General features: G+C 59.4%; 100 protein-coding genes and 3 tRNA genes (1 of these 103 cut by a window edge). 52 read left to right on the top strand and 51 right to left on the bottom strand.

Going from position 1 to position 113,728, the window contains the following annotated elements; genetic code table 11:
• Nucleotides 1-338: the 5' portion of a hypothetical protein gene (locus P0N66_RS10330; RefSeq protein WP_275805043.1), read on the bottom strand. 211 nt of this gene lie to the left of the window's left edge; only the first 338 of its 549 coding nucleotides appear in the window; the start codon lies at nucleotides 336-338; its stop codon lies beyond the left edge, outside the window.
• A 26-nt stretch (nucleotides 339-364) separates the two neighbouring features.
• Nucleotides 365-874: a nitroreductase family protein gene (locus tag P0N66_RS10325; RefSeq protein WP_275805041.1), complete on the bottom strand. Its 510-nt coding sequence runs from the start codon at nucleotides 872-874 to the stop codon at nucleotides 365-367.
• Between the two features lie 355 nt (nucleotides 875-1,229).
• On the opposite strand from P0N66_RS10325, the gene P0N66_RS10320 reads away from it, so the two are divergent.
• Nucleotides 1,230-2,024 carry a TatD family hydrolase gene (locus P0N66_RS10320; protein WP_431190041.1) on the top strand — a complete coding sequence of 265 codons (795 nt, stop codon included), beginning with the start codon at nucleotides 1,230-1,232 and terminating at the stop codon, nucleotides 2,022-2,024.
• Between the two features lie 76 nt (nucleotides 2,025-2,100).
• Complete coding sequence (locus tag P0N66_RS10315; protein ID WP_275805037.1) at nucleotides 2,101-2,841, top strand: YggS family pyridoxal phosphate-dependent enzyme; 741 nt, start codon at nucleotides 2,101-2,103, stop codon at nucleotides 2,839-2,841.
• Between the two features lie 301 nt (nucleotides 2,842-3,142).
• Here the strand turns inward: P0N66_RS10315 and P0N66_RS10310 are convergent, their stop codons facing one another.
• Nucleotides 3,143-3,361: a SelT/SelW/SelH family (seleno)protein gene (locus tag P0N66_RS10310; protein ID WP_338140556.1), complete on the bottom strand. Its 219-nt coding sequence runs from the start codon at nucleotides 3,359-3,361 to the stop codon at nucleotides 3,143-3,145.
• A 181-nt stretch (nucleotides 3,362-3,542) separates the two neighbouring features.
• Here P0N66_RS10310 and P0N66_RS10305 point away from each other — a divergent pair, with 181 nt between their 5' ends.
• The 3 genes from P0N66_RS10305 (at nucleotide 3,543) to P0N66_RS10295 (ending at nucleotide 7,801) form a co-directional block, all read left to right on the top strand.
• On the top strand, nucleotides 3,543-5,450 hold the full coding sequence (locus P0N66_RS10305; RefSeq protein WP_275805035.1) for a YgiQ family radical SAM protein: 1,908 nt from the start codon (nucleotides 3,543-3,545) through the stop codon (nucleotides 5,448-5,450).
• A complete protein-coding gene (locus P0N66_RS10300; RefSeq protein WP_275805033.1) occupies nucleotides 5,440-6,003 on the top strand; it encodes an isochorismatase family protein in 564 nt (187 codons plus the stop codon). Before P0N66_RS10305 ends, P0N66_RS10300 begins: the two co-directional genes overlap by 11 nt.
• Nucleotides 6,004-6,172: 169 nt before the next feature.
• Nucleotides 6,173-7,801 carry a protein phosphatase CheZ gene (locus tag P0N66_RS10295; protein WP_275805031.1) on the top strand — a complete coding sequence of 543 codons (1,629 nt, stop codon included), beginning with the start codon at nucleotides 6,173-6,175 and terminating at the stop codon, nucleotides 7,799-7,801.
• A gap of 146 nt (nucleotides 7,802-7,947) precedes the next feature.
• Here P0N66_RS10295 and ablB read toward each other — a convergent pair whose 3' ends face one another.
• The gene (ablB, locus tag P0N66_RS10290) at nucleotides 7,948-8,796 is read right to left on the bottom strand and encodes a putative beta-lysine N-acetyltransferase (RefSeq protein WP_275805029.1); all 849 of its coding nucleotides are present in this window, start codon (nucleotides 8,794-8,796) and stop codon (nucleotides 7,948-7,950) included.
• 109 nt (nucleotides 8,797-8,905) lie between these two features.
• Complete coding sequence (gene kamA, locus P0N66_RS10285; RefSeq protein WP_275805026.1) at nucleotides 8,906-10,240, bottom strand: lysine 2,3-aminomutase; 1,335 nt, start codon at nucleotides 10,238-10,240, stop codon at nucleotides 8,906-8,908.
• Between the two features lie 555 nt (nucleotides 10,241-10,795).
• Here kamA and mqnE point away from each other — a divergent pair.
• From mqnE to P0N66_RS10245, 8 genes are all read left to right on the top strand, one after another.
• Nucleotides 10,796-11,908: an aminofutalosine synthase MqnE gene (gene mqnE, locus P0N66_RS10280; RefSeq protein WP_275805024.1), complete on the top strand. Its 1,113-nt coding sequence runs from the start codon at nucleotides 10,796-10,798 to the stop codon at nucleotides 11,906-11,908.
• A 190-nt stretch (nucleotides 11,909-12,098) separates the two neighbouring features.
• The gene (gene mqnC / locus P0N66_RS10275) at nucleotides 12,099-13,169 is read left to right on the top strand and encodes a cyclic dehypoxanthinyl futalosine synthase (RefSeq protein WP_275805021.1); all 1,071 of its coding nucleotides are present in this window, start codon (nucleotides 12,099-12,101) and stop codon (nucleotides 13,167-13,169) included.
• 49 nt (nucleotides 13,170-13,218) lie between these two features.
• Nucleotides 13,219-14,439 carry an amidohydrolase family protein gene (locus P0N66_RS10270; RefSeq protein ID WP_275805018.1) on the top strand — a complete coding sequence of 407 codons (1,221 nt, stop codon included), beginning with the start codon at nucleotides 13,219-13,221 and terminating at the stop codon, nucleotides 14,437-14,439.
• A gap of 5 nt (nucleotides 14,440-14,444) precedes the next feature.
• Nucleotides 14,445-15,290, top strand: a complete 846-nt coding sequence (locus tag P0N66_RS10265) for a menaquinone biosynthesis protein (protein ID WP_275805016.1) — start codon at nucleotides 14,445-14,447, stop codon at nucleotides 15,288-15,290.
• A gap of 119 nt (nucleotides 15,291-15,409) precedes the next feature.
• Complete coding sequence (locus P0N66_RS10260) at nucleotides 15,410-16,174, top strand: class I SAM-dependent methyltransferase (protein WP_275805014.1); 765 nt, start codon at nucleotides 15,410-15,412, stop codon at nucleotides 16,172-16,174.
• Complete coding sequence (locus tag P0N66_RS10255) at nucleotides 16,171-16,749, top strand: UbiX family flavin prenyltransferase (protein ID WP_275805012.1); 579 nt, start codon at nucleotides 16,171-16,173, stop codon at nucleotides 16,747-16,749. Before P0N66_RS10260 ends, P0N66_RS10255 begins: the two co-directional genes overlap by 4 nt.
• A 158-nt stretch (nucleotides 16,750-16,907) precedes the next feature.
• Nucleotides 16,908-17,774, top strand: a complete 867-nt coding sequence (locus P0N66_RS10250) for a UbiA-like polyprenyltransferase (RefSeq protein ID WP_275805010.1) — start codon at nucleotides 16,908-16,910, stop codon at nucleotides 17,772-17,774.
• A gap of 4 nt (nucleotides 17,775-17,778) precedes the next feature.
• Nucleotides 17,779-19,866 carry a hypothetical protein gene (locus P0N66_RS10245; protein ID WP_275805008.1) on the top strand — a complete coding sequence of 696 codons (2,088 nt, stop codon included), beginning with the start codon at nucleotides 17,779-17,781 and terminating at the stop codon, nucleotides 19,864-19,866.
• A gap of 63 nt (nucleotides 19,867-19,929) precedes the next feature.
• Here the strand turns inward: P0N66_RS10245 and amrB are convergent, their stop codons facing one another.
• The 6 genes from amrB to P0N66_RS10215 all read right to left on the bottom strand — a co-directional run bounded on the left by amrB (nucleotide 19,930) and on the right by P0N66_RS10215 (nucleotide 26,085).
• Complete coding sequence (gene amrB / locus P0N66_RS10240; RefSeq protein WP_275805006.1) at nucleotides 19,930-20,742, bottom strand: AmmeMemoRadiSam system protein B; 813 nt, start codon at nucleotides 20,740-20,742, stop codon at nucleotides 19,930-19,932.
• Nucleotides 20,743-21,148: 406 nt separating this feature from the next.
• On the bottom strand, nucleotides 21,149-22,972 hold the full coding sequence (locus P0N66_RS10235) for a VTT domain-containing protein (RefSeq protein WP_275805004.1): 1,824 nt from the start codon (nucleotides 22,970-22,972) through the stop codon (nucleotides 21,149-21,151).
• 4 nt (nucleotides 22,973-22,976) lie between these two features.
• Nucleotides 22,977-23,441: a rhodanese-like domain-containing protein gene (locus P0N66_RS10230; protein WP_275805002.1), complete on the bottom strand. Its 465-nt coding sequence runs from the start codon at nucleotides 23,439-23,441 to the stop codon at nucleotides 22,977-22,979.
• A gap of 125 nt (nucleotides 23,442-23,566) precedes the next feature.
• The gene (locus tag P0N66_RS10225) at nucleotides 23,567-24,469 is read right to left on the bottom strand and encodes a selenium metabolism-associated LysR family transcriptional regulator (RefSeq protein WP_275805000.1); all 903 of its coding nucleotides are present in this window, start codon (nucleotides 24,467-24,469) and stop codon (nucleotides 23,567-23,569) included.
• Nucleotides 24,470-24,708: 239 nt separating this feature from the next.
• Nucleotides 24,709-25,590, bottom strand: coding sequence for a bifunctional nuclease domain-containing protein (locus P0N66_RS10220; RefSeq protein WP_275804998.1), 882 nt, complete (start codon nucleotides 25,588-25,590; stop codon nucleotides 24,709-24,711).
• 318 nt (nucleotides 25,591-25,908) lie between these two features.
• The gene (locus P0N66_RS10215) at nucleotides 25,909-26,085 is read right to left on the bottom strand and encodes a thioredoxin family protein (protein ID WP_275804996.1); all 177 of its coding nucleotides are present in this window, start codon (nucleotides 26,083-26,085) and stop codon (nucleotides 25,909-25,911) included.
• Nucleotides 26,086-26,509: 424 nt separating this feature from the next.
• Here P0N66_RS10215 and P0N66_RS12920 point away from each other — a divergent pair, with 424 nt between their 5' ends.
• Nucleotides 26,510-26,809, top strand: a complete 300-nt coding sequence (locus P0N66_RS12920; protein WP_431190039.1) for a thioredoxin family protein — start codon at nucleotides 26,510-26,512, stop codon at nucleotides 26,807-26,809.
• On the opposite strand, the gene arsB is transcribed toward P0N66_RS12920, so the two are convergent.
• From arsB to P0N66_RS10175, 7 genes are all read right to left on the bottom strand, one after another.
• Complete coding sequence (gene arsB / locus P0N66_RS10205; RefSeq protein WP_275804992.1) at nucleotides 26,799-27,944, bottom strand: ACR3 family arsenite efflux transporter; 1,146 nt, start codon at nucleotides 27,942-27,944, stop codon at nucleotides 26,799-26,801. The two genes, P0N66_RS12920 and arsB, sit on opposite strands and share 11 nt — an antisense overlap.
• Nucleotides 27,945-28,228: 284 nt before the next feature.
• A complete protein-coding gene (arsA, locus tag P0N66_RS10200; RefSeq protein ID WP_275804990.1) occupies nucleotides 28,229-30,013 on the bottom strand; it encodes an arsenical pump-driving ATPase in 1,785 nt (594 codons plus the stop codon).
• Nucleotides 30,004-30,405 carry an arsenite efflux transporter metallochaperone ArsD gene (gene arsD / locus P0N66_RS10195; RefSeq protein WP_275804988.1) on the bottom strand — a complete coding sequence of 134 codons (402 nt, stop codon included), beginning with the start codon at nucleotides 30,403-30,405 and terminating at the stop codon, nucleotides 30,004-30,006. The genes arsA and arsD overlap by 10 nt, the downstream gene beginning before the upstream one ends.
• Nucleotides 30,406-30,487: 82 nt before the next feature.
• Nucleotides 30,488-30,916: an arsenate reductase ArsC gene (locus tag P0N66_RS10190; RefSeq protein WP_275804986.1), complete on the bottom strand. Its 429-nt coding sequence runs from the start codon at nucleotides 30,914-30,916 to the stop codon at nucleotides 30,488-30,490.
• Entirely contained in the window at nucleotides 30,916-31,266 is a 351-nt protein-coding gene (locus P0N66_RS10185) for an ArsR/SmtB family transcription factor (protein WP_275804984.1), read from the bottom strand. Before P0N66_RS10185 ends, P0N66_RS10190 begins: the two co-directional genes overlap by 1 nt.
• Nucleotides 31,267-31,519: 253 nt before the next feature.
• Entirely contained in the window at nucleotides 31,520-31,837 is a 318-nt protein-coding gene (locus P0N66_RS10180) for a methyl-accepting chemotaxis protein (protein ID WP_431190038.1), read from the bottom strand.
• Nucleotides 31,838-31,987: 150 nt separating this feature from the next.
• Nucleotides 31,988-32,593 carry a hypothetical protein gene (locus P0N66_RS10175; protein ID WP_275804980.1) on the bottom strand — a complete coding sequence of 202 codons (606 nt, stop codon included), beginning with the start codon at nucleotides 32,591-32,593 and terminating at the stop codon, nucleotides 31,988-31,990.
• Between the two features lie 196 nt (nucleotides 32,594-32,789).
• Between P0N66_RS10175 and P0N66_RS10170 the strand changes: the two genes are divergently transcribed.
• Both P0N66_RS10170 and P0N66_RS10165 read left to right on the top strand, forming a co-directional pair.
• Nucleotides 32,790-33,971 carry an efflux RND transporter periplasmic adaptor subunit gene (locus tag P0N66_RS10170; protein ID WP_275804978.1) on the top strand — a complete coding sequence of 394 codons (1,182 nt, stop codon included), beginning with the start codon at nucleotides 32,790-32,792 and terminating at the stop codon, nucleotides 33,969-33,971.
• The gene (locus P0N66_RS10165) at nucleotides 33,968-37,066 is read left to right on the top strand and encodes an efflux RND transporter permease subunit (protein WP_275804976.1); all 3,099 of its coding nucleotides are present in this window, start codon (nucleotides 33,968-33,970) and stop codon (nucleotides 37,064-37,066) included. Before P0N66_RS10170 ends, P0N66_RS10165 begins: the two co-directional genes overlap by 4 nt.
• 125 nt (nucleotides 37,067-37,191) lie before the next feature.
• Here the strand turns inward: P0N66_RS10165 and P0N66_RS10160 are convergent, their stop codons facing one another.
• The 6 genes from P0N66_RS10160 to P0N66_RS10135 form a co-directional block, all read right to left on the bottom strand.
• Nucleotides 37,192-37,599: a M67 family metallopeptidase gene (locus P0N66_RS10160; RefSeq protein ID WP_275804974.1), complete on the bottom strand. Its 408-nt coding sequence runs from the start codon at nucleotides 37,597-37,599 to the stop codon at nucleotides 37,192-37,194.
• A 12-nt stretch (nucleotides 37,600-37,611) separates the two neighbouring features.
• Nucleotides 37,612-39,414: a YcaO-like family protein gene (locus P0N66_RS10155; protein WP_275804973.1), complete on the bottom strand. Its 1,803-nt coding sequence runs from the start codon at nucleotides 39,412-39,414 to the stop codon at nucleotides 37,612-37,614.
• Between the two features lie 101 nt (nucleotides 39,415-39,515).
• A complete protein-coding gene (gene lpxL / locus P0N66_RS10150; RefSeq protein WP_275804971.1) occupies nucleotides 39,516-40,481 on the bottom strand; it encodes an LpxL/LpxP family Kdo(2)-lipid IV(A) lauroyl/palmitoleoyl acyltransferase in 966 nt (321 codons plus the stop codon).
• 35 nt (nucleotides 40,482-40,516) lie between these two features.
• The gene (locus P0N66_RS10145) at nucleotides 40,517-41,014 is read right to left on the bottom strand and encodes a protease complex subunit PrcB family protein (protein WP_275804969.1); all 498 of its coding nucleotides are present in this window, start codon (nucleotides 41,012-41,014) and stop codon (nucleotides 40,517-40,519) included.
• 109 nt (nucleotides 41,015-41,123) lie between these two features.
• A complete protein-coding gene (locus tag P0N66_RS10140; protein ID WP_275804967.1) occupies nucleotides 41,124-42,515 on the bottom strand; it encodes an alpha/beta fold hydrolase in 1,392 nt (463 codons plus the stop codon).
• A 112-nt stretch (nucleotides 42,516-42,627) separates the two neighbouring features.
• The gene (locus tag P0N66_RS10135; protein ID WP_275804965.1) at nucleotides 42,628-45,600 is read right to left on the bottom strand and encodes a hypothetical protein; all 2,973 of its coding nucleotides are present in this window, start codon (nucleotides 45,598-45,600) and stop codon (nucleotides 42,628-42,630) included.
• A 390-nt stretch (nucleotides 45,601-45,990) separates the two neighbouring features.
• Here P0N66_RS10135 and P0N66_RS10130 point away from each other — a divergent pair, with 390 nt between their 5' ends.
• Entirely contained in the window at nucleotides 45,991-47,160 is a 1,170-nt protein-coding gene (locus tag P0N66_RS10130; RefSeq protein ID WP_275804963.1) for a hypothetical protein, read from the top strand.
• Between the two features lie 66 nt (nucleotides 47,161-47,226).
• Entirely contained in the window at nucleotides 47,227-48,300 is a 1,074-nt protein-coding gene (locus P0N66_RS10125) for a sensor histidine kinase (protein WP_275804961.1), read from the top strand.
• Nucleotides 48,301-48,303: 3 nt separating this feature from the next.
• On the opposite strand, the gene P0N66_RS10120 is transcribed toward P0N66_RS10125, so the two are convergent.
• The 9 genes from P0N66_RS10120 to cysS all read right to left on the bottom strand — a co-directional run bounded on the left by P0N66_RS10120 (nucleotide 48,304) and on the right by cysS (nucleotide 58,590).
• On the bottom strand, nucleotides 48,304-49,173 hold the full coding sequence (locus tag P0N66_RS10120) for an OmpA family protein (RefSeq protein ID WP_275804959.1): 870 nt from the start codon (nucleotides 49,171-49,173) through the stop codon (nucleotides 48,304-48,306).
• A gap of 10 nt (nucleotides 49,174-49,183) precedes the next feature.
• On the bottom strand, nucleotides 49,184-50,059 hold the full coding sequence (locus P0N66_RS10115) for a Tll0287-like domain-containing protein (protein WP_275804957.1): 876 nt from the start codon (nucleotides 50,057-50,059) through the stop codon (nucleotides 49,184-49,186).
• A 109-nt stretch (nucleotides 50,060-50,168) separates the two neighbouring features.
• Nucleotides 50,169-50,810, bottom strand: a complete 642-nt coding sequence (locus P0N66_RS10110; RefSeq protein ID WP_275804955.1) for a DUF8082 domain-containing protein — start codon at nucleotides 50,808-50,810, stop codon at nucleotides 50,169-50,171.
• Between the two features lie 16 nt (nucleotides 50,811-50,826).
• Complete coding sequence (locus P0N66_RS10105; RefSeq protein WP_275804953.1) at nucleotides 50,827-51,954, bottom strand: response regulator; 1,128 nt, start codon at nucleotides 51,952-51,954, stop codon at nucleotides 50,827-50,829.
• Between the two features lie 61 nt (nucleotides 51,955-52,015).
• Nucleotides 52,016-54,355, bottom strand: a complete 2,340-nt coding sequence (locus P0N66_RS10100) for an ATPase, T2SS/T4P/T4SS family (protein WP_275804951.1) — start codon at nucleotides 54,353-54,355, stop codon at nucleotides 52,016-52,018.
• 17 nt (nucleotides 54,356-54,372) lie between these two features.
• The gene (locus tag P0N66_RS10095) at nucleotides 54,373-55,779 is read right to left on the bottom strand and encodes a hypothetical protein (RefSeq protein WP_275804949.1); all 1,407 of its coding nucleotides are present in this window, start codon (nucleotides 55,777-55,779) and stop codon (nucleotides 54,373-54,375) included.
• Between the two features lie 77 nt (nucleotides 55,780-55,856).
• Nucleotides 55,857-56,477, bottom strand: a complete 621-nt coding sequence (locus P0N66_RS10090) for a GTP-binding protein (RefSeq protein ID WP_275804947.1) — start codon at nucleotides 56,475-56,477, stop codon at nucleotides 55,857-55,859.
• A complete protein-coding gene (locus P0N66_RS10085; protein WP_275804945.1) occupies nucleotides 56,477-56,875 on the bottom strand; it encodes a roadblock/LC7 domain-containing protein in 399 nt (132 codons plus the stop codon). The genes P0N66_RS10090 and P0N66_RS10085 overlap by 1 nt, the downstream gene beginning before the upstream one ends.
• A gap of 239 nt (nucleotides 56,876-57,114) precedes the next feature.
• Nucleotides 57,115-58,590: a cysteine--tRNA ligase gene (gene cysS, locus P0N66_RS10080; RefSeq protein WP_275804943.1), complete on the bottom strand. Its 1,476-nt coding sequence runs from the start codon at nucleotides 58,588-58,590 to the stop codon at nucleotides 57,115-57,117.
• A gap of 454 nt (nucleotides 58,591-59,044) precedes the next feature.
• Between cysS and P0N66_RS10075 the strand changes: the two genes are divergently transcribed.
• From P0N66_RS10075 to murA, 16 genes are all read left to right on the top strand, one after another.
• Complete coding sequence (locus tag P0N66_RS10075; protein WP_275804941.1) at nucleotides 59,045-59,515, top strand: hypothetical protein; 471 nt, start codon at nucleotides 59,045-59,047, stop codon at nucleotides 59,513-59,515.
• A gap of 205 nt (nucleotides 59,516-59,720) precedes the next feature.
• Nucleotides 59,721-61,307 (top strand): phosphoglycerate dehydrogenase, encoded by a 1,587-nt coding sequence (serA, locus tag P0N66_RS10070; RefSeq protein WP_275804939.1) that lies wholly within the window; start codon nucleotides 59,721-59,723, stop codon nucleotides 61,305-61,307.
• A 151-nt stretch (nucleotides 61,308-61,458) separates the two neighbouring features.
• Nucleotides 61,459-61,776 carry a DUF1844 domain-containing protein gene (locus P0N66_RS10065; RefSeq protein WP_275804937.1) on the top strand — a complete coding sequence of 106 codons (318 nt, stop codon included), beginning with the start codon at nucleotides 61,459-61,461 and terminating at the stop codon, nucleotides 61,774-61,776.
• Nucleotides 61,757-62,638 carry a 4-(cytidine 5'-diphospho)-2-C-methyl-D-erythritol kinase gene (gene ispE, locus P0N66_RS10060; RefSeq protein ID WP_275804935.1) on the top strand — a complete coding sequence of 294 codons (882 nt, stop codon included), beginning with the start codon at nucleotides 61,757-61,759 and terminating at the stop codon, nucleotides 62,636-62,638. Before P0N66_RS10065 ends, ispE begins: the two co-directional genes overlap by 20 nt.
• Nucleotides 62,618-62,692: transfer RNA gene (locus P0N66_RS10055), tRNA-Gln, on the top strand. Before ispE ends, P0N66_RS10055 begins: the two co-directional genes overlap by 21 nt.
• 28 nt (nucleotides 62,693-62,720) lie before the next feature.
• A complete protein-coding gene (locus P0N66_RS10050; RefSeq protein ID WP_275804932.1) occupies nucleotides 62,721-63,668 on the top strand; it encodes a ribose-phosphate pyrophosphokinase in 948 nt (315 codons plus the stop codon).
• A 206-nt stretch (nucleotides 63,669-63,874) separates the two neighbouring features.
• Nucleotides 63,875-64,444, top strand: a complete 570-nt coding sequence (locus tag P0N66_RS10045) for a 50S ribosomal protein L25 (protein ID WP_275804930.1) — start codon at nucleotides 63,875-63,877, stop codon at nucleotides 64,442-64,444.
• Nucleotides 64,445-64,449: 5 nt separating this feature from the next.
• On the top strand, nucleotides 64,450-65,043 hold the full coding sequence (gene pth / locus P0N66_RS10040) for an aminoacyl-tRNA hydrolase (protein ID WP_275804928.1): 594 nt from the start codon (nucleotides 64,450-64,452) through the stop codon (nucleotides 65,041-65,043).
• A 63-nt stretch (nucleotides 65,044-65,106) separates the two neighbouring features.
• Nucleotides 65,107-65,604 (top strand): CarD family transcriptional regulator, encoded by a 498-nt coding sequence (locus P0N66_RS10035; protein ID WP_275804926.1) that lies wholly within the window; start codon nucleotides 65,107-65,109, stop codon nucleotides 65,602-65,604.
• A gap of 79 nt (nucleotides 65,605-65,683) precedes the next feature.
• Complete coding sequence (locus P0N66_RS10030) at nucleotides 65,684-66,670, top strand: RluA family pseudouridine synthase (RefSeq protein ID WP_275804924.1); 987 nt, start codon at nucleotides 65,684-65,686, stop codon at nucleotides 66,668-66,670.
• Nucleotides 66,671-66,697: 27 nt separating this feature from the next.
• Nucleotides 66,698-67,429: a dephospho-CoA kinase gene (coaE, locus tag P0N66_RS10025; protein ID WP_275804922.1), complete on the top strand. Its 732-nt coding sequence runs from the start codon at nucleotides 66,698-66,700 to the stop codon at nucleotides 67,427-67,429.
• Nucleotides 67,430-67,939: 510 nt separating this feature from the next.
• Complete coding sequence (gene rho / locus P0N66_RS10020; RefSeq protein ID WP_275804920.1) at nucleotides 67,940-69,208, top strand: transcription termination factor Rho; 1,269 nt, start codon at nucleotides 67,940-67,942, stop codon at nucleotides 69,206-69,208.
• A 146-nt stretch (nucleotides 69,209-69,354) separates the two neighbouring features.
• Nucleotides 69,355-69,564, top strand: coding sequence for a 50S ribosomal protein L31 (gene rpmE / locus P0N66_RS10015; RefSeq protein ID WP_275804918.1), 210 nt, complete (start codon nucleotides 69,355-69,357; stop codon nucleotides 69,562-69,564).
• 134 nt (nucleotides 69,565-69,698) lie between these two features.
• Entirely contained in the window at nucleotides 69,699-70,769 is a 1,071-nt protein-coding gene (gene prfA, locus P0N66_RS10010) for a peptide chain release factor 1 (RefSeq protein WP_275804917.1), read from the top strand.
• Nucleotides 70,766-71,713 (top strand): peptide chain release factor N(5)-glutamine methyltransferase, encoded by a 948-nt coding sequence (prmC, locus tag P0N66_RS10005; protein WP_275804914.1) that lies wholly within the window; start codon nucleotides 70,766-70,768, stop codon nucleotides 71,711-71,713. The genes prfA and prmC overlap by 4 nt, the downstream gene beginning before the upstream one ends.
• 4 nt (nucleotides 71,714-71,717) lie before the next feature.
• Nucleotides 71,718-72,974: a UDP-N-acetylglucosamine 1-carboxyvinyltransferase gene (gene murA / locus P0N66_RS10000; protein ID WP_275804912.1), complete on the top strand. Its 1,257-nt coding sequence runs from the start codon at nucleotides 71,718-71,720 to the stop codon at nucleotides 72,972-72,974.
• 38 nt (nucleotides 72,975-73,012) lie between these two features.
• On the opposite strand, the gene P0N66_RS09995 is transcribed toward murA, so the two are convergent.
• Nucleotides 73,013-74,809, bottom strand: coding sequence for a two-component system sensor histidine kinase NtrB (locus P0N66_RS09995; RefSeq protein WP_275804910.1), 1,797 nt, complete (start codon nucleotides 74,807-74,809; stop codon nucleotides 73,013-73,015).
• A 469-nt stretch (nucleotides 74,810-75,278) separates the two neighbouring features.
• Here P0N66_RS09995 and P0N66_RS09990 point away from each other — a divergent pair, with 469 nt between their 5' ends.
• Nucleotides 75,279-75,791, top strand: coding sequence for a periplasmic heavy metal sensor (locus tag P0N66_RS09990; protein ID WP_275804908.1), 513 nt, complete (start codon nucleotides 75,279-75,281; stop codon nucleotides 75,789-75,791).
• Between the two features lie 28 nt (nucleotides 75,792-75,819).
• Here the strand turns inward: P0N66_RS09990 and P0N66_RS09985 are convergent, their stop codons facing one another.
• Nucleotides 75,820-76,245, bottom strand: coding sequence for an MORN repeat-containing protein (locus P0N66_RS09985; protein ID WP_275804907.1), 426 nt, complete (start codon nucleotides 76,243-76,245; stop codon nucleotides 75,820-75,822).
• Between the two features lie 189 nt (nucleotides 76,246-76,434).
• Between P0N66_RS09985 and P0N66_RS09980 the strand changes: the two genes are divergently transcribed.
• Entirely contained in the window at nucleotides 76,435-77,241 is an 807-nt protein-coding gene (locus P0N66_RS09980) for a DUF3108 domain-containing protein (protein ID WP_275804906.1), read from the top strand.
• A 76-nt stretch (nucleotides 77,242-77,317) separates the two neighbouring features.
• On the opposite strand, the gene P0N66_RS09975 is transcribed toward P0N66_RS09980, so the two are convergent.
• From P0N66_RS09975 to pheA, 5 genes are all read right to left on the bottom strand, one after another.
• Nucleotides 77,318-78,532, bottom strand: a complete 1,215-nt coding sequence (locus tag P0N66_RS09975; RefSeq protein ID WP_275804905.1) for an iron-containing alcohol dehydrogenase — start codon at nucleotides 78,530-78,532, stop codon at nucleotides 77,318-77,320.
• Between the two features lie 107 nt (nucleotides 78,533-78,639).
• On the bottom strand, nucleotides 78,640-79,497 hold the full coding sequence (gene rsmA, locus P0N66_RS09970) for a 16S rRNA (adenine(1518)-N(6)/adenine(1519)-N(6))-dimethyltransferase RsmA (protein WP_275804904.1): 858 nt from the start codon (nucleotides 79,495-79,497) through the stop codon (nucleotides 78,640-78,642).
• Nucleotides 79,494-80,003 (bottom strand): DUF2062 domain-containing protein, encoded by a 510-nt coding sequence (locus P0N66_RS09965; RefSeq protein WP_275804903.1) that lies wholly within the window; start codon nucleotides 80,001-80,003, stop codon nucleotides 79,494-79,496. The genes rsmA and P0N66_RS09965 overlap by 4 nt, the downstream gene beginning before the upstream one ends.
• Nucleotides 80,004-80,009: 6 nt before the next feature.
• Nucleotides 80,010-81,068, bottom strand: coding sequence for a tRNA (adenosine(37)-N6)-threonylcarbamoyltransferase complex transferase subunit TsaD (tsaD, locus tag P0N66_RS09960; protein ID WP_275804902.1), 1,059 nt, complete (start codon nucleotides 81,066-81,068; stop codon nucleotides 80,010-80,012).
• A gap of 10 nt (nucleotides 81,069-81,078) precedes the next feature.
• The gene (gene pheA, locus P0N66_RS09955) at nucleotides 81,079-82,179 is read right to left on the bottom strand and encodes a prephenate dehydratase (RefSeq protein ID WP_275804901.1); all 1,101 of its coding nucleotides are present in this window, start codon (nucleotides 82,177-82,179) and stop codon (nucleotides 81,079-81,081) included.
• 260 nt (nucleotides 82,180-82,439) lie between these two features.
• Here pheA and P0N66_RS09950 point away from each other — a divergent pair, with 260 nt between their 5' ends.
• The 6 genes from P0N66_RS09950 to zupT all read left to right on the top strand — a co-directional run bounded on the left by P0N66_RS09950 (nucleotide 82,440) and on the right by zupT (nucleotide 86,692).
• The gene (locus P0N66_RS09950; RefSeq protein ID WP_275804899.1) at nucleotides 82,440-83,048 is read left to right on the top strand and encodes a CBS domain-containing protein; all 609 of its coding nucleotides are present in this window, start codon (nucleotides 82,440-82,442) and stop codon (nucleotides 83,046-83,048) included.
• Nucleotides 83,048-83,875 (top strand): ATP-dependent sacrificial sulfur transferase LarE, encoded by an 828-nt coding sequence (gene larE, locus P0N66_RS09945; protein WP_275804897.1) that lies wholly within the window; start codon nucleotides 83,048-83,050, stop codon nucleotides 83,873-83,875. The genes P0N66_RS09950 and larE overlap by 1 nt, the downstream gene beginning before the upstream one ends.
• 112 nt (nucleotides 83,876-83,987) lie before the next feature.
• A complete protein-coding gene (locus tag P0N66_RS09940; protein WP_275804895.1) occupies nucleotides 83,988-84,260 on the top strand; it encodes an HU family DNA-binding protein in 273 nt (90 codons plus the stop codon).
• A 330-nt stretch (nucleotides 84,261-84,590) separates the two neighbouring features.
• Nucleotides 84,591-84,667 (top strand) — tRNA-Pro (locus P0N66_RS09935).
• A 297-nt stretch (nucleotides 84,668-84,964) separates the two neighbouring features.
• Nucleotides 84,965-85,678, top strand: a complete 714-nt coding sequence (locus tag P0N66_RS09930; protein WP_275804893.1) for an FKBP-type peptidyl-prolyl cis-trans isomerase — start codon at nucleotides 84,965-84,967, stop codon at nucleotides 85,676-85,678.
• Between the two features lie 180 nt (nucleotides 85,679-85,858).
• Nucleotides 85,859-86,692, top strand: a complete 834-nt coding sequence (zupT, locus tag P0N66_RS09925; protein WP_275804892.1) for a zinc transporter ZupT — start codon at nucleotides 85,859-85,861, stop codon at nucleotides 86,690-86,692.
• A gap of 97 nt (nucleotides 86,693-86,789) precedes the next feature.
• Here zupT and P0N66_RS09920 read toward each other — a convergent pair whose 3' ends face one another.
• Both P0N66_RS09920 and P0N66_RS09915 read right to left on the bottom strand, forming a co-directional pair.
• Nucleotides 86,790-87,518: a tetratricopeptide repeat protein gene (locus P0N66_RS09920; protein ID WP_275804890.1), complete on the bottom strand. Its 729-nt coding sequence runs from the start codon at nucleotides 87,516-87,518 to the stop codon at nucleotides 86,790-86,792.
• 7 nt (nucleotides 87,519-87,525) lie between these two features.
• On the bottom strand, nucleotides 87,526-89,256 hold the full coding sequence (locus P0N66_RS09915; protein WP_275804888.1) for a phosphohexomutase domain-containing protein: 1,731 nt from the start codon (nucleotides 89,254-89,256) through the stop codon (nucleotides 87,526-87,528).
• A 415-nt stretch (nucleotides 89,257-89,671) separates the two neighbouring features.
• On the opposite strand from P0N66_RS09915, the gene ppsA reads away from it, so the two are divergent.
• Nucleotides 89,672-92,116: a phosphoenolpyruvate synthase gene (gene ppsA / locus P0N66_RS09910; protein WP_275804887.1), complete on the top strand. Its 2,445-nt coding sequence runs from the start codon at nucleotides 89,672-89,674 to the stop codon at nucleotides 92,114-92,116.
• A gap of 128 nt (nucleotides 92,117-92,244) precedes the next feature.
• On the opposite strand, the gene P0N66_RS09905 is transcribed toward ppsA, so the two are convergent.
• From P0N66_RS09905 to tolQ, 5 genes are all read right to left on the bottom strand, one after another.
• On the bottom strand, nucleotides 92,245-93,342 hold the full coding sequence (locus P0N66_RS09905; protein WP_275804886.1) for a tetratricopeptide repeat protein: 1,098 nt from the start codon (nucleotides 93,340-93,342) through the stop codon (nucleotides 92,245-92,247).
• Nucleotides 93,343-93,427: 85 nt separating this feature from the next.
• A complete protein-coding gene (locus P0N66_RS09900; protein ID WP_275804884.1) occupies nucleotides 93,428-94,717 on the bottom strand; it encodes an LpqB family beta-propeller domain-containing protein in 1,290 nt (429 codons plus the stop codon).
• A gap of 14 nt (nucleotides 94,718-94,731) precedes the next feature.
• Nucleotides 94,732-95,685 carry an energy transducer TonB gene (locus tag P0N66_RS09895; RefSeq protein ID WP_275804882.1) on the bottom strand — a complete coding sequence of 318 codons (954 nt, stop codon included), beginning with the start codon at nucleotides 95,683-95,685 and terminating at the stop codon, nucleotides 94,732-94,734.
• A 121-nt stretch (nucleotides 95,686-95,806) separates the two neighbouring features.
• Nucleotides 95,807-96,232 carry a protein TolR gene (gene tolR / locus P0N66_RS09890; protein WP_275804879.1) on the bottom strand — a complete coding sequence of 142 codons (426 nt, stop codon included), beginning with the start codon at nucleotides 96,230-96,232 and terminating at the stop codon, nucleotides 95,807-95,809.
• 2 nt (nucleotides 96,233-96,234) lie between these two features.
• Nucleotides 96,235-96,939, bottom strand: coding sequence for a protein TolQ (tolQ, locus tag P0N66_RS09885; protein ID WP_275804878.1), 705 nt, complete (start codon nucleotides 96,937-96,939; stop codon nucleotides 96,235-96,237).
• 438 nt (nucleotides 96,940-97,377) lie between these two features.
• Here tolQ and P0N66_RS09880 point away from each other — a divergent pair, with 438 nt between their 5' ends.
• The 8 genes from P0N66_RS09880 (at nucleotide 97,378) to P0N66_RS09845 (ending at nucleotide 105,065) form a co-directional block, all read left to right on the top strand.
• A complete protein-coding gene (locus tag P0N66_RS09880; protein ID WP_275804875.1) occupies nucleotides 97,378-98,691 on the top strand; it encodes a homoserine dehydrogenase in 1,314 nt (437 codons plus the stop codon).
• Between the two features lie 21 nt (nucleotides 98,692-98,712).
• On the top strand, nucleotides 98,713-99,954 hold the full coding sequence (locus tag P0N66_RS09875) for a cofactor-independent phosphoglycerate mutase (protein ID WP_275804873.1): 1,242 nt from the start codon (nucleotides 98,713-98,715) through the stop codon (nucleotides 99,952-99,954).
• Nucleotides 99,954-100,391 carry an acyl-CoA thioesterase gene (locus tag P0N66_RS09870; RefSeq protein ID WP_275804872.1) on the top strand — a complete coding sequence of 146 codons (438 nt, stop codon included), beginning with the start codon at nucleotides 99,954-99,956 and terminating at the stop codon, nucleotides 100,389-100,391. Before P0N66_RS09875 ends, P0N66_RS09870 begins: the two co-directional genes overlap by 1 nt.
• Nucleotides 100,392-100,427: 36 nt before the next feature.
• Nucleotides 100,428-100,504, top strand: a tRNA-Met gene (locus tag P0N66_RS09865).
• Between the two features lie 77 nt (nucleotides 100,505-100,581).
• Entirely contained in the window at nucleotides 100,582-100,875 is a 294-nt protein-coding gene (locus tag P0N66_RS09860) for a hypothetical protein (RefSeq protein WP_275804870.1), read from the top strand.
• 321 nt (nucleotides 100,876-101,196) lie between these two features.
• A complete protein-coding gene (gene mgtE / locus P0N66_RS09855; protein ID WP_275804868.1) occupies nucleotides 101,197-102,582 on the top strand; it encodes a magnesium transporter in 1,386 nt (461 codons plus the stop codon).
• A 3-nt stretch (nucleotides 102,583-102,585) separates the two neighbouring features.
• Nucleotides 102,586-103,704 carry a S1C family serine protease gene (locus P0N66_RS09850; protein ID WP_431190037.1) on the top strand — a complete coding sequence of 373 codons (1,119 nt, stop codon included), beginning with the start codon at nucleotides 102,586-102,588 and terminating at the stop codon, nucleotides 103,702-103,704.
• Nucleotides 103,705-103,706: 2 nt separating this feature from the next.
• On the top strand, nucleotides 103,707-105,065 hold the full coding sequence (locus P0N66_RS09845; protein ID WP_275804864.1) for a 4Fe-4S binding protein: 1,359 nt from the start codon (nucleotides 103,707-103,709) through the stop codon (nucleotides 105,063-105,065).
• 95 nt (nucleotides 105,066-105,160) lie between these two features.
• On the opposite strand, the gene P0N66_RS09840 is transcribed toward P0N66_RS09845, so the two are convergent.
• Complete coding sequence (locus tag P0N66_RS09840) at nucleotides 105,161-106,213, bottom strand: hemolysin family protein (RefSeq protein WP_275804862.1); 1,053 nt, start codon at nucleotides 106,211-106,213, stop codon at nucleotides 105,161-105,163.
• 248 nt (nucleotides 106,214-106,461) lie between these two features.
• On the opposite strand from P0N66_RS09840, the gene P0N66_RS09835 reads away from it, so the two are divergent.
• Complete coding sequence (locus tag P0N66_RS09835; RefSeq protein ID WP_275804861.1) at nucleotides 106,462-108,072, top strand: leucyl aminopeptidase; 1,611 nt, start codon at nucleotides 106,462-106,464, stop codon at nucleotides 108,070-108,072.
• Between the two features lie 215 nt (nucleotides 108,073-108,287).
• On the opposite strand, the gene P0N66_RS09830 is transcribed toward P0N66_RS09835, so the two are convergent.
• The 3 genes from P0N66_RS09830 to P0N66_RS09820 form a co-directional block, all read right to left on the bottom strand.
• Complete coding sequence (locus P0N66_RS09830; protein WP_275804860.1) at nucleotides 108,288-110,231, bottom strand: methyl-accepting chemotaxis protein; 1,944 nt, start codon at nucleotides 110,229-110,231, stop codon at nucleotides 108,288-108,290.
• 237 nt (nucleotides 110,232-110,468) lie between these two features.
• Nucleotides 110,469-111,890: a sigma-54-dependent transcriptional regulator gene (locus P0N66_RS09825; protein WP_275804859.1), complete on the bottom strand. Its 1,422-nt coding sequence runs from the start codon at nucleotides 111,888-111,890 to the stop codon at nucleotides 110,469-110,471.
• Nucleotides 111,868-113,604 (bottom strand): hybrid sensor histidine kinase/response regulator, encoded by a 1,737-nt coding sequence (locus tag P0N66_RS09820; RefSeq protein ID WP_275804858.1) that lies wholly within the window; start codon nucleotides 113,602-113,604, stop codon nucleotides 111,868-111,870. The genes P0N66_RS09825 and P0N66_RS09820 overlap by 23 nt, the downstream gene beginning before the upstream one ends.
• Between the last annotated feature and the right edge of the window lie 124 nt (nucleotides 113,605-113,728).

The following is a 113,728-nucleotide window of genomic DNA, read 5'->3' as shown; positions in this document are numbered from 1 at the left end:
TGCCAGTTGTTACGCCGCATGGTGGTGGTGAAAAAGTCGGTCAGCGAGTTGACGTCCACCCGACCGCTGAAGTGGAGTACTCCGCCAGCGTAGGAATCGGTGTTGACCACCATGCTTTTTTCGCGCAACCAAGTGAGTTCGGCGGGAATCAGCAGGTCGTGAAAGCCGGAGGGGGTGTAGGGCTCCGGCCGTCTTTCCTCGGTGGTTTGGGTGTTTTCCCGGGCCTCGGGGCCGGTATTTTCATGATGGGTGCAGCCGGCCAGCAAAGGCAGCAGCAGGAAGAAAAAAACCAGTACGGCAAGATAGCTCTTGGGTAAGCGGTTGGCCTGCATAAACATTGGGGATCCTCCTGGTGTTGAGCGAATTAAATTGATTTGAGAATAAAATCCTCAAGGGGTTTACGCTGGGAATGGCGTTCCTTGATCACCGGCCGGCCCAGGGCGATAACCGCCATCAGGTCGAGATGATCGTCAAGTTTCAGCACCTGTCGAACCTGATCCTTGTGGTGCAGAATCTGCCCCAGCCAGACCGCCCCCAGTCCCAAGGCTTCGGCGGCCAGCAGCATGTTTTGGATGCACGCGCCAGCGGCCTGGTGGTCCTTGACCTGGTCGTACATGGCATTTTGGTCGAGAAAAACGGCGATCAGGGCCGGGGCGGCCAGCACGATTTTCTGGTACTTGGTTAGTGCCGCCAGTTGTTCGCGGGTTTGCTCGTCGCCAACCAGCACAAAACGCCAAGGCTGATTATTCAGTCCCGAAGGGGCCCAGATGCCGGCTCGGATGATTTCCTGCAACACTTCAGTGGAAACTTGTTCCGGAGTGAATTCGCGAACGCTGCGGCGACGGTAGATGGCTTCGAGAACTGGATTCTGCATGGCTTGTCGGGCGGCAGTTGAAATTGAATGAGCCGGCACCGGCCCGAGCGATGGTCAGAATCCGGACGGTACCTCGACGATAACTCAGTAAATGATAGTCTGCGCTCTTGCCGCTGTCAATGAAAAGGCCGTAGGTGGAAGGGTTCCGTTAAGGTCAATGGTTTTGGCAGCGGGCTTCGCGGTCCCCGTCCAGGTACGACTTTTACGGGAGCCTGCGTAAACGGCAGGGATAACGGTGCGAAACATTGCAGTGGCGAGGTTAATTTGGTAGAAGGGGCCGGATTGTTATGTTTGGGAGTCAACTTGACGGCAGAGGAAGGAGTGAACAGTGGCAACAGCAACAAAAACAAAAAGTATGGTGGCGGAGGAATTGGCGGCGGCAGAGTTGATCGATACCCACTGTCACCTGGACTTTCCCGACTACCAGGCCGACCTGGAGCAGGTTGTCAAGCGGGCGGCACAGGCCGGAGTGCGTCAGATGATCACTGTCGGGATCGATCTGGCCTCTTCCCGGAAAGGGGTGGAACTGGCCGAACAATGGCCCGGCGTTTTTGCCACTGTAGGGGTGCATCCCCATCATGTAAACGAAATCGGCCCCGATGATTATCAGGCCCTGCAGGAGTTGGGCCGGCATCCCCGGGTGGTGGCCTATGGTGAGATCGGTCTTGATTATGTCAAGGAGTATTCTCCGGCTCCCCTGCAGCGTGAGCATTTTGCCCACCAGGTGGCAATCGCCCGGCAGCTTGAGCTGCCGTTGGTCATTCATGACCGGGAGGCCCATGCCGATACCTTGGCTATTTTGCGTGAAGCCGGCGAGCTGCCGGCCGGTGGGGTGATGCACTGCTTCTCCGGTGATGCCGCCCTGGCCGAAGAGGTTCTGGCTATGGGTTTTTATGTTTCCATCCCCGGGGTGGTGACCTTCAAGTCGGCGGCCACCCTGTGGGAGGCGGTGCGGATGGTGCCTTTAGAGCGCCTGCTGCTGGAAACCGACGCCCCTTTTCTGGCCCCGGTGCCCCTGCGGGGCAAGCGCAACGAGCCGGCCTATCTAGCCCATATCGCCGCCAAGGTCGCCGAACTCAAAGGTTGTGCACCGGCGGCGGTGGCCCGACAGACCACGGCCAATGCCCGCCGCCTGTTTAATCTGCGGTAAACGTAACCAACCAGCAGCACGTCCAGTCGGCGGCGCGTTTTTTCGCGGCGCCGACAATTTGTGAGGAGTAAAGTCAATGACCGATATCGCGGCCAATCTGGCGGCAGTCAAGGACCGGATCGCGGTCGCCGCCCGTAAGGCCGGGCGGGACCCGGCCACGGTGCGTCTGGTTGCGGTGAGCAAACGGGTGGAAGCGGAGCGTATTGTGCAGGCGGTGGCCGCCGGGCAGCGGCTGTTTGGTGAAAATTATCTGCAGGAGGCCCAGGCGAAAATCAGCCGGGTAAATGACCTGCTGGCCTGTGGGGCAGCAGGTGATGGGATGGAGACGGGAGCAGGTGACGGAGTCTGCTGGCACTTTATAGGTCATCTGCAGAGCAACAAGACCAAGGCGGCTGCCACCGATTTTGCCATGGTGGAGACGGTGGACCGCTTTAAGCTGGCCAAGGCCCTCAACCGTCATGCCGCGACGGCGGGCCGGGTGTTGCCGGTGCTGGTCCAGGTCAATGTCGGCGGCGAGGCGCAGAAGGCCGGGGTGGCACCCGAGCAGGCGGCGGAACTGTTGCGGGCCCTGGCCGAACTGCCCGCCCTGCGGGTTCTGGGCTTGATGACCATGCCGCCCATGGCGGAGGACCCCGAGGAGTCCAGGCCGCATTTTGCCCGCCTGCGGCAGCTGTCCGAGGAGTTTGCCGGACAGGATTTACTGGGAACACATGGGCCGCCGGTGCTCTCCATGGGCATGTCCGCCGATTTTGAAGTGGCGGTGGAGGAGGGGGCCAACCTGGTGCGGGTGGGGACGGCCATCTTCGGTCCCCGCTGACGACGGCGGCGGTCCGGCAGCACCGCATTTTGCGGCGATCGGCCCGGCTTGCGTACCCGGGGTACGCGGTGCCGGGCCGCTTGCCACAACCTGCGGCACTGCCGAACCGCCAGCGCCGCCAGCTGTGCTTGGGCGATTTTTATGGACCAGGGGCACGTTAAAGTTATGCGGTCCCCACTTTGGTGCCATAACCGAATGACGTGGCCGTGGCCCTGCAGCGCCGGCGGCTGGGTTTGGGCGGCTATTTGTTGCGGGATGATGTTTTGTTGCCGCCGGTTCGCTCTTCAAAGGTTGGTGGTGGTTATTTTAGGAGTTCGATGATCTCCCGGTTGTCCGGGAAACGGCCGCTCTGGTGCTTGGAGAAGATTTGGCGGCCGTCGACCTTGATGTCGTAGATGCCGTTGCTGCCGGCGATCAGCTCCACCGTGGCCAGGGGGAAGTTCTTTTTGATTTCGGCCTCCAGACCGGAGGCACGGGGCAGATAGTTTCACTTTGAGCAGTAGGTGATCTCGATTTTCATGGGTTTCTCCTTTTTCGTTGTTTATTTTCACGCAATAACCATAACCATAACCTTGACAATCTTGCCAAAACCCGCCAAAAATGTTGGCCGGCAACGCAAAAAACATCGGGCTGCAGGGCCAGCCCGCGCGGCCGCGCGGCATTTTGCGACGCCGACCACTAGTAGCCGGGGGATCAGGAAAGTGTCAACATCAGCCATAACCGCGCCGGCAACTCTTTGGCTGCCGGCCACGGTGGCGGAAATGCGGCAGCGGGGGTGGGAGACGGTGGATGTGGTCCTGGTCTCCGGGGATGCCTATATCGACCATCCCTCCTTCGGCCTGGCGCTGATCGGCCGCTGGCTGGAGGCCCATGGTTACCGGGTGGCGATCCTGTCCCAGCCCCGCTACGACCGGCCCGACGATTTTCTTCGCTTTGGTCGGCCCCGCCTGTTCTTCGGTATTTCCGCCGGCAATCTTGACTCCATTGTGGCCAATTATACCGGCAACGTCAAGGTGCGGGACCGGGATGATTACTCTCCCGGCGGCAATCCTTACTTCGGTCGGCAGGCCGAGCGCCGCTTTCGCCGCCGGCCGGATCGGGCCACCATTGTCTATGCCCAGCAGGCCCGCCGCGCCTGCCGCGAGGTGCCCATTATCCTCGGCGGGCTCGAGGCTTCGCTGCGCCGTTTTGTGCATTATGACTACCAGCAGCGCAAACTGCGGGCGTCGGTGCTCACCGATGCCAAAGCCGATCTGCTGGTGTACGGTATGGGGGAAAGGGCCGTGCTGGAGGTGGCCCGGCGTTTGGAAGCCGGCCGGGATCTGCAGGGGATTCCCGGAACCTGTGAGCGCTTGCCCCCCGGACAGCTGGCCGAGCGTGGCACTGACCAGCGACAGGCCGTTCATCCGACCGCGGCCGGGGAAGCGGCTGTCCGTGCCGATTATACCGTGCTGCCCGGTTATGAGCAGATTATGGCCGATTCGTCCCGCTTTCTGGCCGCGGAAAAAGAGATCGACCGCCAGGCCCGGGCCCGTCAGGCCACCATCCTGCTCCAGCGACAGCAAGCCCAGTGGCTGCTCCAGCATCCACCGGCGGAGCCTCTGCACCCGGCGGAACTGGACCGGCTTTATGCGCTGCCCTACACCCGTCAGCCCCATCCCCTGGCCGGTGAGGTTCCGGCCTTTGCCATGGTGCGTGATTCCGTCACCATTGTGCGGGGCTGTTGCGGCAACTGCGCTTTTTGCGCCATCACCCGTCACCAGGGCGGGGTCATTGTCAGCCGCAGCCAGGAGTCAATAGTCGCCGAGGTGGCGCTGATCGCCCGGGACCGGGAATTTCGCGGCACCATCACCGACCTGGGCGGCCCCACCGCCAACCTTTTTGGTTGCGCCTGTTCCCTGCCTGAAGGCGGCTGTTCCCGGCGCGACTGTCTTTACCCGGCGGTTTGCCGGCATCTTGGGGTCGACGAAGATGGTCTGCTGGCCCTGCTGCAGGCGGCGGCCGCCGTGCCCGGGGTTCGCCACCTCCTGGTCTCTTCCGGTCTGCGGATGGAACTGCTGCTGAAAACCCCCCGGCTGCTGCGGCGCTTGCTCGAACGGCACACCCCTGGTACCCTGAAAATCGCCCCGGAACATACCGAAGCCGAGGTGCTGCGGCTGATGCACAAGCCCGATGGTCAGGTGCTGGAGCAGTTTGTGCAGGTGTTCAGCCGTTTGGCGGCGGAACTTGGCGGCCGGCCCGGCAAAAAGCCGCCGTCCCTCAATCCTTATCTGATTTCCGCTCACCCCGGCTGTACCCTGGCGCACATGGAGAACATGGCCCGCAAGCTGCAAAAGCTGGGCCTCATCCCTCGCCAGTTCCAGGATTTTACCCCCACCCCGGGAACCCTGGCCACCGCGGTTTATGTCAGCGGCCGGGACCCGGACAGCGGTCGCCCGCTGTATGTGGCCCGGGGCGACCAGGAGCGCCGGCGCCAGCGGCTGGTGTTGGAGCGGACGGCAAAGTCTTCTGCAACCGCGGCAAAAACCGGCCGACCCCGGCGCCGCAAGTCGCCGGCCGGTCCGGCAACGGCCAACAAGACCAGAAAAGGAGGAAAAAATGACCGCTGAACTTTATCATCTGCAGCCCCGAAATTGCGCCCTGCTGGTGGTTGATATCCAGGAAAATCTGATGAAGGTGATTCCCGCCCGGGATGAGGTGGCCCGCAATGCCGCCCTGATGATCAAAGCCGCTCGAGCCTTGGATATACCTGTTCTGGCCACCACCCAGTACGTCCAACGGATCGGTGATTTTGTCCCCGAAGTCAAGAGCGAACTGGAGGGGATCACGCCGCTTGATAAACTCGAGTTTGGCTGTTTCAACAATCAGGCCATCAAAGAGCGGGTAAAGTCTCTGGGCACCTCGGTGGACACCCTGATTGTCTGCGGGGTGGAGACCCATATCTGCATTTACCAGACGGTGCTGGGCGCCCTGCGCAATGACTATCGGGTCTGGGTGCCGGCGGATGCGGTGGCCTCCCGGGCGGTTAAAAATTATGAAACCGGGCTGTCCCGGTTGCGGGAGATCGGGGCGGTGGTGGCCAACAGCGAGATGATCATTTACGACTGGCTGCACAAGGCCGGCACCCCGGTTTTTAAAGAACTGCTGCCGGCGCTGAAATAGTGTTTAAAAAAAGTGTTGAGTTTTTCCGGGTCTTTACCGATGGAAGAGGAGAAGCCCGTATGGAGAGCGGGTTGGCTGGCTATATAAAAAGAGGCGGTCTGATTGGTAAGGGCTGCCGGTATCCACGTGGTGGTCCGGATGAGTACCGTAAACCGGGCGGGAGGCAGAAATGGCGGCGAGCAGAGCGGAAATAAATCTTGAGGTAAGCACCGGCTTTTTCAGGATTTCTACTGACAACCTGATCTACAATATCACCGTCCTGTCTGGCCCGGACAGCGGTCCCGCCGGTGGCTCGGCCGCCGTCCCGGCCGCACCCGATGCTGCTCCCGCCGCTCCCTCCTGTCCGCCGCCGCCACCGCCGGAGTACACCGGCCCCGGCGATGATTACTACAAGCAGATCTCCAATGATGTCTATAATGAAATCGGTAATCTGGCCAAAAGCCTCAGTTCCACCCTGAAAGATCTGCCGGCGGAGGATCGCAAGATTGAGCGGGCCGATCTGGACGAAGCCGGCGAAAAAATTGAAGACGCCAAAAACCAGCTGCGTGATATCGTCTCCATGACCGAGCAGGCGACCATGCAGATCATGGATCATGTGGAAAAGGTGCAGCATCAGACCGATGATGTGCGCGATCTGCTGGCTCAATTGAAAGACCATAAGGCGTTCTTGCAGCAGCAGTTGGCCCATGAGAACAGTGGCGGCGGTGTCGAGGATGCCGTCGGAGTCCTGGGGGAAAAACTGAATCTGCTGGCCGACAAGCTGGGCCGGGCGGAAGAGCTGCTGGCGGCCATGGAAGGAGGCGAGGCTGAGCAGCCACCAGCGGCAGCCGCTGAAGCGGCGAACGAAGAACCCGCCAATGAACCGGAAGGTCCCCCCCCGGCCGTCGCAGCGGGGCGCCGCCGCTTCCTCTTTGACCTGGATACCGTTTTTCAGACCATCTACGAGTTGTGCACCAACGAACAGGTTAAAGGGCATATCTCCGCAGCCCGGGAAAAGGCGGCGGAGCTTTTTGATTATAACGCCTTTGTCGATGCCATCAGCGATCGGGTTGCTGAACTGGCACCGGACGATGATAACTTTTACACCGTTCCCCTCACCGATGTGCTGAACTCCCTGGCCACGGCCTGTTCGGAAAAGAAGATCCAGAACCTGTTTGTCAAGATGGAGGCCAACCAGGGCGAGATTTTCCTCGACAGCGCCTTGCCTTTGGAAATGCCGGAAATCGAGGAGGTCGGTGGGGAAGGCGGTTTAGCCGAGCCGGCGGTTTCCGCCGCCGAGCAAGAGCCGCCGGTGTTGGCATCTGCAGAAGCGGTTTCTGCCGGCCCGGAAGTGGCGCCGGTTCGGGAGGTGCTGGCGGAAGCCGCGGCCATGGTCGGTGATTTGCGGGAGGAGCTGGCCGCGCTCAGCGCCGGTACGGCCGGTGCCGGCATGAGCAAAGAGGACCAGCTTGATGTTTTTCACAAAATTGAGAACGCTTTCAGCGTGGCCAGCAGTATTTACGACGATGTGACCAAAATCACCGAAGCCTTGAGTTTTCAGGATCTTTCCGGGCAGCAGATTCTGAAAATTATCAAACTGCTTTCCGATTTCCAGGTGCAGTTGCTGGCCATCGTGGTTTCACTGGGATCGCAGCTCAAAATCAAAGAGCACAACGTCGACATCACCCCGGAGGAAAGCAAGCGCCTGGCCCAGGAAGATGTGGATCGTTATCTCAAGACCATGACCGGCGATCATGAAGTGGAGGGTCCCCTGGATCAGGATACGGTGAACAAAATGTTGGAGGAATTTGGTTTTTAAGCCGGTGATGGTGATCGGCAAACTGTAGGGCAAACTGTAGACCGGCGGCCCGTGGCCGACCCGGTCCCGGAAGGCGCTTTGAAGATGCTAGATCTTCAAGGCGCCTTTTTGTTTGGCGGGTCGGGCCGTAGTTGTACCGTTATGCTTTACGACAGCGACCGGTACCAGATGTTCATACTTTCAATCCGGCCGCAGATCTGGGTGTTGTTGGTCAGGGTTCCTGCAAAACGGTAGCCGGCTTTGGCGAAGGTAAGGTTCATGCCCGCCGAGATCGCCCGGGCAATGGTATAGGCCGTCTTGATGCCCCGGGAGGTCATCTCTTTTTCCAAAGTAATCAGCAAGCGGCCGGCCAACTGGCGGCGGCGGTGTTCCGGGGTGGTGGCAAAATCGGTCATCTCGGCGTGGGCTTCGCGCGGGGAGTATTCCGCCGAGGCCAGAGCGGCCAGCTCTTGCCCTTGCCAGGCCCCGGTGTAAACCACGTTTTCGGCCATGGTCTGCCGCAGGAAATCAGGTTCGTGGACGGGGAATGGATAGGAGGGAAAGACCCGGCGGAACAGGGCGGCCATGGCCGTGGCATCCGTCGGCGTGCACCGCCTGGTCTGGTAGTCGTCATCCGCTCCGGTATTATCCCGAATTACAGAGTTTTTCTGGGCTCGGCGGCAAAGCTCCAGAACCTCCTGGATCTTGCGAATATCGGTGGCGGCACGACGTTCCTCGTTAAGGTATTTTCCCATGAAGAGGCCGCTTTCCTCGCCTCCGTAAAAGCCCTGCACTTCAGCCTCCACCTGGTAGCCGTCGGCGACACATTGCCGCCGCCAGCGGGCCGGCACTTTGGCAAATATTTTGCCGTAGCGGTTTTGCCTTGCCAGTTGATCCAGTTCACCCAGCAGGCCGGGCATATCTTCATCGGCAACGGCCATCAGATAAACCCGGTCGCTGGCCCGCCCGTGCTGCACCAGGGAACGGCCCAGGGTCACGGTTTGGTCGGCTGCCATCGCCTCCGGCTGGTCGGTAGCAAGAGTGGGATTATTCATCGTAATCAGTCACAGGGGTTGTCCCGTAAGCGGTCGCGGGGTGCCGCAAGATGTGGTGCCCCGTGATCGCTTACTGTTCATCGTCATCCCGGCGTTCCATTCGTTCGGTGTTTTCCGGCACCAGGGTAATGGCCTCTTCGTAGTCGGCCAGCAGCCCGGAAATGCCGATGGTGTTTTCCTGGTCTTCGGTATTTTCCAGTGGCAGATCCAGGTGGCAGTCTTCGCAGTTGCGGTCACAGAAGATGGGTTGATAGGAATCCGGCTCCTTGTAAGTGGTGATCACGCCTTCAAAATTACGCAGGACTACCTTGTTGGTGGACCAGGAGATCAGGTAATTGGGCATCACCGGAATTTTACCGCCGCCACCGGGGGCGTCGATAACGTAGGTGGGTACGGCAAAACCGCTGGTATGTCCGATCAGGCTTTCGATAATCTCGATCCCTTTGCCCACCGGGGTCCGGAAATTGGCCAGCCCCTCGGAAAGGTCGCACTGGTAGAGATAATAGGGCCGCACCCGGTTGGCCACCAGCTTGTGCACCAGCCGCTTGATCACCCGCGGGCAGTCGTTGACCCCGGCCAGCAGTACCGACTGGTTGCCCAAGGGGATGCCGGCATCGGCCAGCATGGCCAAGGCCTTGCGGGAGCGGGCGGTGATTTCCCGGGGGTGGTTGAAGTGGGTGTTGATCCACAAAGGGTGGTGTTTTTTGAGAATCGCCACCAACTCGGGGGTAATCCGCTGGGGCAGTACCACCGGGGTACGGGTGCCGATGCGGATCACCTCCACATGCTCAATGGCCCGCAGTTCGGCAAGCAGCCAGTCGATCAGTTCGTCGCTCAACAGAAAAGGGTCGCCGCCGGAGAGCAGCACATCGCGAATGGCCGGTGTTTGCCGAATGTATTCCAGGCCGGCTTTAAGATTTTTTTTGTCCGGTACTGAATCCACGTCGCCTACTTTTCGTTTGCGGGTACAGTGGCGGCAGTACATGGCGCACAGGTTGGAAACATGGAACAGCACCCGGTCGGGGTAGCGATGGGTAATCCCCGGGGCCGGGCTGTCCTGGTCCTCGGCCAGGGGGTCGCTGTGTTCACTGGCGCCGATCTTGAGTTCGCTTAAACTGGGGACCGACTGACGGAACACCGGATCCTCCTCGTAGTTCTCCCGGTCGATGAGGGAGAAGTAGTGTGGGGTGATGGCCATGGGAAAGCGGGCGATGGTTTCGGCCAGCTCTTGGCGCTTTTCCGGGGCAAAGGTGGTGCCCAGCAGCCGTTCCACGGTATCGATTTTTTTGATGGTATGGCGCAGATGCCAGCGCCAGTCCTCCCACTGTTCCGGGGTGGAAGTCATACCGGAACGGAAATCTTGTTCGGTGGCGCGATCGGAGTCGGTCTTTGGTGGTGCGTACATGGTGGTATCCTCCTGATTCAGGCACCTGACGACCCGCGGCGAAGCGCGGTAACGGACATTGCAACGAGTGAGACAGATAAGAAAGTGCTGCCAGGCTCTTTTTTAGAGCCGGTCGTAGGCAATGGCATGCACTAACCGGGACAGGCTTAAGCAAGCCGGCGCAACAGTGCCGAATGGATGGCCTGTCGGCCCATTGCCAGGTGCGTGACTGGTTGATTTGGAGCAAAATTTAAGGCTAGCATAACCGGTTTTGCTGGATAATGCAAATTTTGTCCGCTTTTGCACTGGCTAACTGTTTGTTATCACGGCTTTGGTGGCTTTGAAAAAAAATACCTGGGTGGTACTCGCTTGTTGTTTGCCGACAAAGGGGCACAGCCGGTAATTTGTTGCAATTTTCCCGGTTTCGAGATACCTCTAGGGCGCCCCGGTCAATAAATCATCTGTGCCCGGCGGATTTCCTGCATCTCCTTGTTTGCAGGTGATCAGCGGCAGTAATCATGGCTCACCACAGATTGGTGGTGTCGGCTGATATAAAGATATGGATGCGGTAGACTTATGATGGAAGAACTGTTTAAAAAGGCCGGCCTGGCCGAGATCGCTGCCAAAGTGGAAGGCGGTGAGCGACTCAGCCGGGAAGATGGCTTAACCCTGTATCGCTGTCCCGACCTGTTGCTGCTGGGGTATCTGGCCAATATCGTCCGGGAGCGGAAAAACGGCGACAAGGCTTTTTTTATTTATAACCAGCACCTTAATTATTCCAATATCTGCACCAACCTCTGCAAATTCTGCGCTTTTGGCAAGGATCGCGATTCCGATCAGGCCTATGAGATGAGCATTGCCGAGATCCGTGAGAAGATTCGCGCCCGGCTGGACGAGCCCATCAGCGAGATCCACGTGGTGGGCGGCATTCACCCCGATCTGCCCTATTCTTACTACCTGGAGATGCTGCGAGCTATTAAAGAGGAGCGGCCCGGGGTTCATATTCAGGCATTTACCGGGGTGGAGATCGCCCATCTGGCTGAACTTTCTGGCCAAAGCGTGCAAGAGTGTCTACGGGAACTGCAGACCGCCGGGCTTGACTCCATTCCCGGTGGCGGGGCCGAAGTGTTCAGCCCCCGGATTCGCCGGCTTACCTGTGAGAAAAAACTCTCCGGCGAGGGCTGGCTGGAGGTGGCCCGCACCGCCCACGGGCTGGGATTGCGCAGCAACGCCACCATGCTTTACGGGCATATCGAAACCCTGGAAGAGCGGGTGGAGCACCTGCTGATGTTGCGGCAGACCCAGGACGAAACCGGCGGTTTTCTCACCTTTATCCCCTTGGCTTATCATCCCCGCAATACCGAGCTTTCCATTACCAACCCGGGGCTGGCCCGTACCTCCGGGGTGGAGGATCTGCGCAACATCGCGGTGGCCCGGCTGCTGCTGGATAACTTTGATCATATCAAAGCCTACTGGGTGATGATCGGCCCCAAGCTGGCCCAGGTGGCATTGTCTTTCGGGGCCGATGACCTGGACGGCACCATCAAGGAAGAATTGATCACCAAAATGGCCGGCGGTGAAGCGGAGCAGGCCATGGCCGACAGCGAACTGATCCGGTTGATCAAGGAAGCCGGCCGGGTGCCGGTGGAGCGGGACACCCTCTATGAAAAACTCACCCCTCGTTCGTAGCTGATAACAGGGATATCCTCGCCAAAAGCCCCGCTGGAAGGGGCGGGCGATAACGTAAAAACAAAGAGATACAGTGTGCGCCCAGTCTGCGGCGCGGCACTGGCGATGCCGATAAAAAATGACCATGCAAGAGACCAAGCAAAAAGGAAGTGATTACGAGGGCCAATCTGCCGTAAAAGGGTACGGGAGGGTGCAAGATGCGGTCTTACGCGACCGTCTGCCCCAAAAGATTCTGGCCGGTGAACGCGTTACCGCAGCCGAGGCCCTGGATCTGGTGGCGGCAACCGACCTGCTGCAGCTGGGGCTGCTGGCCGATGTGGTGCGCCGTCGTTTGCACCCGGAGCCGATGGTTACCTATATCATCGACCGCAACATCAACTATACCGATATCTGTATCTCCGCCTGCAAGTTCTGCGCTTTTTTCAAGGCTCCCGAAGACCCCGCCGGCCGGTTGTTGAGCCGGGCCGAGCTTGGCCGCAAGATTGAAGAGACCAAGGAACTGGGCGGCAACCAGATCCTGCTTCAGGGAGGCTTGCACCCGGACCAGTCGCTGGAATTTTACGAAGAGATGCTGCGCTTTATCAAGGGTTACGGGATCCATGTGCACGGTTTTTCCCCCCCCGAGATTCACCACTTTGCCACTCTGGCGGGGATTTCCACCCGGGAGGTGCTGGCCCGCCTGCAGATCGCCGGTTTGGATTCCATGCCCGGAGGTGGGGCCGAGATCCTCTCCAATCGGGTGCGCCGGGAGATCGCCCCGCGCAAATGCAATGCCGATGAATGGATAGCCGTCATGGGAGAGGCCCACGAGTTGGGGATGCGGACCACCGCCACCATGATGTTCGGCCATATCGAAACCATGCCTGAAAGGATGGAGCACCTGCAGCGAATTCGTGACCTGCAGGATCGTACCGGCGGTTTTACCGCTTTTATTCCTTGGCCTTTTCAGCCGGATCATACCGCTCTGGCCGGAATTAACAAAACCACCGCCTTTGAGTATCTCAAGATGCTGGCCCTCAGTCGGATTTTTCTTGATAATGTTGCCAATATCCAGGCCTCCTGGGTTACCCAGGGGCCGAAGATCGCCCAGGTTTCTTTGTCGTTTGGGGCCAACGATTTTGGCAGCACCATGATCGAGGAAAATGTGGTTGCTGCCGCCGGGGTTAGTTTTCGTCTTTCCGAAGAGGAAATCCGCCGCCTGGTGGAAGGCGCCGGCTTTACCGCCCGTCGCCGGCGGATGGACTACACCCTTTGCGAATAATATCTTCGGTGCCGCAGTAACTGGCGGTGCCGACCAGCATGAGGAAGCCATGGCCGAAAGCATGCGTTTGTACCGAGCCCCGCTGGTTTTGCCGGTGGCCTCACCGCCCCTGTCAAACGGCGCGGTCCTGACGGAAAATGGCCGGGTGCGGGCGGTGGGGCCCTACGCCGAGTTGCGCCGGCAGGCCGAGGTGCTCCCTTTGGCGGCCGAGGTGGATTATGAAGGACATGTGCTGATCCCGGCCCTGGTCAACGCCCACTGCCATCTCGAACTCTCCGGCCTGGCCTTTCTGAGCCGGGAGTGGCAGCCGGAACCGGGCGATATCACCGGCTGGATTCGGCGCCTGCTGGCGGCCCGCCAGGAGCGTCCGGCCGATCCCGACGCGGCCCTGTTGGCCCTGGCCCGACTTTTTACCGGGGGGTGTCGGACGGTGCTGGATATCGGCAACGATCCAGCCAGTGCCGAAATCGGCCGCCTGTTCAAGGCCGAGGTCTTTTTTTATCTTGAGCTGCTGGGTTTTTCCGGAGCTGCCCAGGACGCTGCCCTGGCCCGGCTGGCCGGGCAGCCAGCCGAGTTATGCTGTACCGGGCATGCCCTTTACTCCACCGGCCCGGAACTTTTTCGCGCCCTGAAGAAGCGGGCCGGCGGTGATTCCTGCCGGTTTCCCGTTCATGTGGCCGAGTCGGCCGCCGAGGAGGAGTTTCTAGCCCACGGCGGCGGACCGTTGCGTGATTTTCTGGTGGAGCGGGGGCTTGATCTCACCGCTTTTCGGCCGCCCAATCGCAGTGCCGTAGCCTGGCTGGACCGTTTGGGGCTGCTGGATGAGCAAACCATTTGTGTCCATGGGGTGCGGGTAAGTCGGGAAGATATCTCGCTGCTGGCCGCCCGCCGCTCCGGAGTCTGTTTGTGCCCGGGATCCAATCGTTACCTGGGGGTGGGGCGTGCTCCGCTGCCGGACTATCTGGCGGCCGACATCCTGCCGGCTCTGGGCACCGACAGCCAGGCCAGCAATCACGGTTTTTCCCTGTGGCATGAAATGAAAGTTCTGCGGGAGGATCATCCTGGAGTGGAACCGGCCACGGTTCTGGCCATGGCCACCCTGGCCGGCGCCCGCTTGCTGGGGCGGGAAGGTGAAACCGGGGTGATTGCCCCTGGGGTGTCCTCGGCCCTGCTGGCGGTGGAGTGCCCGACGGCGTCCGGTCAGCCTGAGACCGTGCTGGAATATTTGACCACAGCGGGTGAGGAGATCCGCCTGGAATGGATTGAATAGGCCTTATGGCTAAGCAGTCTCGGAAAAATACGGCCCGGGTGGGAATGGTGAGCTTTCTCAATACTGCGCCGGTTTACGAAACCTGGCGGCGGACGGTCAACGAACCCGCCTGGCTGCTGCGGGAAGCGCCGCCGACGGTCCTTAACCACCTGCTGTACCGGGGGGAGTTGGACCTGGCCATGGTCTCCTCCCATGAATATGCTCTGCATCCTGAAAAATATCGGATTCTGGCCGATCTATCAATTTCCGCCACCGGCGCGGTGGGCAGCGTTTTTCTCTTTGCCCGTCGGCCGCTGACCGAATTGAATAACGCTCTGGTGTTGCTCAGTTCACGCTCCCAGACCTCGGTGAGTCTGGTGAAAATTATCCTGGAGGATCTTTACCGCCTTGAACCACGCTATGAAGTGGCGGATATGGTGGATGAAGAGGAGGGAGCGGGGGAGGCGGTGCTTTCCATCGGCGATGAGGCTCTGTTTCTGGCTGCCGCCGGCACTTATCCCTACCGTTACGACCTGGCCGACATCTGGTATGGTCAAACCGGCTTACCTTTTGTCTTTGCCCTGTGGGCGGTGCGGGAGGAATTCTACCGGGCCCAGCCGGCCACGGTGCAGGCCATTCATCGTGAACTGAAACGTTGCCTGCGGGAAGGGCTGAACGATCTGTCGGCGATCTGCCGGCAGGTGGCGCCGCGGATTCCCATGGCGGAAGATGAGTGTCGGCGCTATCTGGCGGGCATGCAGTATGACTTCAATCCGGCGCAGCAGGCTGGGCTGGAGCGTTTTTTTCAACTGTTGATCGAACGGTGTGAGGTGCCGCCGGCGGCCCTGCCCTTGAAAATTATTCATGCGTAGGTAAGCGATCACTTACATGCGTAAAACTGTCCAGCAGCACCCAGTTGCTCCAGGTGTGAGCAGGATGGTTACACGCTTAAAGCCACGGCCCGGCACTAAACGAAACCAATTGGACGGTAATGGATAATCACGAGCCAGGGTGCAAGCCCGGTCGGCCCCCCGGAGGTGCTGGCAACCAGCAGCATCCCGACGACAAAAAGAAATTTGTAAGGAGCAAATTCGCCGCCATCAGTCGGCGTTATGATTTGCTCAACTCGGTGCTCAGCTTTCAGATTGACCGTTACTGGCGCTGGGTGGTAGCCCGGGAACTGCGGGAATTCCCGGCTGGCTCGGTGCTGGATTTGTGTGCCGGCACCCTGCCCCTGTCTTTGGAACTGGCCCGGCAGGCGCCAGAGCGGACCGTGGTGGCGGTGGACTTTTGCGAGGATATGCTCAAGGTTGGCCGGAATGATTGGCGCCGGGACCGGCGGCTGTCGCGCATTTTGCCGGTCTGTGGCGACGGTGAGCAGATTCCCCTGCAGGATGCCGGGGTATGGGGGGTGACGGTGGCCTTCGGGGTGCGCAACCTGGCCCGCACCGAGCAAGGGCTGCGGGAAATGCAGCGGGTGCTCAAACCCGGCGGTAAACTGTTGATTCTCGAGTTTTCCCGCCCCCGCAACCGGCTGGTCAAACCTTTTTACAATTTTTATCTCAATCGCATTCTGCCCCGGGTGGCTGGGCTGGTTTCCGGTGACCAGGACGCCTATCAGTACCTGGCCGCCTCCATTGCTGCTTTTTATGAGCCCGATGAGCTGGTCGGCATGATGCGGGCGGCGGGTTTTGCCAGAGTGGGTTATCGTCCCTTGACCTTCGGTATTGTTACGGTCTATATCGGGGTTAAATGATGCCAAAAAGCAAAAATAATAAAAAAATAATTCTGGCCGTTACCGGAGCCAGCGGTTCCCTTTATGCCTTGGAGTTTCTGCGACTGCTGGCCGATATGGAGGTGGAGGTTCACTTGGTGATCTCCGAGGCCGGGGAACAGGTAGTGACCCTGGAAACCGGCCGGTCGGCCGACCAGCTTGCCCAGTTGGTCACCCGTCGCTATGATATCAAGGATTTTACCGCTCCCTTTGCCAGCGGTAGTGCGGTGTTTGCCGGCATGGTGATATTGCCCTGCAGCATGGGCACTTTGGCGGCGGTGGCCGGCGGCTTGAGCCATAACCTGATCCACCGGGCCGCCGATGTCACCCTCAAGGAGCGGCGGCCCCTGGTGCTGGCGGTGCGGGAAACGCCCCTGAACCGGACTCACCTGCACAATATGCTCAAGGTGCATGAGGCCGGCGGGATCATCTGCCCGGCCATGCCGGGTTTTTACCATGGCCCGCAGAGCCTGTCCGAGTTGGCCCGGGCTTTTGCCGGCCGGGTGGCGGAACAGTTGGGGCTTGTCGTGCCCGATCTTCCTCGCTGGCAAGGGTAAACGTTCAGCCGCGCCGTATCTTCTGTCGCTCAGCCAGGCTTACGGGGGTACGCCGCGCCTGGCTGCCTGCCGGAATTTGCGGCACGGCTGAACGTTTACGGTCCGTTATCTCAGCAGTTATTGGCCCTGGTGAACGTTTACTGGCAAGGGTAGAAAATATGCAGGCATCCTGGAACAAAATCAAGGTCATGCTGGAGATGATCAAGTTTGAGCACAGTGTGTTTGCGCTGCCGTTTGCCCTGATGGGGGCCCTGCTGGCGGGGCGCGGTTGGCCGGAGCTGCCGATCCTGTTATGGCTGATTCTGGCCATGGTGGCGGCCCGTACCGCAGCCATGGGCTTTAATCGTATTGTCGACCATCGTTTCGATGCCGCCAATCCCCGCACCGCCGAACGGGCCATCCCCGCCGGAGCAGTGAAACTCTGGGAGGCCTGGCTGCTGGTAATGCTGGCTGCGCTCCTGTTCTTTTTCGCTTGCTACATGCTTAACCCCCTGGCCCTGCTGATCTCTCCCCTGGCCCTGGGGCTGGCCTTCACCTATTCTCTGACTAAACGCTTCACCTGGTTCTGTCATGTGGTTCTAGGGTTGGCCCTGGCGCTGTCGCCGCTGGGCGGCTGGGTGGCGGTGGCCGGGAGTCTGGAGGGGTACCCTTGGCTGCTTTCCCTGGGGGTGGCTTTGTGGGTGGCCGGTTTTGATACCGTGTATGCCTGTCTGGATGCCAAGTTTGACCGGGATGCCGGGCTTTACTCGCTGCCGGCCTGCTTTGGCTCCCGCCGGGCTTTTCGCCTGGCGGGGCTGGCCCACCTGCTGGCCTTTGCCTGTTTCGTGATTATCGGCCTTATGATGAGTCTGCATATCATTTACGGCCTGGGGCTGGCGGTGGCCGCCGGGGCATTGATTTATCAGCACCGGGCGGTGAGTCCGGGTGATCTGTCGCAAATCAAACTCTCCTTCTTTACGGCCAACGGTCTGATCAGTCTGGTAATGTTTGCAGCCACCTGGCTGGCCCTCGTCGTTGGTGGTTAGCGCAATGGTTAAGGGGTATCCGGTTTTACTCTCCGTGCATCCTGTTTCCTTTGACGGTGCCACCCTGCTGGGTGACCAGTGGGAAGGGCTGCTGGCTGAGTTGCGCCGCGGTTTGGCCACCGGCGGGCTGGAGGCCCGGGACTCACTTTCGGAGTTGATGCTGTTCAACTTCGATCACCCCTTGACTGCCCTGGCCACTTTGTTTGAGCAACTGGACAAGCTTCGGAAAAAATTCCCGGCCACCGCCAGGTCGGCCAAGTTGCCCCTGCAGTTCGTGCTGCACCTGGAAAGTAAAAACGAAAGTCCGCCGTCGTTTCGTTATCCCGGCGCCACGGTCTGGGAAGAGCTTGAGCATCATGCTGTCTACCTTTCGCCCGCCCTGGCCGGACAATGGGAAAAAATACTGACGGGGCGGGCGGATGTGCCGCAGCATGAACTGCAGAGCCAGGGACGTTTTGCCAAGCTGATTTTTTCCCAGCCGGCGGCCTTGCGCCGCAGACGGCTCTTCCCATACCGGGCAGTGCTGGCCGAAGCCGGCACCGGACGGCCCTGCTTTTATTGCGGCCTGCGGACCCATCCGTCGTCCCTGTGCCCCGCCAAGCAGCTCAGCATGGCCGGCATGGCGCTGCATGACGTTGGTTATCAGCCCCTTGATGAACTGCTTCGCAACTTCCAGGCCGCCTTCAGTAACCGCAAGCAGATGGAAGCCTTGCTGGGGCCCGGGGTGGACCAGGCTCAGCTTAGAAAAAATCCGGCGCTCCAGGCCTATGTCGCTTTTTTTGACCTGCTGATTGTTTATCAGCCCCGTTATCTGCAGCGGGTGGTTTTTTCGGTGCATTCCTTATGGAGCGGGCTGAATCTCAAGGTTCGCACCAAGCAGGACAGCCGTAACCTGGAAATCGGCCTGGATTGCCTGCGGGTTGGTCAGTATGATCGGGCCCGGGATATTCTGCTGGCGGAAAATCAGGCCTTAGGCGGCAAGCAGTACGGCGCCAACGTCGGTTTGGCCTTTGTTGCCCTGGAGCAGGGACGATTCGAGGAGATGGGCCATTTTTTGGAGATTGCCGCCAGTGTGGCTGAAGTAGAAAAGGAGAAAATCCACAGCGCCCTGTTGCTGGCCCGTTACCACGATCTGGCCGGCAATTCCTGGAAGGCGGAACAGGCCCTACAAGGTATGGCCAATCTCTATGCCGACTGTTACGAAATTATCCATCGGCGCATTCATACGGCGGTGCGGGGCGGGCACGGGGCCCAGGTATTAGGAGTGATCAGCGGGCTTATTGAATCCAGCCGCCTTTATTTCATGAATGTCCTGATGGACCCGGTGCTGCTGCCCGTTGAGGGCTTACTGGAAGATGTCCTCAACAGCCACTTGCGCACCACCCGGAGCCGGGCTGACGAGGCCTTGGCCGGGGCGGTGGTGGAATACGAAAAGCTCAAGAAATGGGTGGACGGCAAGGACGAGGAGTTTGATCGCAACCTGGAAACCCTGACGTCTTTGCAGCAGCAAGTGGAAAAGGGCTCCTATTATGACCTGCTGGATGTGGTCGAAAAGGCCAACTCCCTGCGCCGGGCGGCCCCGCGGTTACAGGAAAGCAAGCTGGATGAGCTGAACGACGAGATTGATGAAGCGGTGCTGGAGTGGGACAAATTCCAGCAGTACTGGCAGGAGTACGCCTACAAGTCTTTCTGGCGGCGGGCGGAGAGGCAAATGCAGGGGGTCCGTAACCTGCTGGTGGAGGCCAGAGGAACGGCCAGCAGCAGTCTGCACCAAGGACGAACCAAGTTGCAGGCGGCGCGCCGGGAACTGGAAAGTTGGCCGGCCCTGATTAAACGGATGAACCGCTTGCGGCTGCTGTTGGACAGCCTGCGGATCTTTGCCGGCCGTTTGGTGGTGGCGGAAGTGGTGGTGAGTGTGTTGCTGCTGATCGCCTACCCGGTTCTCACCGTTGGTTTGGCCGACCAGATCGGCCCTGATCTGGTGGCCAGACTCAAGGATTCGGCCATGCAAAAAAGACTTATTTTTACCGCCAACGGGGTGGTGGCGCCGGTCATTGCCTTTGCTCAGACGGTACGACGGGTGGTGCCATGAAGCGGCAGCAGCCGAGGGGGCGGCTTACTCTGCCGCCAATAATCGTAGGCAGCCGCTCACCGCTCAGCGGATAACAAAGCCGGCGTAACCCACCACCTGGCTGGTGTCACCGCTGGCCTCGCCGGAATCACTGTAACGTACCAATTCAGCCTCGGTGGCCCCCGTCGCCAGAGCGGCGAACAGGGTGATGACGGTGGGGATCACCCCGCACATGCTGATCTGCCGTTCAGCCACGGTTTGATATAAGCCTTCCGGGTCCAGGGCCAGGACCCGTTCGATGGCCAGGTGATCCTTGGCGGTGGCGGCGGCCCGGGTTTCGTAATGGCTCATATCGGTACTGGCCGCCAGCAGCACCGGTTGCTGGTAATCGTCAAGGGCGGCGGCCAGGGCCCGGCCGATCAGTCGGCAATCGGCCAAAGAAAGCCGGGCCAGGCAAAGCGGCACCATGCGCAGCCCGGGCTGACGAAACTGGAGGAAGGGCAGCAGTACCTCCAGGGAGTGTTCCCTCAGATGGGCCCGCTCGTCATCGCTGATCTCCGGGCCATGGCGCCGGATAAGCGCCGCCAGTTCGGCATTGATTTTCACCTCCCCCAGCGGCATCTCCCAGCTTCCAGTCGTCATCAGCGCCGCCGGGGCCCCCAGCCCGTGGTGATTGGGGCCCATGACAACGACATCTTCGGGTATCGTCACCCGGGCCACCGTCTCCCCGGCCACCTTGCCGGAATAGACATACCCGGCATGGGGCATGATCACGGCCCTGGCCGGGCGGCTTTGCGTTGTGGTTGTTGTCTGGGGAACCAGCCGGGTCAACAGTTCGCGCAAGACTTCGGCGTCACCGGGGTAAAACTGGTGCGCCACTGCCGGAGTTCTGATCATATTGCTTCTCCTCTGCTCAACAGGGATCTTTCCAAACGCGACGCGATTTTGACATTATACGGTGATCTGAAAAGTTCGGGTTGATCCTTGATTAACAAAAAATATATACTCAAAATATCGAGTTGCCAAAAAATATTGTCAAGGATTTTTGGTGGCAAAGGGTCAAGCCTTTAAAAAAAGGAGACTTTGAGATGACAACACCAAATTCTGCCGACAGCTCTCAGGCCGGTATCCAGGCTAACAGCACCAAGAAAAACAACATCCTGGCGGTTTCGACCCTAACCCTGGGTATTACCGGCCTGTAAACGTTCAGCAGTGCCCCAGATTCGGGCAAGCAGCAAAGCGCCCCCGTGTACGCAAGCTTGGCTGATCGCCCGAAGATGGGGTGCTGCTGAACGTTTACTGCCTATTGGGGCAGCCTGAACTTGAAGAGCAGCCGATTGAGGTAGGTCCGGGGGGGCGCGGCTGCCTTTGTGTTACCGGTCAACGCTTTGTGTGGCTCGGCCAGCAGGTCGGCCAAATGGATGGTGTTCAGGCCCGCCCGGTTAAGGAAACCGGCGCAACCGGCGCAGTAGGTTAAGACCGGCAGTTCCTGCGCCTGTTTTTTGCGCAAAGCGCCCCAGCGGGCGGCCAGATCGGGGCGCTTCAGGCCTACCGCGCCGCCTTCCCCGCAGCACAAGGTGCGCTTGCCGGTTGATTTCATTTCCTCTATCTTCAGGCCCTGGCTGGTCGCCAATTGGCGCACCGCATGCTGTAGTTCAGGCCGTTGGCGTAACGGGCAGGGGTCGTGGACAGTGACTTTTCCTGTGACGGTGGCTTTGCCCTCATTGGTCGCGGCCAGCAACTCCCAAACGCTTTTGACTTTCAACTTGCCGCCGTACTGCAGGAAAACCTTGTAGCAATTGGGGCAGGCCACCAGGATTTCACGAACCCCTTGGGCCAGCAGGCGCTGTTGCAGTGCCCCGAATCTCGCGGCGAAATATTGCTGCCGACCCAGGTCGTGGGAGGGCTTGTGGCAGCAGTTGAGCACCAGACCCAGCGAAGGCTTCAGTTCCCGTAGGCGGTCAACAAGGTGCCGGGTGGCGGCCGGTCGGGTGCCGGGCAACGTACAGCCGGGGAAAAAGGCGGTGGTGCAGCCCGTTGGCAGGGATTCCGCGGCAAACAGCCGGGAAGCTCCCAGCCGTTCATAGGAGAGAATGGGGCGGTAGGGGCGAAGATCGAAATCTTTCTGGGCGGCTTTTTGCCGTCGGAGGTTGAGAAAAAAATCACCGGGCGTTAGTTTTTCAGGGCAGATCGCTGTGCAGAGGTGGCAGAGACTGCAGGCAAAGGGGTCAACCTTGAAGTTGCCGCTGTGGCGCCCGCTGGCAGCGATTTCGCCGGGCAAACCGGATTCTTGCAGCAAGGCGCAACGGGCGGCACAGGCCCCGCACATGGTGCATTGGTCGGCCAGTTCGGCGGCTGCTTGGGCCAATGCTTTGGGATAGTCGGCGTGGGCGAGCCCTGGGGCGCCTTTTTTTGCCTGATTTGTAGAGCTTGCCGGTTGTTTTCCACTTTTGCGGTACCAGGAAAGCAAGCGGTTGGCAACCAGCGGCAGGAGGCCCAGCAGGGCAAAGGCCAGCAACAGGCGGGGCGAAAAGATTTCGCCGGTGGAGGCCAGCCGTCCCAGTTCACTGCCGGCATTGACAAACACGAAAGTGCCCGGCAGCATGCCCAATTGCGACACCCAGTAAAAGGTACGCAGGGGCATGGCGGTAAGGCCCATTACCATGTTGATGATAAAGAAGGGGACCACCGGAATAAGCCGCAGGGAAAAAAGATAAAAGGCGCCTTCCTTGGCAATGCCTCGGTCTACGGTGGTAAGAGCGCCGGGAAAGCGACCTTTGATTAGATCCCGGAAGAGATAGCGGGAGAGGGCGCAGGCCACGGTGGCGGCAATGGTGCTGGCAAAGGAAACCACCACGGTGCCAACCAACACCCCGAACACCGCCCCGGCCAGCAGCCCCAGCAGAGCGCCGCCCGGCAGGTTGAGGGCCACCACCAGCAGATAGGTGCCGGCAAAAGAGACAATGGCTGTCAGCGGCCGCTGCTGGTAAAAATGGCGGGCTTGCTCCTGGAAACCCCGAATCTGTTCCAGGGTCAGGTAGTGGTGGAGGTCAAACCAGAAAAAAGCCCCGGCCAGCAAAACGATTGCCAGAACCAGGGCGCTTTTTCTGCGGTTAAAAGCAGCCATTAAATCAGGACCTGGGTACCTTTTCATAGGGCCACTTGCGCAGACCGTCTTCCAGGATGAGCATCCGTTTTTTGTCGATCCCCCGGGACTCGTAATAGTCGACAGTCCGCCGGGCGCCCCCACCGCCGCCGGGGCAGATGATGATGATATCTTCACTGCCGGCCTGCAGGGCCGTCAGACCTTTGTTCAACCTGGCCCGCTCAGCCTCGTTCTGGGTGGGGTAGGCGTTGGTTTCAATGGAACCGGGGATGTGGCCTTCGGCAAACTCGTCGGCCGGGCAGATATCCAGCAGTACCATTTCATCACCGGCCAGCAGGCGCTTGTTCAGCTCTTCAGCGCTGATATACTGATACCCCCCGCTGAAAAAGGAAAAAAAAGCCTGGACGGGTCCGGCCGCCATCACCAGCATCAACACCCCAACCATTGCCGCGTACTTGAACATCGCTAAACCTCCTTGTTGAAGTTTCATTCCGCCGCCCACTTCCGCACAAACTTCATAGAGTGGGTGTTCTGTTTGGCGGGATTCTAGCGATCCAAGGCGGTCAAGTCCAATTGTTAATATTGATGATTAAGTTGTGCTGATATCGGCAAATACTATGAATTGCGGTTGGCTGTGTCTTTGAGAAAATCAAGGAAAAGAGTGCCGATGGGGGAGGGATGTCGTTTTTTGCGTTGCACCAGGTAGAAGGGGCGGCGAAAGTTTATTCCTTTAATGGTTACTTCGGCCACGGCGCCGCAGGCCAGGTCGTCACGGATGGCCTGGCGGGAGATGATGGCCACTCCGATGCCGGCCTTGACACTCTGCAGCACCGCCTCGGTGCTGCCCATCTCGGCGATAATTCGCAGCTTGTTCGCTTCTGTGCCGTGCCGGTGGAGAATTTCGTGCATCACCTTGCGGGTGCCCGATTCCCGTTCGCGATCAATAAAGGGCACCTCGGCCAGTTCCGCCGGTTCGATCTCGCCCCGTCGGGACCAGGGATGGTCGTGGCGTACCACCAGGGTCAATTCGTCGGCCAGCAGCGGTTCCCACTCCAAGACCGCTTCGCGCCAGCGGGCCCCAACCACGCCGAACTCGCAGTCTCCCCGGATCACCAGTTCGGCGGCTTGCCGGGAGTTGGCGATCTTGATGGTAACCAGCACCTCGGGGTACTCTTTTTTGAATTGTCCAATCATCTTCGGCAGCAGGTAGGTGCCGGGGATGGTGCTGGCCGCCATCCAGAGATGGCCGGATTGGCGGCCGCTGTAGTTTTCAATGGCTGCCACCGCTTCATCGTGCAGGCGCAGGAGGCGCCGGGCATGGTCATAAAGCAGTTTGCCGGCCGGGGTGGGCAGAACCTCCCGGCCCAGCCGGTCCACCAGCCTGACCCCCAGGGTTTCTTCCAGGCTGCGCAGGTGCTCGCTCACCGTGGGCTGGGAAAGAAAGGCCGCTTCGGCCGCTTTGGTGAAGCTCTTCAGTTCCACCACCCGGCAGAAAACTTCCAGTCGATGCAGGTCCATAAAATTTTATAACCTCGTCAAATGTGATGGCCTCACCAAATAACGGCAAAACTAAAACAGCCGGCTGAGCAGGTAATAGGTCAGGGCCCCTGCGCCCAGGGGGCCGTAGGTGAGCAGTCAGGGGATACAACCATCTTCGGATTTTTTATGGATCAGCCCGAAGACGGCCGCCGCCGCCAGGATGGAGATAACGACAAAGATGATGGTTTTCACGGGTAAATAACCTGACTGGTTGTTTGCTACAGTTCGATACCGGGGCTCGTCCAATCGTGGAAGCGCTCCGGTTCCGGAACTTTGGTGGAAACCTGCAGGTGGTGCTCTTCGCCCTGGTGCCAGTAGGTGATGGCCACCTTTTCCCCTTCCGGCGTGGTGCGTACCAGGTCCAGGAACTCCATGGGGGTGGTGGGGGGGCCGTCATTGACTCGGGTGATCAGGGCACCGGGCCGCAAGCCGGCTTCCCGGGCCGGGCCGGTAACATTGCTGACCAGCACGCCATCTTGTTTCGGCAGAGCCAGGGCGGTTCGCAGGTCCTCGGTGACCCGGTTAACCGTAATTCCTACCGCGGTAACCACCTCGTCCTCCAGCCCCTGGTACTCGATGGCCTGGGCGGCCGCCAGAACCTTGGGGGCGATAAAAATGCCAGCGCCGGACCTGACGGCCAGGGCCAGGGCATCGCTGGGCCGACTGTCGATCCGCAGGGGCTCATCGCGGCCAGGTACAGCCAGTTCCAGCATTCCGTAAAAAGTCCGATTGCGCAGTTCATCCACGTAGATCCGCCGCAATTCGCCCTCCATGGCGCCAATGACGTCAATCAGCAAGTCATGGGTCATGGGCCGGGGCATCTTGGTGCCGCGCAGGGCATGGCTGATGGCCATGGCCTGTTCCGGACCGATGAAAATCGGCACTACCTTGTTGGCGTGGGGTTCGCGTAGCAGGACCACCGGCGAGCCGTTGCCGGCGATGGCGATGGTGGCGATTTCCACTTCCACCATCTCGTCCGGAGCAACCGCCAGTTCCCGTTCCATCTGGGCCTGTATCGGGATGGTAGAGAACAGCAGCAGGACCGCCAAAAACACGCCGATTCCCACGGATTGATGTTGTAAAGGTTTAAGAAAAAGCATGATTCCTCCGCCTGGCTGCCTTTATTGAACTGTTTTTTAAGCCACCATGGATTATCGGCGATGGATAATAATTGTCAAGTAAACTCTGTGCTGTCAGTTCAGGAGAATTTACTTTTCCCGGTTTTTACCAGAATGGTTGCAAAATAAAATACCCCCCCCAGGAACAGCATAATTATGCCGGCCAGGCGAGGCAGCCAGATGCTGCCTTGTTGCATGGAACGGGCTTCGATCAGACGCTTGATGCGGGCTGTTGATCCGCCGGCGATAGCTATGGGCAGGCAGTGGCCCACGTGGCGATAAACCTACCGGCCCTGCTGGTCATAAAAAAATCTGGGTGGGGATGGTGCTGATGCCGAAAGGACGGGCGGCGGCGGGGGGGTCCCAGACATCGATGAAGATGATGGCGGCCCGGCCCCGGTACTCTTCTTCCCGTTCCACCAGGATCGGTGCCATCAACTTGCAGGGAATGCACTCATTGGTTCCCAGGTCCACCATGGTTACCTGGCCGGGAACCGCGGTACCTGGGGTGTCTCCCCAAGCCGGCAGGCCGTTAGCAGTAACAGAGCCAGCAGCAAGGCCGGCAGCAAGACGGCTGGTGCTTTGTTCATTCCTCGCTCCTTGATTAAAAATGTTGGCGCTATAATACGGTAAAAAATGATTAGCAGTTGACAAAGCCCGTTTTGCGTAACACGCATATCGCCATATATCGATTTGGCAACCCCGAAAACATAACGAGAACTGAAAACGCATGGAAAAGAAAAAAAGCATCCGGACATTGAACAGGTTCCGGCCCGCCAGGCGACGCCTTGCAGCAAGGTGGCGTTAACTGATCGCAGGTTTCAACCAAGAGCAAGCGATCACGGCGTGGTTGATCTGAGAACCGGGCAACGACAAACATTAAATTGATGGGAGAGTAAGCATGGAAATCAAGGCTTGCGGCCCCGGCTGCGCTAAATGCAATGAAACGGAAAGAGTGGTCAAGGAGGCCCTGGCGGCGACCGAGGTGAGTGCAGAGGTGGAATTGGAAAAATCGGTGGCGAAAAGAATTTTTTCAAATGCCTGGGGACGCACGGAAACACCGCCGGTATCGCTTTTGCCCTCCACGTTGATGCGGGAGAGAAACACCGGGAGGCCGGTGGCCTGCAGCAGCTTGAAGGAAACGCTGCCCAGGGCCGACCTGATTTTGCTTAACATTGTTCTGTTCATGCTTATGACTTAGCTGATTCGGTTACCGGTGGGGCCGTTACCTCACCCCCGTAGAAGCGGCGCAGGAAGTAGAGGCTGACATGGACCAGGCCGATGAGTACCGGTACTTCCACCAGCGGGCCGATGACAGTGGCGAAGGCGACGGGGGAGGCAATCCCGAACACGGCGATGGCCACGGCGATGGCCAACTCGAAGTTGTTGCCCGAGGCGGTGAAGGAGAGCGAGGCGCTACGGGCGTAGTCGGCTCCCAGGCGGCGGGCCATGTAAAAGCTGAACAGGAACATCAAGGCGAAGTAGGCGCTAAGGGGGATGGCGATCCAAAGCACGTCAAAGGGGCGCATCAGGATCTGCTCACCCTGGGTGCTGAACATCACCACGATGGTAAAGAGCAGGGCCACCAGGGTGATGGGGGAAATCCGGGGAATGAAGACCTGGTCGTACCACTCCTCCCCCTTGGCCCTCGCCAGCAGCACCCGGCTCAGCACCCCGGCGGTGAAGGGAATGCCCAGGTAGATCATGACGCTGACAAAGATATCGCCGATGCTCACCTCCACCACCACCCCTTGCAGGCCGAACAGCGGCGGCAGCACGGTGATGAAGAGCCAGGCGTAGAAGCTGAAGGTGATGATCTGGAAAATACTGTTTATGGCCACCAGGCCGGCGGCGTACTCGCTGCTGCCCCGGGCCAGCTGGTTCCAGACCAGGACCATGGCAATACAGCGGGCGATCCCCACCAGGATCAGCCCCACCATGTAATCGCCCCAGCGGGGATCGGGGCCGATAAAGGTCGGTGCGATATAGCCGAAAAAGCCCACCGCCAGCACGAACATCAGCAGGGGGCCGGCCAACCAGTTGAGAAACAGCGACAGTCCCACCACCCGCAAGTCGGCAAACACCTTGGGCATCAGGTGGTACTTGACCTTGGCCAGGGGCGGGTACATCATCAGGATCAAGCCGATGGCGATCAGCAGGTTGGTGTGCTCCCCCACCGTCAGGCTTTCGTTGAAGGCCGCCACGCCCCGGGGGAAAAGCGAACCGACGGCCACTCCCAGGGCCATGGCGCTGAAGATCCAGATGGTCAGGTAGCGGTCCAGCAGGGACAGCCTGCCGCCCATGCTGGGCTTGGTATCGGCGGGACATTGTGACATTGGTGTTTCCTTTTGTACGGTCGGTTGGCTTAAGGTTTTGGGTAACTATCCAGCTCATGCCGAGGGTAACTGTTCAGCAGTGCCCCAGCTTGGGGCAAGCGGACCGGCGCCGCGTACTGTTGGGTACGCAAGCCGGGCCGATCGCCCCAAGATGGGGTGCTGCTGGACAGTTACGGTTTTGGTTACCTGGCCATAACCGCGCCACGCGGACTGGTCGGTAACGGGAAAACAAGCAGTGGCAAAAGGTGCCCCGGCAGCGCCGGTTCACCCCTCAAGCGCAAGTACTAATCGGCTTCCGGGTCGGCCGCCAGTAGCTTGCCCAGCTCCGCGCTGCCTTTGATCTCCGTTGCCAGCCAGGGCGAGGCCGCCACCGGGCCGGGGCTTAGTTGCAGCACTTCCTCGATAAAACCCAGTTCCTTGACCCCGCGGGCGGCCAGCAGCGGATCTTGGGTGCCGGAGAGGGCGAAGCACTGGTTGATCGCCCAGCCGTAAGGTTCGATTGCCGCCCGGCGCAGATCTTCCTGCAGGCTGGCGGCCTCGTGTACCGGGGTGGCTTCGGGCAGGGTGACCAGCAGCACCCTCGTGTACTTGGGGTCGCGCAGGCGCGGAAGCAGCTGCTGCACCGCCTCGCTGACCCCGGCGGCGTTTTTGGCCACCTCCCGATGATAAGACTCGGTGGCGTCCAGCAGCAGCAGGGTATGGCCGGTGGGGGCGGTATCCAGCACCAGGAACTGCTCTTGGGCGCCCGCCACCTCGCGGGCGAAGGCCTGGAAGACGGCGATCTCCTCAATGCAGGGTGAGCGCAGTTCCTCCTTCAGCAACTCCAGGTCCTCGGCCGACAGCTCATGTTCCTTGGCGGCCAGTACTTGGGCGGTGTAGGTACGGGTTTCCGCCTTGGGGTCGATGCGGCTGATGGTCAGGTTGGCCGGCGGATCGGGCAGCATCTGGTCCACGTGGGCCGCCGGGTCGGTGGTGGAGAGGCAGACCTTATGCCCCCGGCGGGCCAGTTCCACGGCGATGGCGGCGGCGGTGGCGGTCTTGCCCACGCCACCCTTGCCCATGGTCATGATCAGGCCCTTGCCGGGGGCCGCCAGTTCTTCCAGCATTTGGGGCCAGGGGGTAAGCCGGGGCCGGGTACGTTGCAGGCCGGCGGCCAGTTTTTCGATCTCGCCGCTGTCCGTCCTGTCCGGGGCCGCTTCCAGGGCCTTTTCGATGGCGGCCAGGCCCACCAGGCCCTGGGGGCGGAAATCCATCACGCATCGGGGCAGCCGGGCCAGGGTGGGGGGCAACTTGGCCAAGGCCCGGTCGCCCTTGTTTTGCAAGGCTTGGGCCACCGGGTCGTCGGAGGTGGCCTGGAAGCGGCCGTTGATCACCAGGTGCTGGTTTTTCATCCCCAGGCCGTAGAGTTCGGCGGCGGCCCGTTCCGCCTCTGCCAGGGTAAACGCCTCCGGTCGGCTGACCAGCACCAGCAGCGTCAGCTCGGGGTCGGTGAGCGAGGCCACCGCCCCTTCGTAGATCAGCCGCTGCTCCTTGAGCCCGGCCAAGGGCCCCAGGCAGGAGGAACCACCCTTGTTTTCCAGCACGAAATCGTTCCAGGCCGCCGGCAGGCTCAGCAGTCGCAGGGTGTGACCGGTGGGGGCGGTGTCCAGCACGATATGGTCGTACTCGGCCACCGTTTCCGGGTGCCCGATAACCTGGGAAAATTCGTTGAAGGCGGCGATTTCCACCGTGCAGGCGCCGGATAGTTGCTCTTCGATGTTTTGCACCGCCTCGTCGGGCAGTACCCCCCGGTAGGGGCCCACCATCCTTTCCCGGTAGGCCGCCGCCGCCTCCTCCGGGTCGATATTCATGGCCAGCAGGCCGGGGTTGCCCTTGATCGGAGCGGGGCTGCCGGAAAGTGGGGTCTCCAGCACCTCGTCCAGGTTGGAGGCCGGGTCGGTGCTGATCAGCAACACCTTCTTGCCTTGCCGAGCCAGGGCAATGGCGACTATGCAGGACATGGTGGTCTTGCCCACCCCGCCCTTGCCGGTGAAAAAGAGATAACGGGGGGCCTGGTCAATCAGCAGCATTTATCACCTCCGCCCGCTATAGGCAGGGAAGAGAGGGGGGTGGCGCTATCCTGGCCGGCTGGGGGCGCGTCGGTGGTCGGGTCGTAATCGACTTCGGCCATGGCCGCCAGTTGCCGGCGGGTGGGGTAGGTGGCGGTACTTTTCTCCACCCCGTCCACCAGGATCAGGGGCAGGCAGGTGGTGGAGTCGGTGGCCAGTTTGTCCCGCACCAGTTGGTTTTCGGCAAAGGCCGCCGGTTCCTGGGAGAGGTTGTAGCGTCTTACCTCCACCCCTTTCTTCTGCAGCCAGTCCAGATCACCGGCAAAACGGACCAGGGCCGGGTCCACCGAGGGGCCACAGATGCCGGTGGAACAGCACATGGCCGGATCGAAAACTTCCATTTTTTTAGGCATGACGCGTACCTCGCAAGTTGTTTTACTCTCACTGCCGGTCCCGTGAGCCTGGCGGCTAGAAGGATCGGCGGTTGGTGATTGTTTACAACAGCTTTGCCAGCTCATCCGGCAAAGTTTTTACATAATCGCGGATTTCATCCCGCACCCGGCGGTAATGGGCCAGGGCCTCGTCCTCGCTGGCGGCATCGGCGGCCAGTTTGGGCGGGTCGTCAAAGCCCTGGTGGATGACCTTGCCGGGAAAGTAGGGGCAGGTCTCGTTGGCATGGCCGCAAAGGGTGATGACGTAATCGAAACTTTCCCGGGGCAACTCTTCCAGGGTTTTGGAGTACTGGTCGCCGATCTCCACCCCGGCCTCGGCCATCACCTTGACGGCCAGCGGGTTCATGCCGTGTTTGGCAATCCCGGCGGAAAAGACCTCAAACTCCTCGCCCAGCAGGTGACGGCCCCAGCCCTCGGCCATTTGGCTGCGGCAGGAGTTGCCGGTGCAGAGAAATAAAATGGTGGTGGTCATCAGCATGCCTCGTCGCTTTGCTTGTTTTGGCGGTAAAGCGCCAGGTTGCCGGCATCCCGCTTGGTTTCAGGCCGATTGGCCGCTTCCCGGGCCAGGGCATCAAGGATCTCGCGCATCAGGGGGCTCAGCTGCGGCGTCAGCCGGTAATGCATCCACACCCCCCGCCGGCTGCCCTCCACCCAGCCGCTGTTCTTCAGGTAGGACAGGTGCCGGGAGATGGTGGACTGGGGCAGGTTAAGGGCCCCGATCAGGTCACAGACGCACAACTCCCCCTGACTGTGCAGCAGCAACAGCAGACGCAAGCGAACTTCCTCGGACAGGGCCTTCAGGCCGTCGGCGATCTCTTTCATGGTCTTTACCGTATATCCGCATAAGCGGATATTGTCAATAATTTTCTGGGCGTGTTGATAAAAAAAACGCTACTTCGGCGCAGAAAGTAGCGTGTTTTGGGTGATGGCCGGAGCGGAGCGGGATTAAGAAATATCGGCGGCGCAACAAACAGCGGCGCAGGCCAGCTTAAAAATCCTGGAAATCATCATCATCGAAGAGGGGTCACGTCCGAAAGGGATCACGTCCTTGGCGCTGCGCTTTTTGCTCTCCTGGTCACCGGCCGATTGCGCCCGACCGCCGCCCCTTGGTTCCGCCAGACTTTGCTGCCGCAGCCGGCTTGTTCGCCGGCTGCGGCGCCACGCTGTTCACGTCGTTTACCGCTTGGTTGAGCTGGTTGATACCGTGGGACTGCTCCTTGGAGGCGGCGGCGATTTCACCCACCAGACTTGGGGCCTTGGTGGTGCTGTCCGCTACTTTGCCAAAGGCCTGGTTGGTGCGGCTGACCAACTCCGAACCTTCATGCACCTTGTGAACCGTGCCCTCGATCAGGGTGGCGGTATTCTTGGCCGCCTCCGCCGCCCGCGTGGCCAAGTTTCTTACCTCGTCGGCCACTTTTGCCGATGCGGGTGCCCAGTTTAAAGCTGTTGAGAAAATGCATCGGTGACTCATCTGAGTATGTGGCCTAAATTAAACTTAAATGAATTACTTTTTGTTTGTCCAGCGTACGGGACCCCCGAGGGTTTATCTGATGATTTCCGCTACCTTGCCGTCTTCAAAACGCACCATTTTGGTGCCGAAGCGGTGCTCCCAGTAGCGCCACTGATCCATATCCAGGCTGGGGGTTTCATGGCCCGGCGGATAGCCGCGGGTGGCGATAACTTCCTCACGGGTCATGCCCGGCTCGACGTCGCCCCTTTGAATATAATCCAGCATGTCGGGGTTGAAGCGGGCCAGGTCCACCGGCTGGCGGCTAAAGGTGCGGTCCTGCAGTTCCTGGTAATTCACCTGGGTGTGGTTGGGCACATTGACCAGTTGAATGCGCTGGTCGTTCAACGAGGGTACGGTGAACTCAATGGCCCTCCTGGTCACCCGATTGATCCTTACTTCGGTATTGACGGGAATGAAGGTCCCCCGTTTATAATTGGTGGCCATCACCCTGACCCCCTGGTCAGCCCACATGCCTACCTGGGTGTAATAAACATCGTCATCGGCGGCGGCCGCGGGGGTGAGCAACAGCATGGTCAGCAACATCATGGCGCCGGCCAGAAGCAACTGCCGTGACTGGTTGAAGCGGGTTTTTGCCGTGGTTGCAAACAGTGTTATACGGGTTGCCGGGATTTTGCTCATAGCGTCCTCCTTGTATTTTATTTGCTGGTTGTTATTAGTCGCTTATAGCTGTTTTGGTGCCTACTTGTCAACCACCCAAGCCTGACCGGTAAACGGATTGTGGGTGAGCGGGCAAAAGCTGCTTGCAATCGTTTACGGCATGCTCTATTGCAAAGAGATAAGCAACTTGCGATTTTCGCAGCAAAGGATGGCGATAATGAAAATTAACCATGCATACGGTCGCTTGCTTGGCGGACTACTGTTGGCTCTTGTGCTGCTGCTGGTGCTGATCTATAAGCCGGGGCCACCGACAACTCCACCGGTAGTGCCGGTCGCCGAGCAGAGCCGGCAGCCGGTGCGGGTGGCGAAGGTGGAGGCGGGCAGCAGTATCCGGGAGTTGCGCCTTTCCGGCCTGGTCCGGGCCGGCCGGCGGACGGAATTGTCTTTTGAGGGCGGCGGCCGGCTGCTGACTCGGCCGGTTAAAACCGGAGATGTTTTTGCCGTCGACCAGGTGCTGGCAACCATCGACCCGGAGCCCTGGGAAAACGTCGTGGCGGGGGCCCGGGCCCGGCTGGAGGAACTGGAAATCCGCTGGCGGCGGGCCGACAACGAGCATCGACGCCTGGTCAGCCTGGCGGCCTCCGGCGCGGCCAGCCAGGATGAGGCCGAGCTGGCTGAGTCCGCCGCCGCAGCTCTGGCGGCCGCCCGCCAGTCCGCCGCCGAAGAGTTGCGGGAGGCCAAGCGCCAACTGGCCGCAACCGTGCTGCGGGCTCCCTTTGCCGGTACGGTCACCGCAGTGCTGGCCGAACCGGGGGAATATCTGGCGACGGGCCGGCCGGTGCTGAGCGTCAACGCCACCACCGGCAGCGAAAAAACCGACGATTTTGCCCCGGATCGGACAACCGGTACCTTTGAGTTGTTGCTTGAAGTGCCGGAAGCCATGCTGGACTGGCTGCCGCCGTCCACGGAATTGGAGGTTTTTCTGCCCCGCTCTGAGCAGAGGCTGGCCGGGACGGTTCGCTCGGTGGCCGATGCTTCACCGCTGGCGCCGTCCCTGTTTCCGGTCCTGGTGGAATTCCCCGCCGTTCCGGGTTTGCGGCCGGGGCAGTTGGCCGAGGTGCGGTGGCAGGCGACGCAGCAAGGGGCCTGGCTGGTGCCGCCGGCGGCGGTGATCAACCCCGGCGGCGACCGGCCGGCCCTGATGCGGCTGGGGCAAGACGGCCGGGTGGAAAGAGTCGGCATTGAACTGGGGGCTTTGACCGGCGAGCGGGTGGCGGTTTTTGGTCCTCTGCAGCCTGGTGACCGGGTGCTGGTTTCCGGCTTCAGCACCTTGGCCGCCGGCGCCCTGGTGGAAGCGGTGGAGGAGGTGGAGGCGATGGCGGAGGAACCGGTGCCGTGAACTCCGGGGTGCTGGATAAGCTGCACTCCCGGCCCCGGGTCACCCTGGCGGCGGTGGTGCTGGTCGCCCTGATCGGTCTGTTGGCCGGCGGCCAGATGCCCCGGCAGGAAGACCCCACCCTGCGTGACTACTGGGGCCAGATCCTGGTGGAATTTCCCGGGGCCGACGCCGAAACCGTGGAGCGGTTGGTTACCGACGTTTTTGAGCAGTACCTGCAGGAGGTGGAGCAGGTCAGCCGGATTTATTCTACTTCACGGGCCGAACTGGCGGTGCTCAACCTGGAGTTGGCTGACGGCACCCGGGATATCGAGCGGGCCTGGGATGATGTGCGCCTGGCCCTGGAGCGGGCCGGGCCCCGTTTGCCCGCAGGAGTTGCTCGACCCGAGCTGAATCGTGATCTTAATGAGCAGGATTCGGTGGTGCTGGCGGTGGGCGGCGATAACGATCCTTTGGTGCTGCGGGCGGCGGCCCGGCAGTTGCAGCGGCGGTTGCTGCAACTGCCGGAGGTGGGCAAGGTACACCTGGTGGGGGATCCCGGCGAGCAGATCACCGTTAGCTGGGATGAGGAAGCGGTGCGACGATTGGGGCTGGATAGCCGTCAACTGGCCGCCCTGCTGGCCGCCCGCAACCGGGTGCAGGGCGGTGGCGACCTGGCGGTGGCCGACAGCCGGCTGATCTTACGCCCTTTGAGCGAATTTCAGTCTCTGGCGGAAATCAAACAAACCCCCCTGGTGCTGCCGTCGGGGGCGGCTTTGCCCCTGGCTGAACTGGCCGAGGTTCGCCATGGTCCGGCCCGGCCGGCGGAAACCCTGATGCGCTTGGACGGCCGACCGGTGGTGGGGTTGGGGGTGGTGCCGGTCAGCGACGGCAATATCATTGCCTTCGGCCAGGCGGTTCGTCGCCTGGTGGCCGCAGGATCGGCTGATTTCGCCCCGCTGGAGATCCGGGAGATGGCATTTCAGCCGGACTGGGTTCGCCTGCGTTTAAGCCAGCTTTCAACCTCATTGCTGCTGGGCATCATCATCGTGGCCACGGTTCTGGTCACCGCCCTTGGCTGGCGGCCCGGTCTGGTGGTGGCGGCGGTGGTGCCCATGGTCACCCTGGCGGCCCTGGGGATGTATGCCCTGGGCGGCGGGGTGCTGCAGCAGATTTCCATCGCCGCTCTGGTCATCGCCTTGGGGATGCTGGTGGATAATGCCATCGTGGTGACGGAAAATATTCAGACTCGGCTGGACGAGGGCCACGCTCCGGGTAAGGCAATGCGGGATGCGGTGCGGGAAGTGGCGGCCCCCCTGGCGGCGGCCACCGGCACTACCCTGGCGGCCTTCACCCCGATGCTGATCGCCCGGGGGCCCACCGCCGATTTCACTCGGAGCATTCCCCTGGTGATTATCCTCACCCTGGGGTTGAGCTATCTTTTTGCCATTTTGGTTACGCCGCTTTTTTGCCGCTACTTCCTGCATTCCCGACGCCCGGTAAGCAGCGGGAGGTGGTGGCGGCGCCTGGCCGACCGGCTGGGGCGGCTGGCGGTGAGCCGTCCCTGGCCGGTGCTGGGGTTTGCGGTGCTGTTGATCCTGCTCATGTTTTTACTGACCCCGCTGGTGCCCCGCCAGTTTTTCCCACTGTCCGACCGCAATCAGTTCACGGTGTCGATCAAGCTGCCGGAAGGCAGCCGGCTGGAAGCCACTTCGGCCGCCGCCGGTCGACTGGAGCAGGAACTGCTGGCCCGACCCGGGGTTACGGCGGTGGCGACTTTCGTCGGGCGCAGTGCGCCGGCCTTTTACTACAACCTGCCCAGGATTCCCCGCAGCCCCAATCTGGCCCAACTGGCTGTTACCGCCGATGACACGGCGGCGGCCGACCAACTGGTCGCCTGGACCCGAGGATGGGCCCACCGGCAACTGCCGGGGATAGAGGTGGTGGTGCGGAAGCTTGAACAGGGTCCGCCGGTGATCGCCCCCATTGAAATCCGGCTGTTCGGCGTCCCGCCACCGGAGATCAAACGTCGTTATGGGGTCGCCGAGGGGCCGGCCGGGCCCCGGGCTCACGGCCAGCCTGCCCTGGCCGACCTGGAAAGCGCCGCCCTCAAAGTGATGGCCCAGCTTGAGCAGATCCCCGGCCCCCGGGATATGCGCCATGAGCTGAGCACCGGCGCCCCCACCATGGTCTTTGCCATCGATGATGCCGCCGCCGCCCGGCACGGCCTGCAGCGGGAGGATGTGGCCCTGGCCCTTTACGGGCTTAGCCGGGGGATTCCCGCCGGTCAATTCCGGGGCGGTGATGAGCCGGTGCCGATTGTGGTCCGTTCCCCGGCAGGCGAACATTATCCAGCAGCGGACCTGGAAAATGTGCTGCTGCTGACCGCAAGGTCGGGCCAGCCGGCGCCGGTGCCCCTCAGCCTGGTGGCCACTGGCGAGCTGCAGTGGCGGCCGGCGTCCATCGAGCGCCAGGACCGGCGGCGGGTGGCCAAGGTGCTGGCCCAACTGACCGACGGCACCACCTACAGCCATGTGCTGGCCGAGTTGCGCCCCCGGCTGGAACGGTTGGAACTGCCCGAGGGTATTTATTGGGAGCTGGGCGGGGACCTGGAGGGTACCGGCGAGGCCAACGCCGCCATGGTCGCCGCCGCCCCGCTGGGGTTGCTGCTGTTACTGGCGATCCTGCTGCTGCAGTTCAACTCTTTTCGTAAGGTTGGGATTGTGCTGGTTACCGTCCCCCTGGCCGCCGCCGGGGTGGTGCCGGGGCTGCTGCTGGGCGGTCAGCCATTCGGTTTCATGTCTTTGCTGGGCACCATCGCCCTGGTGGGGGTGGTGGTCAACAATGCCATTGTCCTGCTGGCCGTGGCCGAGCAGCGCCAGGCGGCCGGGCTGTCGCCAGCGGCGGCCCTGCAGGTAGCGGTAGGCCGGCGGACCCGGCCGATTATTTTGACCACTGCCACCACCATTGCCGGGATGTTGCCTCTGGCCTTTTCCCCCTCATCTTTGTGGCCGCCGCTGGCCTGGGCCTTGATTTCCGGCCTGGCCGCCTCCACCATGCTGACCCTGCTGGTGGTGCCGGCTCTCTACCTGCTGCTGTGTAAGCGATCGCCGTTTTAGGCGGCACCCTGCCAAGGCAACGTCAAAGTCGCCTGGGGTTGGACGGGGGACGTAAAACCCGGGACAAAACCAATGACCTTGATCTTGCCCTGGGGCACCCCGTGATCAGTTATACGGCTGTTCGGTTACTGCTTTTTCAGGATATGCAGGGGGAGGTCGCGATAATCGTTATCTTCGATTTTGAAGGCCTTGATCGGTTCCACGCCGGCCATCAGGCTGACGATGACATAGATCATGTCGGGGTCGTTGGCCAGGCGGATGTCTTCCAGCGAGGGCCGGGCCGGGGTTTCCGGATGACTGTGGTAGGCCGCCACCAGTTGCAGGCCATCTTCCCGCATCTGCTTTATGGCGGCAAACTGTTCGGCTGGGTCCATGGAGTAATGGTCCGGGGCGGCGTCGATGTTGGTCAGTTCAAAATGACGGCAAATCACCCCGTCCCGGGCCGCCAGGTAACCGCAGGCCTCGTTGGGTTCTTCGCGGCGGCCGTGGGCCAGCAGGGCGTTGACTATTCTTTCTTCGATCTGCAAAGACATGGCCATAGTCCTTTAACCAAGGGATGCCCGGGCGGCGGTCTGCTGCTTTTCCTGTAACATCTCATCCAGGTGGGTGCGGGCCAGTTCAAGGTAAGGGTCCATGGTGATGGCGATTTTTAAATTATGCGCCGCCTCCTCATGGCGTCCCAGCTTGCGCAGGTTGATGCCGAGGTTGGCAAAATCGATGGCCGAGCCCGGCTCCAGGTCGATGGCCCGTGCAAAGTGGGTGACCGCGTTTTCGTAATCGGCCTGCTTGTAATGGCAGAAACCCAGCATGTTGTGGATATCCTGCCGTTCCTCGTCATGCTCAAGGCCCCGGCGCAGCACTTCGATGGCCTCCCGGTAGCTGCCCATGTCTTTCAGGCATTCCCCCATGTAGGCGTAAATGTAGGGAAAGTCCTCTTCCTCGGGGTGAAGCTGGAGTGAGCGCTGAAAATGATCCATGGCCTCCTGGAACAGGCCCATGGCGGCCTTTTTCTTGCCGAGAAAAAATTCGATGAAATAGGCCTCGGGTAGAATCCCGCCCATCTTTTCCAGTTGCTCGATCTGGGCTGACGCCGGGCTGATCTGCTCGTGGGCCAGTTTGGCGGCAAACAGGCCGACGTTGCGGCTGTTGGAGCGTTCCCGGAAGTCGGCCCCGGGGATGATGGTGTAAACGGCCGGGATCTGCAGCTCCTGGTGCATGGTGTTGACCAGAAAGACCTCCATCCCCAGCTTGCTCAAGGCCGCCAGGCAGCGGTCGATTTCCGCCTTCATGTTATTGTCGCTGAGGTCGGGCAGCTCGTTTATTTGCACCGTGCGGCCGGGGTTAACGATGTAATCAACCTCCTCCAGCGACAGGGGTTTGGGCAGACCGCTGGCCTCGTAGTTGGACTGGCTGTGGAAATCGCCGGACATCTGGGCCACTTCGGTAAGGGCGCGGATCAGGGCCTTGTTGGGTTCCGGGGTGGTGCCGGCGGTGTAAACGATTTCGCTGGTGTCGGGAAAGGTGGAGGGGTCCATGGCCATGGCGGCCACGGTGGGAATGCCGGTATCCAGGGTGAAATCGTTCAAAAAGACCCGTATGCCGTGGCGGGTGAACTTGTGCAGCAGTTCAACGGCCACCGGATCGGTGATGGAGGCGGGATCGATCTTGGGGGCCTTGAGCCGCTGCCTGGTCACCACCGCCGACACGTGGCGCTCCACCACTTCGCAGAGCCCCTGCAGGATCGCCTCTTCATAGGAGTTGCCGGCGGAAGGACCGTTGAATTCATTAATGGCGTAAAACCAGGAATAGGGGATCAGCACCATCTCGCCTCGGTTGAGGTGGGTGGCCCAGGTCCAGCGGATGGGAATATCGGCAATCAGCCGGGCCAGAGTATCTTCCGAGGTGTTTTCGTCGTGGACCGACTGCAGCAGATATTTCAGCGGCAGCAGCGGTAGATCCTGATCCTTGAGTTCGGCGTAGGTGGCCCGCAGGAAGTTGGCCGGCTTCTGGTTGAAGTCGAAAAAACTGAAGCGCTCAATCAATTCCATGCAGGCGCTGGCCTGGGACTGTTCCGGGGTGCAGCCCTTGCCCAGCTGCTTCTTGTTGCGGATTACCTCGAAGGCCTCGCGGCCGCAAACGCTGAAGTAAACGGGTATGTCCAGCCGTCCGGTGTCCACCCGCCGGACATCGTTGAGGATGTCGAGTTTGACCTCGGCCAGTTTCTTTTTGAGTTTGGTGATGGTCTCTTCCGGGGTGCAGGCTTTGTCCTGGTCGTAGGTATAACTTTTCAGGCAGTCCCCGTAAGTAATGGGGGAGGGTGTCGGCAGTTGCCGGTTGATCTTGCTCATGCTTTTCCTCTGGTTTTCGGAGATATATTTTGAAGTTTTTTTTCGATTGTGCAGACGAAGCAGGAATATGCCCAAGGCGTTTTGGGTTGTCAAGTGTTCGTTCAGCGGTGGTAAAGCTCAGTTTCACCGGGCGGCCTGGTCTTGAATCGTTTGTGGATCCACAGATACTGTTCCGGCGCCCGGCGCACCTGCTGCTCGATGACCCGGTTGATGGCAGTGGCATCGGCAACATCTTCGCCGCTGGGGAAGTTTTCCAGGGCCGGCTCGATACGCACCAGGTAGCGGCCGTCGGCCAGCCGTTGTGAATAAAAAGGCAGCACCTTGGCCCGGCCCAGCTTGGCCAGCCGGGCAGTGGCCACCAGGGAGGCGGCGGGTACCCCCATGAAGGGGGCAAAAACCGTATCCCGGCGGCCGAAATCCTGGTCCGGGGCGTACCAGGTGACATTACCCCGACGCAGTTGGCGGATCGCGCCGCGCAGGTCGCTGTTGGGCAGCAGGTCGTCGAAATAGCGTTTGCGGGCCCTGACCATCAGCAATTCAACCACCGGATTTTTGGCCGGTTTGTAGATGGGGTAGATCCCTTTGACGTGGGGGCCGAAAAAACGGCCGCTGATCTCCAGGGTGGTGTAGTGGCCCCCCAGCAGAATTACCCCGTTGCCGTCGGCCCGGGCCGCCGCCAGGTTTTCTTCCCCTTCCACCGTGTAGAGGGCGGCAATACGCTGATCGCTGCCCCACCATCCCAACAGGGCCTCAAAAATGGCCATGGCGCTGGAGGCGAAGTTCTCCCGGACCAGATGTTCCCGTTCCCGGTCGCTAAGTTCGGGAAAGCACAGTTGCAGGTTGGTGCGGGCGATGTGTCGGCGGCCCGGCATCAGGGCGTAAAGCCCCAACCCCAGCCCCCGGCCCAGCCGCTGTAGCCAGGAGGTGGGCATTTGAATGAGCAGCCAGAGCAGCCCCATTCCGGCCCAGGTGAACCAGCTTGCCGGAGTCCAGGGAGAACGCTGCTGCCAACGCTTAAAGCGTTTCCAGCGTTTTCTCCACAGCGGTTTTTTTTTCTTCTTTTTCATGGCGGACTAAACGAAGGGGGAGTGCAACCGGATCATTAAGGGCAACTCTCCCTTACTTCGGTGGTAAAGCCCACCACCTTATCCGTTTGGGGGATGGTGACCAGTCGGTAAGGCTGGGTGGTGGTTTCGGTGCCCGGGCAATCGTCGTCCGGAATGGTAAAGCGTACAGTGACCATTAAGCTGTGCTCCCGTTCCCGAACCTCCACCACTTCCACCTGGTAGCCGTCGGTGTCGCGTTGACCGAGGAAGGCGGCTACCACCATCCGCTGGCTGAAATCAACCGCCGGCTGCTCCGGTGGGATGACAAAGGCGGTTTCATGGTCCTGCCACAACCGGTTGTAAGCCGCCTGCTGGCTCAGCGCCGTCAGTCGTTCGCTGTCGATGCCGCTGGTCTGGCCGGAGGTCAATAACACAAAGGCCACCGGATCGCCGGGGTCGTCGTTGTCGTCGTTGTCGTCATCGTCGGCGATACAGCCGCCAAGGCTCCAGGCAAGCAAAAGCATCGCGGCCAGTAACGCAAAACCACCTTTCATTTTGTGCCTCATGAGTATTATCTGCTGGTTTGCAAACAAACACGCATCCTAATTAATTGCCGCCGGGAAAGCAATCAAACAGTTGGCGGCGCCGACAGACAACCAGATTTTACAACGGGGCGCCGGGCTGTAGCCGGTGTTCGCCGTGGAGATAATGGCGGCCGTGGCTGCTTTCGGCCAGGCTTAAAGAAAAGAGCAGCACCGAGGGGGACTCGGCCCGCATGGCGGTTTCCTGGCCGATCAGTTCGACCCCGGCCAGGTCCAGGCGGCTGGCTGATACCACCAGGGCGTTTTCGCCCCTCACCCGCAGGCCGGTGGCCGTCACCGTCGAATTGGTCACCTGCATGGCGGTCCCGGGGCTTTCCAGCCATCCCTGTTCGATGGTGACCTGGGAGTTCTCAATAACCAGCGAGGCGGCCTCCACCCCGCGCAGCCTGATGTTTCGGCAGTCGCTGATGGTCAGCCGGTCATAACGGCCGCTGAAGATCAGTCCCTGCTGGTCCTGACAGACCCCGAGCCGCTCGGTTTTGGTGGCGGTGCCCTTGGAGGGCGTCGTCATGGCGGCGGGAGCTGGAGCGGTAAGGGCCTGCAGCAGGGCGTCCCGAAACAGTTCCGGCTGATCCCGCATGGGGACATGGCCGGCCTCGGGAATGATCTGCAACTGGGCCCGGGGCAGCAGGGTTTTCAGCAGTAGCCCGGTGCGCAACGGGGTCACATAATCTTCGGCCCCCCAGATGATAAAGGCTGGTATTTGCAGTTCCCGCAGGTCGCGGTTGAAATTATCCTGGACCACTGCCAGAGCGGCGATCCTGGCGGGATCGCCGCCCAGCAGCCGGGCCCGCAGGGTGTCGTTGGTCAGTGCCTGATCAATATCCAGGGGCAAATCCGGCAGGCCGGCGATGATGCCGCTCAGCCAGTTGTCGATCCGGCTCACGGGGCCGGAAGGCAGGCTGGGCAGGCGCTGCTGGAGATCCGGCTCCAGCAGTTCCTGGGTGATAGCCTTGCGGTGCAGCACTCCGGCCACATCAATCAGCACCAGCCGCTGCACTTTTTGTGGGTGGTCGGCGGCAAAACGCAGGGCCACGGTGCCGCCCATGGAGTGGCCGACCACCACCATGGGGTCGGGGCTGAAGGTTTCGGTCAGCCAGTCGAGGTAGGCGGCATAATTTTTGGGCGAATAAAGGGTGTTTTGTTTGTCGGAACGGCCAAAGCCGGGCAGGTCCACCGCTAGTACATGGTACTCAGCGGCCAGTTCAGGGATCAGTTCGTCCCAGATGCGTGCCGCCTGTTCTCCCAGGCCGTGCACCAGTAGCATGGTGGGGGAGTTGCCCCGGCCGGCTTCCAGCAGGTAGGCTCGCCCACCGAAAATCGGTTCTTCCACCTGATGCTCCTGGATTTCCACGGGGTTTGGTTCCGTGGCGGCACAAAGCGGGGCGGTGACAAACAGCAGAACCAAAAGCCCAGCCAGCCCGCCGCCTATTACTGTCCGCAGCCGCTGCATAATCATAATCCTTTGGTGGTAAGTTCTCGGCGTCTCACTGGCTATTTTAGCCGACCGTCGGCCGGCTGTCATGGCCTGAATTTGACCCAGCTGTTCTTCTGTCAGGCGGTTTTTAAAACTGGTGCCCCAGGGCCAGATAGAGCATGGTCCGGTCTTCCCGGGGGCGGGCGGAGTCCAGCCGGTGGGCCAGGCCCAGCCGCAGGTCCAGGTGAATCAGGTGGCCCAGCACCAGATTCAGCTTGTACTCGGTGCCCACCGAGGATTTGATGCGGTTGTCACTCTCCCAGGAGCCGTCCCAGGCAGCCCCGGCTTCACCGAACAGGGTCAGGTGGCTGCGGTCCAGAAACAGGGGGAAGATCGCCGGGCCGGCTTCATGATAAATCAGCGGGAAACGGTATTCCAGGGTGGAGCGCAGGATGCGATCCCCCCGTTGCACCGCCTGGGGGTAGCCGCGCAGGGGAAAGCCGCCGCCGCTTTCGCCCAGCAGCGCCTCGGGCGGCATGAAGCCTCCCAGTTGAAAGCGCCTTTGCAGCAGGCGATCACCTTCCGCCAGGCCGCCTTTGAGCCACCAGGCCAGCACATGCCGCCGCAAAAAAGGCACCCGCAGGAAAGCTCGGGTTTCCATGATAAACTCGTCGATATTGAAATCCCCGCCCAGAGAGTCGTTGAAATGGTTCCACTGGAGTGACGCCAGCACGCCGCTTTCCGGCGAAATCGCCAGTCCCGGCTGTTCCCGGTTGTCAAAGCTGATCCCGGCCACCGTGCCTCGGAGCCGGCCCTGGGCGGGAGCTTCTTCGCCCGCCGGCCAGCCCTTCAAGGCTTCCAGGCGCTGTTCCCGCACCCCGAGCCGGCCGACCAGGCCCCAGCGCAGCCGCAGCAGGGGGACCAGCAAAGAGGCCTGCAGATTGCGCCGCCGTTCCCAGTAGCTGGGCAGCGACCGGTAACCCTCTTCATCGGCGGGCGGGGCCCACAGATAACCGTGCTTGGCGGCAAAATCACTGGCGTGCAGTTCGATGATCGGAAAAAACCAGTGATTCCGGTAGGTGGCAGCCCAGGCCCAGCGGTGGCTGGCCGATCCGTAAAGGGCTGTGCCATGGAGATAATGGCGCCGCAGCGGATCGAAAGACTCCACGGACAAACCGTAGTTGCTCCCTTCCTCATCGACGGCAAAGGCTGGGAACCAGGCCCGGGGCAGCAGGGTGGCGCCGGCCCGGTAGCGGTGGCGGGAGAGGATGACGGCAGGTTCGTCCTCTTCCGCTTGCTGCTGAATATCGGCGGGCGGTTCCATGACGGTGGCAACGACGGGGGGCCGCCAGGCGGTGTCGGCTGGGGCAAACTCCGCCGCCACCTCCTCGGCGGTGTACTCTTCCAGCAGTACCAGATCATAACCGCTGGCCGAATAGCCGGAGAAAACCAGGCGGCCACTGTGCGGGCATCGGGCTGGTTCAAAGGCGCCGCCCACCACGTTGGTCACTCGCGCCAGCCGGCCGGTGGCCGGCTGCAGGCGGTAAATATTGTGAATGCCGTCGAGATCGTAGGTGAAATAGAGATACTCCCCGTACCGGCTCCAAACCGGCCAGGCCAGGGTAGCGCGATCGGCGCTGAGCAACCTTGTCACCTCGCCGTTGCGAGCGTCAATCAGTTCCAGCCCCGGTTGACCATCCCGCCAGGCGGTCACCGCCAGCCGGCGACCGTTGGGGGACCAGCGGGGACGGCCGTAAATCACGGGGTCAGGCTCGTTCCGCAGGGGCTTGAAATCACCGTGGTCCGGGTCCACCAGCACCAGGGTGGTGGTGCCTTCGCCCTCGCGCACGGCGATCAGCAGGTTGTCTTCGGGGTGAAAATCGGGGTCGCGCAGGCGGGCGCCGGTGGTCAGGCGCCGGGTTTCCCTTGCTTGCAGGTCGTGGAGATAAAGATCGGAATAAAGCTGGTAGGAACGAACCCGCTCCCAGCGGGAGAAGGCCAGCCGCCGGTCATCGGGGGCAAACGACAGGCCGGTGGCGCCGGGGGCTTTGGCCAGTTCCCTGTCCTGGCCGTCGGCCAGGTCCAGCAGCCGCAGCGACGGATACTCCCGGGCGCCGCTTTCGGTATAGGCCAGGAAACGGCCGTCGCCGGAAAAACGTGGTGCTCCGATCCGGTAACCGCGCCTGGTCAGCTCTTCACCCGTGGTTTCGCCTTGTCGGGCCACCTGCTGCTGCAGGGTGGCGGCCTGTTTTTCCACCGTGTGTTTCCACTCCCGCCACAGGGAGCCGGGCCGCTCGCCGATGGTCCGGTCAAAGGAGGCGTTGAGCCGGAAGGGCAGCAGGCGTCCGGCATAATCCATGGTCTGCTCGTAGAGCCCGGCCTCGCCATGCTTGCCGGCAATGTAGTCGGTGAACTCGGCCCCGAAGACATAACGGTTTTTGCCCCCCGGCCAACTGGCATGAAACCCCTGCATCTGGGCCAGGGTTGGGAACTGTTCCGCCAGGGCCGCCGAGCGGACGATCATCGCAAAATAGCTGCCCCCGGTGCGGCCGTAACCGGTAAGGCGGGTCTCTTCATAGGTGGCCAGCCCTTCCACCTGCCATTTAGGGGAAAACCAGTTGGGAAAGCTCCAGGGGGAAAGGATGCGCCCAAAAACGCCGCGCACCAGCCGGTTTGGGCCGCGGACCTGGTCAAGATGCACGATATGGGCATATTCATGGGCAAAAAGCAGGTGCAGCCAGTCCCGGTAATTGGCCAGCTCTTCCCCGGGGGCGGCGGGCCGCAGCATCAGCACCACGGTATTGTATGGAAAGGAGGTGGCCAGGGCGTTGGAGAAATCCATGTGGTCGGTGAGCACCACCTGGGTTCGGCCCCAGGGGGTCCAAGCAAAACGGGCGGTTAACTCGCCATGTACCTGTTCGGCCACTTGCGCCGTGTGCTCGGCCTGTGTCGCCAGGTGGCGGGGGTAATGAATGGCGAATTGCTCGGTGTGCAGGGTGTACCAGCGGTAATGGGAGGGGTAAGGCGCAAAGGCCTGCCCCGCCGGCGGACAGAGCAGCAGCGCCAGAACGGCGAGCAAAAAGGTGCTGAATAGGGCCAAAAAGCGTCGGCGGTGCGGCATGGACCAAGCTCCTTAAGATCCTTGTCTGGAGGGTGACAGTCAGGCAAATGGTAAACTGATTGCCGACGCCTTACCAACAGCAAACCATAAAAAAATATTTTACGCCATAAAGTGTTGCCGGCGCTCTCGTTGCATGGTCAGACAATTTTCGGCACCAGTTAAAATCACCCATTTGAGTGATGACGCTATCGTATCGTTATGTTAACATAGCAGGGAAATGGCGTAGCTGTACGAGTTGCTTTTTTGCATTTGACAATCGTTATTCCAGAAAGCTAGGCTTAAGCAGGTGGCCATCATTTTGTAACTCCAAACTGCTGGCTGGCCGGAAATAACGGGTGGGTCCCCGCAGTGGGGAGTTGGTAAACAATTTACCTGGAAGGAGGGTAAAAAATGAAGAAATTGACCATGTTGGTAGCCGGTGTCATGCTGCTGGCCTTTGTCGGTTGCAGCAGCAGTTCATCCAGCAGTAAGAAGAAGGATGATGACGAAATCAATGGTAATGATGATCCGATTGAAACCGGAGAGGTGGTCAGCGGCACCCTGTATGCCCCCAACGGTTCAACCCCGATCCCCAATGCCACGGTTTATATTCCGGACTCAAACACCACCAGCAGCCTGGCGGTGCGTTCGGAAGCAACCTGCGACGAACCGGCGGAAGCTTGGGTGGCTTGGACCTGTACCGACGATCAAGGCAACTACGAGTTGACGTTGCCCGAAGATTATGCCGAGGGTGCCGAGGTAACCATTAAAGCCACCAAGGATGCCTGGTCCGTCGAGACGACCCTGGTGGTAGGGACCACCAGCGATATAGTCTTTTCGTCCTCGGTTGAACAGGGGGCGGCCAATATTGCGGTAATTCAAGGCGCATATGACAATATTGAAAATGTGCTGGCCAAGCTGGGATTGGGTGAGGTGAATGATTCTGGCCAACTGGTGACAGGTACGGAAACTTTTGATCTGTACGGCGCCTTCGCAGCCTCAGAGCTTTTTGCGGAGGTGGAGCCAGGAGTATTCAAAATCGAAGAATATGACATTGTTTACGTAAATTGTGGAGCTTCAGCTTCCGGCGTTGATAACGATATCTTAAGAAATTATGTGGAGCAGGGTGGCCGGCTGTATGCCACCGATTTGGCCAGCCCTTTTGTGATTCAGCCCTTTGTGGAGTATGTGGAGAGAATCGCTTCAGGTCCTAGTGGCGCTCAGCCTGAATCGGAAGTGGTCTACGCCCCGCTGGCCAATTGGTTGGCCAGCGTGACCTGTACCGATGGTGCCTGTCTTGCTCCTGACAACGGTATTTTCCTCACCGGTTTTGCTGGTGGCTGGCACTTATTGAATCCGGTTGATTCGTCCGAGGGTGCTAGTGTTACCACTTTGGTGCAGGGTGACCTTGAGGGTATTATCACCTTGGATGAGCCGATCCAGCCGCTTACCATGCGTTTTATCCATGGTGACGGGGTGGTGGTTTACAGCTCCTATCATACGGTAGCCGGCACCACCGGCACCGAATACCTGCCCCAGGAGCGGGTGCTTGAATATCTCTTCTACAACGCCAAAGACTGATCAGTCCCGCCATACCGCCGGCCCAACGGCCGGCGGTATGGCGCTTCCTTTTATTCCCGTGTGGTTATGACTGCCAGTTGTGATTCCCCCTGCATATTTCGTGATATCCTGGGTGATATCGATACCGGCCTGCTGGTACTCGACACCGTGGAGGAGGCGGTTTCTTTTGTCAACCAGCATGCCCGGGGCTTGCTGGAGTCTTTGGGGGGGATTCCGGGCTATCATGAGTTGAGTCGGCTGCTTGGCGCCGAGCTGGAAAACCTGCAGCGGCCCGGGAGGAAAAAAAGTCGGCAGGCCATTGTCCGCTATGAGCACCGGATGCTGGGTTACACCGTCAGCTGTTTGCCCAACCATGGCCGGTATGTCTCGGTTTTTGTGCAGGATATTACCGATCAGCACCGGCTGGCGGCGGTTGACGAGGCCACCGAGATGATGAACAACATCGGTTGCCTCTTTTCCGGGATTCGTCATGAAATCGGTAACCCGCTCAACTCCATCAAGATGGCCTTGATGGTCCTGCAGAACAACATCCACAAGTATTCCAACGAAGAAACCGATGTCTACCTGCAGCGGATTGCCGGTGAGATCGGCAAGATGGAGGTGTTGCTGAAGTCATTCAAAAACTTCAGCATGTTTGAGGTGCCAAAAACCAGCGAGGTTGATCTGGTTTTGTTTTTTGAAGACCTGCTGCAGCTGATGGGCAGCGATCTGCGGGCCCGGAACATTGACGTGCGGCTGGAACTGGCGCCGGATGCGCAGCGGGTGGTGGTGGACACCAGGGCCCTGCAGCACGTGATCATGAATCTCTTTGCCAATGCCCTGGACGCCATGGGCGGGGTGGACCACCCGCGGCTGGTGGTGCTGAGCCGCAAACGGCGCGATGCGGTGCAACTGGTGATCGGCGACAACGGTTGCGGCATGTCCGACGAACTGGCCAAAGATGCCTTCAAACCCTTCTTTACCACTAAGTCCCATGGCACGGGGCTTGGGCTGGTGATCGTCAAAAAAATGCTGGCCCAGATGCGCTGCGGGATTCGGTTGGAGAGTGTTAAAGACCAGGGCTCGGCCTTTATCCTGACCCTGCCGGTAACCGACCGGCATCCTGACCCGTGCCAGTCGGCGACCGGTAACGCCTGTTAATCACTAATCACTGAGTCTTCGGAACTCAACCCGGCGGTTGATTGCCCGGTTGGCCGCCGTATCGTTGGGAACAGCCGGCCGGGTGTCGCCATAGTAGGCGATGGTCAAGCGCTCCGGGGAAACTCCGTATTCCTCCATCAGATATTGCCGGACCTGCTCGGCGCGTTCCTTGGACAGCGGCAGGTTGACCTCCGGGGAGCCGGTACTGTCGGTATGGCCGGCGATCTCAAACCGCTGCCCGCTCAGGGCGGGATCGGTCAGGGCCGCCCCCACCATGGCCAGTTGCTCTTTGGCACTGGCGGTCAATTCGGCGGAGTTGATCTGAAAGAGGATCTGCATCCGCAACAGCGGGCCGTCCAGGGCTCCGGCGGTGGTGCCCTGCTGGCGGCTTTCCTGCATTACCCGGACGAACTCGTCCGGGGTGATCTGTTCGCCCCGTTCCGAGCGGTACTTGATCTGGGCCAACTCCAGCGACGAGCGGGCCCGGACGTGGTCGGGGTCCAGGGCCAGGCCGGCCTCGTAAGCCTGGATGGCCGGCCCCAGGTTGCCCAGCACCACGTACACATCGCCCAGCCCGAAAAAGGCCCGGGCAAAATCCGGGTCCAGTTCCACCGCCCGCAGGTAATAGGACAGGGCCTGGTCGTAACGGCGCAGGCGTTCTTCTCCGTAGCCTTTTTCGTAATGAATCCGGGCGTCCTGCGGGCAGGCCGCCACGGCTTCATCCAGCAACTGCTGTTTTCTGATCAGGTTGCGTTCCTGCTGGATGTTTTTTCTCAGCTCCTCACAGTCGGCAGCGCCGGCCGCCGGGCCCGGATTCAGCATCAGCAGGCAAATAGCCCCCAGGCCTGGCAGCAGCAGTGAGTTTCTCTTCATGGTCTTGCTCCTAACGGCTGCGTTGCAACAGTTTCTTCAGACTGATCCGCAATCTTTCAATGGCCTGGGCCAGGGTGCCGACTTCGCCGACGGCGTTGCGGTCGATGGGTTCATCCAGGTTCTTGCCGAAGCTGAAGCTTTCCGTCCGTTCCGCCAGGCGAACAATGGGGTTGACCACATCCCGGTTGAGAAACCAGCCGATGATAAACAGCATGATGGCAATTCCCGTCGCCCCGATCAGCACCAGGGTAATGGACAGCGTTTTGGCGGCGGCAATGGCCTCGGCGGTGGGAATGTAAACCACAAAAGCGGCCACGGTTTCATTCATATTCCAGTGGTAGCCGTTCTGGTCGCCGTAAATCTCCACCTGATCTTTCGGGGCGTCGGCAGGGTCACCATGGCAGGAGAGACACCCTTCCCGGTCCACCCGAATCGGCTGGGCAAAGTAATAGAGGTCGGTGCCGTTTTTGGCGAGCTGACCCTGGGTGGAGGTAAGTTCCGGGTTGTCCTGGAAGTGTTCAATGATTCGGACTTCGTCACGATCCGCCAGGTTGTAAGGGTTGAGAGGATCCAGGGTGGCCTGTTTGAAGATGTAGCCGGGATAGAGTTCTTCGAAAATCTCAAAAGTTCCCCGGGCGGAGACGAAGCCGGACATCAGCTCGGGGTAGAAACGGTCTTCCTCCACCAGGGCCAGGGCCAGGGGACGCTGGACGCGTTGCATGTACAAACGGGTGGCCATGGCGTAGTTCAAAACGATATCGCTCTTGATCTGTGCTTCGTTTAAGGCATTATTGACACTTAAACGATAGCTGGCAAAACCGATCACGGCGATAGCCAGAAAACCCAAAACCCCCATGACCAAAACGGATCTCATACGAATGCCCATCTTTTACTCCTTTTCTGATACGGTAAGCAGTTACCTGCCCGGTTCGCCGGCTGCCCGTTTTCCGGGCGCGACCTTGGCCAAGGTTCTGTTTGGTTACACTAAAAGTCGATTACAGCAGTGATGCGACATTGGCCCGGAACTCCTTTTCCATGGCCGGGTCATCGATTTCCCGGCAAAAAGCATCGATCAGTTCGGGGAACCGCGCTTTTTGACAGGATCCCTCCTGCAGCCACTGTTCAACGGTTTCCCTGGTCACCATGCCGGCAATGGGGCCGATGGCCCGGGCCAGTGATTCCTCCAACACCGGCAGCGCACTTTTCAGGGGGTCTTTTTCCCTGACCACCTCAAAATCCCGGCTGTCGCCATCGCCGGTGGCGGCCGGGGCCGCCGCCGGCGGGTCACGGCGAATCCTTTCTGCCTGGCTGCGCAACTCACCCAGCAACATGGTGCTGGTCATGTTAAGCAGCGCGAAGTTGCTGTCCGGCTCACCGAGGATTACCAGGTTGCAGCCTTCGCTGACCTGTTTGGCCAGCATCATGGTATCGTCAAAGAGCATCTCCACGGAGTTGACGGTGAGCTTGCAGGGCTCGTTCATCTTAAAGATCCGCTCCATGGCGACCTCGATCTGGGCCATGGTCTCCGGCGGGTAACCGTCGGGCAGATCGGAAAACACCAGTTGAGGTTCGCTCATGGCCAGGAAAGCTCCTTTAACCCCCGGCAGCATTGTGATTTCTTGCAGTAAGTCATCCATGCCTGCTCTCCTTGTGTTAGGCGGTGTGGCCGATTTTGGCGGCGGCGATGGCCGGAGCGAGGGCGGCCGAGATTTTTACCGGTGATACCTCCGGGTCCACTTCCAGGCCCAGGGTGACCTCGGGGCCGGGGATGATCAGCAGCTTGCCGCCTCGGTCCTGCGAGAGAATGATGTGACGCGGAAGTTCCTGGTAACCCATGGCTTTGCGCAGTTTGTCGGCGGTTATCACCACGTAGCTGATAAAGGGTCTGAACTCACGGTTATCGACGTTTTTGCGAATAATGGTGGAGCCACCGTTGGTCACCAGCACCATCCGGTTGATACCCGGAGTGGCGTTGAGCAAGGTCTCCATTTCAGCGCCGATGGAACTCAGCCCGGATGGCTCCGGCAGGTCGGGGGCCGACGGGAGATTGGCGGGAGGTGGGTCGAGGTCCTCTTCTGGTTGTTTCTTGCCGGCGGCCACCGCTTCCCTTTCCGTTTTTTCGTCGCTGAAGCGGGCGGCCTCCAGGAGAATGAAGCCCAAGGGCTCATTGATGGTCCGTTTGCGGTTCCGACAAAAGTTGTAAATCTCAATTTCGCCCTGGTCCCAGTTGATGATTTCAAATGCCGCCTCCAGGCCCTCCAGCGGTTCGGTAAAGGCATTGAGCAGCTCACCGTTTTCAAAACAGAGCATGCCGTAATGTCGGCCGGATTTCACCGTGATGGTGCAGGTTTTACGGTCCATCTCCAGCAGTTGCAGGAAAGAGGGCAGGGAGATGCCGGTGACCCGCCCTTTGGCGCCCGCCGCCAGCCCATCGAGAATCTTCTTGAGCAGCAGGTTGAAGTCGATGGGTTTTTCAATGTACTGGAAGGCCCCCATGGTCATCAACCGATCTTCCATCTCCGGGGTGCCGTATGCGGTCATGGCAATCACCGGAATAATGACCCCTCTTTTACTGAGCCGACCAATCAGTTCAAAACCGTCCATTTCCGGCATCTTCAGGTCGGTAACCAGTAGATGTACCGGTTTTTCCGCTAGTCGTTCCAGCGCCTCTTTGCCGTTCTGGGCTGTGACGATTTCGAATTGGTCGGCGTGATCCCTGCACATATCCTGCAGGCTGAGCAAGAACCCCTGGTCATCATCGACAATTAAAACTCTTTTCATGGTCGCCTCGTGCTGAATAATAAGCTTGCCGTTGCAGATGTGCTACCTGCCTGGTCTTTCTCTACTTGATACAGGCAGCTCGGACCTGGCGCAAATCGGTTACTCCCTGCAACACCTTCCAGATGCCGTCCTGCTTCAGGGTCAGCATGCCGCCGCGCAGGCCTTCATCGCGAATTTCGGTGATAGGGCGGTTGCGGACGATCATATTTTTAAGGGCGTCGGTGACGGTCATCAGCTCATGCAGGGCGATCCGGCCGACATAGCCGCTTTTTCCACATTTTTCGCAGCCAACCGGACGGTAAAGAGTTGCTTCGGCGACTTTTTGCCGTCTCAGGGAGTAGAGGGGATGGGAGCCGTATTCCTCGAGCAGCAACTCACACTCATCATGGTCCGGCTGATAAGCCTCCCGGCATTGGGTACAAAGACGGCGTACCAGGCGCTGGGCCAGAATACCCAGCAGTGAATCGGAGAAATTGAAGGGATCGATTTTCATCCCCAGCAGCCGGCTGACCGTTTCCGGGGCGCTGTTGGTGTGCAGGGTGGAGAACACCAGGTGACCGGTGAGAGCGCTTTCGATCACGATTTCCGCCGTCTCCTGGTCCCGGGTTTCCCCTACCATGATGATGTCGGGATCAGCCCGCAGAAAAGCGCGCAGGGCCCGGGCAAAATCCAGCCCGATTTTTCTTTCCACCTGGACCTGACGCACCCCCTCCTGGACTATTTCCACCGGATCCTCAATGGTCCAGACCTTTTTGTCCGGCCGGTTGACGTAATTCAAGGCCCCGTGCAGGGTGGTGGTTTTGCCCGAGCCGGTGGGGCCGACCACCAGGATCAAGCCATAGGGCATTTCCAGCAGGCGGCAGAGTTCCTGGTAATTGCGGCGGGAAAGGTTCATCCGGTCCAGGGGGACAGCCCCGCCGCCGGCCAGGATGCGCAGGACCACGTCCTCGTTGCCGCCGTGGGTGGGCAGGGTGGCGACCCGGAGTTCGATGGTGCCGTGGCTGGTTTTCAGGTTAATTTTACCGTCCTGGGGCAGCCGTTTTTCCGAGATATCGAGTTTGGAGATGATTTTAAGCCGGGAAATCAGGGCCCGCTTGAAGTTGTGGGGGATGGTCTTGTAGTGGCTGCAGGCGCCGTCGATCCGGAAGCGGATGGCGGTTCCCTTGCGGCCTGGCATGCTTTCGATATGGATATCTGAAGCCCGTCTGGTCACCGCATCTTCGATGATTCTGTTGGCCATCTGCACCACCACCCCGTCGGCGGCCCCGCGGCTCTCTTCCTCTTCTTCGGGGTCTTCGCCCGGTTCATCCAACAGCTCGATTCTGGCAAAGATATCCTGCTCTTCCGGCTTGCCGTCTACGCCGGATTTATCGTAAAAAACATCGAGATAGCGGTTGATGTCTTCCTTCAGGGCCACTGCCAGTTGGTATTCGGTGCCGTAGAGTACCGAACGGATATTTTCATGTTTGCCCAGGTTGTTGGGGTCGTCGGTCAGCACTCTGATCTTGCCTTCGGGGCCGTTGACGGGCACAAAGACGTTGCTGCGGAAATAGCTTTCCTTGGTGCCGCGTAGGCAGGCGGGCGGGATGAGCTTTTGGGAGTCATCGAATTCGACAAAGGGGCAGCGGTAATATTCGCTCAGAGCCGCGCCAAGCTGCTGTTTGCTGATGCCGAATTCAGCCAGCAGGATGTTGTCCAGCGTGTTGTTGTGCTTTTTTGCTTGTTTTTTGGCGGCCTCAAACTGCTCTGGGGTGAGCAGTTGATTGCGGATCAGGCTGAAGAAACGGCCGTATTTGCCGGCGGTTTGGGAAAGGGAGGCCAGCCTTTTTTTGGCGTTGCGAAAAACGGGGTCGACGGCGACGATCTGTTCCAGGGTTTTGATCGCCGGCGCCATTGAGCCGGTACGCTCATAGGTGATGGCCAGGGCATCCAGGAGATGGAGGCGCTCGTTCTGGCGCATGGAGCCTTTGAGTTTACAGGCCTTTTCAAAGTGTTCGATGGCCTCGAAGGGACGGTCCAGCTGCAGACAGCATTCGCCGATTTTACTGTGCACCACCACCGGCCGGAAGGCGCTGCCCAGCAGCAGGCGTAACTCGCTGTCCGCCTCGGCGTAAAAACCGGCCATCATCAGGCCCATGGCGTTTTCAAAACGATCAACTTCGCTGGTTTCGGCCCCGACTGCGGTCGACTGCGCGTTTGCTTGGTGCCCGTTACCGCCGGTTTGAAGGGCCACCATCCGCTCTTCCAACTGATCCCTGAGGATGGGCTGGTCGTTGCCCAGCCCGAACAGCAGCGATTGGTAGATCTCCAGGGCTTCATCCACCAGCCCCTGGGAGGCGTAGAGATCCGCTTCGGCCAGTTTGGCTTCCAGGTTGTCGGGGAGTGATGCGGGTGAATTCATTTTCATTTAGCCCGTCATCAGCCCTCGGGCAGGGAGGCGGGGCGGGCGGTGATGACGGTGACGGTTTCCTCCCCCCTTTTCAGTTCTCCAGCGACCATGGAGCCGGGATCGCTGGTTGGGAACCATTGCCATTCCGAGGTAACCTGCAGCAGTTCGATGGTGCTCTCCACCCGGAAAACGGCGCCGGCATTCTCCTTGAACAGCAGGACAATGGGGCTTTTGTCGCCTCGCTTGGGGGCTTCATCCGGGGCCAGGGGCAGCAGCATGTTTTTTAGCGTGTCTTCTGCCAGTCCGGTCAGGTCGCCGCTGACTTGGCGGCGGACTTTGCCAAACAGCCCCTTTTTTAAATTTTTCAGCGGGAAAAAGGGGCCGCTGTACTTTTTACGCCCCGGAATTCCCTGAAAGGCGATCTCATCGGGAACGAAGGCCACCCGGCGGTCGTTGCGGGTGGTGACCGCCAGGCTTTTCCACGGGCAGACCGCCGGGGCCGAGGATGATTGCCGCGAAGAAGGTGTCGCCGGGCCGACCGTTTCGCTTGCCCGCCGGGCTTCCGTCAGGGCCTGGCCAAGCATCTTTTGTTGCCTTTCGAGATGCTTGCGCAGATCGGTGTGGACCGCTTGCAGTTTTTCATAGCCCCGGTTTTTGGCAAACAGCTTTTCCATGGGTACGATTCGCTTGTTGATGCATTTATCCAGAATCGTCAGGTGGGCTTTGATCGCGGTGACCAGCGGTGGGTCGACTTCGGGGGTGGTGGCCTGATCGGCGGCGGATGATGCCTGGGGCGCCGGTTTTTCCTGGTTGTCGGTTTTTATGAAGTCTGCGGCCCGGTTGGTTGTTGCCGGTTGAGGCCGGGTTTCCGGGGGTGGGCTGGTTTCGGTTGCGGCTGGCTCCAGCCGACCGGCTTCATGTACATGGGCGATGGCCGCCCGCAGTTTGGCCATCGCCGGGGCGATCATGTTCTGCTCGACCATCGGCATTTCCTCGGTGGTCATGGCGGCCTTGATCGCTTCCATGCCGTCCTGCATGGTTTTAGGCACGGTGGTGGGAACGCTGCGGGGAGAGTCGGCAATGGCCTCCAGGATCTCCTGCATCACGGCCAGCAGTTCCGCCAGGACATCCTGCTGCTCCCGGTTGAGGATGGCCTGAATACCTTGTAGGGCCCGGGCGGTTTCTTCGATGTTGGCGGATGAAATTTCCCAGTCAAGGGAGAGCAGGGCCTCCTCGAGTCGGAGTATCTCCTGGTTGGCCGGCGGTTCCTGGAAGGACGGGTCGTCGCCGGCCGGTCCGGCGTCACTGGACGACGTCGGCTTAGCTGCTGGTTGTTCTTTGCTTTTTTCCTTGTTGCCGGTGTATTGACCAAAGAGATTGTCGATGGCGTTGTCGATTTCGCTGTGGAGTTCCTGCTCTACCATGTTCTGGGTCATACTCAACTCCTGACGGGATTTACGGATGTGGAGCGCCTGACCTTAACTTAACAATTTGCCGGCGTTGCAAACCTATCTTATTTCATGTCGGCCAGTAGGTGCTTGTTGGCCACGTAACGGACCGTCTGTTTGCTGATCTCCTGCAGGGTTTCAAAAACCCCGACGCCTTCAATGGCCGAAGCCGGAAAGGTTTTGACCTTGAGGGTGTCGTTCAGGTCGCTTTCAAGCTCTTCGATGGTCAGGGTTGGGGTGGGGGTATCGGCCAGATCCCTTTTGTTGTACTGAATGACCAGGGGCATTTTTTCGATTTTCAAGCCGTAGTCCTGTAAGTGGCGGCGGAGGTCATCCAGACTTTCGATGTTGCTTTGCCGCCGTACCTTCAGGGGGTCGGCGACAAAAACCAGCCCGTCAACTCCCTTCAGCACCAGCTTGCGGGTGGCCTCGTACATGGTCTGACCGGGAACGGTGTATAGCTGGATGCGGATGTTGAACCCCCGGATGGTACCCAGGTTGAGCGGCAGCAGGTCGAAAAAGAGGGTCCGGTCACCTTTGGTGTCGATGGTGAGCATCTTGCCCCGGTCTTTTTCGGCCATGGACTCGTAAACGCTGAGGAGGTTGGTGGTTTTTCCGCAACGCCCCGGGCCGCAATAAACAATTTTGCAGTGCACTTCTCTTTTGCTGAGATCGATCAGGGCCATTAATTATCCTCGAAGATCTCCGTGATGGTTTTAGCCAGCTCGGATACCCGGCAACGGACCAGGCCCAGGGAAACGTCTTCCCGGAAGATGGTGATCAGGATCAGTTCACTGCCGATGCGGCCGAAATGGATGTTATCGGTTTTTCCCTTGTGAAACAGCAGGGAGAAGTCTTCTTCGCCGATGAGTTTGGCGATCTGGGAAGTGGCGCCGAGATTGGCCGCCGCCAGGGCGGCCAGAGAGATGGTGTCGATGTCGGATGAGTCTTTGCCGCAGTTGGACAGAATGTTGCCGGCCCCGTCAATTAACAGGGCGGTGCGTACGCCGGCGCTGATCAGCGAGTTTTCGATGGCCATGCGGGTTTTTTCAATCATTCCCGCAGTAAGGATAAAATCTCGCATGGAATTCCTCGTCATGGAGAGATGCTAAGCTGATGGCGTGCGCCGGGAAATATGGCCGTCGCCTGCTTATGTACGTCAGGCGGCAACCAGCGTTTGTGCTCGATTTTAACCGAACTGAACTTCAACGTTGTATCCTGTACGAAACTGACGCAGGTATGATTACCTGGAAAAAAAAATCGTGTCAAGAGCATAACTGCCGGGAAAGGCGTAATAGCAATGGTTCTCACAGTTGTAATTGCTCAGTGCTGATTTTTTATTACCTCCCACATTGTGCCATCCGGGCCGTCTTTGATGATGATTTTTTGGCTCAGCAGCTGATCGCGAATGCGGTCGGCGGCAGCCCATTCCTTGTTCCGGCGGGCTTGCTCCCGTTGGCTGAGCAGCGTCTCGATTTCCGCCGGTTTGATGCTCAGGCCGGCCAGCAGCCGTTCCTGGCGTTTTTTCAGGAAGGCGGCTGGATCTTCCCGGAGCAGGCCGAAAATGCCGGCCAACTCCCGGATGTTGGCAGCGGTCCGCCGCAGCAGTTCCAGGTCCGGAGGGGCCGGGTTGGTGGGCAGGGCCTGGCGGATCTTGTTGATGATTTTGACGGCGTCGAAAATCCGCCCCAGGGCCAGGGCGCTGTTAAAATCAATATCCATGGCCTGGTAAAAGCTGTCCGCCAGTTTTGTCAGCTTGTTGCGGTCCTTATCGTCGATCACCGACGGTGTGGAATCGCCGTCGGCGACCGGCAACTGATTCATCGCCGCCAGGGCGCTGTACAGTCGGGTCAGGGCGGCTTCGGCGTCGTGCAGGGCGCTTTCGGAATAATCCAGCGGGTTGCGGTAATGGGTGGAGAACACGAACAGCCGCAAGGCCTCGGCCGGATGACGCGCCAGCACTTCGCGAATGGTGAGGAAGTTACCCAGTGACTTGGACATCTTTTCGTCTTTGATGGTCACGAAACCGTGGTGAATCCACAGGTTGGCGAAAGGTTTGCCGCTGGCCCCCTCGCTCTGGGCGATTTCGTTTTCATGGTGGGGGAAGACCAGATCCTTGCCGCCGCCGTGGATGTCGAAGGTCTCGCCCAGGTATTTTTTACCCATGGCCGAGCATTCAATGTGCCAGCCCGGCCGGCCCGGCCCCCAGGGGCTATCCCAGGCCGGCTCACCAGGTTTACTGGCCTTCCAGAGGACGAAATCCATGGGGTGCTCTTTGTTGTCGTTGACCGCCACCCGGGCGCCGGCCTGCATGTCCTCCAGGCCGCGGCCAGACAGGACCCCGTAGCCGGCGAAGCGCTGGACCCGGTAATAGACATCCCCCCCGGCCTCGTAGGCCAGGTCTTTGGCGACCAGTTCCCGGATCAGGGCGATCATCTCCGGCAGGTGTTCGGTGGCCAGGGGTTCCAGGGTGGGCGGCAGGGTACCCAGGGCCTCCATGTCCTCGTGGAATTTGGCGATGAAACGCTGGGACAGCTCCTCACAGGTGGTGTTCTGCTCCTGGGCCCGCTTGATGATCTTGTCGTCGATATCGGTAAAGTTGCGGACAAAGGTAACGCGGTAGCCGCGTTGCTGCAGGTAGCGGTAAACCATGTCAAATACCAGCACCGAGCGGGCGTGACCAATGTGGCAGTAATCGTAAGCGGTAATTCCGCAGACGTACATCTTTACATGGCCCTCTTCCAGAGGACTGAGTTTTTCCTTGCGTGCGGTCTTGGTGTTGTGGATGAGTATGGTCATGCAGGAACCGTTTCCGTTGGGTAGTGGTTGACAAGTACCGGGGTGACCCCGGCTCGGGGGTTGGCATTATTGTTTGTCGTTGCCGCCGGAATAAATTATGATGGCCCGGTAAAAAAACTTCAGCCCATATATACTTCTTTTGCCGCCGGGTATCAACCATAGCCGGCATAGCCGGCACCGGCTTGCGGTGCCGTGTTTTACCAGCCCGTTGAAAAACGGGCTGGTAGCGGCCCATGGATGGGCCGCCGAATTCAGTGGCACTGAAAGTGGCAATGAATTCGTGAGGTTGGCCAAAGCCATCTTTGGCCAACCGTTAGTTGAAAAAGCCAGGGATGGCTTTTTCAACGGACTGTTAGTGGGTGTGGCAGAGAAAACGGTTGTCGGGAGATGCGCCCGGGCCCCGGTGTGGCCCCAAAATCATGAATACAAAGTTTGCCGGGAGTACATTGAAACTATGATTCTCATGGAAGAAAGCACGCTGGCCAACGGCCTGCAACTGGCCTTTTACGACAAATCGCGGCGGTTGGCCGGTGATCGGTGGTTGGTGGAACTGCAGTGTACTGCGGAGTATCCGGTCACGGCAACCCTGACTGCGGAGTTTACCGAACCCGACGAAGAGTTGCGGGCTGAGGTACTGACCCGCCTGGGTGAAAAGCTGGAGTTTACCGTTAACCGCACCCGCCATTTTATTGATGAGCATGAAAAAGAACAGGCGCTGGCCGAGCTGTCGTCTCGGCTCCAGGAACATGTGCTGGCCTATTTTGCCCGGCCGGATTTTCCCCGCCGGCTTTTGCTCGATGCCTGTGGAAAATTGCGGGAAGAATGCCGGTTGTCCCGGCTGCGCTCCCGGGAGCAACCGGAAGCCGATGACGACGAGGGGCCGGCGGATTTTTCCCATCTCTTCCGTGGCCAGTCTCCCCGCTGACCAGACGCGGAGGCGGACAGCGGTTATACGTTTACCGCTTGACAAACCAAAGCGATGGCATCATATTCGAGCCTTTTTCTTACTTAACGGGAGACCCCTGTTTTAAAAGGGGAAGGCGGGGGCAGTCTGCTCCGTCAATTGAATGCGGGGTGCCCGGTGAAGCCGGAATCGGCCGGCTAAACAGTCAACAACTGGAGTTAATTTGATGAAGGTATTGATCAGTGACAACCTGGCCTCGGTGGGCGAGACCATCTTGCGTGATGCCGGCCTCGAAGTCGATGTACGCACCGGTTTGAGACCAGAAGAGTTGCGGGCCATTATTGGCGAGTATGACGGGCTGGTGATCCGCAGCGCCACCAAGGTCACCGCCGAAATCATCGCGGCGGCCGATAAGCTCAAGGTGGTTGGCCGGGCCGGAATCGGCCTGGACAATGTCGACGTGGCCGCCGCCAGCCAGAAGGGGATCGTGGTGATGAACGCCCCGGACGGCAACGCCACCACCGCCGCCGAGCATGCCGTGGCCATGATGATGGCCTTAACCCGCAAAATTCCCCAGGCCACCGCCTCCATGAAGGAAGGCAAATGGGAGAAGAAGAAATTCCAGGGTCGCGAGGTCACCGGCAAGACCATGGGCGTGGTGGGTATCGGTCGGATCGGCCGGATTTTTGCCGAACGGGCCCAGGGCTTGCGGATGAAGGTCATTGCCTATGATCCCCACATGCCCAAAGAGCAGGTGGAAAAAATCGGCGCCGAACTGGTCTCCCTGGATGAACTCTGTCGCCGGGCCGACTATATCTCGGTTCATGTCCCGCTTACCCCGGAAACCAAGCACGTGCTGGGGGCCGAGCAGTTTGCCCTGATGAAGCCCGAGGCCATGCTGGTTGACTGCGCCCGGGGCGGTGTGGTGGAGGAAAAGGCTCTTTACGAGGCTTTGAAGAATGGCACCATCCGTGGTGCGGCCCTGGATGTCTTTGAGGTGGAGCCTACCACCAAAGAAAACTGCCCGCTGCTGGCACTGGACAACTTTATCTGTACCCCCCACCTGGGAGCCTCCACCGCCGAGGCCCAGGAAAACGTGGCGGTGGCTATTGCCGAGCAGATGAGCAATTACCTGCTCCACGGTTCGGTGGTCAACGCAGTCAACGTCCCCTCGGTAAGCGCCGATGTGATGGCCAAAGTCGGTCCTTACGTGAAACTGGCGGAAATGATCGGCGCCCTGCACATGCAGATCGCCAAGGGTGGGGTGGATGAAGTGGTGGTTGAGTTCAGCGGGGATCTTGCCCAGCAGACCACCACCCCCATCACCGTGGCCCTGCTCAAAGGGCTGTTCACGCCCATCCTGCGGGAGGCGGTCAACTACGTTAACGCCCCCCTGATCGCTAAAGAACGCGGGATTCGGGTGGTGGAGTCCAAGACCGGACAGTCCGATGATTTCCTCAACCTGTTGAGCGTACGGGTCAAGACCAGCGAAGGTGAAAACGTGCTGGCCGGCACCGTGTTCGGCAAAAAAGAGCCACGCCTGGTGCGTTTCAACACTTTCCGCATGGAGGCTCTGCCGGAAGGGCCCATGCTTTTTGTTCATAACAATGACGTGCCGGGAGTGATCGGTCGGCTGGCGACCACCATCGGCGAGGCCGGGGTCAATATTTCCCGGATGACCGTCGGACGGGAGCAGGATTCCGGGCGCAACATCATCCTGCTGAATACCGACAGTCTGCTGGACCGTGAGTTGTTGAAGAAGGTTAGGGCCCTGGATAACATCCACGACGCCATGGTCCTGGATCTGCCGTAAACGTTCAGTAGCATCGCCGCAATCTGCGGCACTGCTGAACGTTTACGGGTTTGGCTTGGGCATGAACGGGTGGCTTTTGTGAGTAGATACCCTGGTTTTATTGATTTAAGTGGTGTTTTTTTGCGGGTCTGCTTGCGGGTGGGAGGTTGGTATGGCCGAGGATAATGGTAAGCGGGAAAAGTGCTGTCCGCCGGGGCAGGTGTTGAGAGACGGCAAATGCGTGTTGCCCGAGGTTACCTTTACGACCCTGGTGCTTTCCTTGAATACCTCAGCTTTGCTGCACCTCGGGGAGTTGGAGGATCCGGAGATCGGGGGCAAAAGCCGGGATCTGGCCCTGGCCAAGCATACCATTGATACCCTGCGCCTGTTGGAAGAAAAGACGGCGGGCAATCTCACCACGCAGGAAAAAGAGCTGCTGACCAATATGCTCTACGACCTGCGGATGCGCTATGTCCAGCTCACCCGCTGATTTACCGGCCGGTGAGCTGGAAATCAAGGCGCCGGCCAAGATCAATTACTTTCTGCACATTCTGGGCAGGCGCCCCGACGGTTACCACGACCTTGACTCCCTGATGATCAAGCTGGAACTGGCCGACCGTTTGCTCCTGCAACGGCGGAAGACGGCCGGCATTGCCGTGTCCTGCCCCGGCGGGGAGGTGCCGGCCGGGCCGGATAATCTGGTTTATAAAGCGGCGGCAGCTTTCTTCGCCCATTGCGAGTTGGCGCCTGCTCTGGCGATCACCCTGGACAAACAGATTCCGGTGGCCGCCGGCCTGGGCGGCGGCAGCAGCGATGCCGCCGCCGCGCTGCTGGGGCTGAACCTGCTTTACGATACCGGGCTGGAGGAGGATGTTTTGCTGGCCCTGGCCCGGCCGCTGGGGGCCGATGTCCCCTTTTTCGTGCAGCCTTCGCCGGCGGCCCGGGCCCGAGGTATCGGCGAATTGCTGACCCCGGCGCCGGTGCCGGCCGGGGTCAATTGGATTGTCCTGGTAAACCCCGGTTTCGGGGTCTCCACCAAGTGGGTTTATGACAACTTTCCATTGACAAAACAGAGCGATCCCGCTATTTTTACCGGCTCTTCAGCGGCGGCTGATTTGCGGCCATTTAACGACCTGGAGGCCGTGACCATGGCCGGTTACCCGGAACTGGAGGCCATTCGTGAGCAGTTGCTGGCGGCGGGGGCCGAAGCGGCTTTGATGTCCGGCAGCGGTCCCACCATGTTCGCCGTCTTTGTTGAAGAACCGGCGGCCCGCGCCTGTGCCGCCGGCCTGGCCCGGCAGTATCGGAAAGTTTATGTGACCAGACCCTGCTGGGGCGTCGTCAAGCGGTAAGACACAAGACTTTGACTCTTGCATTCGCAGGTTCGAATCCTGCCGCCCCAGCCATTTCAGCCAAATTAAGGAGCCTTGTCCCTTGCCTGTCAACGAGATGAAAATCATCGCTGGTAATGCCAACCCGGCTCTGGCGGAAAGTATTTGCCACCAGCTGCAGACCCCCCTTACCAAGGCCGAGGTGCGTCGCTTCAGCGACGGCGAAATTTTCGTCGAAATCGGGGAAAATGTCCGCGGGCGGGATGTTTTTATCATTCAGTCCACCTGTCCGCCGGTTAACGATAACCTGATGGAACTGATGATCATCACCGACGCCTTGCGGCGGGCATCGGCCCGGCGGATTACCGCCGTTATGCCCTACTACGGCTACGCTCGCCAGGATCGCAAGGTGGCTCCGCGGGTGCCCATCACTGCCAAGGTGGTGGCTGAGATGCTGATGGTGGTGGGGGTGCGCCGGGTGCTGACCATGGACTTGCATGCCGGTCAGATTCAGGGTTTTTTCAATATTCCGGTGGACAACCTTTTTGCCGCTCCGGTTTTGCTTGATTACCTGCGGGAGCAGGTGGATGTTTCCCGTGTGGTGATGGTTTCGCCGGATGCCGGCGGGGTGGAGCGTACCCGGGCCTTTGCCAAGCGGCTCAATACCACCCTGGCTATTGTTGACAAGCGCCGGGAGCGGGCCAACGAGTGTGAAGCGATGAGTGTGATCGGCGATGTCAAAGGCAAAGTCGCCGTGCTTCTTGATGATATGGTGGATACCGCCGGCACCCTGTGTTCGGCGGCCAACGTGCTGCTGGAGGCCGGCGCCAAAGAGGTGATCGCCTGCTGTTCCCATGGAGTGCTCTCCGGGCCGGCCATCGACCGGCTGGAAGAGTCCCGGCTCAGCCGTCTGGTGATCACCGACAGTGTACCCCTGCGCGGCGCCGCCAAGGATTGTAGCAAGATAAAGGTGCTGTCGGTCAACAAGCTGCTGGCCGAAGCAATTCACCGGATTCATGCCGATGACTCGGTAAGCTCGCTGTTTGTTTGATGGTAAAAGTCCAGCAGCACCGCTGAAAGCGGCGATCGGCCCGGCTTGCGTACTGATGTACGCGGTGCCGGCCCGCTTGCCGCTTTCAGCGGCACTGCTGAACTTTTACCGCTTTATCTGCCGATTAGTTTTGTTTTTTTACCGTCAACCCTGTTTTAGTTGGGGGCGGCTTTGAGTCAGTTGTTTAATCCAGGAGGAAGAAGATCATGTTACAAGTAGATGTCCAAGCCGCCAAGCGCGATCAGCGTGGTAAAGGCGCGGCCCGTAGCCTGCGTCGTGCCGGCCGGACCCCGGCGGTGCTTTATGGCCCGCAAATTGATCCCCAGGCCCTGAGCCTTGATACCCATTCCTTTACCAAGGCCCTGTTCTCGGTGCATCGCCGCAATTCGGTGATCAACTTGGAAGTGTCTGATGGACAGAATAAAAATGTTCACCATGTGGTCGCTCGCGAGATTCAGACCGATCCCATTCTGGACAACGTCCTGCATGCTGATTTTTACGTGATCTCGCTTGAAGAACCCCTTGTTTTTCAGGTGCCCTTGCGTTATCGCGGCAAGGCCAAAGGGGTGGATATGGGTGGTGACCTGGTTACTTCCCTCTACAAGATCAGCCTCAAGGGTAAGGCTTTGGATATCCCCGATGAGGTCGAAATTGATATTTCCGGCCTTGGTCCCAACAGCCAGATGACCTGTGGCGAGTTGTCCCTGCCTGCCGGGGTTGAACTGGTGCAGGAGAAAGATGAGGTTTGTGTGGCGGTTGTCGGCGGCACCGAATAAATCCCATGCGTCTTTTGGTCGGACTGGGAAATCCCGGTGGTGAGTATGAACTTACTCGCCACAACGTTGGTTTTATCTTCGCTGATTACCTGGCCGACCGGCATGGGATCAGTCTGAAAAACGAAAAAAAATGGGACGCCGAGGTCGGGCGGGGGGCTCTCTGGGGACAACCGGTGATGCTGGTCAAGCCCCTCACTTATATGAATCGCAGCGGGCTGGCGGTTGGCAAGATCGCCCGTTTTTTTCAGCTGGATCCGGCCTCGGTGGTGGTTTTTCAGGACGAATTGGATCTTCCCCTCGGCGCCTGCCGTTTGGCCCAGGGCCGGGGAGCCGGCGGCCATAACGGCATCAAGTCGGTGATGGATCATCTGGCCAGCCGCGACTTTGTCCGCATTCGCATCGGCGTTGGCCGGCCGACCGCGTCCCGGGCGGCGGCCGGCTTTGTGCTCTCCCGTTTTTCCCAGTCTGAGTTGCAGGTGCTGGATAAACTGCTCCCCTTCCTGGAAGAGGGCCTGGAGACGCTGTTCAAACGTGACCTGAAAACGGCCATGAACTTGATCAATGCCTCTACTGGCGCGGCTTTGGAAGAGAGTGATTGATAAATTCCAGCGGGCATGCTATAGTGAAGCTTCGTTAATTCCTTGGTAGTGGGAGAGAAGCTTATGAGTGCTACGGTGGAGATGTTTCGGGTTGGTGATATGGCCGTTTATCCGGCCCATGGCGTCGGCAAAATAGAGTCCATCGAGTCCCGCAAGGTTGGCGAGATGGAGCAGTCGTTCTATGTAATGCGGTTCATCGAATCCAATATGACGGTGATGATCCCCACCACCACCTGTGGCACGGTGGGCCTGCGCAACATAATTTCCGCCGATGATGTGCAGAGCGTCTTTGCCATCCTCAACCATCGGGATGTGGAAACCGAGTCCCAGCCCTGGAATCAGCGTTACCGCGAATATACCAACAAGATCAAAACCGGCTCGATTTTCGAAATTGCCGCGGTCCTGCGCGATTTACTGTTGCTGCGGGGGGATAAGGATCTCTCTTTTGGCGAGCGCAAGATGGTGGATACTGCCAAAACCCTGCTGGTCAAGGAAATCGCCTTGGCCAAACAAATCCAGGAAGAGCAGGTTGCCGAGCATATCGACCGGATCTTCTCCTGAATATTTTCCCGGCTGCTTTTTTTCGCCGATGGTCGCCCTCTTTCTTTCTTTCATTTAATAAAATCCGTGCCCTGCTTACGTGACCTTGGTTGAACCATCATCCTTTGCCTTCGTCGTTGCTCCCCACGAGGCGGGCAGACGTTTGGACCAGGTGCTGGCCATGAGAGTGGTTAAGCCTTTGGGGTTTACCCGTTCCCGATTGCAGGCCCTGATTCGGCAGGGGCAGGTGACGGTGGCATCCGCCGCCGGAACCGCAACCGGCGCTCCGGTTAAGCCCGGCACGCTGCTTAAAGCTGGCGATCGGATTGATCTGCGGGTGCCGCCCCCCGAGCCAGTCGACCTGGTGGCCGAGCATGTAGATTTTTCCCTGCTTTATGAAGATGACGACATTCTGGTGTTGACCAAGCCGCCCGGGCTGGTGGTGCATCCCGCCGACGGCCACCGGCAAGGGACTCTGGTTCATGGACTGCTCTACCACTGCCGGACATTGTCCGGGATCAGCGGTCAGTTGCGGCCGGGCATCGTGCATCGGTTGGACAAGGATACTTCCGGTTGCCTGGTGGTGGCCAAAAATGATCAGGCCCACCACAGCCTGGTGCGGCAATTTAAGGGCCAGCAAGTGGAGAAAAAATACCAGGCCCTGCTGCGTGGCATCCTGGTGGAGGATGCCGGACGGGTTGAGTTGCCCATCGGGCGTCATCCCGTCAACCGGAAAAAGATGGCGGTGCGCCGGGAGGAGGGGCGAGAGGCGTTGACCCACTGGCGGGTGCGGCAGCGTTTCAGCGTTGGTTACACTTTGGTGGATGTGCGGCTGGAAACCGGCCGGACTCATCAGATCCGAGTCCACATGGCGGCTATGGGGCATCCTCTGGCCGGTGATCGGCTGTATGGCCGCAACGTCGAAGCCGACCGGCAGTATGGCATTGAACGGCAATGGCTGCATGCCTGGCAACTGGCCTTTAATCATCCCCGCAGCGGCCACCGGTTATCCTTTACGGCTCCGCTGTGGCCGGACCTGCAGGCCAGTCTGGCCAGGCTGCAGGAGTTGGCAAAGATTGAGAAATGAGCTTGTGGGAGCGTTGCGGGGCTGAAGATGATGGCTGAAAATCAAGAAAGCCCCCAAGAATTCAATAATGGCGGCAATGAACGGCCGGTCGTCGGCAACGGTTTGCTGGTCGGTATTACCGGCGGCATTGCCGCCGGTAAGAGCCGGGTGGCGGCATATCTGGCGGACCGGGGCGGTTTTTCCCGCCTCGATGTGGATGAACTTGCCCGTGAACTAATGGCGCCGGGAGGGGAAGGCTGGCTGGCCCTGCGGCAGCATTGTGGTGAGCGCTTTTTCAACCGGGACGGTGAGCTTGATCGTCTCGGCCTGCGGCGGGCCATCTTTGCCGATGCCGATCTGCGGACGCAGCTTGATCGCCGGCTGCATCCGTTGCTGCGCCGGGTCATGCTGGCCCGGGCTGCCGAGTTGTTGGTTGTCGGCAACGGGGTGGTTGTGGTGGAGGTGCCGTTGCTCTACGAGGCGGCCTGGGAGGATGACTTTGACTTGGTACTGGTGGTACAGGCCTCGGCCGGGCAGTGCCGCCAACGTTTGCAGGCCCGGGACCAAGTCAGCCGCCGGGAGGCCCTGGCGGCCCTGGATGCTCAACTGTCGCCCGAAGAGAAGGCGAGGCGAGCCGATCTGTTGATTGACAATGCCGGTGGCTGGGAGCAGACCCGGCTCTTGCTCGATCCCCTGATTATTCGCCTGCAGCAGTGGCGTGACGACCCGTTTTTACTGGCAGCACAACAAAAAAAGATGAGAAACGAGGAAAAAACTTGACAGCGGGAGGTCGAGTCAATACTATCCTCAAAATTTCGCTGACCAGCGGACTTTTTTTCCCATCATTCCCTCGGGCAAAGATGACAATCATTTTTTTGAGCTATAGTATATAAAGGAAGCGGGGAAACCCCCGGCGGTTGCGCTTGTTTTTCCTTTCCTGACTTACACCTTTGTTTTCACGCGGATTTTTCTGCCCTTCTGATCTCTGGTTTATTTGTTTCTCCGGCGACGTTTTATTGGCGTTGTCGACAATTTGTTATTTAATTGAATTTGCCAGCCCGTACCAGCGGCTTTCCGCCGTTTCATGGGGTCGATCCATCCGTAACCGTTCACCAGGGCCAATGAAGTGTTGATTTAACGGGCTGTAAACGAACAGCCGCTCCAGATGAGGTTTTGCAGCCAAGCTTACGTACTCCGTGTACGTAAGCTTGGCTGATCGCCCGAAGATGGGTGCGGCTGTTCGTTTACGTCCATCCTGTCGTTATCATGCAGCAAGGAGAGTATACGTTCATGAACATTGGGGAGTTGAAACGAAAAAAAATTGCCGAACTTACCAGCATTGCCAAGTCGATGAATATCGAAGGTTATGCCGGCCTGCGCAAGCAGGAGCTTATTTTTGCCATTTTGCAGCACCAGAGCGCCGCCCAGGGCAAAAACGGGGAAAATTACGGCGGCGGGGTGCTGGAGGTTCTGCCGGACGGGTTCGGTTTTTTGCGGGCGCCCGACTATAATTACTTGCCGGGGCCTGACGATATCTACGTTTCTCCCTCCCAGATTCGGCGTCTGAACCTGCGTACCGGTGATACCGTCGAGGGTCCGGTGCGCTTCCCCAAAGAGGGCGAGCGTTACTTTGCCCTGCTCAAAGTGGATCGGATCAACTTCGATCCACCGGAGAAATCCCGCGACAAAACCCTTTTTTCCAACCTCACCCCGCTGCACCCCAATGAACGGCTCAACCTGGAACGGGATCCCGCCAATTTTTCCACCCGGATCATGGACATGATGGCCCCCATCGGCAAGGGGCAGCGCGGCTTGATCGTGGCTCCGCCGCGGACCGGCAAAACCGTGCTGATCACCGATATCGCCAACAGTATCATCAAAAACCATCCAGAGGTGATCCTGATCGTGCTGCTCATCGATGAGCGGCCGGAGGAGGTCACCGACATGGCCCGCAGCGTTAATGCCGAGGTGATCAGTTCCACTTTCGACGAACCGCCCCAGCGCCACATCCAGGTGGCGGAGATGGTCCTGGATAAGGCCCGCCGGCTGGTGGAGCACCAGAAGGATGTGGTCATCCTGTTGGACAGCATCACCCGTCTGGCCCGGGCTTATAACACCGTGGTGCCGCCCAGTGGCAAGATTCTCTCCGGCGGGGTGGATTCCAACGCCCTGCATCGCCCCAAGCGCTTCTTTGGCGCCGCCCGAAATATCGAGGAAGGCGGCAGCCTGACCATCATCGCTTCGGCCCTGATTGAAACCGGCAGCCGTATGGACGACGTGATCTTTGAAGAGTTTAAGGGCACCGGCAACATGGAACTGGTGCTGGATCGTAAACTGGCCGACCGGCGGGTCTTTCCCTCTATTGATATCACCAAGTCCGGCACCCGTAAGGAAGATTTGCTGCTGAGCCCGGAGGAGATGAACAAGATCTGGATTCTCCGCAAACTGCTGTCCTCCATGAATCCCGTCGATGCCATGGAATTTTTATTGGATAAGATGAAGCGGACCAAGACCAATGAGGAGTTTTTTGCCTCCATGGTCAGCAGCAGCAGTTATTAATCAACCGTCCGGGCGTTGGATTACTTTTATCTTGTTCTGATGCTTCGGGACCCCGTTTGGTTTTTTGCTTGCATCGTGGTGGAAAAAAGTTATAATCCCCTGTTTTAATATTGTAATTTGCTCATTCTATTTGGAGGTTTGCGGTCATGAAGGAAGGTATCCATCCGGAATATCATAAAATTAAGGCATCATGCGCTTGCGGTAACGAAGTGGAGGTCGGTTCGACCATTGAAGAGGTCAAGGTGGAAATTTGCTCCGCCTGCCATCCCTTTTTTACCGGTAAGCAGAAACTCATCGATTCCGCCGGCCGGGTGGAGAAGTTCCTCAAGAAGTATGGCCGGACCATGGAAAAATAGTTTTCTTCTCTCTGCCTTAAATAACGCCCCAGGTGGTGCGCCGTTAATTTTGCCTGACGGTGCCGGTCCTTGGGGCGTTTTTTTGTCTCCGGGTGTTGTCCCGGCCAACCTCCATCTTCCCCTTAGTCGGTGCCATGTTTGAACAGCTCACTGATATCAAAGACCGTAAAAAGACCCTGGAAGATCGGCTCTCAGATCCTGATCTGATGCAGGATCAGGCCCGTTTCCGGAGCCTGGCCAAGGAGCACGCTCAGGTCAGCCGGCTGGAGGGGCTTTATTCCCGTTATCTTAAGGCTCTGGATGGTTACGCCGCCAACCGGCAGCTCCTCAATGAAGAAGATGATGAAGAGTTGCTGACCCTGGCGCGGGCGGAAAACGATGAGTTGCAGGAAGAAATTGCCGCCCTGGAACGGGACTTGCGCCTTGCCCTGCTACCTAAAGACCCCAATGACGAGAAGAATGTGCTGCTGGAAATCCGGGCCGGTACCGGCGGTGACGAGGCCGCCCTCTTTGCCGCCGACCTGTTTCGCATGTACAGCCGTTACGCCGAGGAACTGGGCTGGAAGGTGGAAGTGCTGAGCAGCAACCCCATCGGAATTGGTGGCTACAAGGAGATCATTGCCCTGATCAGCGGTGAGCGGGTGTACTCCCGCCTCAAATATGAATCGGGGGTACATCGGGTCCAAAGGGTGCCGGCCACCGAAACCCAGGGCCGGGTCCACACTTCGGCGGTGACGGTGGCGGTGCTGCCCGAGGCCGAGGAAGTGGAACTCAAGATCAACCCCGCCGAGCTTAAATTCGACGTTTTCCGCTCTTCCGGCCCCGGCGGTCAGAGTGTCAATACCACCGACTCGGCGGTAAGGGTCACCCATTTGCCCACCGGTCTGGTAGTCAGTTGCCAGGATGAAAAATCCCAGCACAAGAACAAGGCTAAGGCCCTGCAGGTTTTGCGCGCCCGGCTGCTGGACAAGCTGGAACGGGAGCAGCACGACCAGATTTCCAGTGATCGCAAAAGCCAGGTGGGCAGCGGTGATCGCAGTGAACGCATCCGGACCTACAACTTTCCCCAGAATCGCCTCACCGAACATCGCATCAACCTCACCATTTACCGCCTGGATACAGTGATGATGGGCCATATGAGCGAGGTGATCGATCCCTTGATGCTCCATTTTCAGACCGAGGCTTTAAAAAGTCAGTCCCAGTGAGCGGTGATCTTCATAAAGCCGGGCCGGTGGTTGAGCCTGATGCTGGCATGGCGGCGGAATTGCCGCCCGGTGCCCGGCTAAGTGAGCTGCGGGCGGCTCTTGCCAACCGGCTGCGCCGGGCCGGGATCGAAGAGGACACCTTCGAGGCCGACCTGCTGTTGCGATGGTTGCTGGGCTGTGATCGGGCCGGGCTGGTGCTGGCCGCCGAGCAGCCACTGGCCGAAACTCGGCGCCAGCGGCTGCTGGCCGCCCTGGCGCGCCGGGAGCGCCGGGAACCGCTGGCCTATATTATGGGTGAGTGGGAATTCTGGTCGCTGCCCTTTGCCGTTAACCCGGCAGTGCTTATTCCCCGGCCGGAAACGGAACTGCTGGTGGAGCAGGCCCTGGCCTTTGTGCGGCTGACTGAAACGGCCGCCGGCCGTCAGCGTTCCTGGCGGATCCTGGACCTGGGTACCGGCAGCGGGATCCTGGCGGTGGTTTTGGCCCGCGAGCTTCCCGCCGCCCGGGTGATGGCGCTGGACCGCTCCCCCGCCGCCCTGGCTCTGGCTTCAGCCAATGCCCGTCGGCACGGGGTGGCGGCCAGGATCAGTTTTGTTGGCAGCGACTGGTTGAGCGCCCTGGCGGTCCGTCCCGCCTTTGACCTGGTGGTGGCCAATCCACCCTATGTGGTCCGGCGGGATCTGCAAACCTTGCAGCCGGAAGTGCGGAATTATGAGCCACGTGGCGCTTTGGATGGCGGTGAGCAGGGGCTTGACGACATCGCCACCATCGCCCGCCAGTTGCCGGCGGTGCTGGCGTCCGGCGGTCTGCTGCTGATGGAAATCGGCTGGGATCAGAAGGAGGCGGTGGCCGGACTTTTTGCCCATGACCCCGCCTATCGGCAAGTAGAAATATTAAACGATCTGGCCGGTTTGCCGCGGGTGTTGCGCTGCCGACGGAGGTGATCTGATGGATAAAATTGTAATTGAAGGCGGCCACCCCCTGCAGGGGGAAATAGTCATCAGCGGGGCCAAGAATGCCGCCCTGCCGTTGATTTGCGCCACCCTGCTGGCTCCCGGTCCCCATGTGCTTGAAAATGTCCCCGATCTGCGCGACACCCGCACCATGTTGGCCCTGCTGGAAGCCCTGGGTGCGATCTGGCAGCGCGACGGCGACACCCTGACCATCGACACCGCCGGTCTGCACAGCCATGAAGCCTCTTATGACCTGGTCAAGACCATGCGCGCCTCAGTGCTGGTGCTGGGGCCGTTGCTGGCCAGGCTGGGTCGGGCCCGGGTATCACTGCCCGGCGGCTGCGCCATCGGCGCCCGGCCCATTAATTTTCATCTCCAGGGATTTCAGCAATTGGGGGTGCGCCACCGGCTTGATCAGGGTTATGTCGAGGCGGAAGTGGATGGCCGCCTGATCGGCGGCACCGTCTGTTTTGATATCCCGTCGGTCACGGCCACTGAAAATATTTTGATGGGGGCGGTGCTGGCCAAGGGAGAAACGGTGATCAAAAACGCCGCCCGGGAGCCGGAGATCGGCAACCTGGTGGACATGCTCAACGGCATGGGGGCCAGAATCAAAGGCCGGGGCAGCGATACCCTGCAGATCGAAGGGGTTGTCCGACTGCGCCCGGCCCGGATCAGGATCGTGCCCGACCGGATCGAAACCGGCACTTTTCTCATCGCTGTGGGGGCCACCGGCGGTGAGCTGACTTTGAACAACTGTGATCCCGCCCTGCTGCCGTCGCTTTATGAAAAACTGCGGGCCGCCGGGGTGGTGATACGTGAGGAGGCGGACCGGTTGCATGTTTCCCGCCGGGGACCGGTGCGGGCGGTGGATATCAAAACCATGCCTTATCCCGGGTTTCCCACCGACCTGCAGGCCCAGATGATGGCTCTGATGTGTTTCAGTAACGGACTGAGCCTGATCACCGAAACCATTTTTGAAAACCGTTTCATGCATGTGGCGGAGTTGCAACGGATGGGGGCCGATATCCGTATCGATGGCCACAGCGCCATTGTCAGCGGTACTGGCAGGTTGCGCGGAGCGCCGGTGATGGCCACCGACTTGCGGGCCAGCGCCTCGCTGGTTATTGCCGGCCTGGCCGCCGAGGGGACTACCGAAATCTCCCGGGTCTATCATTTGGACCGGGGGTATGACGATCTGGTGGGCAAGTTGAGCCGGGTGGGGGCGGTCATCCACCGGGAATCCGAATAGGCTCACCTGTCGCTTTAAAGGGCGGCACTGCTGAACGTTTACGGCAGGGTGATGGTGACGGTGGTGCCCTGACCGGGCCGGCTGGTAATTTCCATTTTGCCGCCGTGGTCGTCGATGATTTTTTGGGCCAGGGCCAGGCCAAGGCCGGAGCCTTCCGGTTTGGTGGTGAAGTAAGGGTCGGTGATTTTCGGTAAAATTTCCGGGGCGATACCCCGGCCGGTGTCGCTGACCTTGATCCTGACCGCCGGTTGTTCCGCCGGTTTTTCCCAGGCAACCATCAGGCTGCCGCCCTTGGGCATGGCCTGCAGGCTGTTGAGGTAGAGATTGAGCAGCACCTGGATGATCCGGTCGGCATCAATCATTGCCGGGGGGACAGCTGCGGCCGGTGGGTGCAGTTTCAGTTCCACCCCCAGGCTTTGGGCATCGGCGGTCACCAGCTGCAGGGAGTTGGCCAGCAGTTCGTTCAAATCTACCGGCCGGCGCTGCAGTGGCTGGGGGCGGGCAAAATCCAGCAGTTCACTGATGCTGCGGTTGATCCTTTCCACCTCACCGACCAGCAGACGGGCAGCTTCAGTTTCCTGTGGCGTTTCGCCACCCCGTGAGCCCAGTAGGGTGGCCAGTCCCTTGATGGAACTTAAGGGATTGCGGATTTCATGGGCCACCCCTGCCGCCATTTTTCCCAAAGCCACCAGGCGTTCATGCCGTTGCACCTCCTTTTCCATGGCCTGCAGTCTGGTGATATCGTGGAGCAGCACCGCCCGGCCGATGATTTGCTGCTCCCGGTCCCGAATCGGTACGGCGCTTAGCATGATGGTAAGCTGATCATCGTCACCGTTGGCTGCGGCGGGCGAAAGTCTGATCTCCCGGTCGATAACCTCCACATCAGTCAGCGGGCGCTGCAGGTGCCCGGCAACCAGTTCCGGCAGCACCTTGGTCGCCATTGCCCCAACCACCTTGGCCGGAGTAACGCCACACATCCCGGCCGCCACCTCGTTGCAGGTTTCAATCCGGCCCTGTCGGTCGACGGCAATGATTCCCAAGGGCAGGCGTGAGATCAACAGGCCGGTAAAAGCCTGGATATAGTTCAGGGTGCCAGCCGCCGTGCGGTATCCCTGGGCCCCCAACAGGGCCAGCCAGCCGCCGACGCCGACCAGTAACATAGCCAGCGAGATGAAGAAGATGTGGCGGCGATTCTGGCTGAGCACCTTGTCCGCCTCACTCATATCCAGTCCCACCAGAATCAGCAGTTCTCCTTCGGTGGCGGCCCGCCACAGCCGGCCGGCCGTTTCATTGGCCGGCTCGACGCCGGGGTGGCGCATACGCGGACGGTGTTCCATGCGTTCATGCCAGTGCCGACCACCCCGGCCAGCAAATGGGGCAAAGGAAGCGCTGACCTCGAACACTCGGGCTTCCTGCTCGGAGTCGTGGCGCAGGCGGTGGGAAGCGGCGGCCGGAGCGTCGGCGTCGGGCATTGGGGGAAGGGAGAAGGGCAGGGATATGTCCAGAAGATCGGGATTGTTGTGGGCCAGGATGTTTCCTGCCCGATCTATCAGGGCGATGTAAACAATTTCTGGCTCTGCCGCCACCTGCTCAAGCAACTGCTGCAAATGACCGATATCCTGGCCGCCCATCCGCATGGTGGCGGCCCTGGTGCCGGCCTCCAGCATACGGATGATACCTTGCCCCTGGTTGAACAGGTTTTCCTCGGCCAGCCGCTGTTCCCGTTGCAGATTATTGACAGCAAAGACCAGAACAATGGCCAGCAACAACCCCACGGCGGTGATCAGGATCCAGGGCGAAGCAAAAATTATTTTCTTGCCGGGCAGTTTTTCCATCAATAGTTCCACTTGTTTTTTGGCGGCCAGTTTACCTTGCCGGGGCAGCCGCAAAAAGTCGCTTTACAGGAAATTTTGCTCTCCCGGCGCCGCTGTTATGGCGATTCCGTCAGGCGACTGAACAAATACACCGATTAAACGAATACACTATTCGTGCCGCTCGTCACCCAAAAATAACATCATGGTTGTCCCCTCCTGGTTACACGGTTGGTTTGCCGGTGGGGCGGGGGCGATGAATGCTTACCTGGATAAAATATATCCGACTCCGTGGGCAAATGGATAAAAAGTAGCCAGTTTGTGGCGGCTTATTTTTTATGGCCACAATGTGGCAATTGGTTGACCAGGCTATCTTTCTGTATAGTCATCTTTTATGTTGTTTATTGAAACTTTGGCACGCTTGTTGAAATACCTTGCCTCAGGAAACGGCAATATTGGCCGTCACTTGATAAAAAACACCGGAGGTTAAGTCATGAAAAAAGTTATTTGCGGTTTTGCTTTGGTTGCCGCCATCGCCGTGGTCGGGGTTCAGAATGTCGAAGCCCGGATGGGTGCGGGTCCGGCCATGGGCGGCGGGGTCGGTATTGGGCTGGATGAAGAAACCCTCAAGGCCAGGCAGCAGTTTTACGACGAAACCGTGGAGTTAAGACGCCAGATCGTCAGCCATCAAACCGCTTTACAAGCCGTGTTGGCGGGCCAGAATCCCGACCCTGAAAAAGCCGCCACCCTGTCCCAGGAACTGTTTGACCTGCGTACGGAGAAACATCTTAAAGCGAGGGAACAAGGGATTGATCTGCCCGGGAAGGGGATGGGCATGCAAATGGGGCCGGGGCGATCAGCCCGAGGCATGACGAGTGGCCGCCCAATGATGGGAGCGGGCACTGGCGCTGGTGAGAGGCCTTGCCCGATGATGAATCAAGGTTCCGGGGACTCAACCGCTGAGGATGAAACTTCCGAGGACGGCGGAGGCCATAGTCACCATTGATTGACTGGTCAGTTTTACCGATCAGATTTCACATCGGCTGAAACTGGCCTTCTTTGAACCGGCCGGGGATCTGTTGGCCGTCGGGCATGGAAATGGTGCCCAGGCCGCTGATAGCCCCCTCGGTGAATTCGCCCTCCCATTTGCTGCCGTCGGCCTGCACCAGACGCCCCAGGCCATGAAAGCGGTTATTGGCGAACTCTCCGTCATAGCGGCAGTTGTCCGGCTGGATCAAAGTCCCTTTGCCGTGAAACATATTGTCTTTGAACTCGCCCTGGTAAACCATGCCGTCCACCTGGGTCAGGGTTCCCTTGCCGTCCATATTGCCATGTTTGAACTCCCCCTCGTAACGGTTGCCGGAACCGTCCACCAGGGTTCCCCAGCCGTGGGGTTTGTCGTCCTGCATTTCGCCGCTGTACTCGGTCCCGTTTGCCAGGCGGATGGTTTCTGAGGCCATTGAACATGTCTCCTTTACTGGATTGATGTTTTCAACCTAGCAAGATTAATGCAGGTCGGCAAGTTTTCTTCCGATCGAGTCAGAGGTTGTTACCGGTTTATGGGGTTTTCGTTGCCGCCGTTTGCGGGTTGAGTTAAGCTGCCGGGCAGCCGCCTTTTAACCAAAAGAGGATGATAGGGTTTTTTTAAGATGCGTTTTCTCTACCGTATTTACTCGGCCAGGGTGCTGGTGCTGTTATGGTTGGTGGGGTGCTTGCTGCCTCAGCCGGTGATGGCCAAGATGACCAAGCCCGTCGAGGAACTGCTGGCCACCGCTTACCCCGCCGGGGAAATTTTGCGCTATGAGGTAACCTGGATGGGGCTGCGGGCCGGGGAGTTGACCTTTGAAGTCAAGCAGCTCGATAAGCAGGGGGAGTTGCTGGCCATTACCATTCGGGCCCGGACCGTCGGTATGCTGGGCCGGGTGTATCCGGTGCAGGATGATTATCGGGTGGTGGTGGCGGGAGCGGCACGTCTGCCCAGTCATTACCGGATCGACGAGACCAAGCGGGGAAAACGCCGGGTCAGGAGCACCGTCTACGATCAGCAGAGGGGCCACATCGTTTATCAGCGCCGCTCTGATTCAGTGCGGGAGTATCGGGTGGACGGCCCGGTGCACAACGAGTTTTCCGCCTTTTACGCCACCCGGGTGATGCCCTTGACGGGGGAGGAGAGCATCATGATCCCCACCTTTGCCGATGAGCGGCGTAACAAAGTCAAGGTGGAGGTGGCGGGCGGTGATACTTTTCAAAGCCTCATCGGGCGGCAGGAATATCTGCGGGTCAGGCCCCGGTTGGATTTTGTCGGCCTGTATGAAAAGGCGGGTGATCCGGAAATTTGGCTGACCCCTGATCGTTACCGGATTCCGGTGCGGGTGCGCTCCCAGATTGCCATCGGTTCTCTGGTTGCCACCCTGGTTTACTACCAGGGCCCGGCCGGGGAGTTTGGCGAAAAATAAGGGTAACCTTTCAGCCGCCCCCCATCGTTCGGCCCCCGTGGTCACTTACCTCGTGGCCGCGGTGCTCACCTGCAAGTTAGTTTATCGCGCCTGCCGTTTTGGCGGCGTTGCCGGAATTTTGCAACATTTGTCGTAAATCCGCCTGACTGTAGTGCAGTCGCCAGAGACGGGCCTGGGGCAAGGCATGGTCGACCAGGGCTGCCAGTTGGGCCGGGCCGGCATCGATCCCCAGGTCACCCAGGCTGGCCGGCGCTCCCATTCTGTTCAGCCAGGCGACCAGGGCCTGGATGCCGCTGGCAGCCCGGGCCCGCTCGTCATCTTGCTGGTGCCTGTAGTATCTTGTTGAATCGTCGGTAAAAATAGCTTTAGCCCAGGCGGCGATTCGTTGCGGGTTACGCTCGGCGATAAAACGCAGCCAGGCCGGCAGCGTTACCGACAGCAGTGCCCCATGGGCCAGATCATAGCGCCCGCCCAGGGTGTGGGCCAGTAAATGGGCCGGCATGCCGACCCGCCCCCGGCCGGCGCTGGTGAGCCCGTTTAAGGCCAGGGCCGAGGCCCATAAGAGTTCGGCCCGGCTGGGGTAATCGGTGGGGTACATTCGGAGTTTTTCACAGCTTGTCATGATGCTGCTGACCAGCGCGGTGGCCAGCCGATCCTGCAGGGGACTTGGCTTGGCGGTGCCGAATATTTCCAGCAGGTGGCTGATGGTGTCCACGGCACCGTAGAGAGTTTGCGACCAGCTCACGCTGCAGGTCAGTTCTGGGTCCATCAGGGCCACCGCCGGCAGCAGGTGGCGATTGCCAATACCGATTTTTTGCCGGTCGGCTTCGTTGGTCAGCACCATGCCATGATTGCATTCCGAACCGGAACCGGCCACGGTGGGCACGCAAAGCACCGGCAGCGCCCGACGGATGCTCTTTTTGCCGCGGAAAAAAAGCCAGACATCATGGTCCACGCAAGCCCCCGCCGCCACCGCTTTGGCACTGTCCATGACACTGCCGCCCCCCACCGCCACCACCGCTTGCACCTTGCGTTTTCGGGCCAGGTTGATGCCCTCCCGGACCTTGGCCAGGGTGGGGTTGGGTCGTATGCCGCCTAGTGCCAGCCAGGTTACTCCCGCCCGGGTCAGCGTTTCGGTTACCCGCCGGTACAGGCCGGAGTCCTGACAATGGCGCCGGCCGTAGAGCAGCAGTACCTTGTTGCCCCGAGCAGCGCATTCCGACCCCAAATGCGCCAGCGCCCGGCGGCCGAAGATGGTTTTACAGTCGTGGTGGAAGACAAAAGGTTCCATTGCGGCTAATCAAGGTTTGCGGCCCATTCAACCACTCCCGGGATTGAGCCGGGATCAGCAGACTGTGGAGCCTGGTGAGCAGTTACTTTCCGGAACGAGCTTGGTAGTTACGCCTTCGGTTGGGCGGCAACGGCCTGGCTGAGTCGCAGGAAATCCGCGGTGCTCAGGTTTTCGGCCCGCAGGCGCTGGTCGATGCCGGCTGCCGCCAGGACGGCTGCCGCCCGGTTACGGTCCAGGCCGAGGCTGCCGCCGGCGCTGAGGCTGTTGAGCAGGGTTTTGCGCCGCTGGCCAAAAGCACTGTCCACCACCCGGCGCAGCAGCGCCAAGTCGATATTTTCCAAGCCGACCGGCCGCTCATGGAAGTTGATGGCGATCACCACGGAGTCTACCTTGGGGCGGGGATAAAAATTGGCCGGCCCCACCTCCAGCAGACGCTGCACCGTCGCACAGGTCCCCAGCAGCACCGAAAGCACCCCGTAATCCTTGGTGCTAGGTTTGGCGGTCAGGCGCAGGGCCACTTCCTTCTGGATCATCAGCACCGCCTGTTTTACGGCCCGGTGCTGCTCCACCAGCTTGAAGAGCAGGGGATTGGTGATGGCATACGGCAGGTTGGCGATTATTTTCACGCGCCCGCCGACTTCCTCGGCCAAAGCGGTGAAATCGGCGTGCAACAGATCCTGGTGGCGTAACTCCACGTTGGCCGGCAGCCCCTGGGTCTCCCGGTGATATTTGATGATCCCGGAGTCAATCTCCAGGCCGATTACCCTGGCGGCACCTGCAGCCAGGGGCCGGGTCAGGGCGCCGAGGCCGACCCCCAGTTCAATCACCTGGTCGTCGGCGGTGATTCCGGCTGCGTTGATGATTTTCTCGGCCAAGCCCGGCTGGATGAGAAAATTCTGTCCCAGTTGTTTGCTGGGGGCCAGTCCGCGTTCTTCTAGAATTTTTTTTATTTCAGTCTGGTTCATGAAAGAATCTGTTTTTGGCGCCGTTTGCGTTGAATGGTGAGAAACAGCTGCAGGGACAGGGGGTAAGCGATCAGGACCAGCGGGATGGCCAGAATTAGACCACCGAGGATCAGAATGGCGATGGACTCGTAGCCCAAATGTCCGAAGGCCGTCAGGCGTTCGCCCAAGGTGGCGGAATTGCCGCCGGTCAGGGCATATTCCAGGGTTTCCTGGACCCTGCTCCAGGTGACGTCCACCGGGTAGATCAGTTTGCCGATTTTCCAGGAAAGGTAATACTGCGGCAGCAGGGTGAAAGGGTTGCTGACCAGCAGGCCGGAGATAATGCCGGCAATACTGTTGCCTCGCAGGAGGGGCGCGACAATCAGGATGATCAGGGTTTGCAGCGGGACGATGGGGATGATGCCGACTCCAACCCCCACGGTAACCCCTCGGGCCAGACTGTAAGGATCTCCCTTCAGGCGCAGCAGTTTCAGGTAGTAATAGCGGGCGGTGCGTTGCGGTTCCATGTTGAATCAGGCGGCGCTTGCTGCAGCGGTGCTGAAGCGGGAGTAAACGTCCATTGCCAGGGGGCGGCCGGCCCGGTGACGGTTAAAAAAACCGGCCATGGCGATCATGGCGGCATTGTCGGTGCAAAAAATTGGTTCCGGCAGGAAAACCTCCAGGTCGCCTTCCTGTTTGGCGACGGCCACCAGTTGTTGCCGCAGGCGGGGGTTGGCCGCCACCCCGCCGCTGAGCACCACCTGGCGGCAGGCGAAATGACGGGCCGCCGCCAGGGTTTTTTCCACTAGAATCTCCACCACCGCTTCCTGGAAAGAGGCGCAGATGTCGGCCCGTCCCTGCTCCGACCACTCGGTCTGGCGGTGAACCTGGTTGGCCACCGCCGTTTTCAGACCGCTGAAACTGAAGTCAAAACTCTCGCCCAGCCGGGCTCTGGGGAAGGCGAAGGCCCGGGGGTCACCCTGGGCGGCCAGCCGGCTGACGGCCGGGCCACCGGGATACCCCAGTTTCAGCAATTTGGCTACCTTGTCGAAGGCTTCGCCGGCGGCATCATCCCGGGTGCGACCATGGAGGGTGAAACGGGTGGAATCGTCAACCACAAAGATGTTGGAGTGGCCGCCGGAAACCGTCAGGGCCAGGTAGGGAAACGATGGCCGGGGGTGGGATAAAAAGGTTGAGGCCAGGTGGCCAGCGATGTGGTCCACCCCGACACAGGGAATGTTGCTGACCAGGGACAGGGCTTTGGCAAAGTTCAGCCCGACCAGTAAAGAACCCACCAGGCCAGGCCCCTGGGTGACGGCCAGCAGATCGATCTGGTTGAGTTGCACCCCGGCCCGGGCCAGGGCGGTGGCGGTCACCGGGTGGATGTTCTCCAGGTGGCGGCGGGAGGCCAGTTCCGGCACCACGCCGCCATAAGGGGTATGAACTTCGGCCTGGGACTGCACCAGGTTGGCCAGGATCTCGACGTTCGGGCCGGGCTCCCCGGCGTCGGCAACAACCTCGGGCGGCTGTTTCAGGTGCAGAACCGCCGCCGCCGTGTCGTCGCATGATGTTTCCAGGCCCAGGATCAGCATGTCGAGCCGCCTACTCCCGGGACCGGGGGTAGGATCCCAGCCATTGGTAATGGCTGCATAGTTGCCGCAGTTGTTCGCAACTCTCCCGGACCTGGTGGTCGTCCAGGTGGCCCAGCATGTCGATGAAAAACAGGTAGCGTCCGGGTTCATCCTTGAAGGGACGGGATTCAATCCGGGTCAAGTTGATGTTGTGTGCGGCCAGGGTGCTCAGGGCTTCGTGCAGGGCTCCGGGTCGATCAAGCAGGGCCACCAGCAGGGAGGTTTTGTCGTCGCCGCTGGCCTTGGGCGGCTCGCTGCCGATAAGCAGAAACCGGGTGGTGTTGCCCCGGTAATCTTCAATCCCCTTGACCGCCACCTGGAGCTGATAGGTTTTAACCGCCAGGGAGCTGGCGATGGCTCCCACCTGGGGGTCCGCCGCTGCCATGGCCGCCGCCGCGCCGGTGCTGCTGGCGTTGTGGCGCGGGGTATCCGGCAGGTTGCGTTGTAGCCACTGGCGGCACTGCGCCAGGGGTTGGGGGTGGGAGGCTACCAGTTTGACATCTTCCAGGCGACCGCTCTGGTTGATCAGATTATGGCTGATGGGCAGGTTCAACTCCCCGCAGATTTTGACCTGGGAGCGGGTAAAGGAATCCAGGGTGGAGGTGACCGCTCCCTCAATGGAGTTTTCCACCGGTACCACACCATATTCAACCCGTCCTCTTTCCACCTCGATGAAGGTGTCTTCGATGGTTTCCATGGGTCGAAAACTGGCGGCGCTGCCGAACATGACAATGCCAGCCAGATGGGAGAAAGTGGCTTCCGGCCCCAGGTAGGCGATTTCAATCGGCTTTTGCGAAAGCCGGCAGGCGGCGATAATCTCAAAGAGAACAGCTTTCAGGGACGGTTCCGGAAATTCTCCGGCGTTTTCCTGCAGCAGCCGCCGGATAATTTCCCGCTCCCGCTTGGGATCCCATTTATCGCGATTGTTGACGTTTTTTATTTTGCCCACTTCCTGGGCCAGCTTAATGCGTCGCCGCAGCAGAGTAAGTAATTGGTCGTCGATGTCGTCGATTTGTCGGCGAATGGAACCCAGGGCCTGTTCCTGGCTGGGATGGTCTTTTTTTTGCGGCATTTTGGTCACTGGTTTTCGGGTTGATGGAGGCTGCGGGCAGCTGTCAGCCGGAGGTCCGCCGGTATTATGGGAAGTTGTTGTGGAAGATACCGGTAAACTCGCGCATATTAAAGTAAAATTAACGGGGTGAAAAGAGTTTTCCAGCCGTAATCGGACCGGGTCGTGGTTGACAGTCTTAGGGAAACTCGGTAAGTACGGAAAAGTGGTGAAGATGCCAAGAGTTGCTTGTTGCCGTAATAATACATCGTGGATGGGTTTTGATGAAGGTTAAACACTGTATGCAGAGTGCCCGCAAAAAGCTGGTGACCATCGGTCGCGAAGCCCTGCTCCAGGAAGCTGGCACCCTGATGAAAAAACATGGCATCCGCCACCTGCCGGTCATGGAGGATGGTCAGATGGTCGGTTTTATCACCGAAAGTGATATCCGGCATTACGCTTTTCCCTCCATGGAGCGAGATATTTTCGTCCATGAAGTAATGGTCCGCAATATCATAACCATTAATATCAACGCCACCATCGAAAAGGCCGCCCGCCTGATTCATGATTATAAAATCGGGGGGCTGCCGGTGCTGGACAAGAAAAAACTGGTGGGCATCATCACCGCCACCGACTTGCTCTCCGCCCTGATTTCGGTAATGGGCCTGCTGCAGGCCTCCACCCGTATCGATGTTCTGGTCGGTAAAAAGGGTGGGGTGGATGATGTAACCAGGATCATCAAGGAACATGGCGGAGAAATCATCAGTGTTTCCTCCGAACAGCATTCGTCGCGCAAGAAACTTTACGGTTTTCGCCTGGAAAAATGCGACTTTGACGAGGTCATTGAAGCCCTGGAAGAAGGGGGGCACAAGGTGGTGGCGGTGGTGGATTGATGCCGGAAGGGGAGGGCGCCAGCCACAGGTTTGCCGAACTCTGCGCCCGCTTGCGGGAATATTCCAGTGTGGCGGTGGCGTTTTCCGGCGGCGTGGACAGCTCACTGCTGCTGTCTGCCGCCTTGGCGGTACATGGTGAGCAGGCCCTGGTGCTGCATGCCCGTTCCCCCCTGCAGGCGCCCGGTGAGTACGAAAAAGCGCTGGCGCTGGCCGCCGGCTTGGGGTGCCGGCCCACGGTGGTGGAGATAGATCCTTACACCTGGCCGGAGTTTGTCGTCAATCCTCCCGACCGCTGTTATCGTTGCAAAGTCAGGCTGTACAACATCTTTCAGGATCACGCCCGTAAGCATGATCGAGCGGTGTTGCTGGACGGCACCAACAGTGATGATCGGCAAAGTGACGACCGCCCCGGCTTGCGCGCCCTGAAAGAACTCAAGGTGCAAACCCCCTTGGCCGATATCGGCTTGCGCAAACAAGAAGTGCGGCAACTGGCCAGACAAAGAAGGTTGGCCAACTGGCATAAACCGGCGGCCTCCTGTCTGGCGACCCGGATCATGGCCGGTCAGGCCATTACCCCGGAACGCCTCGCTGTGGTAGTGGAAGGGGAGAAGATGCTGGCCGATTTGGGTTTTGCCGGTTGTCGTTTTCGCCACTACGGCCACAAGTGCCTTTTGGAAGTGGGCCACGATGACTATAAACGTTTGAACAAACGTGAAATTGTCAGCATAACCGATTCCCGTTGCCGGACCCTTGGTTTTACCGTTGTCGAGCGGGGAAAGCGCCCCCAGCCTGGAAAACAGAAGGAGACGGGTTCTTTTTTTGTTTGACAGAGGGCTTTTTTTTATTGACAATCACAGGACGTCTTATTAAAGCCTTGTTGTGCCTGCGATTACGTGTTGGCACGGGAAAAAACCAAACTAGAAGCTCGAGGAGGAAGGAATGAACAAAAGTGAACTGGTGGAACAGATGGCAAAGACTGGTGGCATCAGTAAAGCTGCTGCGGAGAAAGCTCTGGCCGGTGCCCTGGACGGTATCACCAAGGCCCTGAAGAAAGGGGACAAGGTTACCTTGGTCGGCTTTGGCACCTTTTCCGTTACCAAGCGAGCTGCTCGCCAAGGCCGCAATCCCCAGACCGGCAAACCGATCACCATCAAGGCTCGCAAAGTTGCTCGCTTCAAGGCCGGCAGCAAACTGTCCGATGCCGTGAAGTAGTTTTTTTTGTTTGCCAGGTTCATTCTTGAGCCTGATCGGCCGGTATCTCTCGCCACGAGGGTGCCGGCCTTATTTTTTTCGCCTGGGCCGGTCATCAGTTGATACTCCTGATACTCTCTCGGAGGCCAGGAGTGACGGGGCGTCCGTGCCCCATTTTTTACTTGCATAATCCCGGTAAGTTGAGCATTATGGGCGCCGTTGCCGGGACCGAGTACAGCCGTGAAAGTGGTTTAGCTCGTTTCGGCCCGTTTGGATCAGGATTACCGGCCTTGCCGGCGGCGGTCCGGTTTTTTTAGTTCTTTTCAGTGGTAAATAAACTAGTACAGATGTCGGGACGTGGCTCAGCCTGGTAGAGCACATGCTTCGGGAGCATGGGGTCGGAGGTTCAAATCCTCTCGTCCCGACCAGTATTTTAAGTCTGTTACGGTTACTGCTGGAACTTTGATAACCTCGCAAAAACCCGCCAAGCAAGTTGGGCGGGAATGCGAAAACAAGCAGTTACCAAGCGTGCCCAGTCGGCGGCGCCGGCAACTTTGGGTTTGCTTTTCTCTATTATTTTTTGCGTGTTATGGTGGACAGGCATCTTAAACAAAGATATTTATATAACGCAGTGAAGATACCAACCAGGCCCGAGGTCCTGGTTTTTTTGTTTGTACAGCGGTAGTTTTATCAAGGGAAAACCCAACTAACGGGGGAAAATTGTGATGATGAAAAGGTTTGGCAGCGGTGTGCTGCTGGTCGGTCTGGGTTTGGGGCTGGTGCTGTCCGGCTGCAACAGTCGTGAAGAAGAACACCCCGCGCTCGATAGTGTCAATGAGCGGGTGAGCTACAGTATCGGTCTGAACATCGGGGAGGATTTTGTGGCCCAGGACCTGGAGATCGATCCTGATCTGCTGGCTCTGGGAATCAAGCATGCCCTGGCCGGGCAGGAGCCCTTGCTCAGTGAACAGCAGATGCATGAGGCGATTACTGCTTTCCAGGAAGACATGCTGGGGCGTCAGGAGGCGGAACTCACCGCCCAGAGCGAGGAAAATGTCCGGCGTGGGCAGCAGTTCCTGGCTGAAAACGCTGACCGTGAAGATGTGGTGGTCACCGACAGCGGTTTGCAGTACCGGGTGTTTGACGAGGGTGCCGGTGACAGCCCCGGGGTCGATGATGTGGTGTCGGTCCACTACGAGGGACGCCTGGTGGATGGTACGGTGTTCGACAGCTCGCTGGAACGGGGTGAGCCGGCGGTCTTTCCGGTGGCCGGCGTGATCCCCGGCTGGACCGAGGCCCTACAGTTGATGCAGGAAGGTGACAAATGGGAAATTGTCTTGCCGGCCGAACTGGCTTACGGCAAACAGGGTGTGCCGCCGGTGATCGGCCCCGACTCGGTACTGGTGTTCAGGGTTGAGCTGTTGGAGATAAACCCTTAACAGCCCGTTGAAAAACGGGCTGTTAAGCGGCCCATGGATGGGCCGCCGAATTCATTGGCACTGAAAAATGGCAATGAATTCGTGAGGTTGGCCAAAGCCCTCTTTGGCCAACCGTTGGTTAAAAAAGCCAAGGATCGCTTTTTTTAACGGACTGTTAATCGTTGGTGGAGTTATTGCAACATGAGCGGCTTTGAGTTTTCTGCCATTCTCTTTGCCTTCGGCCTGACGCTGCTGGCCGGTCTTTCCACCGCCATTGGCGGGGTGGTGAGCATGTTCGTTCGCCCTCACAATACCGTGGGGCTTTCCCTGGGGCTTGGTTTTTCCGCCGGGGTGATGATCTACGTCTCCCTGGTGGAGCTGTTGCCCGAGTCCGTGGCGGCTTTTTCGCTGGTCCATGGCGACCAGTGGGGTTATGCCATCGCCACCGGAGCTTTTTTTGCCGGGATTGCCGTCGCCGCCCTGGTTGACCTGCTGATTCCCGGTGATGTTAACCCTCACGAGTACCGGGCGGCGTCAGAGTTCAGCGCCACGGTTGATTTTCATGCCGACAAGGCCCGCTCCCTGAAACGTACCGGGTTGTTTACCGCCCTGGCGGTGGCTCTTCACAATTTTCCCGAAGGTTTTGCCACCTTCAGTGTGGCCTTGCTTGATCCCGCCCTGGGGATTCCCATCGCCATCGCCATCGCCATTCACAATATTCCCGAAGGGGTGGCGGTGGCTTTGCCGATCTATCACGGCAGCGGCAGCCGGACCAAAGGCTTCGTCAGTTCCCTGTTGTCCGGCCTGGCTCAGCCCGTGGGAGCGGTGGTGGGGTTTCTGCTCCTGGCGCCGTTTTTGGGGGAGGGCAGTTTGGGGCTGATCCTGGCCATGGTGGCCGGGATCATGGTTTATATTTCGTTTGACGAGCTTATTCCCTCCGCCCGCCTCTACGGTAATGCCCACACCCCGATCATCGGCCTGCTCTCCGGCATGCTGGTGATGGCCCTGAGTCTGGTGTTGTTCGAGTTGTATTAGAAATTGTTTTCTGGCTGTTATCGGGCAATCGGCGGTCTGCGATCTGCTGGTCGCCGGTCATGGCAGCGACTGGCCTTTGTCAGGGTTACTGCGAAGGTTATTGCGAAAAATGTCGGCGTTTAAATTCCGCCGCCATGGCCGGATCAAGTCGCTGCAGCCGGGCCAGGGCCTCTTCGCTTTCTTCTCGTCGGTCGGCGGCAAGATAGGCGGTGGCCAGACTCAGCCAGGCCTGGGGGTTATCGGGGTTCAGTTGAGTCGCCTGCTGGAAGGCGGCGATGGCATCGGTCAGTTGCCCCTGGTTGCCCAGGATTGCCCCCAGGTTGTGCCAGGCCGGCGCAAACCCCGGATCATGCTCGGTAATTTGCCGGTAGGACGCAATGGCCTTGTCCGGTTGTTCCAGTTTTTCGTACAACACCCCCAGGTTGTAGCGGGCGACGGTCAACTCCGGGGTCAACTCCAAAGCCCGGTGGTTGGCGGCCACCGCCTCTTCATATTCACCCTTCTCCCGCAGCAAAACTCCCAAGTGGAACCAGGCGGCGGTCAATTCATCGTTTAAGCGCAGGGCCTGGCGGTAACTGCCCAGGGCCTGTTCGGGCAGATGCAGTTGCTGCTGGGCCCGTCCCATGGTGAACCAGGCGCGGTAATCACCGGGGGCATTGCGGGTCCAGCGGAAGGCATGTTTAAGCAGTTCCGGCCAATCCTGGCTGGTTTCCAGTGCCGTCGCCGTTTGGGCCCAATCGTCGGCCTCGGCCCCGGCCTTCGTCGGGCCAGGGCCGGCGGCCATGATACCAACCAACAGCAACAGCATGATTTTGCTTTTCATCATCGTCAGGCTACTCCAGCAGGCCGATCTCTTTAAGTAAGGCATGGGCGGCGGCCAGAAGTTGGGTTTTATCCGCCTCGGTCCGGGCTTCCACGTAGAAACGCACCTTGGGTTCGGTGCCGGAGGGGCGGATCATCAGCCAGCTTTCGTCCTCGAAAATCATTTTGCGTCCGTCAATGGTGATCAGTTCCTTGATGGTCCTGGGGGTGTCGCCCACCGGCAGGCTGTCGCCGACGCGGTAATGTTCCAGCCCGGCCAGGGCCTCCTGCAGCGCCTCTCCCTGCTTGCTCACCGTTACCCCGCCCCGGCCGGGGAAAAATTCCCCGAAACGGGATCGGATATCCTGCAGGTAGTCATAAAGCCCGCCCGGTCGCTGCAGCATCATGTCCAGGGCCAGCAGCAGCCCAATGTAGGCGTCCTTTTCCGGGGTGTGGCCAATCACCGAAATACCGTCGGATTCCTCGAAAAGTACCAGGGCCTTGCCGATCACCGGCTTGAACTCCTTGAAACCCACCGGCGGCTCAAACACCTCTTCGCCGAGGCCGGCGGCAATGCTGTTGGCGAAGTTGCTGCTGGCCACGGTTTTCGCCACCGGACCTTGTTTGCCTTTATGTTCATGGAGATAGTGATAACTCATGGCCCCGAACATGTTCATATCGAACTCCCGGGTGCCGTCGGTGAAACGGATCCGGTCGCCGTCGGGATCGATGATGGCCCCCAGTTTCAGGGGTTCCGGTCGGTCCTGCAGGGCCTGACGGACCATGGCCATGTTTTCCGAAGATGGTTCGGGGGCAATGCCGTTGAAGGTGGGGTCGGCCTGATCGCGGAAACGCAGCAGGCGCCGGGCCGGCAGACCGGCCAGCAGGGTGTCGAGGTGCACCCGGCTGGCTCCGTGCGCACAATCGATGGCCAGGACGTAATCATCCCGCTGCTTCAAAGCGGCCAGGATGGCATCGTAGTCCAGCCCGTGCCGGTGGTGGTTGTCGCGCACCAGTTGTTGCCAGCAGGCCAGGGAATCCAGGGGGTGGATCAGGTTTGGGGCCGGGTCGGCGACGGGTTCTTCCCCGGCCCTGATGATTTTTTCGGCTTCCTTGGTGATCCGGTTGGTGATAATGGCCGCCGCCGGTCCGGCATCGGCGGCATTGTACTTAAAACCGCCATATTCCAGTGGGTTATGGCTGGGTGTCAGGTTGATGGAAAAGGCCGCCCCGGTTACCAGAACGGCCGCCGAGATAACACCGGTGGTGGTTTCACCGGCGAAATGGACGGTAAAACCTTTGCCGCTGAGCAGTGCGGCCGCCGCTTCCGCCAGTACCGGGCCACCAAAACGGTTGTCGTGGCCCAGCACCACCCCCCGCCGCCGGGCTTCATCGATGTTTTGCACCCCCAGGGCCCGGGCCAGTTTCGGCTCCCCGGCGGCCTGCTGGTAAATATTGATGATGGCCTGGGTAACCTGGCGCACCGAGTGGACATGGACATCCTTGCCCAGCAGACCCCGCCAGCCCGAGGTGCCGAAACTGACCGGTTTGATCGGTGCGGCCCGGTTGGTACGAATCTCGTCGTCCAATAACCGGTAGATGTCGTCGATGGCTTGTTGCCAGCGGGACTTTTCCGTATGTTCGTTCTCCTGCTGACGATGCTTGAGCAGTTCCCGCAAAGCGGCAAAGTAATCGCTGGCGGCATGGTTGCCGGGTACGATGTGGGTCAGGCAAATCTTTTCAGGCAGGCTTGAGTTTTCCATGGCGTCTCTATTGCAAGGTTGCGGTTGTTGATTGTGCTGGCTGACGAATCTTTTGATTCTAGCTTTGATTGGTCTCAAACTCCAGCGCTCTTTACAGTTTTTTGGTCAAAAATGTCAGCCTTGCCGGCATCGCTCTTTAACCGGTTGCGAATGGTAAATCATGCTCTTTGCCTGGCCGGTCAGCAGGGTATGCGTTATTTGCAAGGTCGGCAAAAATAACCCTTATCCCTGACCGGCCCCCGTTATATTCGGTTGACCCATGGTGGAAGATTAGCTATAAACCAGAGGCAACCGGTCAGAATCGTCACCGTTGCTGCGGCGGTGTCGGCGGTGTCGGCGGTGGCGGTTTTTAAACAGCCAACAATTTGTCTTTTTTGTTGATAATTTAACCAGTAAAAGCATGGGAGAGTACACGATGGGAAAACATGACAAGGCCCTCATTCTATGGTTCGATGACATTCTGATCGAGGATGTGCCGCTGGTGGGAGGTAAAAACGCTTCCCTGGGTGAGATGCACCAGAAGCTGATGTCCAAGGGGGTCAGCGTGCCCAACGGTTTTGCCATCACCGCCTATGCTTATCGCTATCTGCTGGAGACCGCCGGTATTGAAGACGCCATCAAGGATGCCTTGGCTGGTCTGGACACCAGTGATTTGCGCAACCTCCAGGAGCGGGGCAAAAAGACGCGGGATATCATTCGTAACGCCGAGTTCCCCCAGGAGCTCTATGATGCCATCGTCGAAGCTTATCGCAAGATGGAGCAGGATTACGGTCGCAACGCGGCGGTGGCTGTGCGATCCTCGGCCACCGCCGAGGATCTGCCAGATGCCTCCTTTGCCGGTCAGCAGGAGACCTATCTCAATATCAGTGGCCCCGATGCCGTGATCGCCGCCTGCAAGAAGTGTTTTGCCTCACTGTTCACCGATCGGGCTATTTCCTACCGCCACGACAAAGGGTTTGGTCAGTTCGATGTGTATCTTTCCATCGTGGTCCAGAAGATGGTGCGCAGTGATTCCGCCTCCTCCGGGGTAATTTTTTCCATCGACACCGAAAGCGGCTTCAAGGACGCGATTTTTCTCACCGGTTCCTGGGGGCTGGGGGAAAACGTGGTGCAGGGGGCGGTCAACCCCGACGAGTTCTATGTCTTTAAACCCACTCTGAAAGAAGGCAAGCGGCCCATTGTCGGCAAGCGCCTGGGCAGCAAAGAGATCAAGATGATCTACTGCGAGGACAACGGCAACGGCGAGACGGTCAAGAACATCGATACCACGCCCGAGGAGCGGGGTTCCTACGTGATCACCGACGACGAGATCCTGACCCTGTCCCGTTGGGCCTGCATCATTGAGGATCACTACGGCAAGGGTATGGATATCGAATGGGCCAAGGATGGCGACGGCAAGGAAGTGGGTACCGGCGAGCTGTTTATCGTCCAGGCCCGGCCCGAGACTGTCCATTCCCAGGCCAACAAGCAGGAGATTGAAACCTACGTGATGCAGGAACAGGGCAAGCTGCTGGCCACCGGCCAGGCGGTGGGCGCCAAGATCGGCCAGGGAAAGGCCAACGTGATCAAGAACGTGGCCGAAATCCACGACTTCAAGAAGGGCGAAGTGCTGGTCACCGACATGACCGACCCGGACTGGGAGCCGATCATGAAGATCGCCGCCGCCATCGTTACCAATCGCGGCGGCCGGACCTGTCATGCCGCCATTATTTCCCGCGAACTGGGTATTCCTTGTGTGATCGGCACCGGTGACGGCACCGAAAAGATCCCCAACGGCAGCGACGTCACGGTCTCCTCTGCCGAAGGAGAGACCGGCAATATCTACGAGGGCCTGCTCAAGTTTGAGGTTGAACGGTTGGATCTGGCTTCGGTACCGCAGACCAAGACCAAAATCATGATGAACGTGGGTATTCCCGAAAAAGCCTTCGTCGAGGGGCAGATCCCCAACGACGGAGTGGGGTTGGCTCGGGAGGAGTTCATCATCAACTCCCACATCGGCATTCACCCTCTGGCGCTCTATTATTTCGATGAGCTCAAGGCCAAGGCCGACAGCGACCCCAAGGTCGCCGCCATCGTCAAGGAGATCGAGGCCCGGACCACCGCTTACCCCGGCGACAAAAAACAGTTCTTCATCGACAAGCTGGCCGAGGGCGTGGGCCGCATCGGCGCCGGTTTTTACCCCAAGGACGTCATTGTCCGGCTTTCCGACTTCAAGAGCAATGAATATGCTAACCTGGTGGGCGGTAGCCTCTATGAACCCCATGAGGCCAATCCCATGATCGGCTGGCGCGGCGCTTCCCGTTATTACGATCCCAAGTACAAACCGGCCTTTGAACTGGAGTGCAAGGCCCTGCTCAAGGCTCGCAACGACATGGGCCTGACCAACATCAAGCTGATGGTCCCCTTCTGCCGGACCGCCGAAGAGGGTCGCCGGGTCATCGAGGTAATGCGGGAGTTCGGCCTGGTGCAGGGTGAAAACGACCTGGAGGTTTACGTCATGTGCGAAATCCCCTCCAACGTCATTGCCGCCGATGCCTTTGCCGATGTCTTCGACGGCTTTTCCATCGGTTCCAACGACCTCACCCAACTCACCCTGGGGCTGGATCGTGACTCCGACCTGGTTGCCCACATTTACGACGAGCGGGACGAGGCGGTGAAAACCATGATCAAGATGGTCATCGACACCGCCAAGCGCCGGGGCCGCAAGATCGGCATCTGCGGTCAGGCACCCAGCGATTTCCCCGAGTTTGCCACTTTCCTGGTGGAATGCGGTATCGACTCCATGAGTCTGATCTCCGATACGGCGATCAAGACTCGGCTGCTGGTGGCCGACAAGGAAAAGGAACTGGGTATAGGTTGAGCATTATACTGCCGGGCAGTGAGCTGGCAGTGATAAATTGCTCCAAGGCAGCCAAAACAGCCAAAGGCCGGCGGGTGCTAGTCCCGTCGGCCTTTGGCTGTTTTGGTCCATGGCAATAAAGCTGTCGCTCAGTTGATTTTATCCAGCCGTTCTTTGGCCTGTCGGGCTTCCCGGCGGTCAGGGAATTCGCCGATCAGGCGCTCATAGATAATGGCGGCGGTGGCCGGTTCACGCAGTTCCTCGAAGGCCACTCCCTGGCGGAGCATGGCCGCCGGTACTCGATCATGGCCGCTGAAATCGGCGATGACCTTCTGGTATTCCAGGATGGCCAGTTCGTACTCCTGTTGGCCAAAGAGGCTTTCTCCCAGCCGGAAGCGGGCGTCGGCTGCATGTTCCCCCCGGGGCTCTTCTTCCAGGTAGCGGGCAAAAGCGGTGTAGGCCTCACGGTGGTTATTGCGTTCCAACTGCCGCAGGCCCTGGCGATAGTGATCATCCTCTTCGGGGGCGGCAACGTTGGTGGGTGCCGGTCCGGCAGGCATTGTCGCCGTGGCGGTGGGGGCAATCACCGTCGCTTCGCCCACTTTCTGTTTAACATTTTCCGGCGTCATTTGCCGGGGTGTACCGGTCGTAGGGGGGGGGGCGGTTTCCCGTCGGGCCCTTTCTTCGGTTTCCCTGCGGGCCTGTTCGGCAGCTCTTTGGGCCGCTTCGGCCCTCCGGGACGCCTCCCGGGCCAGCTCCTCCTTAAGCTCCATAAGCTGGCGCCGGTTTCTCTCCTGTTTTTCCTCCAAGGCCTGCAACGAGGTCTGAAGTTCCGCCAGCGAGTCCGCCAGGCGCTGATCGCTATCGTCCAGACGTTGGTCTTGGTCGTCCAGCCGGCGTCTGATCTCCTGCAGGGTGATGTCGATGTTATCCAGCCGCATGCTGGTGGCCTGCTGGGTATCGTGGAACGATTCCTGTAAAAGCTGGAACCGGTGGTCGGCTTCGTCCATTCGTCCTTCCTGCTGCAGCAGACGGTTGCCAAAAGTTTCCAGTTCATTGCCCAGCCGGGCCTGGGAGGTGGCCTGGCCGCGAACCGTTTCATTGAGGCGTTCCAGATCGCTGATCCGGTTGTCCATGACCCGGGTCCGCATTTCCAGGCCACGAAGATCCTGTTCCGTGGCTATACACTGGACCAGAAAGGGTGAGATGCCAAGCAGCAGGGCACAGCTGAGCATTGTTTTCTTCATGGTATTGAAACCTCCGCATTGCGTTGTGGTTGTTTAAATTGTTAAAAAACTGTAACTATCCAGCTCATTCGCCAGCTTGTCGCCTCTACCATTCCAGGCGGGGCGACCACTGGGGCATGGAATGATTGCCCGGCTGATTGTCAAACAAGACCCTCAGGCCGCTGCCATCCAGAAAAATGGTACAGAGTTCCTCCCGTTCATGGCGCTGGCGGGAGAAAACCAGCTGGCGGCTGTCCGGCGACCAACTGGGGGTTTCATGGTGGCCCCAGGCGCGGGTAACCTGACGGGGTGGGCCGCCGTCGGGGCTGATCACTGCAATGTGCAGCACTCCGTCAATCCGGCTGGTGTAGGCAATCCATTTGCCGTCGGGGGACCAACTGGGGGTGGTGTTGTCGTGGCCCTGGAAGGTGAGGCGTTGCACCGCCATGGTACTCATGTCCATGATGTAGATCTGGGGAGTGCCGCTGCGGTCGGAGACAAAGGCCAGCCGCCGACCGTCCGGAGAAAAACTGGGAGAAACATTGACCCCTTCGCCGTGGGTCAGGCGGCGGATAACCCGGCCGCTGATTTCGGCCAGATAAAGATCGGGGTTGTCATCCCGACTGAGGGTTAGCACCATACGGTCGCCTTCCGGCGGCCAGGTTGGGGTCATGTTGAGCCCCACCCAGCGGGAAATGGCCCTGGTGGTCTTTAGTTCCCGGATATTGGTCTGATAAAGGTTGGCGTTGCCCCGGTGGTAGGAAGTGTATGTGAGGTGCTCCCCGTCCCGGGTAAAGCGGGGGGATAGGGCCAGGTACTGATGGCGGGTGACCTGGCGAACGTTGTCGCCCAGGATGTCGGCCAGAAAAATTTCCTTATGATCGGTGGCGTCGGAGACGAAGGTGATTTTGCTGCGGCTGATGCCCTTTTCGCCGGTCAGCACCTCCACTGCCTCGTCAACGAACCGCAGCAGTTGACGGCGCACCAGCTCCCGCGGCGCCTGGTAGCGGCGGCCGTGAATCATCCGGCCGGCGCCGATGTCCAGCAGCCGTAATTCCAGTTGAAAGCTGCCGTCGCCTTCCCGGTAACTTCCCTGGATGACAAACTCCGCCCCGTGGCGCTCCCAGTTGACCTCTTGGCGCTCACCATAAAGTTGCGGGTCGATGATTGTGACGAAACCGTGTAGTTCCATGGCTCGCCCCAGGATATCGGCCAGCCGGCGGCCGCTGTCGGTGGGCTGCTCGTCGTTGGCCTGATCCACCAGGGGTGGTACTGCCATGGCGATTTTGCGTAACTCCGGAGAGGTGATATCCAGATAGATCCGGGCGTCGGCCCGGCCCGGCAGCAACAGAGCCAGCAGCAGCAGGATAGGCAGGGTTATTAGTTGATGTTTCATAAAAAATCCTGTGGTTAAAAAACTTCACCGGGGCGGAAGCGCAGTCCGATTTCCATTTCACTGTCCCGCAAGGCTGGCGGGAAAACGGGCAGGGGGGTGGCGTCGTCGACGGCTTTTCGGACTAACTGATTAAAGTACACGTTTTCCGATTGTTTTTCAAAGGTCGTATGACGGATGGTGCCGTCCCGGCGGACGGTAATCACCATGACCGCAACCAGGTTTTCGTCCCAGGTGGGCAGGTTGGGCAGTGCCCAGTAAGACTGGATATGTTGGGTCAGCCGGACCAGGTACTCGCGGGTGGCGGCATCCAGAGTGGTATCCCCGCCCCGTTGGGCGAAATCCTGGCCGGCCTGTTCGGTAGCGTTGGTTGGTGGCGGTACGGGAGCATCCCGGCGTTCGGCCTGCACCGGTGGCGCCGCCTGGGCAACGATATTTTCACGCACCGCGTCCAGAGCCCGTTGCCGGGCGGTTTCCGCCTCCCGTTGGGCTTCCCTGGCCTCGGCCTCCAGCTGGTAATACTCCCTTAACTGCCGTAACTGTTCATCATCCGCCCGGGTGCGGATGGGTTGCGTGGAAAGGGGAGCTGGAGGTGGGTCCGGCCGGGCGGCCACCTTGGCCGGCGCCTGGGGAGCGATGGTGCGGGGTTCACCGCTGGGGGCAGGTTCCGGTATCGTGATCTTGGCCGGGCTCTCTTGGGGGATGACCACCGCATCAGGAGGGGGGGGCGGGGTTGGGACCGCGACCGGCGCCGGCGGTGTCGGAGCGGGAGGCGACGGGGCCGTGGGGGCGGCCGGTGCCAGGTCGGCGACACTGAACAGGCTGACCGTCTGGATATCCACGGGGGGGCGTTGGCGCTGCCAGAATCCCAGTTGTGGGGCCAGGGTGGCCGGCAGCAGGACCAACAGGTGGACACCCACCGCCAAGGCCAGGGGAATGCCCCATGGTTGTTGGTTTCCTGTTGTGTTCACGAGCTGTTTCACCTGGTTTGCGGTCGGTAGCTGTAGTGGCGCCGGGCACTTTGTTGCATAATTAAACGTCGGGTAACTGATAACAGGGGGTCAAACTGTAAGCGGTCACGAAGTGTGTCGATCATTCGGCTGACGGCTGGGTGATCATCCCCAACTGGTTGAAACCGGCATCCTTAATATCGGCCATGACGGCCACCACCAGTCCGTACGGCACTTCCCGGTCGGCTCGCAACAGTACGGCTTGGTCGGTGCCCCGGCGCTGAGCCAGTGATGCCAGTTGCTGGCGCAGGATTTCCCGGGTGCCTTTGATATCGTCAAAATAAATTTCCCCACTCCTGTCCACGGTGATCATTACCGGATCGGCGGCTTGGCGTAGCGGCTGAGTGGTGGTCTCCGGCAGATCCACATCAACCCCCTGGGTCATCATCGGGGCGGCGATCATGAAGATGATGAGCAGCACCAGCATCACGTCAACCAGGGGGGTGACGTTGATATCGGAAACCAGCCGGCGACTGGACCGCCCGGCGGGGGGAATATCAAAGGCCATGGTTATTCCTGCGTTTCAGCGGTTCTGGGGCGGGTGAGAAAATCCCGCTCAATGAGATTGATGAAATCGGTGGCAAAGGCCTGCGAGTCGCCTTCGATTTCCACCAGCTTGTTGGTGTAGTAGTTGTAGAAAACTACTGCCGGAATAGCTACGGCCAGGCCGGCGGCGGTTACCACCAGGGCCTCGGATACCCCGGGCGCCACCACTGCTAAGGATGCCGAACCCCTGACGCCGATTTCGTGAAACGAGGTCATGATCCCCCACACCGTGCCGAACAGGCCGATAAAAGGACTGGCGCTGCCGGTGGAGGCCAGGAAAGGCAATGAGCGGCCCAGGCGAGAGATCTCGCCGGCCAGGCTTTTGCTGGCCGCTCTTTTCAGGGGCTCCATGCCGGCCAGGCGGTTTTCCAGGCGCAACTCACCGCCCTGGGCCTTGTTGAGCTTCTGTAGTTCCTGATAGGCGGACCGGAAAACCATGGCCTCGGGGGCCAGTTCAGCCTGCTTGGCGATTTTATGGGCCTCGGCCAGGTTTTTGGACTTCCAGAACTGCTCCTTGAACTCCTCGGAGGCTTGCCGTACTTTGCGGTACAGCACTTCTTTCTGAAAAACAATGAACCAGGAATAAAGCGACATAACCAGCAGCAGGAGGATGACGCCCTTGATGGTCAGGCCCGCCTCCAAAAACATGGTGAAAACATTAAGCTCCACGTGGATAGTCCTTGAAAATTTGTGGTTGCAAACAGCCGGCTGTTAAGGGGCCGGGAGGGTCTGTGAATTAAACCGGTAAAGGCAGGTAGTGCAAATCGCGTATTTTATCCGGTTCTCAAGCAAAGTCAATGATTGCAACGGGTTTCGGCAAAAATAAAGCAGGGCTGCCGGACCATGGTGGGGGGTCTCGACGGGGTCGGTTTATGCCGGTTTACGGGGAATAGGTTTTGACATCAGGAATCAAAGAAGGTATTTCTGAGCCTGTTTGAACATCAGAGGCCGCTGGCGGCAGGCGCCGGAACCGCCGGGAGGTCGGGCGGGAAGGGGGATTTTTGATGGGTGGACTTTTTGCGGATTCATCAGAAGCGAGGGGTTGATCTTTTTATCACCAGCAAATTATCACCAGCAAAGCTTTAAGGAAAGACAGGGAAAGAATAGATGCGTGAAATAAGGGTTGGGTTGATCGGTTTTGGCACGGTGGGCAGCGGCACCGCCGAGGTACTGCGCCTGCAGGGAGACAGGCTGCAGCGGAAAACCGGAGCGGATGTGCGCTTGCAAAGGGTGGCGGATATCGCCATCGATGAGTTGCCGCCGGAGTTCGCCGGGGTGGAGTTGACCCGGAATGCCGATGAAGTGGTGGCGGCTCCGGATATCGATATCGTGGTGGAACTGATCGGCGGGATTGAGCCGGCTAAGACCTTTATTTTAAAGGCCATCGCCGCGGGCAAACACGTGGTGACCGCCAACAAGGCCCTCATCTCGCAGCACGGCCGCGAGATCTTCGCTGCGGCGGCGGCCAACAATGTGGAAGTGGGCTTTGAGGCCAGTGTCGGTGGCGGGATTCCGGTTATCAAGGCCTTGAAGGAAGGGTTGGTGGCCAACCGGATCGAGTCCATCATCGGTATCATGAACGGTACCGCCAACTACATTTTGAACCGAATGACCGACGAGGGGCTGGACTTCAATGCCGTTCTCAAGGAAGCCCAGGCCCATGGTTATGCCGAGGCCGATCCCACCTACGATGTGGAAGGGATCGACACCGCCCACAAGCTGGTGATCCTGATGGGTATGGCCTACGGGGTACATGTCCGGCTGGACCAGGTGAGCACCGAAGGGATTAGCAGTATTGAACCCGTCGACATTGAATTTGCCCGGGAGTTTGGTTACCGCATCAAGCTGCTGGCCATCAGCCGTAACCATGGCGGCTCCTTTGAGGCCCGGGTGCATCCCACCATGGTGCCCAACCGGGAGTTGCTGGCCAATATCGGCGGCGCCTTTAACGCCATTCAGTTCACCGGAGATATGGTTGACGATGTGTTGTTTTATGGCCAGGGTGCCGGGAAAATGCCCACCGGCAGCGCGGTGGTGGCCGATATCGTCGATATCGCCCGCAATATCTTGAACGGGGCGATCAACCGGGTGCCCAGCCTCAGTTACCTGCCGGAAAACCTCCGGGAAGCGGTCATTGCCCCCTTGGCCAGTCTGCGTTGCCCTTATTATTTTCGGGTGACGGTGCAGGACAAACCCGGTGTGCTGTCGGCCATTACCGGTATCCTGGGTCGCCACGGTATCAGCATTCAGTCGGTGCTGCAGCAGGGGCGGGAAGAGAAGGGCGTGGTGCCGGTGATGATGCGGGCATACGAGGCGGAGGAAGAAGCGGTGCGAGCGGCCCTGGCGGAAATCGACGCCCTGGAGGTATGCGCCGCCCCCACAGTGAAGATTCGGATCATGGACGACGACGAGAGTAGCTGACAAACGAAAACGGTTGGCCCAATGAAATATATTATCCTGGTAGGAGACGGGATGGGGGATCTGCCCCTGGAATCCCTCGATGGCCGCACCCCCTTGGAGGTCGCCGACACTCCGGTGATGGATTTCCTGGCCGGCCGTGGGCGGCTTTTTCGTCTGCAGACGGTGCCGCCGGGTTTTGCCCCCGGTAGCGACGTGGCCAACCTTTCCCTGATGGGCTACCGGCCGGCTGAATGCTACAGCGGCCGAGCGCCGCTGGAGGCGGCCAGCATGGGAGTAGAGTTGCCCCCCGATGCCATCGCCTTTCGCTGCAACCTGGTCACCCTGGAACGCCTTGATGACCGGCAGGTACGCATGGTCGACTACAGCGGCGGGCATATCGATACGCCCACGGCGGCGGAACTGATCGGTCTTCTGGACCGGGAGCTGGGCAACGAGCACTGCCGTTTTTACCCCGGTGTAAGCTACCGGCATCTGCTGGTATGGCGTCATGACTGCGCCGATCTGGTCACCGTGCCGCCCCATGACCACAGCGACCGGGAGGTGGGAGAGTACTGGCGCCGTTACCTGGCGGTGCCTGGGCTGGGCGAGGTGGTCAGCCGGGCGGCGGAACTGCTGGCGGCCGCCCCGGCCAATCGGCGGCGGCAGGAGGCCGGCGAAAACCCGGCCAATGCCATCTGGCTTTGGGGTGAGGGGCGGCCGCCGACCATGGCCACCCTGCATGAGCAATTCGGGGTCAGCGGCGCCTTGATTTCCGCCGTCGATCTCTTGAAGGGTATCGGGGTATATGCCGGCATGGAAATCATTAATGTGCCGGGGGTGACCGGTTATCTCGACACCAACTATGCCGGCAAGGTGTCGGCGGCCCTGGAGGCATTGAAGCGCCACGACCTTGTTTTTGTCCATGTGGAGGCCCCCGACGAGGTTTCTCATCAGGGTAACCTCGAAGATAAGCTGCGGGCTATCACCGATTTTGACCACAGGGTGGTGGGGCCCATGCTGGAAGGACTGCAAAAAAGCGGCGAAGATTTCCGCTTGACGGTAACCATGGATCACTTTACCCCCCTGGCCACCCGTACTCATGCCGATCTGCCGGTGCCTTTTCTGCTTTTTGACTCACGGTGGAATGTGCGGAACCCGGCCTGTGCCGATGGTTCCTGCTGGATGGAGCCGGCCAGGGGCAATTACAGTGAACGGCGGGCTGCTGCCGCCCCGCTGCTGGCCGACGGCCGGGACTTTATCAGGCTACTGTTGGGAGATGAGTGATGACGGCTCGGGAATTTTCTTTACAAGAACCTATTCACGCCCATCGTTTGCGGGTGCTTTACGGTGATACCGATGCCGGTGGGGTGGTGTACTACGCTAACTATCTGCGATTTTGCGAGGCTGGCCGCACGGAGTTCATGCGGGAATTGGTGGTCAGCTACCGCAGCCTGGAAGAAAGGGGTATTATTCTGCCGGTGGTGGATTGCCGGGTGCGCTACAAGGCCTCGGCCCGTTACGATGACCTGCTGACCGTGGAAACCTCCCTGGTGGAGATCAAAGCCGTATCCTGCCGCTTCAACTACCGGCTCAGCGATGAACAGGGCCGCCTGCTGGCCCTGGCCTATACCACCCATGCGACCGTGGACCGCCAGGGCAAGCTGACCCGTCTGCCGACGGAAATTATTGCCGGGTTACAAAAAATTGCCGCCACACCTTGACTTTTCTGCAAAAAGAGGTAGTATGCCCTGATGCGACGCGGGGTGGAGCAGTTCGGTAGCTCGTCGGGCTCATAACCCGAAGGTCGGAGGTTCAAATCCTCCCCCCGCTACCATTTTTTGATCCTTAATAGGGTTTGGCAGATTGCGTTGCTGAACCCTTTTTTTGTTGGTAATTCCCGAGGAAGATTAAATGTCTGCTGAAATCTCCGATATTACGATCAACTACGAGGAAGAAGGGGTTCTGCTGGTTAAGGAGTTGGATAAAGAAGTGCTCAGCAAGGGTGCCTGGACCACCATTATCTTTCGCTACCAGCAGTGGGATCGCAAAAAGGAAGCTTACGGCTCCGAGCAGTACACTATCCGGCGTTACCGTAAGATGAGCGGTCAGTACCGGCAGCAGTCCAAGTTCAATATCTCCAGCCGGGACCAGGCCGCCAGGATTGTCGATATCCTGGCGCGCTGGTTGCAGGCTCCCGAAGCCTGATTTCCCTTCTTGCTCCGTGGCTCAGGGGCAATGACTTTGACGTTGTCCTGAATTGTCGGCACTGGTTTATTGATGGCTGCGCAAGAAGTCATCAGCGCGCCCCCTGCGTCCCCATGGACGGCTGCGCAAATCAATAAGCTTGCTTGGTGTTTATCGATTTGTAAGAAAAGCGGAAACCGCATTTTCACTTTCCGGGGAGCCAAAAGTCCATGGACGGACTTTTGGTGGATTCATCTTTATTGACGCCCTGCAGGGGACGCGATATAAGGGTAAATCCATCAACATTATCAGTCGGGATCGAAGACAGACGGGAAACGGTTCATGCGGAAAGGGCAAAAGCGAGAACTGATCGGCAACGAAGGGCGGGTGATCCTGGAAACCATCCGGCGGTTGAACCGCCGGCATGCCGTGGATCATCTCCTGAAGATGCTCAAAAAAACCCATCCCGCTGATATCGCCTGGACCTTCCGCCATCTCACCCCCGCCGAACGGCGCAGCATCTTCAACATCATTGCCCAGACCGATATGGTCGGGGATTTCATCAGTGAGCTTGATGAATCCATCATGCTGGAGTTGGTAAGCGAACTCACTCCCCAGTATATGGCGGCCATCGTCAAGGAGATGGACAAAGACGATGCCGCCGACTTGCTGGAGGCCCTGCCCGAAGAGATCGCCAACGATATCCGCCAAGTCATGGGCAAGGCCGACCGGGAAGAGGTCGACGCGCTGCTCAAGTACGATTCGGAGACCGCCGGCGGCTTAATGTCCCCAGACTTCATGGCCTTTGATGAAGATATGACGGTGGATGAGGCGATCAAGAACGTCCAGGAGCGCAGCGAGGAATCGGAGACTTCTTTTTATCTTTACATTACCCACGGCCAGGAGCAGCAGCTCTCCGGGGTGCTTTCCCTGCGAGAGTTGCTGTTGCATCCGCCCTACCGACAGTTGAAGAACGTGATGAATCCCAGCGTAATCGCCGTTTCCACAACCACCCCGCAGCATGAGGTGGCCCATCTGGTTTCCCAGTACAATTTCCTGGCTCTGCCGGTGGTGGATTCCTCCTACAAGCTGCTTGGCATTGTCACCGTTGACGACATCATCGACGTTATCCGGGATGAGGCCACCGAAGATTTCCTGCAGATGGCCGGGGCTGGTAAAGACCAGGAGATCCTCCTGAAACCGGTGCTGGCCAATGCCAGAACCCGGGCTCCCTGGCTCTTTGCCACCCTGCTGGGAGGAGTGGCCGCGGCGGTGATTATCACCTTGTTTGAGGATGAGTTGTCCCAGGTGCTGGCTCTGGCGGCTTTTATGCCGGTGGTGGCCGGCATGGGCGGTAACATCGGCACCCAGTCCAGCACCATTGTAGTGCGCGGAATCGCCACCGGCCGAGTTAATATGGAAGCCCTGTTCCGGGTGATCTTCAAGGAGATGCGGGTGGGGATGATCCTGGGTACCGTCTACGGCATTTTTCTCGGGATCCTGGCCTGGCTTGGTTATGCCGAGCCGGCCTTGCTGGGGCTGGTGATAGCTATTTCCATTTTTCTGGTGATGACTTTGGCGGCCAGTATCGGGGCTGGAATCCCTTTGATTCTGCGGCGGCTCAATGTTGATGCGGCGGTGGCCACCGGGCCGTTTATCACCACCACCATGGACATCGTCGGGGTTACCGGCTACTTTGTCATTGCCAAAGTGCTGCTCGGTCTGTAAGCGATGAGAGTATCTACCCGTTCTGGAAAACCCGCTCGCCGGGTGCCTGTCCTGTTGTTGCTGGCGGTGATTGTCGGCGGCTGGTGGTGGTTTTTTCAGGACCGTCAGGAGCCCCTGCCGCCGGTGGAGCCCCGAGCCGTTACCGCCCGGGGAGATCTGGCCGCCGCCGAGCAGACCACCATTGAGATTTTCCAATCCGCCTCGCCTGCGGTGCTCTTCATAACCACCACCGAGTTGCGCCGCAGCCTTTTTACCCTCAATATTTATGAGTTGCCCCGGGGGACCGGTACCGGCTTTATCTGGGATGAGCGGGGGCATGTGGTAACCAACTATCATGTCATTGAAGACGCCAGCCGGGTCGAGGTGACCCTGGCCGACCAGACCTCCTGGCCGGGCCGGGTGGTGGGAGTAGCCCCGGACAAGGATATCGCGGTGCTGCGCATTGATGCCCCGCAGGAAAAACTGGCCCCGTTGCCGGTGGGTGAATCGACCAACCTGCTGGTTGGGCAGCAGGTCTTTGCCATCGGCAACCCCTTTGGGCTGGACCAGACCATGACCTCGGGGATTGTGTCGGCCCTGGGGCGAGAAATCAAGGCGGTGACCGGTCGGACCATCCAGGGAGTGATCCAGACCGACGCGGCCATTAACCCCGGCAACTCCGGCGGTCCTCTGCTGGACAGCGCCGGCCGTCTGATCGGGGTTAATACCGCCATCTTCAGTCCATCCGGAGGCAGTGCCGGCATCGGTTTTGCCGTGCCGGTGGATGTGGTAAACCGGGTGGTGCCGGAGATCATCCGTTACGGCCGGGTCATCCAGCCCGGTCTTGGGATCACCGTGGCCCACGAGCAACTGGCCCGGCGCCTGGGAGTGGAAGGAGTCCTGCTCGTCAATATCCAGCCTGGCGGGGCGGCGGAGAAAAGCGGCCTGCAAGGCAGCCGGCAGGTCGGAGGGGCGCTGATTCTGGGAGATATTATTGTCGCGGTGGCAGGTCGTCGAGTGGCCAACTTCGATGACCTGCGCAATGTGCTCGACAATTTCCGGGTGGGGGACGCCGTTGAATTGCGGATTATCCGTGACGGCGAAGAGAAGCTGGTGGAAGTAGTGCTGCAAGAGGTTGACTGAAGGTGAACTGGTGGACAAGGGCCCTGAAAAGTCTGGTTTCCGCCGATGAGCGGGACCGGCTCGATCTGTTCCGGATGTTCCCCAGCATCCGGCGTTTCTTGGCTGCCCGGCACCATTATGCCTACATGCGGATTGCCAGTGATCTGCTCTTTATCTTTATTCTCCTGCTGGGGCTCTTCGGTCCCCGGGAGCCAGAGAACAATATCGCCGTTTTTCTCAGTTGGGGGGTGGTCTGGCCGGCCATTGTCCTAAGCTGGTTTTTTGTCGGCCGGATGTGGTGCGGGATCTGCCCTTTTCCCGGTTTGGGGGTTTTTCTCCAGAATAAGGGCTGGACCCTGAACCTGCCGGTCCCCAGGTTGCTGCAAAAATACGGGGTATACAGCTCGGTATTTTTGCTGGCCCTGATTATCTGGACCGAGATTGTCGGCGGGCTTGACCGCTCGCCGCTGGGCACCGCGTTTTTCCTGCTGGCCATTGTTTTTGGCGCGTCATTGTTGTCGGTGCTGTTTTCCGGCCAGGCCTGGTGCCGTCACCTCTGCCCGCTGGGCCGGATCAGCGGGGCGGCCGCCACCCTGGCCATCACCGAGTTCCGGCCCGATCACGACAAGTGCCGGGGCTGTACCACCTTCGCCTGCAAGCGTGGAGCGCCCGGTAAACGGGGCTGTCCAGTCTACCTCGGGGCCTTCAACGTCCAGAACAACCTGCACTGCCTGGTCTGTGGCCACTGCCTGCCGGCCTGCGACCGGGACTCGCCCCAGTTGTTACTGCGCAACCCCTATTCTGAACTGATCCGCAATAAAGGGCGGTATATCACATGCACCTATATTGTCCCCTTTCTCATCGGCTCGCAGTTGGCCCGTTTTTTTCGGGAAAGCCCTAATTATGCCAAATTACAGGCGACTTTCGGGATGTCTGATGCGGTGTTGTTCAGTATTCTTCTGGTTCTCGGGTTTGCCGTGGTGTTGGGAGTCATTCACTATGGTTCCAAGCTGTTCGGCATCACCGAGGACCCGATGTTCGGCAAGTTTTCGCCCATGGTGCCAATCTTGATTCCCATGTCGTTTACCGGGGAACTGGTTTACCGGATGCACTATTTCACCGCCGGAGTGGGTGATTTTATTCCCACCGCCGGCCGCCAGTTCGGCCTGATGGTGTTGGAAAAGCTGCAGTTTACGGTGCCGGAGTTCCCGGTCCAGGTTTTGGCGGCGGTCTTTATGCTCAACGGGTCCATTGCCGGCTGTTACATCCTGTGGCAATTCTGTTTGCGTGATTTTGCCGGCCTGGTCGGTTTTCGCAATTTTCTCGGCATCAACCTGCTGATCATCGCCCTCTTGGTGTCATACCTGATCGTGATTTTTTAGCAAAACAGAGAAGCAACAGGCAGCTATTGACCGTCGAGGTCGTTTGACGCCAGGAGGGTTGTGCCGGTTGTTTGCCTTTTGGCGATAAATGACGGTTATTTAAGGTTATTGAGCTGTTTTAAAAAAAGCTCCCGCTTGTTTTTGGCCAGTTCCCGCATGTCCTTGATCTGGTCGGATTCGTCGATGATTTCCCGGCCGACAATCTCTTCGATGACATCTTCCAGGCTGATGACCCCGGTAAAACCGCCGTACTCATCCACCACCACGAAAAGATGGCGGCGCAACTCGAAAAAATCCAACAGTATCCGGGTCAGCCGGGCGGATTCGGGCACGAAATGGACCGGCTGCATAAGATCTTTCAGCTTAACCAGATGATTATCGGCGGCGGCGGCCAGCAGGACATCCTTGCGTAGAACAATGCCCACGATATTGTCCGCTTCTCCGGTATAAACCGGTACCCGGCTGTGAAAGTTCCATTTTTTTTCAAACTCCCGGGCTTCACCAACGGTTAGTTCGGCGTCCAGGATGAAGGTGACGGTGCGCGGGGTCATGGCGTCCCGCACCCGCTGGTGACGCAGCTCAAGAATGTTGGTGATCACACTGGCCTCCTGGTTGTCGATGGCGCCGGTCTGTTGGCTGATGGCGGCAAAGGCCGCCACCTCTTTGGCGGAAACCAGGACCTCCTCGTTCTGGCTGCTGCCCAACCGTCGGGTGATCAAATGGATCACCCACACCGCCGGGGCCATTATTTTCACCAGCCAGTGCAAGGGCAGGGCAATCCAAGGGGCCAGTAGCTTGCTGTAGCTGACGCCCAGGGTTTTGGGTATAATTTCCGAAAACAGCAGGATACTGACGGTAAAGGCGGCAAAAAAAAGGGTCAGGTGCTGTTCACCAAAAACCACGGCGGCGGCTGCTCCCGCCACGGCGGCACCGGCGGTGTTGGCAATGGTGTTTAAGGTCAGAATGGCGGTGATGGGCCGGTGGATATCCTGCTTGAGTTTTTTTAGAATGTTGCCTACATAAGGCCGTTTCTGGGCCAGCAGTTCCACCCGGCTCAGAGGTACCGAGTAGAGAACCGCTTCAAAAATACTGCACAGGGCCGAGACTACCACGGCAAAGCCGATGGCAAGGATTAGTTGGGTAAGCACTTTTTCCTCCAGTTAAACTGACCGATGAGAGGTCGGGCGACGCCGATCCAGACAATTGGCCCGATATTACCGGGGTTAACAACAAGATTCCAGAACAATCGTCACTGATCTCAGGGGCGCCCTGGCTGATCACCCGAAGATGTGGTGCCGCTGAGCGGCACCTCTTGTCGGCCGGCCTCTGGTGATAATCAGCGGGGAACCGGCGCGGTTTTTTGCGATGCCTATAACTTTAACGAGGATGCGATTTTATGTCTAAAAAAAATCAAAATAATCATGAGATAACCGTTAAGGCCACCACTTCGTCCGCCATTGAAGGTGATACCTTGCTCTGTTTTGTCAGGGCTGTCGATGGTGGGGGCCCGCCGGTGATGCCGGATCATCCGGGCCTGGCCGAGTGTCTTGCAGGTGCATTTGCAAGCGGTGATTTCATCGGCAAAAAAGATCAGGTGCTGGTTTGTTATCCGCCCCGTAAGCTAGCCGAGGCGACCGACGGCAAACTGCAAAGAGTGGTCATGGTCGGACTGGGGGAGCCAGAGAGCGGGGGAGAGGGCTGGCGGCAGGTGGGAGGTACGGCCATGGCTGCTGTTCGTAAAACCCGGGCCGTTGCGGTCACGGTGCTGCCGCCTGTTACTGATGAGCGCCCGGCGACGGAGGTTGTCTCTCCCCTGTGTGAAGGGATGCTGCTGGCCGCCTATCGCTTTCGTAAATACTTTTCGGTGGCGGCGGGGCCTCAAACCGGGGTGGAGAAAAAATCGGCGTTGACGGAAAATGCGGAAGAAAGTGAATCACCGCTGCAACGGCTCATTTTTCAAGGGCCTCGAGGCCTTGGTATCGTGGTCAGCCGGGCTGCGGAACTGGCGAAGGCGGTCTGCCGGGCCCGGGATATGGCCAATGAGCCGGGCAACGGCTGGACGCCCGATGATTTCGCCCGCCAGGCCCGCCAGTTGGCGCGGCAACATGGTCTTAAAGTTACGGTGCATGATCGCAAGGCCATGGAAAAACTGGGGATGGGGGGGATGCTGGCGGTCACGCAAGGATCGGCCCAACCGCCTCGGCTGGTGGTGCTGGAGTATCGCGGGCAACCGGAGGCTGTCGGCCGGCGGCGCAGCCGGCAGCAAGCCGGGCTGCCAGGGCCGACGCTGCTGCTGGTGGGTAAAGGGCTGACCTTTGATTCCGGCGGGATTTCCTTGAAACCCAGCAGCGGCATGGAAGAGATGAAGTACGACATGTGTGGCGGGGCGGCGGTGTTGGCGGCCATGGCCGTGGTGGCCCGGGAGCAGCCCAAAGGGATCAATATCGTGGCCATGATTCCGGCGGCGGAAAATCTGCCCGGCCCGGCGGCGTTGAAACCGGGTGACATTATCCGCCAATACGGCGGCAAAAGTGTGGAGGTGATCAATACCGATGCCGAAGGGCGCCTGTTGCTGGCCGATGCCCTGGCGTACGGGGTGGAGCAGTTCAAGCCAACGGCGGTGGTCGACCTGGCCACCCTCACCGGGGCGGTGATCGTGGCTCTGGGGCACCATCGGGCCGGTTTACTGGGTAACGATGATGAATTGTGCGCAAAAGTGCTGGCGGCCGGGGAGCGGGCCGGGGAGCCATACTGGCGTCTGCCATTGGGGCCGGAGTACCGCAAGCAACTTAAATCGAAAGTGGCTGATCTGAAAAATGTGGACAAGCGTGATGCCGGTACCATTTTAGGGGCGGCGTTTCTGGAGGAATTTGTCGGCAATACCCCTTGGGTGCATCTGGATATCGCCGGTACGGCCTGGAACTTTACCGAAAAATCATATGTGCCCAAAGGGCCTTCGGGGTTCGGGGTGCGGACCCTGGTAGAACTGATCCGGCACTGGCGGTAAACGGCCGGCAGTGCCGGATCTTGCGGCGATCAGGCCGGCTCGCATACTGGGGTACGCTTCGCCGGCCCGCTTGCCGCAAGCTGCGGCACTGACGGCCGTTTACCGATTATTTTACCGGGGTTGGAATAAAAAAAGCGACCACGCGGGGCTGTAGCTGGTGGTGTCCGGTGGTCGCTTTATTTGGCTATTTTTGGGTTATCGCCCTGATGATGCAGCTAAAAATCGTCGAAGGGTTCTAATTCCTGCCTTGGCTGGGGTTTTGGTTTGTCTTCTTGCTTTTTGGCCGGCAGGGCCCTTCTGGTCTGCTGGGAGGGAGCGGAGGGCGGCCTTTTCAGGCTGCGGTCTTCCTGCTCTAATGCCATCTCCTTGCCCACCATGGCCATCAGTTCGGCGACCCGTTGCTGGATTGATTCAGCCTGACCGGAAAGCTCGTTGGCCGCCGAGGCCGTTTCTTCGGCGGAAGCGGCGTTTTCCTGGGTGGCGCTGTCGATGTGGCTGATGGCGTCGTTGACCTGTTTGGCGGCATCGGCCTCCTCACGGGAGGCAGTGGCAATCTCCGCCAGCAGGATGGCGATTTTTTGTACCGCTTCTCGGGCGGCGGTGAAGGAGCCGCCGGTTTCATCCACCAGGCTGGTGCCGCCCTGGACCTTCTGCACCGTGCCCTCGATCAGGGTTGAGGTGTTCTGAGCCGCTTCGGCGGCCCGCATGGCCAGGTTCCTTACCTCGTCGGCCACCACCGCAAACCCGGCGCCGGCCTCACCGGCTCGGGCCGCCTCCACTGCGGCGTTCAGGGCCAGCAGGTTGGTCTGGAAAGCGATCTCATCGATGGTTTTAACGATCTTCTGGGTCTCCAAAGAGGCGCTGCTGATTTCGTTCATCGACTCAATAAGCTTTTTCATGGAGCCGTCGGCCCGGCTCAGGACATCGTTGGCTTCCCGCATCAGGGCATCGGCCTGCAGGGCGTTGTCGGCATCCCGGTTGATCATCGAACTCATCTCCTCCATGGAGGCGGAGGTCTGCTCCACGGCCGCCGCCTGACGAGACGAGCTGTCGGCTACCATCTGGCTGGTGGATGCCAGCTGATGGGCAGCCGAGTTGACCTGGACGGTGCCATCACCGATATCGGTGGAAATGGTTTTGAAGGCGCGAACCAAGTTGATAATCACCAGCGCTCCGATGATGGCTGTCGACCACCAGACCACGAACCCGAAACCCAATTTGGTTGCCAGTTGTGTCAGGCTTTGTGAACGGTAGGCTTCACCATGGTCCAGATAGTTTTGAACCAGCCGTTCCTCGACCCCTTTCATCAGCTCGAGCTTGCCGCTGATGGCCTGCAGCCAGCGATTGGGCTCGATGTTGAAGCCGCCGCCGAAACGGTGGTCGATGGCCACCTGGCGCAGGTCGGCAACCCGGGTGACGGCCGGGGCGTTCATCTGGTCCTGGTAGTATTGGCGAATTTTCGGATCGGCCAGGGTTTCAAAGCTTTCCAGGTAAACTCGCTGTTCGGCCAGGCTTTCGGCGAAACGCATGAATGCCAGGGGGGCAAATTCATTGGCCGCGAAGGTGTTGACCATCAGCAGCCGTTCGCCGTTAAGGCGCATGAGGAACTCGAGGAAATTGTAGTGAGCGGCGATCAGTCGCATCAGCTCCTGATTGGGGATCACCTGGGAGACCACCTGCAGGGTGGCCCGTACTTCGGCCAGGATCTCCGCATAGGCGACAAAGGAGTCACCACCGCCGATACTGAAATTGTCGATCTGGCGGCGAAGATCAGCCAGCCGGCCCAGGTCGTTGACCGTCTGCCTTACCTGGTCCCGCAGTTCCGGCACGTGCTGCTCGGCTCCGGTGGCGGCCAGGTGTTCCCGCAGAGCCGCGATGGCCCGGTCGTTGTCCGCGCGGGTGGCGGCCAGCTGGTTGCCTCCGGTCTGCCCCCGGCTGCCGAGGTAGGCGTCGGAGTGGGTGCGTTCATCCTGCAAACCATGGGCGATATGGGCAGCATGAATGGCGATGTCGGCAATGTTCAGGGTGTTTCTGGCCTGCCGCAGGTCGAGGTAGTTGTCGATGGCCTCGTTAATCAGGATGTAAGATAGAAAAAGCAGTGGTATGGCCAGTACCAGCACAAGCCGTTTTTGGATGGTAAGACTGTTAATGAACCCCATTCATCCCTCCTTGCAGCAAAATAAAATCAAACGGTGCCCCCCCCCTGGGGGTGACCGGCTTTACTGTCACGTTATGGTAATTGATACTAAAGTGATAGTCCCCGATTAGCATCACGTGAACATACCATATCGGAGGTGAAAACTACAAACGTAATTATCGGTGTTTTTCCTGACCTTTGGAGGGTGTAAAGGGTCGTGTGCCAGCCAGCTGACAGGCGTGGGTGTGAAAAAATGGACTCAACGTTGAATCCCGTGTTTTTGCATGAGGCGGTACAGTTGGGACCGGGACAGGCCGGAAATGGTGCAGGCCTCTCCCATATTGCGGTTAACGTGGCTGATCAGTTCATGCAGATACCGGCGCTCGGTGCGGGCCAATGCTTCTTCTCGAACTTTTTTCAGCGGTTGCGGGACTGGTAGTTCGAAATTGCCGGAGCAGGAGGCTGAGGGCAGCGGTTGGGGGTCGGTGTCGGTTTGATCCTTAACCTGTTTGAGCTTGGCTCCGGCCCGGACCTCGGCCGGCAGGTGCATGGAAAAAAGAGTGGGTTCATCCTTGGCCTGGACGAAGGCGGAACCCACGGCGTTAAACAGTTCCCGGACATTGCCGGGCCAGTCATAGCCCCGCAGGGTTTCCATAAAACCGGGACAGAGCCCTTTGGTGGGGATCCGGTAGTGTTTGCTCAGTTTGTTCAACTGGGCCAGGGCCAGTTCGATCACGTCCTCACCACGCTGGCGCAGCGGCGGCAGTGCGAGGGAGAAACCTCGCAGGCGATAGAGAAGATCCTGCCGGAAGTCACCGGCGGTGGTCATGGCTTCCAGGTTGCGATTGGTGGCGGCCACCAGCCGGAAATTACTTTTCACTTCCCGGGAACTGCCGATGGGGCGGAAGCGCTGTTCCTGAAGAACCCGCAGCAGGCTTTTCTGGGTTTCCAAGGGCAGCTCCCCCACTTCATCGAGAAACAGGGTGCCGCGGTGGGCCTGGTGAAACAGGCCTTCACGGGTCTGTTCGGCGCCGGTGAAAGTGCCTTTTTCATGGCCAAAGAGAATACTTTCCACCAGAGTGGCGGGCAGGGAGGCGCAATCCACTACGACGAAATCCTCCCCGGCTCGGTCGCTGTTGGCATGGATGGCCCGGGCGAAAAGCTCCTTGCCGGTGCCGGTCTCCCCGGTGATCAGCACACTGGTGTCGGTGCCGGCCGCCTTGGCTACCAAATCAAGACAGGTGTTGACCTGGGGGCTGTTGCCGATGATCTCGGTGCGTCGCAGGGCCCGTGGTGGTTTGTGATCCCCCCCCTTCTCCCGCCGGTACTGCAGGGCTCTGGTGAGGGGTAGCAGCACATCCTGCATGGAAAGTGGTTTGCGGACATAATCCCAGGCGTCGCTCTTCATGGCCAGGGCGGCGTTGTCCGGGCCGCCTTCACCGGTGATGATGATGATTTCCGGGTGGGAGGGAGCCCGGCGAAACTCCGCCACCGCATCGAGACCGCTGCCGTCGGGCAGGTTGATATCCAGAAAAACCAAATCAAAGGTGGTAGCGGTGTTCTTTTCCATGCCCTCTTTCAGGGTCAGGGCGCTTTCGGTTTGATGACCCTGGGCGCTGATCAGGGTCTTAAGGGTCTCGCAGACCATTTTGTCGTCATCAATTACCAGTATTTGAGCCATTTTTTTGTCTTCCCTTTTTATCCAGGGTGTTGCGGATGACGGCGGCAAACTCGCCGATACTGAATGGTTTGGTAATCCAGGCGGCAATACCTTGGGATCGACTGACGTCCTGATCCAGAGAACTGCTGAAACCGGTACATAGGATGACCGGCAAGGCCGGGTCGATTTGCTTTGTCCGCCGGGCCAATTCGCAACCGTTGAGCCCCGGCATATTATAATCGGTGATTAGCAGATCGTAGATACCGGGGGATCGACTGACCATCTCCAAGGCCGCCTCGCTGCTGGTGGTGGCGTCCACCTGGTAGCCGAGTTTTTCCAGGTTGGGGGCAAAGGCCTCTACCACCGGCAGTTCGTCATCCACCAGCAGAATTTTTTCCCGGCCGCCGTTCAGTCTGGCCGGCGAGGACGGAGTTGCCACCGTTGGTTCTTGCCCGGTTATCTCGGGCAGCAGAATTTCAAAGCTGGCGCCTTGGTCGGGCTGGCTGTAGCAACTGATGAGGCCGCCATGGTTGCTGATAATTCCGTGGACCACGGCTAGGCCCATGCCGGACCCTTCCCCTTTGCCTTTGGTGGTGAAAAATGGATCAAAAATTCGATCCAGGTGTTCCGGCGCGATCCCCGGGCCGGTGTCTCTTACCACCAGCTTTAGCCAGGGCGGCATATCTTCCTTCGCGGTTGCGGAAGCGACTGCGGGTTGGCGGTCGGCGGCGGTCAGTTCGAGCTCCAGGCGACCACCGGTGTCACGCATGGCACGCGCCGCGTTGATTGCCAGGTTCATGACTACCTGCAGCATTTGGGTGGGATCGGCGGCCACCAGGTCATTGTCCACTCTTCTCTTATACTCCATTACAATGTTTGGAGCAACGGTGGAGCGGAGAAATTTTAAGGCTTCCTTGATAATTGGTTCCAGGTGGATGGGTTTGGGTTCATGTTTGCCCTGGCGGTTGAAGTCCAGAATCTGCTGGATCAGGGCTCCGGCCCGCTCGGCGGCCTGTTCGATCTGTTGAAGACTCTGTTGTAGAACAGGGTGATCAGGCGCTTCCAGTCTGGCCATTTGCGCGTTGATCAGGATTGGGGTCAGGATGTTGTTGAAATCGTGAGCAATTCCCCCGGCTAAAATGCCCAGCGCCTCAAGTTTGCGCGCTTGAAAAAGCTGGGCTTCCATCTGCTGGCGTTCGGCGTTGAGTAGTACCTGGGAGGCCAGGGTGGAAAATTTTTCCGCCAACCGTTGATGGTTGCGGTTAAAGAAACTGCGCCGGGAATGGGTACAGACCATAATGGCCGCCTGTTCCCCCTCACGCAACGGGACATGCAGAGCCGAGGAAGCAAGGGCCAGAATTGCTGCCGGTTGTTGCCGCCACTCTTCGTTTTCGCGCACATCAAACAGGGTGGCCGGCTTGCCGGCCATAACTCGCTGTAACATGGCCCGGGGGTGCCAGCGGCCGGTCAGCAGGAGGTCGTTGGTGGCCACCGTGGGTACCATGGAACCGTTGGGGCGCCGGGTCAGGACAAAGGCCTCCTCAAAGTTGAGAATTTCCCGGAGCACAGCCAGCAGTTCCTTGAACATGGTGGTGCTGTCGGCGGGTTTGATCAGCACCCGTAGCCCGGCCAACAGGGCTTCCGATTTGCGCCGCTGGTGCTCCTCAAGTTCACGGGCCTTGGCCAGGTCGAGCAGGGCCTCGCGCAGCAGTTCGTCGTTGTTGATCGGTTGCATCACACTCCCTTGGTCCAAGCTGATGGCTGTCGCTTTATTCGATGACTTCGCAAGAAGTCTTCAACGCGCCCCTCATGGATGGGCTCGCAAATCAATAGCTTGTGTTTTGTAAACTATTGATTTT

The sequence above is a fragment of the Desulfurivibrio dismutans genome, from assembly GCF_029210385.1.
Taxonomy (GTDB): Bacteria; Desulfobacterota; Desulfobulbia; order Desulfobulbales; family Desulfurivibrionaceae; genus Desulfurivibrio; species Desulfurivibrio dismutans.
The sequence above is the reverse complement of the archived record's forward strand: the minus strand, read 5'-3'. Positions and strand labels throughout refer to the sequence as shown.

Bases quoted from the DNA above. Each gene is read 5' to 3' on its own strand.
- P0N66_RS10325 (WP_275805041.1), bottom strand. From the start codon at position 874: ATGCAGAATCCAGTTCTCGAAGCCATCTACCGTCGCCGCAGCGTTCGC.
- P0N66_RS10320 (WP_431190041.1), top strand. From the start codon at position 1,230: ATGGTGGCGGAGGAATTGGCGGCGGCAGAGTTGATCGATACCCACTGT.
- P0N66_RS10315 (WP_275805037.1), top strand. From the start codon at position 2,101: ATGACCGATATCGCGGCCAATCTGGCGGCAGTCAAGGACCGGATCGCG.
- P0N66_RS10300 (WP_275805033.1), top strand. From the start codon at position 5,440: ATGACCGCTGAACTTTATCATCTGCAGCCCCGAAATTGCGCCCTGCTG.
- P0N66_RS10295 (WP_275805031.1), top strand. From the start codon at position 6,173: ATGGCGGCGAGCAGAGCGGAAATAAATCTTGAGGTAAGCACCGGCTTT.
- ablB (WP_275805029.1), bottom strand. From the start codon at position 8,796: ATGGCAGCCGACCAAACCGTGACCCTGGGCCGTTCCCTGGTGCAGCAC.
- kamA (WP_275805026.1), bottom strand. From the start codon at position 10,240: ATGTACGCACCACCAAAGACCGACTCCGATCGCGCCACCGAACAAGAT.
- mqnE (WP_275805024.1), top strand. From the start codon at position 10,796: ATGATGGAAGAACTGTTTAAAAAGGCCGGCCTGGCCGAGATCGCTGCC.
- P0N66_RS10270 (WP_275805018.1), top strand. From the start codon at position 13,219: ATGGCCGAAAGCATGCGTTTGTACCGAGCCCCGCTGGTTTTGCCGGTG.
- P0N66_RS10265 (WP_275805016.1), top strand. From the start codon at position 14,445: ATGGCTAAGCAGTCTCGGAAAAATACGGCCCGGGTGGGAATGGTGAGC.
- P0N66_RS10260 (WP_275805014.1), top strand. From the start codon at position 15,410: ATGGATAATCACGAGCCAGGGTGCAAGCCCGGTCGGCCCCCCGGAGGT.
- P0N66_RS10255 (WP_275805012.1), top strand. From the start codon at position 16,171: ATGATGCCAAAAAGCAAAAATAATAAAAAAATAATTCTGGCCGTTACC.
- P0N66_RS10250 (WP_275805010.1), top strand. From the start codon at position 16,908: ATGCAGGCATCCTGGAACAAAATCAAGGTCATGCTGGAGATGATCAAG.
- P0N66_RS10245 (WP_275805008.1), top strand. From the start codon at position 17,779: ATGGTTAAGGGGTATCCGGTTTTACTCTCCGTGCATCCTGTTTCCTTT.
- amrB (WP_275805006.1), bottom strand. From the start codon at position 20,742: ATGATCAGAACTCCGGCAGTGGCGCACCAGTTTTACCCCGGTGACGCC.
- P0N66_RS10235 (WP_275805004.1), bottom strand. From the start codon at position 22,972: ATGGCTGCTTTTAACCGCAGAAAAAGCGCCCTGGTTCTGGCAATCGTT.
- P0N66_RS10230 (WP_275805002.1), bottom strand. From the start codon at position 23,441: ATGAAACTTCAACAAGGAGGTTTAGCGATGTTCAAGTACGCGGCAATG.
- P0N66_RS10225 (WP_275805000.1), bottom strand. From the start codon at position 24,469: ATGGACCTGCATCGACTGGAAGTTTTCTGCCGGGTGGTGGAACTGAAG.
- P0N66_RS10220 (WP_275804998.1), bottom strand. From the start codon at position 25,590: ATGCTTTTTCTTAAACCTTTACAACATCAATCCGTGGGAATCGGCGTG.
- P0N66_RS10215 (WP_275804996.1), bottom strand. From the start codon at position 26,085: ATGGTGGACCTGGGAACCAATGAGTGCATTCCCTGCAAGTTGATGGCA.
- P0N66_RS12920 (WP_431190039.1), top strand. From the start codon at position 26,510: ATGGAAATCAAGGCTTGCGGCCCCGGCTGCGCTAAATGCAATGAAACG.
- arsB (WP_275804992.1), bottom strand. From the start codon at position 27,944: ATGTCACAATGTCCCGCCGATACCAAGCCCAGCATGGGCGGCAGGCTG.
- arsA (WP_275804990.1), bottom strand. From the start codon at position 30,013: ATGCTGCTGATTGACCAGGCCCCCCGTTATCTCTTTTTCACCGGCAAG.
- arsD (WP_275804988.1), bottom strand. From the start codon at position 30,405: ATGCCTAAAAAAATGGAAGTTTTCGATCCGGCCATGTGCTGTTCCACC.
- P0N66_RS10190 (WP_275804986.1), bottom strand. From the start codon at position 30,916: ATGACCACCACCATTTTATTTCTCTGCACCGGCAACTCCTGCCGCAGC.
- P0N66_RS10185 (WP_275804984.1), bottom strand. From the start codon at position 31,266: ATGAAAGAGATCGCCGACGGCCTGAAGGCCCTGTCCGAGGAAGTTCGC.
- P0N66_RS10175 (WP_275804980.1), bottom strand. From the start codon at position 32,593: ATGAGCAAAATCCCGGCAACCCGTATAACACTGTTTGCAACCACGGCA.
- P0N66_RS10170 (WP_275804978.1), top strand. From the start codon at position 32,790: ATGAAAATTAACCATGCATACGGTCGCTTGCTTGGCGGACTACTGTTG.
- P0N66_RS10160 (WP_275804974.1), bottom strand. From the start codon at position 37,599: ATGTCTTTGCAGATCGAAGAAAGAATAGTCAACGCCCTGCTGGCCCAC.
- P0N66_RS10155 (WP_275804973.1), bottom strand. From the start codon at position 39,414: ATGAGCAAGATCAACCGGCAACTGCCGACACCCTCCCCCATTACTTAC.
- lpxL (WP_275804971.1), bottom strand. From the start codon at position 40,481: ATGAAAAAGAAGAAAAAAAAACCGCTGTGGAGAAAACGCTGGAAACGC.
- P0N66_RS10145 (WP_275804969.1), bottom strand. From the start codon at position 41,014: ATGAAAGGTGGTTTTGCGTTACTGGCCGCGATGCTTTTGCTTGCCTGG.
- P0N66_RS10140 (WP_275804967.1), bottom strand. From the start codon at position 42,515: ATGCAGCGGCTGCGGACAGTAATAGGCGGCGGGCTGGCTGGGCTTTTG.
- P0N66_RS10135 (WP_275804965.1), bottom strand. From the start codon at position 45,600: ATGCCGCACCGCCGACGCTTTTTGGCCCTATTCAGCACCTTTTTGCTC.
- P0N66_RS10130 (WP_275804963.1), top strand. From the start codon at position 45,991: ATGAAGAAATTGACCATGTTGGTAGCCGGTGTCATGCTGCTGGCCTTT.
- P0N66_RS10125 (WP_275804961.1), top strand. From the start codon at position 47,227: ATGACTGCCAGTTGTGATTCCCCCTGCATATTTCGTGATATCCTGGGT.
- P0N66_RS10120 (WP_275804959.1), bottom strand. From the start codon at position 49,173: ATGAAGAGAAACTCACTGCTGCTGCCAGGCCTGGGGGCTATTTGCCTG.
- P0N66_RS10115 (WP_275804957.1), bottom strand. From the start codon at position 50,059: ATGGGCATTCGTATGAGATCCGTTTTGGTCATGGGGGTTTTGGGTTTT.
- P0N66_RS10110 (WP_275804955.1), bottom strand. From the start codon at position 50,810: ATGGATGACTTACTGCAAGAAATCACAATGCTGCCGGGGGTTAAAGGA.
- P0N66_RS10105 (WP_275804953.1), bottom strand. From the start codon at position 51,954: ATGAAAAGAGTTTTAATTGTCGATGATGACCAGGGGTTCTTGCTCAGC.
- P0N66_RS10100 (WP_275804951.1), bottom strand. From the start codon at position 54,355: ATGAATTCACCCGCATCACTCCCCGACAACCTGGAAGCCAAACTGGCC.
- P0N66_RS10095 (WP_275804949.1), bottom strand. From the start codon at position 55,779: ATGACCCAGAACATGGTAGAGCAGGAACTCCACAGCGAAATCGACAAC.
- P0N66_RS10090 (WP_275804947.1), bottom strand. From the start codon at position 56,477: ATGGCCCTGATCGATCTCAGCAAAAGAGAAGTGCACTGCAAAATTGTT.
- P0N66_RS10085 (WP_275804945.1), bottom strand. From the start codon at position 56,875: ATGCGAGATTTTATCCTTACTGCGGGAATGATTGAAAAAACCCGCATG.
- cysS (WP_275804943.1), bottom strand. From the start codon at position 58,590: ATGACCATACTCATCCACAACACCAAGACCGCACGCAAGGAAAAACTC.
- P0N66_RS10075 (WP_275804941.1), top strand. From the start codon at position 59,045: ATGATTCTCATGGAAGAAAGCACGCTGGCCAACGGCCTGCAACTGGCC.
- serA (WP_275804939.1), top strand. From the start codon at position 59,721: ATGAAGGTATTGATCAGTGACAACCTGGCCTCGGTGGGCGAGACCATC.
- P0N66_RS10065 (WP_275804937.1), top strand. From the start codon at position 61,459: ATGGCCGAGGATAATGGTAAGCGGGAAAAGTGCTGTCCGCCGGGGCAG.
- ispE (WP_275804935.1), top strand. From the start codon at position 61,757: ATGTCCAGCTCACCCGCTGATTTACCGGCCGGTGAGCTGGAAATCAAG.
- P0N66_RS10045 (WP_275804930.1), top strand. From the start codon at position 63,875: ATGTTACAAGTAGATGTCCAAGCCGCCAAGCGCGATCAGCGTGGTAAA.
- pth (WP_275804928.1), top strand. From the start codon at position 64,450: ATGCGTCTTTTGGTCGGACTGGGAAATCCCGGTGGTGAGTATGAACTT.
- P0N66_RS10035 (WP_275804926.1), top strand. From the start codon at position 65,107: ATGAGTGCTACGGTGGAGATGTTTCGGGTTGGTGATATGGCCGTTTAT.
- coaE (WP_275804922.1), top strand. From the start codon at position 66,698: ATGATGGCTGAAAATCAAGAAAGCCCCCAAGAATTCAATAATGGCGGC.
- rho (WP_275804920.1), top strand. From the start codon at position 67,940: ATGAACATTGGGGAGTTGAAACGAAAAAAAATTGCCGAACTTACCAGC.
- rpmE (WP_275804918.1), top strand. From the start codon at position 69,355: ATGAAGGAAGGTATCCATCCGGAATATCATAAAATTAAGGCATCATGC.
- prfA (WP_275804917.1), top strand. From the start codon at position 69,699: ATGTTTGAACAGCTCACTGATATCAAAGACCGTAAAAAGACCCTGGAA.
- murA (WP_275804912.1), top strand. From the start codon at position 71,718: ATGGATAAAATTGTAATTGAAGGCGGCCACCCCCTGCAGGGGGAAATA.
- P0N66_RS09995 (WP_275804910.1), bottom strand. From the start codon at position 74,809: ATGGAAAAACTGCCCGGCAAGAAAATAATTTTTGCTTCGCCCTGGATC.
- P0N66_RS09990 (WP_275804908.1), top strand. From the start codon at position 75,279: ATGAAAAAAGTTATTTGCGGTTTTGCTTTGGTTGCCGCCATCGCCGTG.
- P0N66_RS09985 (WP_275804907.1), bottom strand. From the start codon at position 76,245: ATGGCCTCAGAAACCATCCGCCTGGCAAACGGGACCGAGTACAGCGGC.
- P0N66_RS09980 (WP_275804906.1), top strand. From the start codon at position 76,435: ATGCGTTTTCTCTACCGTATTTACTCGGCCAGGGTGCTGGTGCTGTTA.
- P0N66_RS09975 (WP_275804905.1), bottom strand. From the start codon at position 78,532: ATGGAACCTTTTGTCTTCCACCACGACTGTAAAACCATCTTCGGCCGC.
- rsmA (WP_275804904.1), bottom strand. From the start codon at position 79,497: ATGAACCAGACTGAAATAAAAAAAATTCTAGAAGAACGCGGACTGGCC.
- P0N66_RS09965 (WP_275804903.1), bottom strand. From the start codon at position 80,003: ATGGAACCGCAACGCACCGCCCGCTATTACTACCTGAAACTGCTGCGC.
- tsaD (WP_275804902.1), bottom strand. From the start codon at position 81,068: ATGCTGATCCTGGGCCTGGAAACATCATGCGACGACACGGCGGCGGCG.
- pheA (WP_275804901.1), bottom strand. From the start codon at position 82,179: ATGCCGCAAAAAAAAGACCATCCCAGCCAGGAACAGGCCCTGGGTTCC.
- P0N66_RS09950 (WP_275804899.1), top strand. From the start codon at position 82,440: ATGAAGGTTAAACACTGTATGCAGAGTGCCCGCAAAAAGCTGGTGACC.
- larE (WP_275804897.1), top strand. From the start codon at position 83,048: ATGCCGGAAGGGGAGGGCGCCAGCCACAGGTTTGCCGAACTCTGCGCC.
- P0N66_RS09940 (WP_275804895.1), top strand. From the start codon at position 83,988: ATGAACAAAAGTGAACTGGTGGAACAGATGGCAAAGACTGGTGGCATC.
- P0N66_RS09930 (WP_275804893.1), top strand. From the start codon at position 84,965: ATGATGAAAAGGTTTGGCAGCGGTGTGCTGCTGGTCGGTCTGGGTTTG.
- zupT (WP_275804892.1), top strand. From the start codon at position 85,859: ATGAGCGGCTTTGAGTTTTCTGCCATTCTCTTTGCCTTCGGCCTGACG.
- P0N66_RS09920 (WP_275804890.1), bottom strand. From the start codon at position 87,518: ATGATGAAAAGCAAAATCATGCTGTTGCTGTTGGTTGGTATCATGGCC.
- P0N66_RS09915 (WP_275804888.1), bottom strand. From the start codon at position 89,256: ATGGAAAACTCAAGCCTGCCTGAAAAGATTTGCCTGACCCACATCGTA.
- ppsA (WP_275804887.1), top strand. From the start codon at position 89,672: ATGGGAAAACATGACAAGGCCCTCATTCTATGGTTCGATGACATTCTG.
- P0N66_RS09905 (WP_275804886.1), bottom strand. From the start codon at position 93,342: ATGAAGAAAACAATGCTCAGCTGTGCCCTGCTGCTTGGCATCTCACCC.
- P0N66_RS09900 (WP_275804884.1), bottom strand. From the start codon at position 94,717: ATGAAACATCAACTAATAACCCTGCCTATCCTGCTGCTGCTGGCTCTG.
- tolR (WP_275804879.1), bottom strand. From the start codon at position 96,232: ATGGCCTTTGATATTCCCCCCGCCGGGCGGTCCAGTCGCCGGCTGGTT.
- P0N66_RS09880 (WP_275804875.1), top strand. From the start codon at position 97,378: ATGCGTGAAATAAGGGTTGGGTTGATCGGTTTTGGCACGGTGGGCAGC.
- P0N66_RS09875 (WP_275804873.1), top strand. From the start codon at position 98,713: ATGAAATATATTATCCTGGTAGGAGACGGGATGGGGGATCTGCCCCTG.
- P0N66_RS09870 (WP_275804872.1), top strand. From the start codon at position 99,954: ATGACGGCTCGGGAATTTTCTTTACAAGAACCTATTCACGCCCATCGT.
- P0N66_RS09860 (WP_275804870.1), top strand. From the start codon at position 100,582: ATGTCTGCTGAAATCTCCGATATTACGATCAACTACGAGGAAGAAGGG.
- mgtE (WP_275804868.1), top strand. From the start codon at position 101,197: ATGCGGAAAGGGCAAAAGCGAGAACTGATCGGCAACGAAGGGCGGGTG.
- P0N66_RS09850 (WP_431190037.1), top strand. From the start codon at position 102,586: ATGAGAGTATCTACCCGTTCTGGAAAACCCGCTCGCCGGGTGCCTGTC.
- P0N66_RS09835 (WP_275804861.1), top strand. From the start codon at position 106,462: ATGTCTAAAAAAAATCAAAATAATCATGAGATAACCGTTAAGGCCACC.
- P0N66_RS09830 (WP_275804860.1), bottom strand. From the start codon at position 110,231: ATGGGGTTCATTAACAGTCTTACCATCCAAAAACGGCTTGTGCTGGTA.
- P0N66_RS09825 (WP_275804859.1), bottom strand. From the start codon at position 111,890: ATGGCTCAAATACTGGTAATTGATGACGACAAAATGGTCTGCGAGACC.
- P0N66_RS09820 (WP_275804858.1), bottom strand. From the start codon at position 113,604: ATGCAACCGATCAACAACGACGAACTGCTGCGCGAGGCCCTGCTCGAC.